The sequence below is a fragment of the Acinetobacter sp. AL9 genome (assembly GCF_041464035.1).
Classification (GTDB): Bacteria; Pseudomonadota; Gammaproteobacteria; order Pseudomonadales; family Moraxellaceae; genus Acinetobacter; species Acinetobacter towneri.
The window spans coordinates 1-94316 of sequence record NZ_JAYFSK010000002.1 but is presented as its reverse complement, the minus strand read 5'-3'; the positions used below and the strand labels follow the sequence as shown (position 1 = coordinate 94316).

89 protein-coding genes, 4 tRNA genes and 2 pseudogenes are annotated in these 94316 nt (G+C 41.8%); 33 read left to right on the top strand and 62 right to left on the bottom strand.

The features are described 5' to 3' along the window. The 3 genes from ACEO2X_RS00965 to hemW form a co-directional block, all read right to left on the bottom strand. A partial coding sequence (locus ACEO2X_RS00965; RefSeq protein WP_317098506.1) for a MerR family DNA-binding transcriptional regulator occupies window positions 1-110 on the bottom strand: 110 nt, incomplete at its 3' end. Window positions 111-141: 31 nt separating this feature from the next. Then, entirely contained in the window at window positions 142-1125 is a 984-nt protein-coding gene (locus ACEO2X_RS00960) for a DNA cytosine methyltransferase (protein WP_180051423.1), read from the bottom strand. Window positions 1126-1266: 141 nt separating this feature from the next. Then, window positions 1267-2421, bottom strand: coding sequence for a radical SAM family heme chaperone HemW (gene hemW, locus ACEO2X_RS00955; RefSeq protein ID WP_371970951.1), 1155 nt, complete (start codon window positions 2419-2421; stop codon window positions 1267-1269). 122 nt (window positions 2422-2543) lie between these two features. On the opposite strand from hemW, the gene ACEO2X_RS00950 reads away from it, so the two are divergent. The 3 genes from ACEO2X_RS00950 to ACEO2X_RS00940 all read left to right on the top strand — a co-directional run bounded on the left by ACEO2X_RS00950 (window position 2544) and on the right by ACEO2X_RS00940 (window position 5852). Beyond that, window positions 2544-3005, top strand: a complete 462-nt coding sequence (locus ACEO2X_RS00950) for a DMT family transporter (RefSeq protein ID WP_004974605.1) — start codon at window positions 2544-2546, stop codon at window positions 3003-3005. A gap of 38 nt (window positions 3006-3043) precedes the next feature. Further along, a complete protein-coding gene (locus ACEO2X_RS00945) occupies window positions 3044-4408 on the top strand; it encodes an MATE family efflux transporter (protein ID WP_004974603.1) in 1365 nt (454 codons plus the stop codon). Window positions 4409-4553: 145 nt separating this feature from the next. Further along, window positions 4554-5852 carry an AarF/ABC1/UbiB kinase family protein gene (locus tag ACEO2X_RS00940; RefSeq protein ID WP_004974602.1) on the top strand — a complete coding sequence of 433 codons (1299 nt, stop codon included), beginning with the start codon at window positions 4554-4556 and terminating at the stop codon, window positions 5850-5852. A gap of 158 nt (window positions 5853-6010) precedes the next feature. Here the strand turns inward: ACEO2X_RS00940 and ACEO2X_RS00935 are convergent, their stop codons facing one another. Together ACEO2X_RS00935 and ACEO2X_RS00930 are read right to left on the bottom strand one after the other, a co-directional pair. Continuing rightward, entirely contained in the window at window positions 6011-6331 is a 321-nt protein-coding gene (locus tag ACEO2X_RS00935; RefSeq protein WP_131260605.1) for a type II toxin-antitoxin system PemK/MazF family toxin, read from the bottom strand. Beyond that, window positions 6331-6612 (bottom strand): type II toxin-antitoxin system RelB/DinJ family antitoxin, encoded by a 282-nt coding sequence (locus tag ACEO2X_RS00930; protein ID WP_004974600.1) that lies wholly within the window; start codon window positions 6610-6612, stop codon window positions 6331-6333. The genes ACEO2X_RS00935 and ACEO2X_RS00930 overlap by 1 nt, the downstream gene beginning before the upstream one ends. Before the next feature lie 277 nt (window positions 6613-6889). On the opposite strand from ACEO2X_RS00930, the gene ACEO2X_RS00925 reads away from it, so the two are divergent. Further along, the gene (locus ACEO2X_RS00925; protein ID WP_004974599.1) at window positions 6890-7138 is read left to right on the top strand and encodes a type B 50S ribosomal protein L31; all 249 of its coding nucleotides are present in this window, start codon (window positions 6890-6892) and stop codon (window positions 7136-7138) included. A 213-nt stretch (window positions 7139-7351) separates the two neighbouring features. Here the strand turns inward: ACEO2X_RS00925 and crcB are convergent, their stop codons facing one another. Next, complete coding sequence (gene crcB / locus ACEO2X_RS00920; protein ID WP_004974593.1) at window positions 7352-7729, bottom strand: fluoride efflux transporter CrcB; 378 nt, start codon at window positions 7727-7729, stop codon at window positions 7352-7354. A 234-nt stretch (window positions 7730-7963) separates the two neighbouring features. Between crcB and ACEO2X_RS00915 the strand changes: the two genes are divergently transcribed. Then, window positions 7964-8296, top strand: coding sequence for a HopJ type III effector protein (locus ACEO2X_RS00915; protein ID WP_136144551.1), 333 nt, complete (start codon window positions 7964-7966; stop codon window positions 8294-8296). A 149-nt stretch (window positions 8297-8445) separates the two neighbouring features. Here the strand turns inward: ACEO2X_RS00915 and ACEO2X_RS00910 are convergent, their stop codons facing one another. The 3 genes from ACEO2X_RS00910 to ACEO2X_RS00900 all read right to left on the bottom strand — a co-directional run bounded on the left by ACEO2X_RS00910 (window position 8446) and on the right by ACEO2X_RS00900 (window position 10685). Then, on the bottom strand, window positions 8446-8856 hold the full coding sequence (locus tag ACEO2X_RS00910; protein WP_136144550.1) for a protease inhibitor I42 family protein: 411 nt from the start codon (window positions 8854-8856) through the stop codon (window positions 8446-8448). Window positions 8857-8865: 9 nt separating this feature from the next. Further along, window positions 8866-9405: a hypothetical protein gene (locus ACEO2X_RS00905; protein ID WP_371970954.1), complete on the bottom strand. Its 540-nt coding sequence runs from the start codon at window positions 9403-9405 to the stop codon at window positions 8866-8868. Between the two features lie 221 nt (window positions 9406-9626). Beyond that, complete coding sequence (locus ACEO2X_RS00900; RefSeq protein ID WP_371970950.1) at window positions 9627-10685, bottom strand: RNA-guided endonuclease InsQ/TnpB family protein; 1059 nt, start codon at window positions 10683-10685, stop codon at window positions 9627-9629. Window positions 10686-10867: 182 nt separating this feature from the next. On the opposite strand from ACEO2X_RS00900, the pseudogene ACEO2X_RS00895 reads away from it, so the two are divergent. After that, a pseudogene (locus ACEO2X_RS00895) lies at window positions 10868-11438 on the top strand (class I SAM-dependent methyltransferase). On the opposite strand, the gene ACEO2X_RS00890 reads toward ACEO2X_RS00895, so the two are convergent. Continuing rightward, window positions 11435-11908 (bottom strand): Holliday junction resolvase-like protein, encoded by a 474-nt coding sequence (locus ACEO2X_RS00890; RefSeq protein WP_004974557.1) that lies wholly within the window; start codon window positions 11906-11908, stop codon window positions 11435-11437. The pseudogene ACEO2X_RS00895 and the gene ACEO2X_RS00890 sit on opposite strands and share 4 nt — an antisense overlap. Before the next feature lie 115 nt (window positions 11909-12023). Between ACEO2X_RS00890 and ACEO2X_RS00885 the strand changes: the two genes are divergently transcribed. The 4 genes from ACEO2X_RS00885 (at window position 12024) to ACEO2X_RS00870 (ending at window position 15253) form a co-directional block, all read left to right on the top strand. Further along, window positions 12024-12668, top strand: coding sequence for a ParA family protein (locus tag ACEO2X_RS00885; protein WP_004974554.1), 645 nt, complete (start codon window positions 12024-12026; stop codon window positions 12666-12668). Window positions 12669-12776: 108 nt separating this feature from the next. Beyond that, a complete protein-coding gene (locus tag ACEO2X_RS00880) occupies window positions 12777-13913 on the top strand; it encodes an AI-2E family transporter (RefSeq protein ID WP_004974553.1) in 1137 nt (378 codons plus the stop codon). Window positions 13914-14076: 163 nt separating this feature from the next. Then, a complete protein-coding gene (sodC, locus tag ACEO2X_RS00875) occupies window positions 14077-14619 on the top strand; it encodes a superoxide dismutase family protein (RefSeq protein ID WP_180043379.1) in 543 nt (180 codons plus the stop codon). A 337-nt stretch (window positions 14620-14956) separates the two neighbouring features. After that, window positions 14957-15253, top strand: coding sequence for a DUF3817 domain-containing protein (locus ACEO2X_RS00870; RefSeq protein ID WP_253106488.1), 297 nt, complete (start codon window positions 14957-14959; stop codon window positions 15251-15253). A gap of 123 nt (window positions 15254-15376) precedes the next feature. Here ACEO2X_RS00870 and ACEO2X_RS00865 read toward each other — a convergent pair whose 3' ends face one another. From ACEO2X_RS00865 to ACEO2X_RS00850, 4 genes and pseudogenes are all read right to left on the bottom strand, one after another. Next, a complete protein-coding gene (locus ACEO2X_RS00865) occupies window positions 15377-16606 on the bottom strand; it encodes an MFS transporter (protein ID WP_286396253.1) in 1230 nt (409 codons plus the stop codon). Window positions 16607-16787: 181 nt separating this feature from the next. Then, window positions 16788-16898: pseudogene (locus ACEO2X_RS00860) on the bottom strand (pirin family protein); the annotation flags it as partial. A gap of 138 nt (window positions 16899-17036) precedes the next feature. After that, window positions 17037-17408, bottom strand: a complete 372-nt coding sequence (locus tag ACEO2X_RS00855) for a hypothetical protein (protein ID WP_004974545.1) — start codon at window positions 17406-17408, stop codon at window positions 17037-17039. Between the two features lie 157 nt (window positions 17409-17565). Further along, a complete protein-coding gene (locus ACEO2X_RS00850; RefSeq protein WP_004974544.1) occupies window positions 17566-18975 on the bottom strand; it encodes an FAD-binding oxidoreductase in 1410 nt (469 codons plus the stop codon). 347 nt (window positions 18976-19322) lie between these two features. On the opposite strand from ACEO2X_RS00850, the gene serA reads away from it, so the two are divergent. Further along, complete coding sequence (gene serA / locus ACEO2X_RS00845; protein ID WP_004974541.1) at window positions 19323-20555, top strand: phosphoglycerate dehydrogenase; 1233 nt, start codon at window positions 19323-19325, stop codon at window positions 20553-20555. Between the two features lie 49 nt (window positions 20556-20604). Here the strand turns inward: serA and ACEO2X_RS00840 are convergent, their stop codons facing one another. Beyond that, a complete protein-coding gene (locus ACEO2X_RS00840; protein WP_162164694.1) occupies window positions 20605-20760 on the bottom strand; it encodes a hypothetical protein in 156 nt (51 codons plus the stop codon). Between ACEO2X_RS00840 and ACEO2X_RS00835 the strand changes: the two genes are divergently transcribed. Beyond that, window positions 20714-21592, top strand: a complete 879-nt coding sequence (locus ACEO2X_RS00835) for a DMT family transporter (protein ID WP_004974539.1) — start codon at window positions 20714-20716, stop codon at window positions 21590-21592. The genes ACEO2X_RS00840 and ACEO2X_RS00835 overlap by 47 nt on opposite strands. Window positions 21593-21605: 13 nt before the next feature. Here the strand turns inward: ACEO2X_RS00835 and ACEO2X_RS00830 are convergent, their stop codons facing one another. Together ACEO2X_RS00830 and truB are read right to left on the bottom strand one after the other, a co-directional pair. Further along, window positions 21606-22064: a hemerythrin domain-containing protein gene (locus ACEO2X_RS00830; RefSeq protein ID WP_178319395.1), complete on the bottom strand. Its 459-nt coding sequence runs from the start codon at window positions 22062-22064 to the stop codon at window positions 21606-21608. Between the two features lie 208 nt (window positions 22065-22272). Continuing rightward, window positions 22273-23178 carry a tRNA pseudouridine(55) synthase TruB gene (gene truB / locus ACEO2X_RS00825; RefSeq protein WP_131260614.1) on the bottom strand — a complete coding sequence of 302 codons (906 nt, stop codon included), beginning with the start codon at window positions 23176-23178 and terminating at the stop codon, window positions 22273-22275. A 143-nt stretch (window positions 23179-23321) separates the two neighbouring features. On the opposite strand from truB, the gene ACEO2X_RS00820 reads away from it, so the two are divergent. The 3 genes from ACEO2X_RS00820 (at window position 23322) to ACEO2X_RS00810 (ending at window position 26687) form a co-directional block, all read left to right on the top strand. After that, on the top strand, window positions 23322-24350 hold the full coding sequence (locus ACEO2X_RS00820) for a lipase secretion chaperone (RefSeq protein WP_371970949.1): 1029 nt from the start codon (window positions 23322-23324) through the stop codon (window positions 24348-24350). Window positions 24351-24764: 414 nt separating this feature from the next. After that, window positions 24765-25565, top strand: coding sequence for an esterase/lipase family protein (locus tag ACEO2X_RS00815; protein ID WP_371970953.1), 801 nt, complete (start codon window positions 24765-24767; stop codon window positions 25563-25565). Window positions 25566-25718: 153 nt separating this feature from the next. Continuing rightward, entirely contained in the window at window positions 25719-26687 is a 969-nt protein-coding gene (locus ACEO2X_RS00810; RefSeq protein WP_371970948.1) for a lipase family alpha/beta hydrolase, read from the top strand. 67 nt (window positions 26688-26754) lie between these two features. Here ACEO2X_RS00810 and rplS read toward each other — a convergent pair whose 3' ends face one another. From rplS to ispH, 12 genes are all read right to left on the bottom strand, one after another. After that, window positions 26755-27126 carry a 50S ribosomal protein L19 gene (rplS, locus tag ACEO2X_RS00805; protein WP_004809937.1) on the bottom strand — a complete coding sequence of 124 codons (372 nt, stop codon included), beginning with the start codon at window positions 27124-27126 and terminating at the stop codon, window positions 26755-26757. Window positions 27127-27307: 181 nt separating this feature from the next. Further along, window positions 27308-28048, bottom strand: a complete 741-nt coding sequence (gene trmD / locus ACEO2X_RS00800) for a tRNA (guanosine(37)-N1)-methyltransferase TrmD (RefSeq protein ID WP_371970947.1) — start codon at window positions 28046-28048, stop codon at window positions 27308-27310. Window positions 28049-28090: 42 nt separating this feature from the next. Continuing rightward, entirely contained in the window at window positions 28091-28639 is a 549-nt protein-coding gene (rimM, locus tag ACEO2X_RS00795) for a ribosome maturation factor RimM (protein WP_371970946.1), read from the bottom strand. A gap of 27 nt (window positions 28640-28666) precedes the next feature. Continuing rightward, window positions 28667-28924, bottom strand: coding sequence for a 30S ribosomal protein S16 (rpsP, locus tag ACEO2X_RS00790; RefSeq protein WP_004974526.1), 258 nt, complete (start codon window positions 28922-28924; stop codon window positions 28667-28669). Window positions 28925-29062: 138 nt separating this feature from the next. Then, the gene (locus ACEO2X_RS00785) at window positions 29063-29524 is read right to left on the bottom strand and encodes a type IV pilin protein (RefSeq protein WP_004809942.1); all 462 of its coding nucleotides are present in this window, start codon (window positions 29522-29524) and stop codon (window positions 29063-29065) included. A gap of 2 nt (window positions 29525-29526) precedes the next feature. Then, the gene (locus ACEO2X_RS00780; RefSeq protein WP_004809943.1) at window positions 29527-30030 is read right to left on the bottom strand and encodes a type IV pilin protein; all 504 of its coding nucleotides are present in this window, start codon (window positions 30028-30030) and stop codon (window positions 29527-29529) included. Between the two features lie 11 nt (window positions 30031-30041). Next, window positions 30042-33848 carry a pilus assembly protein gene (locus ACEO2X_RS00775; RefSeq protein WP_371970945.1) on the bottom strand — a complete coding sequence of 1269 codons (3807 nt, stop codon included), beginning with the start codon at window positions 33846-33848 and terminating at the stop codon, window positions 30042-30044. Between the two features lie 13 nt (window positions 33849-33861). Continuing rightward, window positions 33862-34686: a hypothetical protein gene (locus tag ACEO2X_RS00770; RefSeq protein WP_004809945.1), complete on the bottom strand. Its 825-nt coding sequence runs from the start codon at window positions 34684-34686 to the stop codon at window positions 33862-33864. Further along, window positions 34683-35672 (bottom strand): PilW family protein, encoded by a 990-nt coding sequence (locus tag ACEO2X_RS00765; protein ID WP_371970944.1) that lies wholly within the window; start codon window positions 35670-35672, stop codon window positions 34683-34685. Before ACEO2X_RS00765 ends, ACEO2X_RS00770 begins: the two co-directional genes overlap by 4 nt. Next, on the bottom strand, window positions 35672-36181 hold the full coding sequence (gene pilV, locus ACEO2X_RS00760) for a type IV pilus modification protein PilV (RefSeq protein ID WP_086044408.1): 510 nt from the start codon (window positions 36179-36181) through the stop codon (window positions 35672-35674). The genes ACEO2X_RS00765 and pilV overlap by 1 nt, the downstream gene beginning before the upstream one ends. Next, entirely contained in the window at window positions 36181-36669 is a 489-nt protein-coding gene (locus tag ACEO2X_RS00755; RefSeq protein ID WP_371970943.1) for a Tfp pilus assembly protein FimT/FimU, read from the bottom strand. The genes pilV and ACEO2X_RS00755 overlap by 1 nt, the downstream gene beginning before the upstream one ends. Before the next feature lie 164 nt (window positions 36670-36833). Next, entirely contained in the window at window positions 36834-37784 is a 951-nt protein-coding gene (gene ispH / locus ACEO2X_RS00750; RefSeq protein ID WP_371970942.1) for a 4-hydroxy-3-methylbut-2-enyl diphosphate reductase, read from the bottom strand. 134 nt (window positions 37785-37918) lie between these two features. Between ispH and gmk the strand changes: the two genes are divergently transcribed. The 6 genes from gmk to bfr all read left to right on the top strand — a co-directional run bounded on the left by gmk (window position 37919) and on the right by bfr (window position 42811). Continuing rightward, complete coding sequence (gene gmk / locus ACEO2X_RS00745) at window positions 37919-38542, top strand: guanylate kinase (protein WP_291338719.1); 624 nt, start codon at window positions 37919-37921, stop codon at window positions 38540-38542. Between the two features lie 76 nt (window positions 38543-38618). Next, window positions 38619-38900: a DNA-directed RNA polymerase subunit omega gene (gene rpoZ, locus ACEO2X_RS00740; RefSeq protein WP_004896248.1), complete on the top strand. Its 282-nt coding sequence runs from the start codon at window positions 38619-38621 to the stop codon at window positions 38898-38900. A gap of 222 nt (window positions 38901-39122) precedes the next feature. Then, entirely contained in the window at window positions 39123-41225 is a 2103-nt protein-coding gene (locus ACEO2X_RS00735; protein ID WP_371970941.1) for a bifunctional (p)ppGpp synthetase/guanosine-3',5'-bis(diphosphate) 3'-pyrophosphohydrolase, read from the top strand. A 123-nt stretch (window positions 41226-41348) separates the two neighbouring features. After that, a complete protein-coding gene (locus ACEO2X_RS00730) occupies window positions 41349-41732 on the top strand; it encodes a RidA family protein (protein ID WP_004809961.1) in 384 nt (127 codons plus the stop codon). 172 nt (window positions 41733-41904) lie between these two features. Further along, the gene (locus tag ACEO2X_RS00725; protein WP_004809963.1) at window positions 41905-42099 is read left to right on the top strand and encodes a bacterioferritin-associated ferredoxin; all 195 of its coding nucleotides are present in this window, start codon (window positions 41905-41907) and stop codon (window positions 42097-42099) included. Between the two features lie 247 nt (window positions 42100-42346). Next, complete coding sequence (gene bfr / locus ACEO2X_RS00720) at window positions 42347-42811, top strand: bacterioferritin (RefSeq protein ID WP_096901270.1); 465 nt, start codon at window positions 42347-42349, stop codon at window positions 42809-42811. Window positions 42812-42879: 68 nt separating this feature from the next. Here the strand turns inward: bfr and ACEO2X_RS00715 are convergent, their stop codons facing one another. From ACEO2X_RS00715 to ACEO2X_RS00635, 17 genes are all read right to left on the bottom strand, one after another. Next, on the bottom strand, window positions 42880-44514 hold the full coding sequence (locus tag ACEO2X_RS00715; protein WP_371970940.1) for a Wzy polymerase domain-containing protein: 1635 nt from the start codon (window positions 44512-44514) through the stop codon (window positions 42880-42882). A 152-nt stretch (window positions 44515-44666) separates the two neighbouring features. Next, the gene (gene tfpZ, locus ACEO2X_RS00710; protein ID WP_371970939.1) at window positions 44667-45401 is read right to left on the bottom strand and encodes a TfpX/TfpZ family type IV pilin accessory protein; all 735 of its coding nucleotides are present in this window, start codon (window positions 45399-45401) and stop codon (window positions 44667-44669) included. 16 nt (window positions 45402-45417) lie between these two features. After that, entirely contained in the window at window positions 45418-45681 is a 264-nt protein-coding gene (locus ACEO2X_RS00705) for a hypothetical protein (RefSeq protein ID WP_371970938.1), read from the bottom strand. A gap of 68 nt (window positions 45682-45749) precedes the next feature. After that, window positions 45750-46262 (bottom strand): pilin, encoded by a 513-nt coding sequence (locus ACEO2X_RS00700; protein WP_371970937.1) that lies wholly within the window; start codon window positions 46260-46262, stop codon window positions 45750-45752. A gap of 455 nt (window positions 46263-46717) precedes the next feature. Next, the gene (locus ACEO2X_RS00695; protein WP_371970936.1) at window positions 46718-47278 is read right to left on the bottom strand and encodes a TPM domain-containing protein; all 561 of its coding nucleotides are present in this window, start codon (window positions 47276-47278) and stop codon (window positions 46718-46720) included. Next, complete coding sequence (locus ACEO2X_RS00690) at window positions 47272-48375, bottom strand: YgcG family protein (protein WP_371970935.1); 1104 nt, start codon at window positions 48373-48375, stop codon at window positions 47272-47274. Before ACEO2X_RS00690 ends, ACEO2X_RS00695 begins: the two co-directional genes overlap by 7 nt. 19 nt (window positions 48376-48394) lie before the next feature. Then, a complete protein-coding gene (locus ACEO2X_RS00685; RefSeq protein ID WP_019836149.1) occupies window positions 48395-48985 on the bottom strand; it encodes a LemA family protein in 591 nt (196 codons plus the stop codon). A gap of 292 nt (window positions 48986-49277) precedes the next feature. Then, window positions 49278-50699: an FAD-dependent oxidoreductase gene (locus tag ACEO2X_RS00680; RefSeq protein ID WP_371970934.1), complete on the bottom strand. Its 1422-nt coding sequence runs from the start codon at window positions 50697-50699 to the stop codon at window positions 49278-49280. 91 nt (window positions 50700-50790) lie between these two features. Continuing rightward, window positions 50791-55266 (bottom strand): glutamate synthase large subunit, encoded by a 4476-nt coding sequence (gltB, locus tag ACEO2X_RS00675; RefSeq protein ID WP_371970933.1) that lies wholly within the window; start codon window positions 55264-55266, stop codon window positions 50791-50793. Window positions 55267-55809: 543 nt separating this feature from the next. Next, entirely contained in the window at window positions 55810-56655 is an 846-nt protein-coding gene (locus ACEO2X_RS00670) for a hypothetical protein (RefSeq protein ID WP_371970932.1), read from the bottom strand. A 10-nt stretch (window positions 56656-56665) separates the two neighbouring features. After that, a complete protein-coding gene (aroB, locus tag ACEO2X_RS00665; protein WP_371970931.1) occupies window positions 56666-57745 on the bottom strand; it encodes a 3-dehydroquinate synthase in 1080 nt (359 codons plus the stop codon). Window positions 57746-57763: 18 nt separating this feature from the next. Then, window positions 57764-58306 (bottom strand): shikimate kinase AroK, encoded by a 543-nt coding sequence (aroK, locus tag ACEO2X_RS00660; RefSeq protein ID WP_371970930.1) that lies wholly within the window; start codon window positions 58304-58306, stop codon window positions 57764-57766. Window positions 58307-58343: 37 nt separating this feature from the next. Further along, entirely contained in the window at window positions 58344-60479 is a 2136-nt protein-coding gene (locus tag ACEO2X_RS00655) for a type IV pilus secretin PilQ (protein ID WP_371970952.1), read from the bottom strand. 60 nt (window positions 60480-60539) lie between these two features. Beyond that, window positions 60540-61064: a pilus assembly protein PilP gene (locus ACEO2X_RS00650; protein ID WP_104852650.1), complete on the bottom strand. Its 525-nt coding sequence runs from the start codon at window positions 61062-61064 to the stop codon at window positions 60540-60542. After that, window positions 61061-61831, bottom strand: a complete 771-nt coding sequence (locus tag ACEO2X_RS00645; protein WP_371970929.1) for a type 4a pilus biogenesis protein PilO — start codon at window positions 61829-61831, stop codon at window positions 61061-61063. Before ACEO2X_RS00645 ends, ACEO2X_RS00650 begins: the two co-directional genes overlap by 4 nt. After that, entirely contained in the window at window positions 61828-62463 is a 636-nt protein-coding gene (locus ACEO2X_RS00640) for a PilN domain-containing protein (RefSeq protein ID WP_230245472.1), read from the bottom strand. Before ACEO2X_RS00640 ends, ACEO2X_RS00645 begins: the two co-directional genes overlap by 4 nt. Beyond that, the gene (locus tag ACEO2X_RS00635; protein WP_019836139.1) at window positions 62463-63521 is read right to left on the bottom strand and encodes a pilus assembly protein PilM; all 1059 of its coding nucleotides are present in this window, start codon (window positions 63519-63521) and stop codon (window positions 62463-62465) included. Before ACEO2X_RS00635 ends, ACEO2X_RS00640 begins: the two co-directional genes overlap by 1 nt. Window positions 63522-63795: 274 nt before the next feature. Here ACEO2X_RS00635 and ponA point away from each other — a divergent pair, with 274 nt between their 5' ends. Beyond that, window positions 63796-66348 (top strand): penicillin-binding protein PBP1a, encoded by a 2553-nt coding sequence (gene ponA, locus ACEO2X_RS00630; RefSeq protein ID WP_371970928.1) that lies wholly within the window; start codon window positions 63796-63798, stop codon window positions 66346-66348. Between the two features lie 69 nt (window positions 66349-66417). Here the strand turns inward: ponA and ACEO2X_RS00625 are convergent, their stop codons facing one another. The 8 genes from ACEO2X_RS00625 to ACEO2X_RS00590 all read right to left on the bottom strand — a co-directional run bounded on the left by ACEO2X_RS00625 (window position 66418) and on the right by ACEO2X_RS00590 (window position 75634). After that, window positions 66418-67221 (bottom strand): putative RNA methyltransferase, encoded by an 804-nt coding sequence (locus tag ACEO2X_RS00625; RefSeq protein WP_371970927.1) that lies wholly within the window; start codon window positions 67219-67221, stop codon window positions 66418-66420. 71 nt (window positions 67222-67292) lie between these two features. Beyond that, a complete protein-coding gene (mraY, locus tag ACEO2X_RS00620; RefSeq protein ID WP_019836136.1) occupies window positions 67293-68411 on the bottom strand; it encodes a phospho-N-acetylmuramoyl-pentapeptide-transferase in 1119 nt (372 codons plus the stop codon). Next, complete coding sequence (murF, locus tag ACEO2X_RS00615; RefSeq protein WP_371970926.1) at window positions 68412-69821, bottom strand: UDP-N-acetylmuramoyl-tripeptide--D-alanyl-D-alanine ligase; 1410 nt, start codon at window positions 69819-69821, stop codon at window positions 68412-68414. A gap of 9 nt (window positions 69822-69830) precedes the next feature. Then, window positions 69831-71324 carry a UDP-N-acetylmuramoyl-L-alanyl-D-glutamate--2,6-diaminopimelate ligase gene (locus ACEO2X_RS00610; protein WP_371970925.1) on the bottom strand — a complete coding sequence of 498 codons (1494 nt, stop codon included), beginning with the start codon at window positions 71322-71324 and terminating at the stop codon, window positions 69831-69833. 10 nt (window positions 71325-71334) lie between these two features. Next, window positions 71335-73158: a penicillin-binding protein PBP3 gene (ftsI, locus tag ACEO2X_RS00605; RefSeq protein WP_131260649.1), complete on the bottom strand. Its 1824-nt coding sequence runs from the start codon at window positions 73156-73158 to the stop codon at window positions 71335-71337. Between the two features lie 12 nt (window positions 73159-73170). Next, entirely contained in the window at window positions 73171-73500 is a 330-nt protein-coding gene (gene ftsL / locus ACEO2X_RS00600; RefSeq protein ID WP_104852659.1) for a cell division protein FtsL, read from the bottom strand. Between the two features lie 11 nt (window positions 73501-73511). Next, a complete protein-coding gene (rsmH, locus tag ACEO2X_RS00595; RefSeq protein ID WP_004974437.1) occupies window positions 73512-74423 on the bottom strand; it encodes a 16S rRNA (cytosine(1402)-N(4))-methyltransferase RsmH in 912 nt (303 codons plus the stop codon). Between the two features lie 197 nt (window positions 74424-74620). Beyond that, window positions 74621-75634 carry a sulfate ABC transporter substrate-binding protein gene (locus ACEO2X_RS00590; RefSeq protein ID WP_096901291.1) on the bottom strand — a complete coding sequence of 338 codons (1014 nt, stop codon included), beginning with the start codon at window positions 75632-75634 and terminating at the stop codon, window positions 74621-74623. A 504-nt stretch (window positions 75635-76138) separates the two neighbouring features. Here ACEO2X_RS00590 and ACEO2X_RS00585 point away from each other — a divergent pair. The 5 genes from ACEO2X_RS00585 (at window position 76139) to ACEO2X_RS00565 (ending at window position 78817) form a co-directional block, all read left to right on the top strand. Further along, the gene (locus ACEO2X_RS00585; protein WP_154320244.1) at window positions 76139-76426 is read left to right on the top strand and encodes a hypothetical protein; all 288 of its coding nucleotides are present in this window, start codon (window positions 76139-76141) and stop codon (window positions 76424-76426) included. A 141-nt stretch (window positions 76427-76567) separates the two neighbouring features. After that, a complete protein-coding gene (gene gltX, locus ACEO2X_RS00580; RefSeq protein ID WP_179989021.1) occupies window positions 76568-78076 on the top strand; it encodes a glutamate--tRNA ligase in 1509 nt (502 codons plus the stop codon). Window positions 78077-78133: 57 nt separating this feature from the next. Further along, a tRNA-Ala gene (locus ACEO2X_RS00575) sits at window positions 78134-78209 on the top strand. A gap of 36 nt (window positions 78210-78245) precedes the next feature. Then, window positions 78246-78321 (top strand) — tRNA-Glu (locus tag ACEO2X_RS00570). A gap of 154 nt (window positions 78322-78475) precedes the next feature. Next, window positions 78476-78817, top strand: coding sequence for a hypothetical protein (locus ACEO2X_RS00565; protein ID WP_004974430.1), 342 nt, complete (start codon window positions 78476-78478; stop codon window positions 78815-78817). Between the two features lie 128 nt (window positions 78818-78945). Here ACEO2X_RS00565 and ettA read toward each other — a convergent pair whose 3' ends face one another. After that, complete coding sequence (ettA, locus tag ACEO2X_RS00560; protein ID WP_004974427.1) at window positions 78946-80607, bottom strand: energy-dependent translational throttle protein EttA; 1662 nt, start codon at window positions 80605-80607, stop codon at window positions 78946-78948. Window positions 80608-80888: 281 nt separating this feature from the next. Here ettA and ACEO2X_RS00555 point away from each other — a divergent pair, with 281 nt between their 5' ends. The 3 genes from ACEO2X_RS00555 (at window position 80889) to ACEO2X_RS00545 (ending at window position 83887) form a co-directional block, all read left to right on the top strand. Next, window positions 80889-82166 (top strand): O-acetylhomoserine aminocarboxypropyltransferase/cysteine synthase family protein, encoded by a 1278-nt coding sequence (locus ACEO2X_RS00555; RefSeq protein ID WP_371970924.1) that lies wholly within the window; start codon window positions 80889-80891, stop codon window positions 82164-82166. Between the two features lie 307 nt (window positions 82167-82473). Continuing rightward, window positions 82474-83361: an SDR family NAD(P)-dependent oxidoreductase gene (locus tag ACEO2X_RS00550; RefSeq protein WP_004974423.1), complete on the top strand. Its 888-nt coding sequence runs from the start codon at window positions 82474-82476 to the stop codon at window positions 83359-83361. Window positions 83362-83575: 214 nt separating this feature from the next. After that, the gene (locus ACEO2X_RS00545; RefSeq protein ID WP_019838218.1) at window positions 83576-83887 is read left to right on the top strand and encodes a hypothetical protein; all 312 of its coding nucleotides are present in this window, start codon (window positions 83576-83578) and stop codon (window positions 83885-83887) included. A gap of 89 nt (window positions 83888-83976) precedes the next feature. Here ACEO2X_RS00545 and ACEO2X_RS00540 read toward each other — a convergent pair whose 3' ends face one another. Then, on the bottom strand, window positions 83977-86328 hold the full coding sequence (locus ACEO2X_RS00540; RefSeq protein ID WP_371970923.1) for a Tex family protein: 2352 nt from the start codon (window positions 86326-86328) through the stop codon (window positions 83977-83979). 347 nt (window positions 86329-86675) lie between these two features. Here ACEO2X_RS00540 and ompR point away from each other — a divergent pair, with 347 nt between their 5' ends. The 3 genes from ompR to ACEO2X_RS00525 all read left to right on the top strand — a co-directional run bounded on the left by ompR (window position 86676) and on the right by ACEO2X_RS00525 (window position 90901). Further along, window positions 86676-87440: a two-component system response regulator OmpR gene (gene ompR / locus ACEO2X_RS00535; protein WP_004974415.1), complete on the top strand. Its 765-nt coding sequence runs from the start codon at window positions 86676-86678 to the stop codon at window positions 87438-87440. A 168-nt stretch (window positions 87441-87608) separates the two neighbouring features. After that, window positions 87609-89069 (top strand): ATP-binding protein, encoded by a 1461-nt coding sequence (locus tag ACEO2X_RS00530; protein ID WP_371970922.1) that lies wholly within the window; start codon window positions 87609-87611, stop codon window positions 89067-89069. 308 nt (window positions 89070-89377) lie between these two features. Then, window positions 89378-90901 (top strand): acetyl-CoA hydrolase/transferase family protein, encoded by a 1524-nt coding sequence (locus ACEO2X_RS00525; protein ID WP_004974412.1) that lies wholly within the window; start codon window positions 89378-89380, stop codon window positions 90899-90901. A gap of 105 nt (window positions 90902-91006) precedes the next feature. Here the strand turns inward: ACEO2X_RS00525 and ACEO2X_RS00520 are convergent, their stop codons facing one another. From ACEO2X_RS00520 to ACEO2X_RS00495, 6 genes are all read right to left on the bottom strand, one after another. Next, entirely contained in the window at window positions 91007-91402 is a 396-nt protein-coding gene (locus ACEO2X_RS00520) for a hypothetical protein (protein WP_371970921.1), read from the bottom strand. A gap of 98 nt (window positions 91403-91500) precedes the next feature. Beyond that, complete coding sequence (locus tag ACEO2X_RS00515; RefSeq protein WP_371970920.1) at window positions 91501-92235, bottom strand: class I SAM-dependent methyltransferase; 735 nt, start codon at window positions 92233-92235, stop codon at window positions 91501-91503. 325 nt (window positions 92236-92560) lie between these two features. Further along, entirely contained in the window at window positions 92561-93061 is a 501-nt protein-coding gene (locus ACEO2X_RS00510; RefSeq protein ID WP_225530211.1) for a hypothetical protein, read from the bottom strand. A 331-nt stretch (window positions 93062-93392) separates the two neighbouring features. Next, window positions 93393-93468: transfer RNA gene (locus ACEO2X_RS00505), tRNA-Phe, on the bottom strand. A 134-nt stretch (window positions 93469-93602) separates the two neighbouring features. Continuing rightward, a tRNA-Phe gene (locus tag ACEO2X_RS00500) sits at window positions 93603-93678 on the bottom strand. A gap of 362 nt (window positions 93679-94040) precedes the next feature. Further along, window positions 94041-94316, bottom strand: a 276-nt coding sequence (locus tag ACEO2X_RS00495) for a zinc ribbon domain-containing protein (RefSeq protein ID WP_179990681.1), incomplete at its 5' end; no start/stop codon positions are given.

Sequence of the window (94316 nt, the reverse complement as noted above, 5' to 3'; positions counted from 1 at the left end):
TTTGGGGTTCTATCTGCGACTAAAGTGCCTTCCTCATCCCATCTTCTTAGGGTTTGGATGGAAACACCCAGTGTTTTAGCTGCAACGCCAATACTAACATATCTACTCATTTGTATATAATAATATAGAAATAGGTAGATTTCAACTAGCAGTTATTAACCCCTGCAACCGTGCCCATTCTCTTGGCGTCATTTTCCGAATACCTTTCCGATTTACCTCTCCTTTAATTCTAGTAGTTGGAGTAAAGTCTGTAATTCTATGATCTATAACTAAATTACGCTCTCTCCCCATTCCACCTACAACTATGGCATTGGCAATTGCGTGATCTGGAATAATAGCGTAACCAAAACCATTTCCTTTATTTTCATGTCGAGCTTTATGCTTTTCCAAGGTATCTAAATACTGTGTAGATAAGTAATATTTAGTAGGTACAACCTGAGTTTCCTTTATATCGGCAAAACAGGTTTTTTTATTTAATGGTTGTGGATAAGAGAAATTTTGAATTCCAGTATCTTTATGGAAGCCTACAATAAAAATTCGCTCTCTATTTTGGGGAACACCAAAATCTTTAGCATTTATAATTTGAGGCTCAGCAACGTAGTAACCTAAATCATCTCTTAATGTTTTTAAAATAGTTTTAAGTGTATTTCCCTTATCATGACTAATTAAGCCTTTAACATTTTCTAAAAAGAAAGCTTTAGGTTGTTTCCGTTTTATAATATCCGCAACGTCAAAAAATAGCGTACCGCGTGTATCTTCAAATCCAGATCTTTTACCTGCAATTGAAAAAGCCTGACAAGGGAAGCCTCCACATAAAATATCGAAATGATCAGGTATCGCATTTTTAGTAGACTCTAAAGTGATATCACCATAAGGCGTTTCACCAAAATTGACGGAATATGTTTTTTGGGCATATAGGTCTATTTCTGATGAAAATACGCACTCGCCACCAAGATTTTGTAACGCTAGCCGAAATCCACCAATTCCTGCGAATAGGTCAATAAATTTAAATTTACTTGGGTATTCTGGATAAAAAGGGATTGATTCAAAGAGGGAAAGGTTTTCCTCTTTGTTTACCACTAATTCACCATGAGCCTTTAAAACTTTTGGACTAGTAGAGTTCATCTCAAACCTTCAAGGCGATACAATAACAAAGACATTACAATAACAAAATTTACCTTAAATAGCATGCAGTGCAAGACACAAGCTGTCGCTCTAGCACAATATTCGATAAGCGTTAGGACAGATGCCTGAGCTGAACTCAAATCACAAAAACGCTTCCAACACCGAATTTAAAAACACATGCCCTTGCGCAGTACATGCCAATCGCTTCGGATCATCCTGCAACAATTGCCGCTGACGCAATGTATTTAAAATATCCTGCAAATCATCCAAGTTTAAACCTGTGTGGGCAGTATACAAGTTTGCCTCAACCCCATCATTCAGGCGCAGTGCATTCATCATAAATTCAAATGGCAACTCATCGGCTGCAATTGCTTTAAACTGCAAGTTTTCCGCAGGTACTTTGGCTAAGTAATCTTTCGGCAAACGGGTTTTTTGGAAGCGATACACACCATCATGCAAAGTCACTTTGCCATGCGCCCCCGCACCTATCGCCAAATAATCGCCAAACTGCCAATAATTTAAATTATGTGCAGACGGCAACTCTTTACGCCATGCAGACACTTCATAATTCACAAAACCTTGCGCAGTTAAATAGGCTTCACCCTGCGCTTGAATTTCTTCCAAGACATCATCTACAGGTAAAATTGGCTGAGTGCGGAAAAAAACAGTATTAGGCTCAATAGTCAATTGATACCATGAAATATGCGTTGCACCATGTTCCACTGCCAGTTTTAAATCCTGCAGTGCTTGCTGCAAAGTCTGTTCAGGCAAGCCATGCATTAAATCGACATTAATTCGCTGAAAGCCCGCTTCACGCGCCAAGCCAATTGCGGCAATCGCATCATCATTAGAATGAATACGCCCTAATTTTTTTAAATGCTCAGTATTAAAACTCTGCACGCCAATCGACAAACGGTTAATGCCTGCAGCCAAATAATCTGCAAAGGGATCATGCTCCACTGTTCCCGGATTAGCTTCCAACGTAATTTCGCAGTCATCTTCAAAAGCTAGCACGGCTTTCAGCTGTGTAAATAACCATTGATACCCCTGTGCTGAAATTAGCGAAGGTGTGCCACCGCCAATAAAAACACTGTGAATTTTCCGCCCCTGCGCAAACTGAGTCTGGGTTTTAAAATCTTCCAGCAAAGCCTGTAGATATTCCTGTTCTAAATCTAAACTCAACTTACCGTCAGGCACAGCATGTGAATTAAAATCACAATACGGACACTTACGCACGCACCACGGCATGTGAATATATAAAGATAAAGGAATATCAATGGGTTGAAGTGGATTCAAAGACAGACTCAATGCAAAATCAAAACAGTGATACAGATTTTAACATGACTACAGCAGGACACTGATGTATTCCCTAGAATTTGCTTTAGACTAGAATCTGTTTAATAAGAAAAAATGTGAAAATGATGAAGATATCCAGCCAATTACTCTTAATTTTGCCACTGGCGATGGGCATCGGGATTGCAATGGCCTTTCAAACTGCAATCAACAGCCAATTGCGTGAATATTTATATTCTCCGTTACAAGCTGCCCTTTTCTCTTTTTTGGTTGGTACAATAGTTTTAGCCATACTGGTATTTTTTCAGCAAGTCGAAAAACCCAACCTCAGCACCTTGCTCAACATCCCATGGTATTTATGGATTGGCGGATGTCTAGGGGTTTATGCCATCAGCATGAGTATTTATAGTGCTCCAAAACTAAGTTTACTCACTTTATCTGGGGTGATTATTTTTGGACAAATGGTCACATCAATGCTGATTGATCATTTTGGGTTCTTGGGCACTGATAAAGTCAGTATCAATTGGCAACGTCTTTTAGGTAGCGTGGTGATTTTTATTGGTGTGCTTCTCACTTTACAACGCTAATACCCAAACGCTAAGCACCTCATGCATTGAGATTTTTTGTGTCAAATATACATTCTGTGACCACGACCCGTTTTGAATTAAAACAGCTTTTTCAACTGATGATTCCAATTTTGGTCACACAATTTGCGCAAGCAGGTTTAGGTCTGATTGATACCATTATGGCAGGTCACATGTCTGCCACCGACTTAGCTGCTATTGCCGTTGGGGTCGGTTTGTGGATGCCCATTATGCTGCTGTTCAGTGGCATTATGATTGCTACCACACCCTTAGTCGCCGAGGCTAAAGGCGCGCGTACCCCAGAAAAAATTGCAACCATCGCCCGTCAGTCTTTATGGATTGCGTTTATTTTAGGTGTGATTGCAGGGCTGATTTTACAGCTCATGCCTGCACTATTGCCATTATTTGGTGTGCCTGAAAATTTACAGCCCAAAGCAGGCTTATTTTTACATGCCATCGGTTTTGGGATGCCTGCCGTGACCATGTATGCCGCTTTGCGCGGTTATTCAGAAGCACTGGGCTATCCACGCCCTGTGACCGTAATTAGTCTGTTGGCATTGGCTTTATTGGTTCCACTGAACTTTATGTTTATGTATGGTTGGGGGCCTCTGCCTGAACTGGGCAGTGCGGGTTGTGGTTTTGCCACTGCTATTTTGCAATGGTTAATGTTTATAACTTTGGCATTTTATATTTTTAAAAGTCGCGCCTATCAAAGCACACAGGTATTTAGCCAATGGGAAGCGATTGATGCGGTCTGGATTAAACGCATTTTGCTATTAGGACTACCAATTGGTTTAGCCATTTTCTTTGAAGTGAGTATTTTTAGTACTGCCGCCATTGTAATCAGTCCTTTGGGAGAAACCAAACTGGCAGCCCATCAAATTGCCATGTCAGTCACATCTCAGTTATTTATGATTCCCATGTCTTTGGCAATTGCCCTGACCATTCGTATTGGCACATATTATGGCGAACAAAATATTCACGCCATGCGTAAAGTACAAGGCTTAGGCTTTGCAACTGCAACTGTATTTGCCTTTTCTACAATGACGCTGATGTGGTTTTTCCGTCCTGAAATCATTTCAATTTACACCCGCGACCCGCAAGTGGCGCAAGTGACGATGTCTCTATTATTATTTGCGATTGCCTATCAACTCATGGATGCATGGCAAATTAGCGCAGCAGGTTGTTTGCGTGGCATGCAAGACACTCAGGGCCCAATGTGGATTACCATGCTTGCTTATTGGGTTGTGGCTTTCCCCATTGGCGTGTATTTAACTCGTTACAGCAGTATGGGCGCTGCAGGGGTTTGGGTCGGGCTGATTGTCGGTTTAAGCATTGCCTGTGTGTTACTTCTGACCCGTTTATATTTCAACAATCAACGACTGGAACGCCAATTTACAGCATAAACCTCAGCCTACTCACCTACATGCCAAAATACGTTTTGGCACGTGGGTCTTGTGATCAAAAAATACTTTAACAATTAAAAGTAGGCATTTTGCTCACGAACACTTATGATCAAAAGATAGTAAAGATGATCTTGAGGAACATCGCATGGCAAAAACGGCGCGTACACCTGGTCGTCGCTTTATGAAACTTGCGAGCATGACAGCAAGTATTGCAACCAAAACGGTATCGAACTCGATTAAAAACCTCACCGCAGATGAAGAACAAAAAAATGCGGCACGCAGCCAATTGTTTCAGGATATTGGTATCCAAATTGCTGATACCTTAGGCGAAATGAAAGGTGCGGTGATGAAAGTCGGGCAAATTGCCTCGCAATATAAAGATATTTTTCCGCCTGAAGTTGCCAAAGCCATCAGTAAATTACAGCGCCAAGCACCTGCCATGCCTTTTGCTGAAATTAAGGCACAAGTTGAAAAAGAACTTGGTAAACCGCTCGACAAAATTTTTAAACACTTTGATGAAACTCCGTTTGCAGCCGCATCTATTGGGCAAGTGCATAAAGCCATTTTACCCAATGGCGAGCAAGTGGTGGTCAAAGTGCAATATCCTGGGGTCGATGAAGCCTGCGAAAGTGACCTGAAACAAGTCCGTTTGGCACTGCGTTTAATGGGTGTACTTAAAATAGACCGTAAATTACAAGACCGTCTATTTCAGGAAATTCAGGAAAGTTTAGACAATGAGCTGAACTACCAGATTGAGGCACAAAACCTAGAAGTAGCGCGTACCTTTCACGCGGCTTTGGATGATAAAATTATTATCCCACAAGTGTTTAAAGACTATTCTTCGCGGCATATTCTCACCTTAAGTTTGGAACAAGGTGAAAATATAGAAACGGCAAGCACATGGTCACAGCGTACCCGCAACACTTTGGGACGACGTTTATTGCGTGCCATGGGTCAAGAAATCTTTTATTTAAAACGCTTTCATTGCGACCCGCATCCGGGCAACTTTGCGTTCCGCCAAGATGGTTCTGTGGTGATTTATGATTACGGCGGCGTCAAAACTCTATCGAATGATGTAGTGCATCATTTTCGACAACTGATTCATGCTGCGCGTGCGCAAGATATTGCCGAAATTGAACAGCATCTAGATGCACTGCAGGCAATTTCTGCATTGGGTAAATTCCCTGAAGATTTATATTTGCAATGGTTAGAAGTGCTGATGCGTCCGCTAACCACACATTATGATTTTGCTGAAAATTCTGCCCATCATGATGGCGTTGAGTTGGTCAAAAGTTCATTGAAATATTGGGATGTGTTTAAGCCTTCTCCCGATACCTTAATGGTGAATCGAACTGTTTCAGGGCATTATTGGAATTTAATTCATTTAAAAGTACATGATAATTTAAATGATATTTTTGAGGAGTTGGTTCCACCGCGAGCTTAGACTCAACTTTGGACTCAGCAAAGGATGCTGAAAATAAAGCCCAATCTGTTTTATGCTCCGTAACTAAAATTATAATCCAGACAAAAAATCCTCCCAAATGTAGGAGGATTTTTTGTTATCTAAACCGATTCATTCAAGTTGAAACGATGAAATTCAAATTATTGAATTTCAAGGTGTTTGATTAAGCATTCCAGATCATCGGCAGACAGTTGTCCAATATAAGTGAGTTGTGTTTTTTGGATAGGCAGCTGATATGTTTGTACTGTATCAATCCACGATGGCTTTTTTAAACCAGCCTGTTGCCAGTTTTTAATTTCCACATATTTGCTTTTAATAAAAGCAGACTTATTTTCGTACTGACTACTTAAACGAAATACAACATAGTCGGTGTCCGTTTGGCGAATATACAACACAGGTCTGGTCTTACCCTCGGCAATATCTGTAAAGCCAACATAAGCCCAATAGAGTTGTTGGGTCATTAGTAGCCGCCATCATCTTCTAAAAAAGCAGCAGCATCAGCAGCGCTAGACACTTTTACACTAGGAACATTATGGCTCATCGCGATTAATCTTGCTGTATTCAAATCCTCGTCACTCACCTGAGTCGTGACAGGTATTTTGCCAGTTCGTGCAATTTCAGCATAAACCATGCTCATTACAGTAGCAGGCGTCAGACCAACTTTTGTCATAATGTATTCTGCTGATTCCATAATTGCCTGATCAACCGTGTATTGAACCCGTTTTTTTACCAATGTTGTCATCATATGCTCCATTTATACCACTAAATGCCATTTTATGCCTTAAAATGGCACGGGTCAAACTTGTTCTTACGATGCCTTTTCACTTCAAATAGAAAAAATTATTTAATCTGTGCAGACACTATTCCCTCAATGAAAGCCCTTATACAACGGGTTTAGAAAAAGATTGGATAATTTTTATGTAAAACTCACTAGAAAGAATGCATGTGGGTTTTATTTGCCAAATCAAATGTTATGTTATAACATTTACTTAAATATACACTTAGTTTGGAGAAATCTCATGCGTCCGAATATCCACCCAGAATATCGTGAAGTTTTATTTCACGACACCAACGCCAATGCCTATTTTGTGATTGGCAGCACCTTACAAAGCAGCCAAAGTAAAGAATATGAAGGCAAAGTATATCCTTATGTGACTTTGGATATTTCAAGCGCATCGCATCCGTTCTACACAGGCGAACAACGTCAAACCAGCAATGAAGGACGTGTGGCAAGCTTCAACAAACGCTTTGCACGTTTCAAACGCTAAGCTTGAGTTTTATTGCAAAATCTCACAATCACTTCATATTCAGTTAAGTTTTCTGTTTTATATTTAAAACATAGCAAGATTGATCATCGAAACGATGGGATATTCTCTATCTTCAAAGCCCAAGCACTCTCCTCCAGCTTGGGCTTCTTTTTATTTATAATTTTTATCTAATGGATTTTTCTACTCAACGATTGATTTGGTACAGACCCTAATCTAATGTTTTAAAAACTGTTGAATCACATAAAAACCCAATCCCAGCAACATCACTCCCAAAACCACACTGGAAAGCGCATAACTAAACGCCATACCTTGCTGTCCATGTCTTAAGAGTTGCCAAGTTTCCAAACTAAAACTGGAAAAAGTGGTAAAGCCACCTAAAATACCTACCATCAGTAATAAGCGGGCTTCCTGCTGCAACACAGGATATTTCTGACTCAATGCAAAAAATACACCTGCCAAAAAGCAGCCAAACAGATTGACCGACCACGTTGCCCATGGAAAATGCTGTGCCGATTTAAATAAATACAGGCTTGCGGCATAACGTAAACTTGCCCCCAATGCACCACCAATTGCCACCAATAGCCAATTCATCTGTTCTACTGTCCTTTTTGCGGCTATGTCGTGTATTTCTCACAGCCATAATTTTTAGTCACATGTGATCTCTCTCTGTATTTCAAGATATTCTTGCCCGAAGCATCCATATCTTTGCTCAGATTTTACATCTTCCTAAATCACATAAGTTAAATACACGAAAAAGTTTTCCACTCAAAACCAAATTGCGCTAGTCTGCATATTATTTCAATTTAGGCACATGTGGAGGATGTCATGGCAAAAGAATTATTGGCTCAAGTTGAGGCAGGCAGTGCAACATTTGCCGATGTGATTGCATTCATTGAAGCACACTATAACCACACCCCAACCGCATTTAAAAATGGACAACAAAACAATGCGGCCACTGAAAATCAGGGCAGCGCCAAAGTGTTTTCTTTTGCTCAGTTAAAAGGTTTAGATCAGGCACAAACCCTCAGTTTGTTTGCAGAACACTATGCCTCGGTACGTGCAAACCCGACAAGCAGTGACCACCAAAATATTCGCCAGTTTATGCAACATGGTTGGGATGGCATCCAATTTGAAGGACAAGCACTCAGCGCCAAATAATTTTTAGTATTTTAGTTTTAAATTTAGATAGGAAAGCCGTGCGATACTGATTATAAACAGCCTCACACGGCTTTTTATTTTAAGAAAATTATAGATTTTTTGCTGCTAAATCTCACAACAATTCAAGCTGTTTAGCATAATCAAACATATCAAGAAATACGCACCCGACATTGCCATTCTTGTATTGCGGTTTTTTCCCATGCACGGGCATGTTTCACGTGGAGCAATTCCTGACCAGCCTTGACTGCCTGAAAATAAAATATTTTTTGTCCACCTTGCCCTACTTGAGCAGAAGATGAAGCTTCAGCAGTATGATAAATACTTTCTACATCAAATAGCTTCAGTGACTCTACCAAACTCCATTGATAGCCTGTACTTGGGTTTTCATTCAGTTGTAATTCTAAAGTTTGTCCGACATCCATCTCTAACAATGCGGGACATTGCTGCTGCGCTGTAAATTTAAAAGTTTGCCCATCAATGCTTGAATTCATACCTGTGCATGCGCTTAAGCCCAATGCCACAACACATCCACTCAAACCCATGCGCAAATAGCAATTCATCACCCTGTCCTAACTTTTAACCTTTTCAATCCACTGAATTGAACTGACGCGAAATACTTCGCACGCACCATCCCCCGTATCGGTAGGGGTAAGCGATGACGTCCAAACCAAGTCGTGATCTTTCACTTCAACCAACTCACCTTTTAAACGTACCAAATCACCTCGTTTTACTTTTTGAATGTCTTTGGCAATTTTTGGGTTGGCAGGAATGATGTGCATATTAGATACCATTTGCATGGCTTGTTCAGCAGGCACAGGTAAACGGTCTATTTTCCAGTTTAAATAGCGGTCATATTGATTGACTGTGATATGACGGGCAATTTCAGGCTCAGCAAACAAGCCCCAACTCACCGCATAATCAATCGGAGAAAATTTGGCTTGGGCATCATCTTGATAGATTTTTGAACCCAAAATCCGAAAATCACCTTTAAAGGGTTGCAACACTTCAATCGACTGACTTTTCAATACAGGAGGCAGACCTTTGGCAATATTACGCTCGACTGAGGCATAGACAGAACATGGCAAAGCCAAAGTCATTAACAATGCCATAAGTTTTAGCGAAATATGTGTGTTCATTCTAAAGTCTACCTAACAAATTCATCTATCTATATTTATCTTAATCACAGATTATGAATACAATAGTTGAAATTGGTAACAAAATGCAGTCATTGGCTTATTCTGGCATGACCAAAAACCTGTAATTTCAGCTAAGCTTAGGGTCATAAAATCCATAATCAGATCTGCACATGCTCTTTGACATCCTCCCCGACCTAAAGGACGGAGATTCCTACTGCTAGACGCTCATGCCCGAGCGCAAGAATATTCAGTGCGGAATTTACATCCCGATCATGGAGCGTACCGCACTCCACACACTGCCATTCTCTTATTCCAAGTCCTGCTCTACCTTCCGGACTACTGGAGCGTGAGCCACAGCACGAACAAATTTGGGTGGTATAGGCTTCATTGACTTCTTCATAACATACCCCTGCGTTCTCGCATTTATACTTGAGCATGGTTCTTAGTGTTGTCCAACTGGCATCTAGCACTGATTTAGCCAATCTGGTTTGTGCTAATGCTTTGGCATTCACATTGCCAACGAAGATGGCTGCATGTTCATTCACCAGTTTTCGGCTGAATTGATGCAGCATGTTTTGTCTTACATTTTTAATCTTGGCATGGATGGCTTTGACACGTTTCTTATTTTTTGCACGTTGAGCAATACCAAGTTTTTGTTCATATTGCCGATAGATTTGAGGTGCTTTAAGTTTTACGCCATCTGAACAAGTCGCTAAATCTTTTAAACCTAGATCAATACCTATGGCTTTGCTTGACGTTGGCTTAGCTTGCTTTGGTGAATCTATAACAAGACAAACATACCAACGTCCACGACTATCTTCTACGAATGTGCCTGTTTTGATATTGTATTGACTTAATCCGTAACTATCCCATAGTTTAAATTGATGCCTGCCATATTCAACATAGCCATCAGCATATTTGATTGCAACCTTTTTAAACGGTATCCAACCCAGTGAACGTCTAGCTGATTGTTTATTACTGACACGCCATTTTAGTTTTGCTTTTTTGAACTGCTTGCGTCTTGTGACCAATTCTTCTGTCACTGCCTGAATAGTTTGACTGTGCAAGTTGCATTCTTTCGATGTGCCTTTCGTGTATTTTGCAAGGTCGTATGCTGAAAAGAATTGTTGTTTACGTTGTAGATGCTTAAAACACAAATCATTGACATAATTCCAGACAAAATTTACTTCGGATGCTAACTGATTTAGCACCTTGCAATGTTTGTCTTTTATGCGTAATTTGAGTGTCTTCATCCAATTATTTTAACAGTATTTTTCTTAATAGTGACTATAGTACAAGTATTTAAAACGACATTTCGTGTCGTTCATATGGTTTACTCCAGTCGCTTATATCCTCGTGCTGAACCACGAGGTTTTACGCTCCAGTGGATAAATTTTTTCAAAAACATATTTTTCCGCACTTGCTGAATCAAGTCATGCAAACCCCATCCTTAATGGATTTGCGACGAGAGCTTTTATTGAGCGTATCGGGAGAAGTTTTGGAAATTGGCTTTGGCACAGGTTTAAATTTACCTTTTTATCAGGGTGTAGATACCGTGTATGCATTAGAACCCAATACAGTAATTTTCCAATTGGCGCAGGAACCAATTGATGCAACACCGTTCGTGGTTGAGCAGATCACCGCAAGCGCAGAACAATTGCCTTTTGCAAGTAATCAATTGCAGCATGTGGTGTCCACGTGGATTGTGCAGTATTCCAGACCTAGAACAAAGCCTACGAGAGATTTATCGCGTCTTACAACCAGGTGGTACTTTGCACCTCGTAGAACACGTTTTGAATCGACAAAATTTGAATGTTCAGCATTTACAACATCTGCTCACGCCTCTTCAAAAAAAAGTTGCAGATGGCTGTCACTTAAACCGTGACATTGAAATTGCCCTACTCGAAACTGGTTTTGAATTGGGTGAAGTCCAATATATTGATATTGCAGGCATTCCAAGTCTTGCACAGCGCATGTTATTGGCGCGAGTACATAAACCTCTTTAATCACAATCCTCAAAATCAATCCGAATGGTTTCAAAACGCAGTCTGCCCTGCTGAATGGCCTGCGCAATTGCTTGCTGACCTTTGGTCAAACGTGCGCCACCACTTTTAATATCAATTAGGACGATTGCAATATCTTCGGCATGCCCATTGCCATCCCGATAATCGGTATAGCCATCAAACACGATATAATCAACAGGATCACCTAAAAATTTGGCATCGCTCGGTAAATACTGAAATTCGGGCATAATCGGTGCTAATTGCTCTGCCATTTTGCCTTTCAGTACCGCACGACTGGTATTTACACTGCGCTTTTGTGCCTGCAATAATGCCTGCTGATGTGACAGTTCAATTTCTGCAATATATTGTTCATACTCGGCTTTAATCCGTCCATTGCGGCTATTGCTTAAAATTAAGGTGGTCAGCACCACGCCTATACAGGCACCAATCAGCATCGCCATCCAGATTGACATAAAACCTTCCTAAACCTTTTTTGCAGAACTCGATACGACTTTTGTCAACTGTCATATTCCGAGCACAAAACAATGATATGCTAGGGATGAGCAGATTAAAATCGATTCGAGGGTCATGAAAACTATATTAATTGCCAACCAAAAAGGTGGCTGTGGAAAAACCATTACGGCTATTAGTTTAGCATCTGCGCTTGCACAAAAAGGCTATAAAGTTGCTTTGGCGGATGCCGACAATCAAAAATCTGCGCTGCAATGGTTAAAACAACGACCAGAAACAGCCGCTCCAATTCAAAGTTTAGATTGGCGTCATGAAAAGTCGATTGGCGATGCACCCAAAAACATTGAATATTTAATTATTGATGCACCTGGTGCGTTATCGGGTGAGCATGCCGAGCAGCTGATTAGCGAAGCACATGCCATTATCACACCTCTACAGCCTTCATTTTTTGACATTGACTCCACCCGTCGCTTCTTAAAACACTTACAAGACATTAAGCGGATTCGTAAAGGCAAAGTCCAAATTTTGCTGTTGGCCAATCGGGTCAAACCCAACTCTGCCAGCTCTAAAGATATTCAGGATTTTTTCCAGAAAATCGAGCAACAGCCTGTGGCATGGATTTCAGAACGTGCCGCTTACGGACAATTGGCAATGCAAGGTTTAAGTATTTTTGATAAAACCCAAAAAACTTATCTGCAAATGCAAGATCAATGGCAGCCTGTACTGAATGCCATTGTAGATGACCCTGCTCAATGGTTTTAAAGCCTAGAATCGCCACCGTTTAGAACTTATTCACCAGAACTTACCAAGCTCTCGTTTTCGGGAGCTTTTTTTTCAGTTAATATGGCACATGACCTTAGGAATGTTTCAGTGAATTCAGTGCAACAGTACGCGCCAACATTACAAAAAATTTTATTGTTTGGACTGTTTTTTGTCCTGATCTTTTTGGGTTTTCACATACTCAAATATTTTATTGTTCCTGTTGTTTGGGCAGCAATCATTGCCTATATGAGCTGGCCACTATATCAGTCGGTGCTACGTTTATGCGGTCATCGTCCTACGCTTAGCGCAGCCTTAATGATGCTGATGGTCACGTTGGTGGTCGGCATTCCACTCACTTTTGCCATTTTTATCCTGCAACATGAAGGTCGCAACTTATATTACGAATTACAAAAACAGGTCTTTTCCGGACACTTAAATGTCCCTGATTTCATTCGCAATTTACCTATTATTGGTAAAGAAGTCACCCGCACCCTTAAAGAAATTAATCACGATCCGAACAGCATTGTGCAATCCATTTCCTTATGGATTCAAGGGCATTTAAATTACGGCAAAGTGGTGATTAATGAAGTCAGCAAAAACCTAATCAAACTTGGTTTTGCCCTGCTATCGTTATTCTTTTTCTACCGCGATGGTCACACCATTTTGCATCAAGTCAGCAAAGCTTTGGAAATGGTGATTGGGCCACGTATTCATCACTATTTAGATACTATTTCTGAAACCACACGTGCTGTGGTCTATGGCGTTGGACTCACCGCAATTGCGCAAGCCTTACTCGCAGGCGTGAGCTATTTTGTCGCTGGGGTACCTAATCCGATGGTACTGACCATTGTGACTTTCTTATTTGCCTTAATTCCGTTTGGCCCACCGTTAGCTTATGGTTCGGTGTCGCTGTGGTTATTTAGCCAAGGGCATACCATGGAAGCCATTGGTGTGATGGCGTGGGGCGTGTGTGTGGTCAGCACTGCTGATAACGTGATTCGTCCTTTGGTGATTTCCGGTGCCACTCAAATTCCATTCCTGTTGATCATGTTTGGAGTTTTAGGTGGAATTGCCAGTTTTGGTCTGATTGGTCTATTTATTGGCCCTGTGATTTTGGCAGTCTTACTCGCTATTTGGCGTGAGTGGTTGCATGAAAACAACAATGAAGGATTAATGATGCCCAAAGCTACCCTTGCGCATGATCTCCCTGAAGACGATTCATCATCCAATTCAAAGCTTGATTAAGCTGTTTTACTGATCATATTGCTCACATGGCTGTGTTGATCTGAATAAATCAGCTCAACACAGTACATACATACTACTACGCAAACGTTGTATTGTAACGGAGCTAACTTTGCTTCAATCAAGACATCCCTAAATATTATGCACAACAAACAGGATGTCTTTTATGCGCTCAATACTCCAATTTGCTAGTCTTGCTGCTTTTAGTGGTCTCGTACTCATGGGCTGCAGCACCACTGCAACCTCACAAGAAAAATCAAAATTAGTGAAAATGCATGCTGTTTCAGCACAAGGTATTGGCAAAGAATTAGGTACGGTTGAACTGCGTGACAGTGCAGCAGGCTTAGTTATTCACACCCAACTCCAGCAACTCCCTGCAGGTGAACGTGGTTTTCATATCCATGAAAAAGGTTCATGTGCAGCAGCAGAAAAAGATGGAAAAATGGTTGCTGCTTTGGCAGCGGGCGGTCATTTTAATCCGAAAAATGTCCCGCATCATGGTACACCACTAACAGGACATTTAGGTGATTTACCTGCTTTAAGTGTTGCAAGCGATGGAACAGCCAAAGTAACCGTGATTGCACCACGTTTAACATTGGCACAAGTTGAAGGATTGGCCTTGATGATTCATGCAGGCGGCGATAACTATGCCGACCATCCAAAACCTTTGGGTGGTGGTGGTGAACGAATCGCCTGTGGGGTCATTTAAGCCCGCTTTATACATTTTCAATAAAACATTTAAAATCAATTGTGGATAAGTTGAGGGTTATACACATGCCTTTCGACTTATCCACAAAAAGTAAAAATCATCTTGTTGTGGATTATTCTAAAAATAAGCTCAATGCTGCTCTTCTCGCTTTATATCAGTCATGTTTCATCTCCACACTTACTAATTTTTGAAAAACTTGCTACGAACTAGCAGAAAACAGCTCAATTTTGCAACCATCGTGTCTAACTCATAAATGTGCAGAGATCACAACCGCTCGCCTTTGCGAATGTCTAAATTTCAGCTACACTGCTTTTTTATCCACTTTAAAAAGATTGGCATGAACATTAAAACATTACGTCTGGTTGGTTTCCTCGAAGGTATTTCATTCTTATTGTTGTTATTTATTGCCATGCCAATGAAATATATGTTCGATAACCCAATTTTAGTGAAATATGTAGGTATGGGTCACGGCGTATTGTTTATCGCGTTTTTAGTGGTGCTTTTTATGGTTTGTGAAAAACAAAAATGGTCTCTTAAAATGTTTATTTTGGGCTTAATTGCATCAATTTTACCTTTTGGCCCATTTGTTTTTGATGCTAAATTGAAAAAGATGGAACAACCTGTAGAGGCTTAATCGACAAGTCCTTTTTAGCTTTCATCACATTACACATTATTTGATATTTGATTTCTAAATCAAATGTTTGCAAGGCGATGCTACATCGCCTTGTTTGATGATACCGCAGAAAAATTTAAACCCTTAAAACTGCCCTGCAGCAACTCGCTCCTGCATCACCTGTTTAAGCATCATGCGTGGCAAACTAAACCACAGCATTATCAGCACCAAACAAGCCACACTATAAGCCCAAATATCAAATTGAATATATAAAACACGTACCAGTTCAATCACAATAAAAAAGCACAGCATCAATAGCATTGAAACACTGGCAGCAACAGTGCCTTTAGACACTTCCGATGACATTAAGGCAAAACGATATAAGACTGAAAAGCTCATCCCCTCACCAAAACTGATCAGGCTCATGCCAATCACCAAGCACCATACAAAATAGCTTTGCCCAATTGCACCCAATACAATCAGCACGCTGCCCAACAACATTAAAGGCAAGCCAATCAAGACTGTTTTACCTAAAGGCAAACGGTCTATGACTTTCATCAGCACCAGATTTCCTAAAATCAAACCACCCAAAACAGGAAACTGCGCCAAACCGTATTGCAGACTGCTAAAGCCTAAATCTTCAACCAACATCACGGGAGATAACGCAATCCACAACATTAAGGGCATGCTCAATAAAGGCAGCGCCAATGTTAGACCTAAGAATCTGGTATTTTGAAAAACTTGCTTAAAATCATCCCAAACATCTCGAAACGGACGTTTAGGAATACTTTGCTGAGTTTCAGGCATTTTGGCTTTCAATCCAAACCAACTCAAAAATGCCAACAGTGCTATGCCAATAAATCCCCAGTGCCAAGAAACATGCTCAATCATAAATGCACCTAAGACTGGGCCTAGCAAGGGAGCAAGTAAAGAGACGTTTGCCATGAGTGCCATGACTTTAATTGCATCACGCTCTGCAAAATTTTCCTGAATAGCCGCATAACCGACTGCACTAATGACCGACAAGCCAAACCCTTGTAAAAAACGGAGGGCTAGGAAACTTTCAATATTCTGAGTTAATAGAATCAATAAGCAGGTCAGAGTAAAAAATGCCACGCCGCCCAATAATACTTTTTTGCGCCCCAAACGGTCAGAGAGTGGCCCCAATAACCACGCCACACAAGCACCCCCCAGCAAATAAAATGACATGGACGAAGCTGCCCATGCACTACTGACACCAAAATCTTGTGTGACGGCCAACATTGCGGGTTGAACCAAGTCATTGCCAATATAAACCGCGAACTCAAACAAGACCAAAGCCAAGGGAAACATGAGTGTGGCACGTTGAATGGTATTTTTTTGCTGCTGTGGCATGAGTTATAAAGGACAAAACGATGCAAGTCAGCCGCGTTTAGCCCATAAAAATAGAAAATTGAGCTGCAGTTTAACAGAGTTGAATGGCAAATTTATGGCGCATTTTTTAAGTCCGTTAAATAAATTGCGGCACTTGATGTGACATCAGACCAAGTTAGGCATCACCTCCTTCAGCGGGTTAAGGCGATACGGTATTGCCCAATTCATAATGTGAAAATACCGAAAGCACAGGATAAAAATCACCCACGGCAAAACGGCTATCATTGCGGTGTAGAAATGCTAGAGTTTTGATGGACATGCTGCGCTCACACGTTTTTGAATAGGATGAAGTCATCCTAAATAAAAGCTGTGGATAACACGAGTATTATCCACAGACGCTTTGTTGCATTTTTAGAACATCATGCAAGATTTATCTAAGCCCTACAGCAATTTAAGGACATTTTTTGCTTTGGAAAGTCTTGGTATTTTTACCACGTGCGCATAAATAAGCGGTTTGCACATCGCCCTGCTGCCATTGTCCATTAATATTTTTAAAGTGATAAATACTACGAATTGAGCGCACCGAATCATCCATTAAGCCTGTTTCGGTAATTTTCACTTCTGCCGCAGTCGGTGCTTCAACACGGTTAAAGTATTGACGAATTTCAACGGTAGCCAATTCTTTACGCAAATCTGGACGTTGTTTGAGTACCTGCGCCAAAGGTGTTTCTGCAGGCGTAACTTGTGAAATAATATTCTGTGTAGTCGCACAGCCTGACAATAACGCAACACCCAATGCGGAAACCGTGATTAAACGCAACATAACTCCTCCAAAATGTTGATTATTATTTATGCTTCTATGATGCCTTGTTCGAACAGAAACGCTAGAGCAGAAATGTAAAATTAAAACAGCGGCATAAAAAAACGCATCACGAGGATGCGTTTTTCAATTCACTTAAATAAATGAAAGGCGAAAGGAATTACAAATCAAATAATTTGCCTGGGTTCATAATGCCTTGAGGGTCAAAAACCTTTTTCAACGCTTTCATATATTCAATTTCTTCAGCTGAACGTGAATATTCCAAATATGGTTTTTTGGTCATGCCTACACCGTGTTCTGCAGAAATAGAACCATCATATTTCTTCACAGTATCAAATACATACTTATTTACCACCTGACATTTGGCAAAGAATTCGTCTTTGCTTAAATCGGCAGGTTTAAGAATGTTCAGGTGCAAGTTACCATCACCAATATGGCCGAACCAGCAAATTTCAAAGTCAGGATAGTTTTCTGCCACAATTGCATCAATTTCCTGAATAAATGCAGGAACATGAGTAATCAATACTGAAATATCGTTTTTATATGGAATAAACGGTGCAATCGACTCAGAAATGTCTTCACGCAAACGCCATAAACTTTCAACTTGGTCTAGGCTTTGGCTCAATACGCCATCCATCACCCAGCCTTGTTCCATACAGTGTTCAAAAATTTCCATCGCCTTGTCCATAATTGGCTCAAATGGCGCTTCAAATTCAAGTAACACGTAGAATGGACATTGGGTTTCAAATGGACGTTGCACATGACCATGATCCAAGACTTTTTGCATCGCCAATTCACCAAAGAATTCAAATGCAGTCAGATCAATTTTAGCTTGGAAAGCATGTAATACAGGCATCACCGAATTAAAATCAGGTACGCCCAACACCATCACTTGCAAATCTTGCGGTTGGCGTTCTAGCTTAATTTCAGCTTCGGTCACTAAGCCAAGTGTGCCTTCACCGCCAATAAATAAATGTTGCAGCGCATAACCTGTTGCGTTTTTGATCATGCCTTTGTTCAGACGCAGGATATCTCCTTTGCCTGTTACCACAGTCAGACCCAACACCCAGTTACGGGTCATGCCGTATTTAATGACTTTAATACCGCCCGCATTGGTACCAATATTACCGCCAATTTGTGAAGAACCTGAAGATGCAAAATCGACTGGATAATACATGCCTTGTTCTTCGGCATAGTTTTGTAGTTGCTCAGTCACCACACCCGCTTGCACACGTACCATACGGTCTGCAGGGAAAAATTCCAAGATTTGGTTCATCTTGTCCATGCTGACTACAATTTCACCATTGGCTGCCACCGCACCCGCAGATAAACCTGTACGTCCGCCCGATGGAGTAATGGCCACATTAAACTGATTCGCCAGTTTTACAATGGCTTGTACTTGCTCTGTGCTTGATGGGAAAACGATGACCGATGGGTTCGGATCAAAATGCTTTGTATGGTCACGACCCCAGTTTTGGAGGCTATCGGCATCCGTTTTAATACGGTTTTCACCGACTATTGCCGTTAATTGGGTCAATAACTCAGGGGTTAAAGCGACTGGAGCATTCATCGTTTGCAGACCTAGCAAGAATTAAACAGGAAGAAAAGCGACTGTCTGCATATCTTGATCAATTTGAAGATGAAGATACTGCAGACTAAATATGTGCATCAAAGCAACAGCGTGGGTTGGCTTTCATGTGCGCCGCTTATTATAAGCGATTTTTTTGAAAAACCTGTGAATATTGGCAATTCCGATAATATAACGTGGTAAGAACAGGGTAATTTTGGGCAATATTTCTGAAAGAGATTATATCTGACAAAAAATACCTGCACTCTTGGTCATAAAGGAAATGTATATCGACCCATCTCCTATGTTATCATACCGCCACTAAATTTGGCCTTTGTAGCGGAGCCGTAATGAGCCAACATCTTTCACTACCTAAAGATAAAATTCGTTTCTTGTTGTTAGAAGGCGTACACCAGAACGCAATCGACGTGTTAAATGCAGCGGGTTATACCAACATCGATTATCGTAAAACAGCGCTTGAGGGCGATGCGTTAAAAGAAGCGATTAAAGATGCGCATTTCATCGGAATTCGTTCACGTACACAGCTAACTGAAGAAGTTTTTGAAGCTGCGAACAAACTAATTGCGGTAGGTTGTTTCTGTATTGGTACAAACCAAGTGAACTTAACTGCAGCAATGGAACGTGGTATTCCAGTTTTCAATGCCCCTTATTCAAACACCCGTTCGGTTGCAGAATTGGTATTGGCTGAAGCAATTTTATTGCTACGTCGCGTACCTGAAAAATCAACCGATACACATGCAGGTGGCTGGAACAAGTCTGCTGTAGGTTCATTTGAAACACGGGGTAAAACTTTAGGTATCGTGGGTTACGGTTCAATCGGTTCTCAACTTTCAGTATTGGCTGAAAGCTTGGGTATGCACGTCATTTATTATGATGCTGTGACCAAATTACCGTTAGGTAATGCACGTCAAGTTGGCTCTATGGGCGAATTATTGGCAAATGCTGACGTGGTTTCTTTACACGTTCCAGATGTACCCTCTACCCGCAATTTCATGGCAAAAGAACAATTTGCACAAATGAAAGAAGGCGCAATTTTCATTAACGCGGCACGTGGTACTTGTGTGGTGATTGAAGATTTGGCAGATGCCATCAAGTCTGGTCATATTGCAGGTGCTGCAGTTGACGTATTCCCGAAAGAACCAAAAGCCAATGGTGAAGAATTTGTTTCCCCACTACGTAACCTACCAAACGTGATTTTAACACCGCACGTGGGTGGTTCTACCATGGAAGCGCAAGCGAACATTGGTTTAGAAGTGGCAGAGAAATTTGTTGCATATTCAGATAAAGGTATGACTTTGTCTGCAGTGAACTTCCCTGAAATTGCATTGCCATTGACTGAAGGCAAGCACCGTTTATTGCACATTCACCAAAACATTCCAGGTGTATTGTCTAAAATCAACAACTTGTTTGCTGAACACGGCATCAACATCTCTGGTCAATCACTTATGACCAAAGGTGATGTCGGTTATTTAGTGATGGATGTTGATGCGACTGCATCTAAAGAAGCACTAGATACTTTACACGAAGTTGAAGGCACAATTCGCGTACGTGTCTTGTTCTAAGACCACACGCTGATGCTACAAAAAACCACAGTCTTAGCACTGTGGTTTTTTATGCCTGATCTATGAGTAACCTTGAGTTGCCACAGCCCTGTATTTTTAAACTTGCTATAATCTGCCTGACCTTCCCATTTCCACACTGTTGAGTATTTTTCTGCCCCATGCCAAACGCCCAACTCACTGCGGTGTTGTTCATGGTTTTATCCATGATCTCCTATCAAATCAGTGCTTCTTTTGCCAAACAATTGTTTCAGGTGCTTGACCCGCTTACTGTGACGATTTTGCGACTGTGCTTTGCCAGTGTAATTGTGGCAATCATGTTTCGCTCATGGCAAATTCTGTCGCGGCTCGCACATTTAAAATGGCGTGATTTATTGTGCTATAGCGCAGCCTTGGGCTTAATGAATATTCTGTTTTATCTGTCTTTGGGCAAATTGCCACAAGGTATTGCGGTGGGTTTAGAGTTTGTCGGGCCTTTGGGCTTAGCTTTATTGTCCATTCAAAACCGTAAAGATTATGTCTGGGTATTGTTGGCGATTTTAGGCATTATTCTTATGGTGCCTTGGGGACAAGCGCAGGGAGATCATTTTAGTCTGTTTGGTGCAGCATGTGCCTTAGGTGCAGGATTGTGCTGGGCTTTTTATATTTATTTTGGACAAAAAGTGGTGCAACAAAATATTGGCATGCACGCACTGACCATCGCTATCAGTATTTCGGCTTTGGCTTTGATTCCCTTCGGACTGTATAACAATGCCCCCGCACTGTTTGAAACCCAGTATTGGGGTAAGGCGCTTGCCATTGCAGTACTTGCCACGGCCATTCCTTATGCGCTGGATTTACAAGCCTTAAAACAACTCAGCAAAATGAGTTATGGCACACTTTCCAGTTTATCGCCTGCTTTAGCCGCACTGACAGGCTTGGTATTGTTGGGTGAGAAAATTACTTCACTGCAATGGCTCGCCTTATGCTGCATTATGTTAGCTTCGGTCGGTGTTACTTTTAGAGCAGTAAAAAAATCCAAACAGCCGCAGAATGTTTAAATCAGAATAATGCTTAAACCAAACTGTCTTTAGACATCTGTTGGTATTTTTCATACTCTGCCAAATATTGCTTGGCTAGACTTTGTTTTTGCTGTTCAGACAAAATTTTGCCTGCCTGCTGAAAAAAGCCATGTTCTTCTTCTTTTAAATGATGATGCACTTTATCTGACAGTTGCTTTGCAATGGCCAACCAACCTGTGTTGCTCATTTCAGTTTCGGTTAATTGTTCAAGTAATTCATCCATTTGATGATGCTCCGCCAAAGCATGGCGAGTGATATTTAAACCTGCGTCAGTCATCATTAAGGGAATATAAAAATAGCGATCTTCTGCCACTGCATGCGCAAATAATTCATTTTTAAGTTGTTCAAATATCGCTCTACGTTCAGGGCTATCACCTGAAGTTTGCGTCAGTTGGTGGGCTAAATTTCGTTGAATGTCGTGACTTTGGCGTAAAGCTTCAAAAATATTCATGTGCAGACCTCTGTTTTTTACCCATGCGCGGCGAACAGATTGATAAAAATCTACTCGCACATCCACATCGGTTTTGGAGTCAGTTTTGATTTCGTTTTTTAATCCTCTAGCTACTGTATAGAGGATCAATCCGAATTCCTGCAACTATTTGTATAGAAAGCTTTAATTCACTTACCCACTTTATTCAAGTTATGTATCTGAGCAAAATTTAGAGATTTAAAACCCGTTTCGGTACCAAGCGCTTTTTATCTGTAATTTCAGCCAAACCTAAACACTTTTCACCATCAAAGACCAACACTTGCGCTGCTGCAGGATGGTCAATATTACTTTCCATGCCACGACTAAAATATTCAGCGCGTCCTTCAGGGACTTGAATGTGTAGAAAATGCTGCACAGGTGCATACGCAGGCAGCAATAAAGCCTCACGTTCTGCTTCACTTAAACTTTCCAAATATTCAATGCTATAACTCGGAATCAGGTCAAAATGTCCCGTTTTAATCCGATGTAAATAGGTCAAATGTCCGTAAGTGCCCAAGGCTTTGGCAATGTCTTCACCTAAAACACGAATATACGTGCCTTTAGAACAAGTTACATCCAAAGTGATGCTCTGTTCTGTAAAAGACAGCAATTCAATGGCATAAATTGTGACTGGACGCGCTTCACGTTCAATTTCAATGCCTTGTCGCGCTAATTCATATAACGGACGACCTTCTTTTTTTAAGGCAGAATACATGGGCGGAACTTGCATAATATCGCCCTGAAATTGTGCCAATACCTGTTCAATGCGCTCTTGGCTCAATGCAGGTACAGCCTGCTGCAACAGCACTTCACCCTCAACATCTCCTGTGGTGGTGCTGTGTCCCAATTGAATGGTAGTTTGGTAGCGTTTCACCGAATCGAGTAAGTAGTGCGAAAACTTGGTCGCTTCACCCAAACAAATCGGCAGCAAACCCGAAGCCAATGGATCTAATGCTCCTGTATGCCCTGCTTTTTGCGCCCGATATAGCCAACGCACTTTTTGCAATGCTGCATTGGAACTGATGCCCAAAGGTTTATTCAATAAAAATACACCACTAATGGCACGACGCTGGATTTTAGCCGCAGATGATTTCATAGCACACATAGGTCAAAGCAAAACTGCGTCATGGTAACAATCTGCCGCGATAAATGACAACATTTCTAGAACAGCGATTTACTTTTATGGCATATTTGGGGCTTAGGATTAAAAAAATAAAATGGATATACAGGTGCATTGGAATGCAGAAACATAAAATATGGATTGTTTTAGGCGTAGTGATACTGCTCATTTCAACTTTGGTGTATTGGCTGATGCCACAATCAAACTCCCCCGATACATCACCCCAGCAAAGCTCAAATGATGAAACATCTCAAGCTTTGAGCATGCAGCAAGCCATGCAAAATAACCCTGCTGCAAATTTTTTAAGCCCAAGTCAGCAGGACACCGAAGTCAATTGTCAGCTTAAACTGGATGCAAGTAATCGTCTGATTGTGAATGAGCAAACCCGTAACTGTTTTGAATATTTTATTACCCAATATGGCGAAAAAAGCATTGAACAGATTCGTGGTGATTTTAAAAACTATATTCAACAAGGGCATAAAGAGCCTGCCTTATCGCAAATTTTAGATTTATGGCAGCGTTATTTGGACTATCGCAATGCGCTTGGACAACTGCAAGCACCGAATTTAAATCAGGAAGATCCGCAATATTACCGCAGCATTTTTAGCAGCATGCAAAATCTGCGTAAACAATATTTTTCTGATTATGAAATTGAAGGTTTATTTGGTACGGAAGATGCCTATCACGAATATACCCTAAAGCGCATGGCAGTCATGGATGATAAAAAATTATCTGAAGCTGAAAAAGCACAACAATTGCAGGAATTATTTAAACAATTACCTCAAGATTGGCAAGAAAATTTAGAACAGCTGAACACCTTGCAAGATTTACGCAGCTTGACTGCGGCAATTAAAGCACGTGGTGGTTCTGCTGCTGAAATCCGCCAAATGCGTTTAAATCTGGTTGGTCCTGAAGCAACTCAGCGTTTAGAACAATTAGATGGGCAACGCAGTCAGTGGAAATCACGAGTAGAGGATTATTTAAGTACGCGTGATCAAATCATGCAAAGTGGAATGAATGATCAAGCCAAGCAACAAGCCGTGAAACAATTACGCGGACAGCATTTTCAAAATCCACAAGAGCAATTGCGTTTAGAAACCTTTGAACAGGTACATGATCAAGGTGGAAAATTACCTTTTGCTGACTAACATATCTACATAGGAAACTGGGGCATTCAACATGCCCTATTTTTATGTCTGAAAAGCTGTTTTAGTACAAACCCACCACAACGCTTTAATATACAAATGTCTATAAATATTAAATAGATATCAAGATGCATGCAGATTTACAAATCTCTGGGGCAATGCGCAATAACTGTCCCCAAATGATATGTTTTTTCTAAATTACGCATGAAAAAATACCTGAGCGTACAAAAAATAGTCGAGGATGACTCACAATAATGTGCCGTAAGCAACGGCAATTTGTATATCTGAGCTTTCAGGAGGGAAGCGAAGCCACCACTTCACTTGTAATAAAAATAAAGAACACAGGATTGTTTTATGACCATCATCTCTAACATACGGGCAATTACATTGGCTGTCACTGGCTGCTTGCTCGGTTCAATGGGTGTCGCTCAAGCGGCTTCAAGCGTGTTGCCTATTCAGGAGCAGGTCAAATCTGACTATGCCAAAACAAAATATCCATTGCTCATGGTGCACGGCTGGCTAGGCTGGTCACGCATTGGCAATGAAACCTTTAATATGGATTATTGGTATCAAATTTTGCCAGATCTGGCACGTAATGGTGCAACGGTATTTGCTGCACAACTCTCCCCTGCACATCGTACTGAATTTCGAGGTGAACAACTGATTGCCCAAGTCGAAGAAGTCATGGCAATCACTGGAAAATCCAAAGTCAATTTAATTGGTCACTCACATGGTGGCCCAACAGTACGTTATGTAGCTGCGACCAAACCTGAATATGTGGCATCAATTACCGGTGTTGCAGGAACATTCCGTGGCTCCAAAGTTGCCGATGATATTCAAAATAATCGTTTATCTCGTACCGCGTTTAATATTTTAGGCGACTATATGGTGGCGCCTCTCATTACTTGGGCGCAGCAACAGCCAGACATGCCTGTGGATTTTGATGCCTCGATGGCTTCTTTAACTGAAACAGCGTCTGCAGATTTTAACCGTCGTTTTCCAACCACAGCCTTGGCCGCAAATTGCAGCAGCAGCGGTGCCAAAGTAGATCGCGGAATTCATTACTATTCATGGACAGGTGTCGCTCAAGCCACCAATTTACTGGATATCGACACTATTTTAATGCAACTCGGCCCACTGTCTTATGGCAATTTAGACAACGATGGCATGGTCGCACGTTATAGCACCCAGATTACTAAACGATCTACGTATGCTTGAAATTCAAGTGCATGAAGACCTTTTAAACTGACTGATATTTCAACAACCATTCATCATTCGGAACTTGCAATAATGCAAATCTCCTGAATAATGACAATTGACAGTAAAAATTGTCATGCTAGGAAAGCACAATAAAATAGAGGATATTATAATATGAAATATGGATTATTCCTTGCAGGCTTAATTGCGGCCAGTACCATCAGTACCTCGCACGCATCCAATGCAGAACAGGTCAAATCTAACTTCGTGATCTCCAGTTATGCCAAAACCAAATACCCTATTGTGTTTACTCATGGTATGGCAGGTTTTATCAATATTGGCGGAGATCAGTTAGGTGTCGACTATTGGTACCAAATTTTACCCAATTTAGCACGTAACGGTGCCAACGCTTGGGCCACCCGCGTATCTCCTTTTAACTCATCGGAAGTTCGTGGTGAACAACTGGCACAACAAGTCGATGAAATTCTTGCAATTACAGGTGCAAGCAAAGTCAACCTAATTGGTCACTCACATGGTGGGCCAACCATTCGTTATGTTGCAGGCGTGATGCCGTCTAAAGTCGCATCGCTGACTGCTGTCGGTTCACCAAATAAAGGCTCGCCTGTGGCTGATTTTATTTTAAAAGTACAAGGCACACCACTCGAAAAACCATTAATGGATATGGTCAATTTAGTTTCCAAAACCATCACTTGGGCACAAGGTTTAGACCCAAACAGCTATCCACATGATTCGTTGGCGAGTGCAAAAAGCTTAACTTTAGCTGGCTCAGCACAATTTAACAGCAAATTCCCAATGGGTATGCCAACGACGAGTTGTGGTGAGGGCGCTTATCAAGAAAAAGGCATCCAGTTCTATTCATTTACGGGTAATACGGCTGTTACCAATATACTTGATCCAGACTCAGCCATGCTAGCGACCAGTTTATTGATTGATAATGGCCGTGATAATGATGGTTTGGTATCACGTTGCAGTGCCAAATTTGGTAAAACCATTCGTGATAACTACTATTGGAACCACTTGGACGAAGTCAATCAACTCTTGGGCATGAAAGATATTTTTGCACCAGATCCTGTTGATGTGTATCGTCAACATGCCAATCGCTTAAAACTACAAGGTTTATAAACTCAAATAGCAGACATAAAAAATGCGCCTAAACGGCGCATTTTTTAGCTGTAAAGCAAAGTTAAAATTAACCTTGTTTACGTGCTGGTAATTTCTCACGAATACGTGCAGCTTTACCAGACAATTCGCGTAGGTAGTAAAGTTTAGCACGACGAACGTCACCACGACGTTTCACTTCAATTTTAGCAACGATTGGAGAGTGAGTTTGGAAAACACGCTCAACACCAATACCGCTAGAAATTTTACGTACTGTGAACGCAGAGTTCAAACCACGGTTTTTCTTCGCAATGACAACACCTTCAAATGCTTGAAGACGCTCACGATCACCTTCTTTTACTTTTACTTGAACGATAACTGTATCGCCTGGTGCAAAAGCTGGAATGTCTTGCTTAAGCTGTGCATTTTCAACAGCTTGTACTAAAGGATGCTTACCACTCATGGGGTATCTCCAATATGTGTGGGTCAGAAGAGGTCTGAGATCCACTGGGGCTAGAGGCTAAAGCGCATAGACCCGATTGACTTTCCCTTTATGCTTGACCGCTTCAAGACATAAAGAGCCTATTTAAGACTACAAACCAACTGCCTGTAGCCATGGTGCTTAGATAAACCAATTATTTGGTCTACCCTTGCGAATCTTTTAGCCATTTTTTTTGCTGCTTGCTCAACTCAACTTTTTCAATCAACTCAGGTCGACGCTCTAAAGTCCGTTGATAACGCTGCAAAAACCGCCATTTTTCAATATTTGCATGATGACCTGATTTCAATACCTCAGGCACATCCAAACCTTCAAAATGGTCAGGCTTTGTGTATTGTGGGTAGTCTAACAGACCATCCACAAAAGAGTCTTGTACATGGGATTGTTCATCAGACATGGCACCCGGAAGTCTCCGGATAATACTGTCCAATAACACCATCGCAGGCAGTTCACCGCCCGATAACACGTAATCTCCAATCGACCATTCCTGATCAACATAGTTTTGGATTAAACGTTCATCGACCCCTTCATAACGACCACACAATACAATTAATCCATCATATTCAACGAATTGTTGTACTGCAGTTTCGTTTAAGGTTTTACCTTGTGGCGACATATACACCACAGGTACATGAACTGCTCCTGCTTGCTGTGCAAGCTGTTTGGCATGCTGGATTGCTTGCGCCAAAGGCTCTGCCATCATCACCATACCTGGACCACCACCAAATGGACGTTCATCCACTCGTTTGTAGTTGCCCTGCGCATAATCACGAGGATTGATACAATGAATTTGCATCAGATCACGTTGTGCTGCGCGCCCGCTAATACCGAAACGTGTAATCGCTTCAAACATTTCAGGAAAAAGCGTAATGACTGCAAAAAACACCGCAGACTCCTCTATTTTCCTGCTCTGTGAATCCTGAAAGGATTAATAATCTACGCTCCAATTCACGTAGATGCGACCCGCTTCGAGATCAACGCGTTGTACCACATCTTTATGCCATGGAATCATACGCTCTTCACCATCGACACTATCGGCAGTTGCGCGAACTACCATCACGTCATTGGCACCTGTTTCAAACAATTCATGGATTTGACCGAGGTTTACTTCTTGTTCGTCATCGTCCAAGCCTAACACCATTAGACCTTTTAAATCTGACCAGTAATACTCGTCCACGCCTGGTTGAGGCAGTTGCGCTTTTGAAATCCAGATATTTGCGCCAACCAAATTGTCTGCTGCGGTACGATCACTCACACCTTTTAAGCTGACCACCAGGCCTTTGCCATGTGGTTTCCAACGTTTTACATCGACAGTTTGCCAACCTGCTTTGGTTTCAATGTACCAAGGCAGGTAGTCAAATATGTTGCTCATAGGTTCTGTATTGGAATAGACCCAGAGCCACCCATTTAATCCATAAGCTGAACGTAGCTGTCCAATCTGAATACGATCTTCGGGCACATTCTGTGTTGGTGTCATGGGCTACCTACGACTTAATTAATCTAATTATGCAGCAGCTGCAGCTTTCTTCGCTTGAGCAGCTAAAGAAGCAACACGTTCAGAAGGTTGAGCACCTTGTGCAACCCAGTGAGCAAAACGGTCAGCATCTAAGCGAAGTTTTTCTGCTTTACCTTGAGCTGTTGGGTTAAAGAAACCGATACGTTCGATGAAACGACCGTCACGCGCATTGCGGCTGTCAGTTACAACGATTTGATAGAATGGACGCTTTTTAGCACCACCACGAGTAAGACGAATAACTACCATGATACAACCTTATAGTTTTTACGGATTATCCCTGCATCGACCATCGATACATTTCAAACCCCTTTCATAGAGGGCAGTATTTTACGTGAATTTTGCCCTGAATGAAAGATCAAAAGTTGGTTATCCACAATTTTGAATTTACTTATCTGTCCAACTCAAACACGTACCTGTAGCATCGTCTTTACCTTTATACCAACATTGCGTACCATTATGAGTTAGAGTTAATGCACCATCATTTTTTTGAATACCTGTGGTTATAGGAGTAGCTGTTAATGTCCATGATGAATCAGGAGCATTTGTTATAGTTAAATTATAATAAGCCGATCCAGTTCTAGGTGAAACTGTTTTGCCATACACCTCAGGATTAGTAAGTGGATTAGCTGCATAACCCAGAGTTGTATTATTTTTTCCATAATCTCCATTTGCTAATTTATAAGATTGTAGTTTTTGTGCTATTTCCATCATCGTACTTTGAGTTTCCATACGATTTTTTTGTTTTACATAACTTTGATAAGATGGATAAGCCACAGAAGCCAGAATAGCTAAAACTGCCACAACAATCATAACTTCAACAAGTGTAAAGCCCTTAATCTTACTCATTATTATTTCCATTCCTTGGTATTTGCACCACAATTCGTACTAGTAATATCCAACGAATCTTTAGTCATACACTTTATTCCTCTAGAATCCAATAAAAGATATTCAGAATTTCTAAGCGCACTACCTCTAGTTTGATTGGGAATAGCAATCATTTTCCAGCCCTGCCCAATTGTAGAGTCTTCTAAGGCCTTAGTTGAATCGTTAATATCAACAATCTTGATTTGATAGTTGTAGTTACTTGCAGAATCATATGGAATATTGACCTCTCCTTTTGTTGAGGTCTGATGCTCCGGAATATAACCAGCATAACTTAATTGCTTTCCTTTGTAATTTTCTAAACGCTCAGCAATTTTAAGCATTTCTGACTGTGCCTTTGATTTATTCGCTCTCGCGATGTAAATTTCATAGCTTGGAATAGCGATTGCTGCAAAAACTGCAACAATCACTACTACAATCATCAACTCAATTAAAGTAAAACCTGTATTTTTAATTTGAGGTTTGATCATCGTTATCTTCCTCACCATTCAAACCAACGTACAGGTTTAATTTTTCTATATTGACTATAGGTATAAGTCTTTTGCTCAGTAGGCACTGTATTGTTATTATTACAATTACCCACACACATCTCCTTAGTTTCAGGATTAGGATTTACTAATATTTGTTTTCGGGGATCATTAGAAGTAGGACCAAAATTTGGGCCTACAATTCCTAGATAATCTTTTTTCAAATAAGCAGCACACTCTCCATAAGGCATACATATACGATAAATCGTTGAAAGACCTCTTACCCCACCAGTACAACTATTTGCTACTCCCCCAGTAGCAGTAGCTTTTGGATCATACAAGGAAACATATAGATCGTTCCCTTTAAGATCTGATTCCTCATATGCTCTTGCATAATTACCAGAGTCGATAGATCTCAATTCAAATGCCCACCCCTTTAACATTTTATTTTTGATACTTGCAATATTAGCTGAACTAATCTGTGTGGTATCAGTTTTCCCAAGTACACCTGATTTGGCTAGATCATCATATTTAATAATTGCAGAAGGGGTATAATTAGTCGCTAAAGTATTGCTAACTACATCTCGGTCGATAATACCGTAAACCTTATTTTTTGCTTTCTCTTCTTCAAGTGGGAAACTTCGATTACCTGATCCCGCTGTCAACAATACAAATCGCTCTTGCCCTTCATCAAATACAGCCACAGACAAACGCTCATAGAAACGAGGAACAAATAGTGTGGAACCGCTTCCTGTCTGTAGGTTTGCAATAGTCTGAACACGAACTGCTAAATTGCTATCTACTTTTGTAGAGATTTGGTTTGCATTATTTAAATCGACTCTGAATATTTGCCCACCTAAATCTGCAAAATAGATAACATCAGTTAAACCATCTGCATCATAGTCCAATACAGTAGGTTGACCCACAACACTATAACGAATATCAGAATTCTGTGTAAATTTATGACTTTGAGTAATGTCTGAAGTATCTGCACTTGTCATCCAGAGTAAAGAACCATTGCTTGCATCTACAATATATAATGCGTTCCCTCTCGTAGAGGTGGTAGGTTCAACATAACTACTTGCAGGTTTCTCATAGATAGACTGATCATATCCTCCACCAAAAATTAATACTCTTTTCTTCTCCCCTTTAACCCGTACATTGGCAATTGTAGGTTTAGACCAGATTTGTGCCATACGCGAAAAACCTGGTGTAGCTGGAGTATTATGAAATAATAAAGATGGTGCAGAAGGTGTACTTATATTCAGCCCATAGAGAGCCTCTCCACCCATTCGTAATCCACCATAAATATTCATTTTATCTGCTTCATATTTCGCAGTAGTTACTGCCCCACTAGTTACAGTAGTAACCTTAAAGGTATTATCAGCTGTCCAAGGAGCATCTACGCCATATTTAATACCATTTGCAGATATTGCATTTTCACTAGCTAATGTTTCAGGCTGATTTACTAATATTTCTTTGGGTATAAAGACGGATTGTTCCTTACCACTGATAGCATCAACAATATGTAAACCACCTTCAATTGAACCATAAATTACATATTCATCCCTACTAGTTACTTTATTATTTAAAATATTGATATCTGATGACTTAGTGACAACTAATGGTTTTGAATGTACAACCCCTCCTAAGAAGCGATAAGGATCTGTAGGATGTGCTATAGCGGTCAAGGTTGCTTTATTTAAATTTGCTGGTTCAGCTTGATAGCCTAGATACTTAAGTAGGGCTTTACGAACATTTGCAGGGAAATCGCTTGCGGTTCCTATCTTGTCATTATTAGGAATATCTTCAGCAAGGTTATCTTTAGTAACTTTCTTGACATTCCCATTTGATAGCACATAGACATTACGGCTGCTATTTATATTACTGATAGTATCATTAGCTATCAAGCGTGAAGATGGAACAGGTATTTTATTCCATGCTCCACCTATATTTATTGGACTATTATCACCTGTAGTAGTTGACCATAAGTCTTTTGCTAAAGGATTAATTTCTTGAGAAGAAGTGTAAAGTGTATTTCCACCAGTCTCACTGTCACTTAATGTTCCATTATAAACATAGTACTTTTTCAGATTTCCTAACCAGGTGGCTCGTGTAGAGTCTTGTAATGGCTGCAACATCGGGAAGAAACCAGTATTCATGGCCTTCGTTTGATCAAGAGGGTCTTTAGGTATACTTATGACTCCAAGGTTAGATGGTTTAAACTCCACCTCCAACCCGCTTAGGAATTGCGTCATGCTACTAATGATATCTTCTGAATTTGATGCCTGATAAAAACCGCCAGTCCCATAATCAGAAGTTCCCCATAAACAGGAGTTTTGAATATCTTTGGAAAGTCCTGGCGCATTGCAATTATAAGTCCCATCTGCATTTTTCGGAATACCAGCAAAAGAACTCCCGAAGCCGATCACAGCAGTTTGAATTTGCACTCCTTGCGGATTACTTTTATTCATGAGTGCTTTTGAGTACTCACCAATACATTCCCAAGCTGAATTATTTCGATCCGATGACCCAGTTGATGAAAGACTGGAACTACAATTGTTTGCCATACTTATAGCATTAGTACCATCACTCTTTTTGAGTGTTAGATTCATCAAGTTTCTGATAGCTTTGGGTTCTGTACCATTTGGATAACCATCAGTAAGGAAATAAATCCCATTGCCACTACAAGTTGAATTAGCGACAGCAGGGCTTATATAGTTTGAATCATTTCCAATATCTGTAAGAGTAGAATAAGTGGTATGCGCTGTCGTATTAGAATAATTTCCTGAGCCTGAAATATATTTACCCATAAAAGAATAGCCGCTATAGGCAGAATTTTCTCCATTAGCAATGGGATGTTTATCAGTAGTTATTTCAGCATACACAGGATTGTCTAAAACTCCTGTATATCGTGTAATCACCAGATTATTCTGTAATAATAAAGAATCATTTTGATATGAAGTACACTTCCAATTAGATAAGCCCAAGCATAAGGCATCGATGGCTACACTAGCAGTATCATTCTCCACATCACACTTTTTGTAGGCATATCCATTTTCACTTATTGAAATATCGCTTTTCCATTTTTTACATTCTCGCCACCCCAATAAAGATTGCCAATATTTTTCGTTATAAATGGGGATAGTTTCTGTAGTAACACCACTTGTTTTAGTACCCATCATATAAGCGCCAGCTTCTGCATAGGCAGCAGCCGTTGGCGTACCCCCATTTGCTTTTAAACCGGCAACAAAATTTTTTAAATCTGTAACATGAGTAGGATCACTCATCGGTTTTGCCGGTATAGAAACAATACCTTTTTGCCCTTTACCTTCATCTGAATAATAACCTGCCCCCAATTTAATTCCAGATAATGCTCGACTATTTAGCAAAGTAAACATGGCATCTTTAAGACGTGTTAAACGATCATAACATTTATAGCCTGTTCCATTGACAGAACAATCATTTCGCACACGCTGCTTATAAGTATTATCCAAACCATCATAAATACTTTTAGTAACGGAGCAATAATATCTTTTATATGAGGGAGTTGTTGTAGAATCTTCACTTAATACTGCTTTACTACCATTATTTCCCTTATCATTTACAATACAAACTTTATAGTCATCCTGTAGACTCATACTCGAGCCACCATATCCAGCACCCCACCCCATACTTCCTGAGGTATCTAGCATCATAAAAATACTGGTCTGACCAGAACTATTTCCTTGATAAATACTTAAATCGCTGGAATAACTCCCATTCATACAGCTAAAAAGTAGAACAGGAGATAAGGCCATTATTTGATATTTAGTTTTCATGACTACCCCTTATTTAAATGTTTGATTTCGATTCATTTAATCGAACAATATACTCAGCCACTTGTGTATTTAATGGAACACCCAATTTATTTAAACATTCATGTAAAGTCTCTATCTTTACTTGCCCTAAGGTAGTATCTGCACGATTTTTTAATAATGAGTCATCCATTAATCTATTTCTTAGACATACATTCATGTCGGCAATACTCGCTGATGTCATAGCAGGAGCAAACGAGGTAACTGTGACTCTTACTCGTTTAGTATTAGTATTAGTAGAATCTTTTGGATCCCCGCCTTTATTGACATATTCAAAGCGATTAACTTCAATAGCAGGATCATCCGGACTTACAACAGCAACTTGGGTTACAATTGCCTTGCGGCTTATAGAGAACATAGAAGTTGGATCGCAAAATGCATTAATATTTCCTGATTCTGCAGTCGATTTAGCTTCAATAGAATTTTTTGCTTTTCTTTCTATAATCCTAAAATCACTTAGATTAAAAAATAAATTATTTTTTACCTTACTTTTATTTACTTCTACTTCAGTTGGCTTAAAACACAATTGTAATTCTTTACCTTCATTACCATCGAGTAAAACATGCCCCACTGGAGTTCCAGCTAAATTTTCTGATTCATTTGTATTAAAGTTTTTTTCTAGATGATCTAATGCAACATCAGAAGTTTGCATTAATAAAGTTTGAACCTGTGCATTAGTTGCGATTTTTAAACTAAAAATACTGTTACGTATTGCGTATAAACCAATAATAGTAATTAATACTAATAATATTAATACCGTAATAAGTGTTGCACCTGTCTGGTAATTAGAACGATTTATCATTGAATAACATCTCCTAATCCACCATTACGCAAAGCAACTGTAGTGGTATATACATGTCGCATATAACCATCACTTGGCGCAGTTATCGTTTTATCCAAAACAATAAAACTGTTTTTATTTGACATTGCCACTTTTTCAGATGATCTAACCAGCCAGCCTAAATTTATCCCTATAACAGCTGGCCGATGTTTAACACTAGCCGTGATAGCGATATTGTTATATTCATCTATTCCAAGAGTACGAGTTGAGCCGTTATTATTCCTGACAATTAGCTGTACTCGCATGTACTCAACATTTTTAGCAATCATTTCACCCGGATTTGTCGCATAGCTTCCGGTAAGCGTATTTACCGCTGAAATTGTGGTTGACTCATACGTTTGAGGAACAATCTCCCCCGTCGCAATAAACATTGCATCGGAGCAATTCAAATTTGCTTCATCCTTACCAGAAACTTTATTTATATAATATCTTTCAATTACATACCAACCTTTAGAATGAGTGGTAGCTGTCTTAATAGGTCCCTTCACTTTTTGACCAGTGCATGTAAACATATTCTGGGGAGCTTGATAAATTATTACCAACTGATCACTTTTTAAATAGCTATCAAATGCACTATCGTTATTTAAATTAGATGAAACTAAGTTACTTCCACTTAATAAAGATGTTCCTATTTTTAATCCCTTTAAATTTCCATCTGCCAAAGGAGTAGCTGATCCACTAGTTTGATTACTTAGAACAATTCCTCCATAAAGTGACTCATCATTCATTGCACCTGCATTACCGTGATTCGCCAATCTAATATTCTTAGTCACATAGTTGACAGCAAAAACTCCACTATCTTGTAATGAAGATGCTGAAGTCTGAATGCGATAATTCACTTGTCCACTAATCAATAGTTGAATAGCCACCGCCACCAGAATCAATCCGAGAGTGATAGCAATCATGAGTTCTATAAGGGTAAAACCTGATTGATGAGTAATTTTCATTAATATGCCTCCAACACCAAGCAGTTTGAGTCACTCACATATTTACCATCTGTTTTTAAACATGCATTCTCAGGTGTTTCAGCTTCCGAACTTGCTTTAGCATCCGTAATTGCCTCAGTGTCATTCCATGCAGCAATTAAGCACAATCTTTTTTGGCTTTCTGATGTATTCAAACAATCGATCACCCCCAAAGTAATATCTTTAGTCAAGGCTGCATCACCATATTGTTTTAAATCATATAAAGCTTGATCGTCTGCATCACATCCATTGCTACAATCAGGCAAATCCTCTGGTATTGCTTCCTTATAATCTCCATTCGGATTTAATCTAATTTTTTCTGCCAACCCATTTAAAATAATCAGAGCATCCGATCTTTTCATTGATTCTTCAGTCGCAGTAGTTGCTCTAACTTGTAAGGCCGCATAACCCAGAATTGCAATTGCCAGAATTAGCATCGCTACTAACACTTCCATCAGTCCCACACCTTTCTGATAATGACTATTTATCATTAGCATGCAGCTCCTTGAGAAATATCTACAGTTCCAGGAATGCTAACTGATAAAATATAAGACCCGACTGAAGAACATAAAGTAATAGTTTTAGTACCATTTAAATTTCCTCTAGATGAAAAAACAAAGCTGTCATCCGAGGTATTATTTAAAGTAATTTTCTTTTCCACATTTACAATAAAAACACTAGTGTTTTTGAGAGAGTTTGTCATGCTAGAGTAATTAGTTAAATGTGCTCCACATACGCTTTCAGTTACTGCACTAGCAGACTTATTGATCGATGTGCAGAGGACTGTTTCATTTCGATTTAATATAGCTCGGCTTCTAGCTTCCTTTAAAGTATCTCTTATATTGTAAGCTGTAGTTTTGAGATTTTGTTTTATCAATAAATTCTCAAACGAAGGAGCCGCCATCATCGCGATAATCGCCAACACCGCAATGGTCACCATCAACTCAATTAAGGTGAACCCATTTTCTTTTTTTCGCATACTCCCCCCCAAGACACAGACTTTGCCCTATTAAAAATAATAACCAACAACTTTACAAAATCCTCACACTTCAGGACAAAAGGCATAAAAAAGCAGATAACCGTCATTGAATGGTTATCTGCCTATTTTTAATCAACTTTTTTAAGCGTTATATGCTTCGCAGTTTAAGCCTGTGTTACAGGAATACGTAACTCTTTGGGCAAACTAAAGGTAATATTTTCTTCACGTCCAGCTAGCTCTTCAGGTGCTGTTGCGCCCCAATCCTGTAAGCGTTGAATCACCTGTTTAATTAAAATTTCAGGTGCAGATGCACCCGCAGTCACTCCAATTTTTGTATTCGGTTGAAACCATGCTTGCTCCAACTCGTCTGCATTATCCACCAAATAGGCACGTTTCCCCATACGTTCAGCCAACTCGCGTAAACGGTTAGAGTTAGATGAATTTGGCGAACCCACCACCAACACCACATCACACTGGTTGGCTAAGTCACGCACTGCATCCTGACGGTTTTGAGTGGCATAACAAATATCGTCTTTACGTGGCCCTTGAATGTTCGGATATTTTTGGCGCAAGGCATCAATCACTTTGGCAGTATCATCAATCGACAAAGTAGTTTGTGTCACAAAAGCCACTTTATCTGGATGCTGAACCGCAAGTGCAGCAACATCATCCTCATCTTCTACCAAATATATTTCGCCACCATTTTTCTTGTCGTACTGCCCCATCGTACCTTCAACTTCGGGGTGCCCCTCATGACCAATCAGAATCGCTTCTACACCTTCACGCGCATATTTAGTCACTTCAATATGTACTTTAGTCACCAGCGGACAAGTGGCATCAAACACTTTTAAACCACGACGCTCTGCTTCTTGTTGTACTGCCTTAGATACACCGTGCGCACTAAAAATCACAATATTGTCATCGGGCACTTCATCTAGCTCATCGACAAAAATTGCACCGCGCTGACGCAAGTCATCTACCACAAATTTATTGTGTACCACTTCGTGACGCACATAAATAGGTGGGTTAAAACACTCAAGGGCACGATTTACAATCGCAATTGCTCGGTCTACACCTGCACAAAAACCACGTGGATTCGCCAATACAATTTCCATAGAACCCTCTATGTTGAAGTTAAATAGGTGGGATGTTTAAAAATTTATGCCAACAAAAGCCATCTTGGCTATTTTGTTTAAGGGGCGTCTACTCTAAAATAGAGAAGATATTTTATCATATCAGGAAAAATATCATGTCGGGTCTATTGTTTGTCGTTTCTGCCGCTTCAGGAACAGGCAAAACATCCCTCGTTAAAGCCCTGCTTGAGCGTGTGAATAATTTACACGTTTCAGTTTCTCACACAACACGCGGTCAACGTCCCGGCGAACTCGATGGTGTGCATTATCACTTCACACAAAAACAAGATTTTATCGACTTGGTAAAACAAGGCGGTTTTATTGAGTATGCTGAAGTGTTTGGCAATTATTACGGCACCGCGCAAGCAACGGTTAAAGAGCAGTTAGCCAAAGGTCACGATGTGTTGCTTGAAATTGACTGGCAAGGTGCTCAACAAGTACGCAATCTTTTTCCTGAATCGAAGCAAATTTTTATTCTTCCACCAAGTCAATTTGATTTACGTGAGCGCTTATCTAACCGTGGCACCGATGCAGTCGATGTGATTGAGCATCGTTTGGGCTGCGCAGTAGAAGACATGCAGCAATATGTCAATTTTGACTATCTGATTATTAATGATGACTTTAATAAAGCCCTGCACGATTTAGAAGCAGTGATTATTGCCAATCGTTTGGTGACTGCGCAGCAGGCGCGTCGTCATCAAGCCTTGATTCAAAAGTTAATTAGCCCACCCAGCGCGTGATTAAAACTTGAGTCTATAGGCAAAGCACCTTATACTGCACAGTCTGTTTAAATTTACTATTCGAACGAGAATTCTTATGGCACGCGTTACCGTTGAAGATTGTTTAGACCATGTAGACAACCGCTTTGAGCTTGTACTAGTGGCAAGCAAGCGCGCGCGTCAATTGGCACGTCAAGGCATTGAGCCAACTGTAGAGTGGGACAATGACAAGCCAACTGTAGTGGCATTACGTGAAATTGCTGTGGGTCATGTGTCTAAAGACATTTTGAAACAACGTGATCAAGACTATCAAACTTCAAGTCTTGACCTCGCACTTTCAGCAAATAACTTGAATTTAGATGGTTTTTCTTTCCAATAAGAACCACTTTCTGAAAAAGCCTAGTATTTTACTAGGCTTTTTTGTTGTCTGAACTTTAATCTTGCACTAAAAACCGTTATAACATAAGGAGTAAGACCCTCTTTATTAGTGCCAAATTTATCACTATTTTGGCATGAAAAAAATTGACAAGTCATGCAATATGCTTTTCATTATAAGGTCTAACTGTAGATTCGTTATCACTTGTATTTTAAAGGGTGTTATATGCCAGGCACGATGGTCAGCCAAGCCAAACAACAGCTTCAAGCCATGATCGAACCTTACCTTAGCGTAAGTGAAGTCGAACAGGTGCTTACGGCTTGCGATTATGCTGAACATGCGCATGATGGCGTTACCCGTAAAAGTGGTGAACCGTATGTGTTACACCCGATTGCGGTGAGTTGTATTTTGGCACACATGCGTTTGGATGCCGACACGCTCATTGCTGCGCTATTGCACGATGTCATAGAAGATACCGACTACAGCAAAGATGACATCACAGAAAAATTCGGACGTACCGTTGCCGAACTGGTCGATGGTGTAACCAAACTTAGCCATTCGAGCGACAAGGAATACAACAAAGCCGCTTCGTTCCGTAAAATTCTGCAAGCAACCTTACAGGATCCACGTGTCATTATTGTGAAACTGGCAGACCGTTATCACAACATGACCACATTAGATGCGCTGCGACCAGACAAACGCGCACGCATCGCCCAAGAAACTTTTGATGTATTTGTACCTATGGCACGTATCGTGGGTATGAATGAAATGGCGGATAATCTTGAACATCTGTGTTATCAAAACCTAGATTTAGATATGTATAACGATGTGCAAGCCGCCCTTTTGCAAACCAAGCCAAAACGCTGCGAATACCAGTCTAAATGGGAACAAAACCTTGCCGACCTGCTGCAAGACAATCAAATTACAGGCCGTATTAAAAAGAAAAATAACAATATTGAATTACTGCGCCACTTTGTTAAAAACGATATTGATCTACAAGAACTGACCCACAGCCACGCCTTTGAAATTATTTTACAAAGCATTGCTGACTGTGACCGTTTGGCCGATATTTTACGTGACAGCTTTCAGGTCTTGCATTATGAAGATCATATCCGTCGCCCACTGCCAGGCGGTAACCAATCGCTCATGATGCGTCTAAAAGGTGAACAAACCACCTTATCACTTACCATTCAAACTGAATTGATGCGTAAAGCCGCACGTTTTGGTGTAGTCTTGGGTGAAAACGCACCGCAAGCCTGCCGTTCTGCCATTCAAGCCTCTATGCAAAGCTTGAACGTGTTGATTGATGGTGAATGCGCTAAAACTACATTTAGCGATTTACTGGATTATCTACACCAAGAGAAAATTCATGTTTATACCCCGCACGGACATTTACATGAATTGCCGCAAGGCGCCACCGCAGTTGATTTTGCCTATGCAGCCAGTTTGTTCTTAGGTAACCATGCCGTCGGTACAAAAATTAATGGTGAAAGCAAACCACTTTCCACACCACTCACCAGCGGGCAAGTGGTTGAAATCATTACTGATGTTTTAGCCACACCAAACCCAGACTGGCTGAGTTTTATTAATACCCAAAAAGCCCGTCGTGCCTTACAAAATATTCTGCGTGATCAGGATATTGAAGAACAGCGTTTGGTGGGTCAGCAAGCGCTTAACCGTGCGCTGAAATTATTTAATCACTCGATTCAAGACTTGACCGAAGCAGATTGGTTAAATGTGTTGCAATGGCGGCACATTGACTCTAAAGACCGTTTATTTGAGCAAATTGCAGTCGGTGATTTATTGCCACAGTTGGTGGCAAATCACATTTACGCACTCGATCACGACAGCAGCGAACATTCTGACCGTCTGATTCAGGGCACAGAAGGCATAGACGTGAAATATGCGCACTGTTGCAACCCTGTACTGGGCGATCCGATTCAGGGCAACTTGTCACGCCGTGGCTTGATTGTGCATCGTGCGCGTTGCAACAACTTACTGCATGAGCAGCATCAACATCCTGAAAATATCATGCCGCTACAATGGACTTCGGAAGATGTAGATGACGTGAGTTTTACGGCTTACCTCAGCATTGATATGGATATGAATGACGAACAAATTTCCGATTTGATCTATCAATGTCGTAAGGCCAAAACGGGAGTAGAAATGGTACGCAGCCACGATGGCAAAACCTATGTGAATATTGTGGTGAATAACCGTAAGCAAATTGCCAAAATTATTCGTGATTTGCGTATGCACTTCGGTTTCCCACGAATTAGCCGTTTAGCGCGCCCCATCAGCATCGCAGAAGAAGCCAAAGCTTGTTAATTTAATGTGGCTGCATAGTTTGACTGTGCCGCACATTCACCGATTTTGCATTATAGACTCATCAGGCTATTGAAATGCAGTCGGATGGTCTATGATGTTCGTACATTATTTTAGGAGAAATCAATGTCTCGCCAAGTCATCCATACTGAAAATGCACCTGCAGCAATTGGTACTTACTCTCAAGCCATTTTAGTGGGCAATACTGTTTATTTATCAGGTCAAATTGGTTTAGACCCATACAGCATGGAATTGGTAGAAGGCATTGAAGCGCAAATTCGCCGCGTGTTTGATAACTTAAAAGCCGTTTGTGAAGCTGCGGGCGGTTCTTTGGCCGATATTGCCAAGCTGAATATTTTCCTAACGGATTTATCACACTTTCAATTAGTCAATCAAATTATGGGCGAATACTTTGCACAACCATACCCTGCGCGTGCAGCCTTAGGTGTGGCTAGCTTGCCTAAAGGTGCTTTAGTTGAAATGGATGGCGTGGTGATTATCAATTCATAAGTCATTATTATTCATATACTTAAAAACCAATAAACGATGCCACCTATTAGGTGGCATTTTTTTATTCAAAAACTCAATTACAATAAATGACTTTTCAAATGATTTTTATTGACAAACGATAATAATTATCAATAATAACTCTTATCTTATTTCAATTATTGTGGTTGCATTCATGTACGTTTGCTTATGCCGTGGTATTACAGATCAAGACATTAAAGAAGCCGTTGCCAATGGTGCAGAGAGCTATCGTGAAATTCGCGATATGTTTGACTTGGGCACGTGTTGTGGTCGCTGTGCACCTGAAACTCGCGCTATCATTAGCGATGAAATTGCACAAATTGCATCTCGTCTTGCCGTAGCTGCCTAAAGCTGACGTTTTATTGCTCTCCCCCCATTTAATATTATAATTTATACTCAGTGTTTCCTCTCCCGCTTTCGACTACAGCGGGTTTTTCTTGGCTTACATTTCTTCACACCACCTAGCTAATTGTTTTTGATTGCGATTTTCATTCGCCGTTCGATAAATCACTCGCCATTTTGCCCAGTCTTGTTTAAGATACAAATATAGATTGCCTTAAGCGGTTTAAGGCAGAAATTGTTGATGGAGTGCTGCAATGAAAGGCAATCGTGATGTGATTAATCAACTCAACCAAGTTTTGTATCATCACCTGACTGCAATTAACCAATATTTTTTACATTCACGTATGTTTAATGATTGGGGCATTGAACAACTCGGCTCGGCTGAATATAAAGAGTCGATTCGTCAAATGAAGCATGCCGATAAAATTATTGAACGTATTTTATTTTTAGAAGGGCTGCCAAATTTACAACATTTAGGCAAATTGTATATCGGTCAGCATACGGCTGAAGTGCTGAATTGCGATGTACGCAAAGTCAAAGAGAATATTGAAGCGATTCAAAAAGCCGTCGTTTTGGCAGAACAACAACTGGACTATGTAACTCGTGATTTGGTTCAGGAAATTCTAGAGAAAGAAGAAGAGTACCTCGACTGGGCAACGACACAGCTTGATTTGGTTGAAACGGTAGGCATTGAAAACTATATTCAAAGCCAACTCTAAGATTCATCTCGTTTCAATCGCACAAAAGACTGGTTTTTCCAGTCTTTTGTTTTAAAGCAGCACTTTAACTACGATTTAGCATCTGCCTCATCCAATAAAGTCGCATAATCTACATTGACCTGCCACAAAGTGCTTAACAACCATAATTGCTTTTTGGCTTCTGCTTCATAACCGTTAAATGCTAATACGCGTGCATATTTCAATAAATCGTAGCGGGTTGGATAATTCAATACAATTTCATGAATCTCTTGCAGCTGTTCAGGCGTTTGCTGACTATACGGATTTAAACGAATCCATGCGATCCGACGGTTAAATTCTTCGAGTACCCAAATACGCTCTTGATGGGTGATTTTTTCAGGTGTGTGTTCGTAGCGTACCGATTGATTCAATTTAGGCACCATCACCTCATAATCACGATAAATCAGCACTAGTAACAATGCACCCACCACAAAAGTGCTGCGTAAATATAGTGGAGATAAAGTAAGACCTTTCACTACGCGCTGTGACTGAACCATGCCGATAATAAAACCTACAGGCAGCAAGAAGTAGGCATAGTTTTGTGGAAATTCCAGCATGGCATGTACACTAAATGCACCGAGCATTAAAATCCCCACAACCGATTCCACCGACTGGGTATATTTATGCAATTGGTAGCCCCAATAGCCCAGATACGCCAAAAATGGTACGCCGAGTATCACACCATTCCAAAGTAAAAAATCCAAAATAAAATTGTGTGCGCTGCGAATCCACACAGGACCTTGCACAAATTCGCTAATCGTGACATACGCCACACTGGTTTGATGCCAACCATATCCCCACCACGGCTGATGTTCAATCGCAGCGAGCATTTGCTGCCAAATTGCCAAGCGTGACATATCACCTGTGGCACGTTGTAACACATCGCGAGATTGCACCGAGAGGTCTGCACTTTGTGAGAGCAATTGACTGAAAGCAGGTGCGATAAAAATCAGCCCGATAAATGCGGCAAACCACAGCAAGCTATAGTGCCATTTAATCCGCATCACGCCACGGTATTGCTGATAGCCCAAATAGGTCAAGAGACACAGCGATGCCAACCATGACGTCCGCGATTGACTCAATACCACACCGACCAAAATCATGGTAGCAGCAATCACAATCCACTCTGTTTTAAGTTTTTGTTTTTCGTATAAATATAGGCATGCCATGAGTGACATCACCAAAAAGGTCGCCATGTTATTCGGTTGGGCGAAGTTGGCATAAGGACGTTGCCCGATTTTAATATCCACCATCATTGGCAGGTATTGGTCGAGTGTGAGCCACTGGCAAATTGCCATGAATGCGGTGATACTTCCCACGCCAAGTAGCACATAACTAAAGCCTGCGAAGATGCGTTCACGTTCAATATTATTTTGAGTCAGGTTATAACCGAATATAATTGCCAACCAAAAACTGAAGATATACACACTGCTGAGCAAGGCTTTGTCAAAGAAGTAGACTAAGCCAAAGCCCCACTGAATAAGTGGAACACTGCACAGTGCTAGTAATGGCAGGCTGATTGTAGGTATCTGTAATTTTTCTTTAAACAGGCAGGCTGCAAGGGCAAACAGGGCAAAAAATGCGTAAAGTTCGCCAGTATAGGTAACCCACGGGCGGTAGTGAATGGGCAATAGCCATGCTAAGGAGATAAGGATAGCAGCGAAAAATAGCAATGCAGATTTCATAGGAAAAATAGACCAAAAAACTGGCTCTATCTTATATTTTTTTAAGCAAGATGATAGTGCTTTGTGTGGCAAGTTTGATTGGAATTCTACCAGTTTTAAAATGGGATGATCACATGGGGAATACTTAAATTCCCCATTTTTAACTTAAGAAATTATTTCCACGGTCTTAAATCTACTATTTTGATGATAGACGCGGATTCTTTATTAACTAAAACCACCATATCTTCTGCATTGGCTTTTAAAGGTAGCCACGCATCTGCTTTTGGATATTTTGCTAAAGTTTTTTCAACGTCTGCTTTTGAGTTGTACTGTTGCAGTTCTACAAGCGGTAATGCACGTTGTTGGATTTGGGTTTTTGCTTGACTCAGTTCTACATAGCGTTCTGGACGCTGTGCAATAGAAATACCACCTAAAACTTCTGCAAACATTTCATCATTGCGTTGTTGTGTATCTTTGGCAAATTCAGCAGCCACATATTGCGGCTTAAACCATGAAGGTTTTTGGAATTGTGGCTGTGCTTGCTGGATATTCGTATCAACCAATTCATTTTTTCTAACCAATTCAAAACGATCTACATTATAAACCAACCATGCGGGACGACCTTGTTCGATACTAAACACCCCATAACATAAAGCCACAATTTGAATGAGAATAATGACACTTAAATCAAATTTTAGTGTTTTTTTACCTTCTTTATAGACCAATAAGCCTAAAAATGGTCCTAAAATTACGTCAATGACCAACAACATTAAAAAGATATGCGTTACGCCAACTGCTGTAGCAAGTGGCGATGGATACCAAATAAAAAAAACAAGTCCAATTACTAATAAAGCGATTAGAAAGGAGAGTGATAAATGACTAAGGAAAAATTTTAGGCGTTTTGACATTATTAATGCTTCAACCTTACTTGTTTTTCGTTAAGTTTACTATCTCAAAAAATTTTGATGCAATTTCAAGTTTAGCAATTTCATACAATTTATTTTCTAATTCAGTTTTATTTTGAATTTGAAAATCAACAACTGTTTCAGAATCAGCATGATAGAACTCTAACAATTTTCCATTGTATTTTATAGCAACAATTAAATCTCTATCTTCAACAGGATTGGCTTCAGAAATTGTTTTAATCTCAAAATTTAATCCTTTATATGTATATAATTCTTTTCGCATAATTTTCTCTCTTTATTATAAAAATTAAATAAAAAGACTGGCGAACCAGTCTTTTTTTATTTTAAGAATTAAGAAGGTGTTTGTTCGTCACTTGTAATTGTTGCTTGACAGGTACCTGGTAAATACTTTTTAGGCATTGCTGAAGCAGGTGTAGCTCCTGGACCACATTTCCACTCTTTAACTGGTTGACCAGGTACTGCTAAAGTATCTCCATTTGAACCAGATGCAGATAAAGGTACCATTACGATTTCTTTTCCTGCTGCTTCTTCAGGCAAACCAGAGGTTGTACCTGCTGAAGTAACAGTAATTGAACCTATCTTTGAAGTAGTTACAGATGCAACATATTTAGTTGGATTCGTTACTTCACACCCCCAATCTCCAGCATCTGGTAATGTAGAAGTACTTTGATAAACTTCAGATACATTTGTACGACATGCTGAAGCTGCGAGAATAACCTCGGATACTTTAGCTTTAACAGTATAGTCTTGGTAAGCAGGTAGTGCAACAGCAGCCAAAATACCGATAATAGCAACAACAATCATAAGCTCGATGAGCGTGAAGCCCTTCTGCATTGTATTCATAACATTCTCCACAAATGTTGTTAATTTAGTTATAAGCTTTGTAAGCTATTTTATACTTAGCACTAAACGTGCCAACTTTTATTATAGACAATTCTCACAAAAAAACAGCATCTTACACATAAAAAATTTAGAACTTTTAATTTGACTGTGTATTTTTGTTAAAAAGTGACAAATTTTGTCAATTCCAAACTACAAATTTAACAAATTTTGTCATTTTTTGTGAATTACATCGCATTTTTTAATTTTAGAAATAAATTCATCACAAATTTATTTGAATTTTCGATTCAAATTTCAGCAAATTTAACTTTTATGCGGTGCTTATCTTTTATAGTTGCCTGAACTTCCTCCTTTGGAAAGGTAAGCCATATATTGTGAAACTACCCATGTTGAAAAATCTCTCCTAGGCTTTCTTTAAAAAACAGAGGAATTAAAAAAGAGAAAAACACCAACAACCCTCACCCCAAAATAATCGGCGCATTGCTCAATTCATTTTGCTGATCTAGCAACTGACGGTCATAAAACGCATCCAAAATTTCACCAATTTCTTGCACGCCTGTGATTACTGCTTGCCGATACTGCTGCTGTGCCAACCCCTGCACAATATGCGCACAGACCTCATCCCACACCTGTTGCGTGGTCGCGGTTTTAATGCCACGGTCAATCACAATTTCCACTTTGCGCTCGCACAAATTCAGGTACAGCAAAACCCCGCTGTTCAGTTCAGTATCCCAAACACCCAATTCTGCAAATAATTGGCGCGCACGGGTATGCGTATCTACCGCATACGCCAAACGCGAGGGTAAACAACCTTCAATCACCACCTGAATTTCCCCCACATGCCCATGCTCGGCGGCAGTCACCGCTTCTGCAATGGCATGCTGATCTTGCGCATTAAAAAAACGTTTGGTGGCAGGTAAAAAAAAGAAATGCTTCAGCCAGCGCTTTACACTCGGACGGGCTACAATGCCCATTTTTGGTTGAGTAATAATTTCTGTTGTATCTGTTGTGGTTACCATGATCCTGATGCTCCTCCCCCACCAAAGCCACCACCGCCGCCGCTATAGCCACCGCCGCCAAAACCACCACCGCCCCGTCCGCCTCCACGCCCTGCAGAGGACAAGAAAATTTGGAAAATGGTCTGTGCAATGGCAGTGATGAGTAAAAAGAAAATTCCCGCGCCAATCATTAAACTGGTGATTAAGCCTGCACCATTGACCAAACCTGCCACTGTACCTGCCACGGCAGCGGTTGAAGCACTTAAGCGTTTTCCAACAATCAGTGAGCCAATTACCCCTGCAATTAAAATAAATAAAGCACTGCTCAAGGTTTTTTCACGTGCCTGTTGTTCTTGCAACGCTTGTTCCTGACGCTGTTTCAGTTCTTGCGCAGCCTGTGCAGCAACTTCGGGGTCTAGGTTTAAAATCCGTTCAATTTCTGCCAAGCCTGCGTCAATGCCTTGAGCATATTGCGCTTGTTTAAAATAGGGGGTAATGCGTTGGTTAATAATACGGCTCACTACAATATCAGGCAGCACGCCCTCTAAACCATAACCCGTTAAAATCTGAATACGGCGGTCATTGACTGCAATTGCCATCAACACACCATTATCTTGCTTGGCAGAACCGAGCTGCCATTGTTCTGCGACCCGCATGGCAAAATCAAAAATATCTTCCTGCCCTGTGGTCGGTACAATCACCACCCCAATTTGTGCTTTGGCGTGTTGATGTAAATTTAAAATCCGCTGGCTGATTTGCTGTTTTTCTGCAGCAGTGAGCAAATTGGCTTGATCGACCACGGGCTGATTCAATGTCGGCAAAGCACGGATGGATTCACCCTCTGCCATATCATTGGCAATTTGCGGTTGCTGAACTGGTGTTTCCGCAGGTGCTTGCTGAGTGGTAGATGTAGGCTGGCCTGAATTTGCAAGATCTGGGATAGGGTTGGCACTTTGAGGATGCTGTTGCTGCACAATTTTACCCAGCACCACAGCTTCGGCGGTTTCATCGGTTGCTGTAGCAACTTCACTATATGCCAAGCAGCTGAAACACATAACTGCCATGAGCAGCAGCATCTGCCCTAGATTTATACAGGTCTTGCTGTGCAATTGCAGCATCCAGACATCCTCCTAGGCGTTATTCAAACGAAACTTTCGGTGCAGTTTGTGCGCTTTGCTCGGCACTGAAGTTTGGTTTGGTGTCCATGCCAATCACTTTGGCGGTCATTACTTGCGGGAACTGGCGTGCATAGCTGTTAAAGTCTTGCACTGTGCTGATGTAACGGTTACGCGCCACGGCAATACGGTTTTCTGTGCCTTCTAGTTGTACTTGTAAATCACGGAATTGCTCATTGGCTTTTAAGTCTGGATAATTTTCAGACACCGCAATTAAACGTGATAAGGCACTGGTCATTTGCGCCTGTGCTTCCTGATATTTCTGGAATAACGCAGGGTCTTCTAATACCGACTTATCCACTTTTAAGCCTGCGACATTGGCACGTGCCTGAGTGACTTCAGTCAAGACTTGTTCTTCGTGTTTGGCATAGCCTTTGACCACATTCACCAAGTTTGGCACTAAATCGGCACGGCGTTGATATTGGTTTTGGACTTCTGACCAAGAAGCAGTCACGGCTTCATCTTTCACTTGTAAGGTGTTATAGCCACATCCGCTTAATGTCAAAGTACTGGTTAAAGCCACCGCGAGCATGGTTTTTTTTGTGAAATTCATACATTAACCTCTAAATTTTCTTTGTATTTGTTTGAAATGATTTCATTCTAACGTGAAATTTTGACCTGTTTGTTTATTTTATTTAATCGAGCGAATCACCAAACTGATTACATCCAACAATAACCTTGTACAGCAGATTGAATTAATATTGAAGTTTCAGCTCTTAAACCTTATATGAATCAGAAATGGCAATACATTCCACAAGAAGATGAGCGGGATAAAATATCCAATGAAAAAAGGACTGAATTCCTTAAAACTCAGCCCTTTCAAGATCTAAGCAAAACAAACTCGTTTAGAGCTCTAAATAATCTAAAATACCTTCTGCCGCCTGACGACCTTCCCAAATTGCAGTCACGACCAAATCAGAACCACGCACCATATCGCCCCCTGCAAAAATTTTCGGGTTAGACGTTTGGAACTTAAATGTTTGCTGTTCTGCTGCCACTACACGACCTGAACCGTCTACCCCAACATTAGCAGAGGCGAACCAATCTGCAGGACTCGTACGGAAACCGAAGGCAAGTAGTACCGCATCAGCAGGTAGAATTTCTTCAGAACCTGGAATTGGCTCAGGACTACGACGACCACGGCTGTCAGGCTCACCCAACTGTGTTGTCACCACTTTAACGCCTGTGACTTTGCCATTTTCCCCGACGATTTCGATCGGTTGACGATTGAACTTAAATTCAACGCCTTCTTCCTTCGCATTTTTCACTTCACGGCGTGAACCCGGCATATTTTCTTCATCACGACGATATGCACAGACAACGGATTCAGCACCTTGACGGATCGACGTACGGTTACAGTCCATGGCAGTATCACCACCACCCAGTACAATCACTTTTTTGCCTTCAACACTGATGTATTCTGCAGGATCTTTTTCCCAGCCTTGGCAACGGTTGACATTGGCAATCAAGAAGTCCAGCGCATCATAAACACCATCTAAATCTTCACCAGCAAATCCACCTTTCATATAGGTATAAGTGCCCATGCCCATGAACACGGCATCGTAATCGGCAAGCAATTGTTCAATCGTGATATCTGTACCAATTTCGGTATTTAAACGGAATTCAACCCCCATGCCCGAAAAAATTTCTCGGCGGCGTTTCATCACGTCTTTTTCCATTTTAAATTCTGGAATACCAAAGGTGAGCAAGCCACCAATTTCAGGCCGTTTGTCAAAAACTACTGGTTTGACGCCATTACGCACCAAGATATCGGCACAGCCTAAACCTGCAGGGCCCGCACCAATAATCGCCACTTTTTTATCGGTCCATTTCACATGCGACATGTCTGGACGCCAGCCCAAGGCAAAAGCTGTATCGTTGATGTACTTTTCGGCATTGCCAATGGTGACTGCACCAAAACCATCATTTAAGGTACATGCGCCTTCACACAAACGATCTTGTGGACAAACCCGTCCACAAACTTCAGGCAAAGTATTGGTTTGATGACACAATTCTGCTGCCTGAAAAATACGACCTTCCGAAATTAGTTTAAGCCAGTTCGGAATGTAGTTATGCACAGGGCATTTCCATTCACAGTACGGGTTACCACAGCCCAAACAACGATGGGTCTGATTGGCCGCCACTTCTGCAGTAAACGGTTTATAAATTTCCACAAACTCATTTTTGCGGACATCGAGATCTTTTTTCTCTGGATCTTGGCGTGCTACATCCAGAAATTGAAAGTCATTATGTAGGCGTTCTGCCATGTCTTTCTCCGTAGGTGGATGTGGATAACGCGACATTTACACTGGGTATAAGTCTAAAGTTATCCACATCTGCCGAATGCTGAGTCGTGGATTATTGTGGATCTGCTTGGGTGGTTTTCAACAAAGTCTGCAAGTTGGCAGCTTTTGGTTTTACCAACCAGAATTTACGGCTATAGAAATCAAACTCATGGCGGATTTTGTATGCCCACGCACTGCCTGTTTCGGCAATGTGTTCATCTAAAATACGTCCTAAGAATGCTTTATGTTCTTCCATCGCTTCAGTCGAAATACGATTCAGCTCAATCAGTTCGTGGTTGTAACGATCTACAAAGTCATTATCCAAATCCAGTACATAGGCAAACCCACCTGTCATACCCGCACCAAAGTTGTGTCCCACTTTGCCCAATACCGTGACAATTCCGCCTGTCATGTATTCACAGCAATGGTCGCCTGCTCCTTCAATGACTGCAAACGCGCCCGAGTTGCGCACCGCAAAACGCTCACCTGCCGTACCTGCAGCAAATAATTTACCACCGGTTGCACCATAGAGACAGGTATTACCAATAATGGCAGTATTCTGCGTTTGGAAAGGCGAACCTTTTGGTGGGAAGATGGAAATACGCCCCCCCGCCATGCCTTTACCCACATAGTCATTGGCATCGCCTTCAAGTTTGATATGCAAACCACCTGCATTCCAAACACCTAAAGATTGCCCTGCAGTACCTGTAAGATTCACTTTGACAGGATGATGTTCCATGCTCAAGTTACCATAACGACGCGCAATTTCACCTGAAATACGTGCACCAATAGAACGGTCACAGTTGCTCACGTTAAAGTAATACTCGCCACCTGTACCTGCTTCAATTGCAGGCAACATCTCTGCAATCATTTTTTCAGCCAAAACACCTTTGTCAAATGGTGCATTGCCTTCAACCTGACAGTATTGCGCTTTGCCTTCTGCCGCAGGGTGTGATTCTAACAAGGCACTTAAATCAAGATGTGCATGTTTTTCAGTTTCACCTGGTAAAATTTCCAGTAAGTCGGTACGACCAATCAAGTCTTTTAAGCTCGCCACACCCAATGCTGCTAACCATTCACGGGTTTCTTCAGCAATAAATGTGAAGAAGTTGATCAGCATTTGTGGTTCACCAATATAGTGTTCCTGACGCAAATGATCTTGCTGCGTTGCTACCCCTGTTGCACAGTTATTTAAGTGACAGATACGCAAGTATTTACAACCCAAGGCAATCATTGGCGTTGAACCAAAACCGAAGCTTTCCGCACCTAAAATTGCCGCTTTCACCACATCTAAACCAGTTTTTAAGCCACCATCGGTTTGCACACGAACTTTGCCACGCAAGTCATTCACACGTAATGCCTGATGCGCCTCACTTAAACCCAATTCCCACGGCGAACCTGCATGGTGAATAGATGACAGTGGCGATGCTGCTGTACCGCCATCATAGCCCGAGATAGTAATGAAGTCGGCATAGGCTTTGGCTACACCTGCTGCAATGGTCCCCACCCCTGGTTCAGATACCAACTTGACCGATACCATGGCTTGTGGATTGACTTGTTTTAAATCAAAAATCAATTGCGACAAGTCTTCAATCGAATAAATATCGTGGTGTGGTGGTGGAGAAATTAAAGTCACACCCGGTACAGAGTAACGCAAACGTGCAATCAAGCCATTCACTTTACCGCCTGGTAACTGACCGCCCTCACCCGGTTTTGCACCCTGCGCCACTTTAATCTGCAATACTTCTGCAGAGGTTAAGTAAGCAGGTGTGACCCCAAAACGTCCCGAAGCAATCTGTTTGATTTTCGAGTTACGAATCGTGCCATAACGCGCAGGGTCTTCACCGCCCTCACCTGAGTTTGAACGCCCACCAATGGTGTTCATGGCAATCGCAATCGCTTCATGCGCTTCTGGTGACAACGCACCCAAAGACATGCCCGCAGAGTCGAATCGCGGTAAAATTTGTTCAACCGATTCCACTTGATCTAAGGCAATGGAATTGTCTGTTTTTAACTTGAATAGATCACGAATGGTTGCGATTGGGCGATTATTCACGATTTCTGCATATTCTTTAAAATCTGCATAATTGCCTGAACGCACCGCTTTGTGTAAGGCATTGATCACATCTGGGTTAAAGGCATGGTATTCCTTGCCAAATACAAATTTCAGCAAACCACCCTGATCAATTGGTTTACGTGATTTCCATGCAGTGTCTGCCAGTTTTTTCTGATCATTTTCAAGGTCGGCAAAGGTAGCCCCCTGAATACGACTTGGCACACCAATAAAGCAAGTATTCACCACTTCGGCAGATAAGCCGACTGCTTCAAACAACTGACCACCACGATAAGAGGCTACAGTTGAAATCCCCATTTTGGACAAGACTTTAAGCAAGCCTTTTTCAATGCCTTTGCGGAAATTGCTTTGCGCATAGACAGGGTCGCCCAATAACTCGCCTTTGGCAATCAAGTCATTGATCACATCATAAGCCAAATAAGGATACACCGCAGTTGCACCAAAACCGAGCAATACTGCAAATTGGTGCGGATCACGAGCAAAACCAGTTTCCACAATAATGTTGGCATCGGTACGTAAACCGACTTGAATTAAGTGGTGATGCACCGCACCAGTCGCCATGACCGCATTGGCAGGCAAGTAACCTTCACGGATTTTTTTATCGGTGAGTACCAATAAAGTTTTACCCTCACGCACCGCTTGTGCAGCAGTTTCGCAAATCCGTTGAATCGCAGCTTGCAAACCTTCATTTTCGGCATAGTTCAGGTCGATGTCGGCAATTTCATAGCCTTTACGACCCAAAGTGCGAATTTGGTGCATTTTGGAATTGGTCAACACAGGACTTGAAATAATCAAGCGGTCGGCATGTTCTGGGCCTTGCTCAAATACGTTTTGTTCACGACCCAAACAGGTTTCCAAAGACATCACGATCGATTCACGCAATGGGTCAATCGGTGGATTGGTCACCTGCGCAAACTGCTGACGGAAATAATCCGACACATGACGTACCTGACGTGATAATACTGCCATTGGCGTATCATCACCCATGGAACCAACGGCTTCCTGACCACTTTCTGCGATTGGACGCAATAATTGATCACGCTCTTCAAAGGTCACCATAAACATTTTTTGTGCAGCTTTTAAGGCATCACCTTTTAAACCCTGATCACACAAATATTCTTCAAGCTCTGGGCTACCTTGTAAACGGATTGAATTTTCACGCAACCATTCACGATAAGGACGCATTCTTTTCAGATGGTTATTTACATCCTGCGTATCGAGCACTTTGCCAGTAAAGGTATCCACCACCAAAATTTGACCAGGACCAACACGTCCTTTAGAAATTACATCTTCAGGCTCATAACCCCACACCCCAATTTCAGAGGCCAAAGTGATGTAGCCATTTTTAGTGATCACCCAACGTGCAGGACGTAAGCCATTACGGTCTAACATACAGATGGCATGACGACCATCCTGAATCACTAAACCTGCAGGGCCATCCCACGCTTCCATATGTTTAGAGTTAAATTCATAGAAAGCGCGTAAATCGGCATCAATGGTTTCGACGTTCTGCCATGCAGGCGGAACCAACATACGCAAGGCACGGAATAAATCCATTCCGCCACCCACCAGAATTTCCAGCATATTGTCTAAGCTTGAGGAGTCTGAACCTGTACGGTTTACAATTGGGTTTAGCTCTGTCAAACCTGGTAATAATGGATTTTCAAATTTAGGAGTACGTGCCATTGCCCAATTACGGTTGGCGGTAATGGTATTGATTTCACCATTGTGTGCTAAATAACGGAACGGCTGCGCCAACGGCCAACGTGGCAAAGTGTTGGTCGAGAAACGCTGGTGAAACACCACAATATGTGATGCCAAACGCGCATCGGCAAGGTCGGTATAGAAATCTGCAATGGCTGCAGGCATCATCAAACCTTTATAGCTGATCACGGTTGAGCATAACGTGGTCACATAAAAATATGGATCGGCAGTCAATTGCTGCTCGGCACGACGACGCGCCAAGAATAATTTGCGGTTAAATTCAACTTCAGTCACACCCAATGGGCAATTGACAATAATTTGCTCAAAAGCAGGCAAAGACTGCATGGCGATTTCGCCCAATGCCTCATTATTGGTTGGCACCACACGCCAAGCCAATACTTTACAGCCTTCTGCTTCAATTTCTTTGGTCAGGATATTTTTTGCATGCGCCGCTAAGGCAGGGTCTAGGTTCAGAAATACTGTACCCACTGCAAAAATTTCGCTCAGGGTAATGTCACTTAAGCGTTTTGCTTCTTCACGGAAAAATTGCTTTGGCATTGCCAACAGCAAACCACATCCATCGCCCGTTTTACCGTCTGCAGCAATACCACCACGGTGGGTCATGCAACTTAAACTATGAATGGCAGTCTTGACGAGATCATGGCTTGCATCACCCTGCATATGGGCAATTAAACCGAAACCACAGTTATCTTTAAACTCATCCGGTTGGTATAAACCTTGAGCGGGAGCTACAGTATTAGGCGATGGCATGTGCATAGCGTACCCTTCTTTTACTTGCCCAATTGGGCCAATTAAACAATCTGTTTTTGCGATTTAACTCAATTTACAACTCTAAACATCAACTTAGAGTAATTGACCTATCTCTCATTTACGCAACTTTTACATTTGAATGTAGCAGGCAAATTTGACAGTTTCGCACAATCATTGAATTTTTTGCGCCAAAATAGGGACAACAACTCAATTCACGCACCAATAAAAGCAAAAACAATGCCAACTTTATTTTTTTATTCAACCATAACCAAATTTCAGCATTCACCGCATAAATGTAAAATAAAATTGCACTTTTAAGTCAAATTCGCACTGTTTTTGTGCACTTCATTATTTTTATACACCATGCTGCGCCATTTTAGAACGCATTTATGTATGAGAAAAATAGTATTTTTAGATCAAATTGGTGCAATTTAGCCAGAATAGCTCAATGCGAATCATAGACAAAAAGAATAGAACAAATAAAGGCAAGCGATGGTTTGAATGACCTAAATGAAGCTAAAAGAATATTGGAAATGTTTGTGATTAGTTAAAAGGATCGCGCACTTCAGGTTCAGGTGCATCTGGCTGAGCAGGTGCTGTACCACTTTGTGATTTTTGTACATCAACGACATTACCCTCCTGATCACGGCGGGTAATTGTAGCGCTAGTGGTACTATTTTGCGGTGCAACAGTCTGCGTAGTCGGTGCAGTCGTTGTGGTTGCAGGTGGACGTGCCAAAGCACTTTCATCTATTTTAGGCACAGCTGCAGGACGTAAATTTACCGCATATAGCTTAGTGCTCAGCCCCATTTCATCTGCACCTAAATCATTGACATAAGGACGATAGTCAGCAAATTGCACCACAACAGGCTGAATCGTTTCAGGAAATTTGAATGGCAATGCGGTCAAAGTCTGTGCAGCGTCGCGTTTATTGCCAAAACTGCCATATAACATCACATATTGTTCAGCCTGCCCCTCACCGCTTAAACGGATATAAAACAGCTTGCTCCGATCTGTTTGCTTTTTAATAAAACTTTTAATGATGTTTTCATCATTGACCCGAAACAGTTCAATCGTGCTATTATTTTTTTGTTCCTGAATAAATTTAGTACCGCGAAACTCAGCCTCATGCAAACCAGAAGCCGTTAAACGCGTGGTGAGTTCCAAAGGTCTGACTTCTTCTTGCAAGCCACCCAAATAGGTGGTTGCAGCAACCTTCTCGGGTTGAATTTGTAATTCAATTTCAGACTCTGGTTGTTTTTCAATTTCAACCAGTTCTTCACGGTCTGTCACCGCCCAAAAAATCAGTGCCGCCAATAAACACAGCACCGCGCCCAGCAACCAAATTGACTGTTGAATTTTTTGCCAGTGTGTACGCAGTGCTGTCATATGCTGCCTTTTATGCTTGATTGGCTAAAATCGCCTGTTTCATCAATTCTAAGTCAAACTCTTTGGTGATGATGGCTTGACCCAATTGCTTCATGAGCACCAAACGTAATTGACCATTCAGCACTTTTTTATCGTGTGCCATATAAGCCAAAAACTGATCCAGTGGAATTTGCGGACATACTATCGGTAAATTGGCGCGAGAAATGATATTTTTTGTACGCTCTACATCTTCGGCAGAAATCCAGCCCATACGCTGTGATAAATCGGCTGCCATTACCATCCCTGTCGCAACAGCTTCACCGTGTAACCATTCACCATAACCCAAATAAGATTCAATTGCGTGCCCAAAAGTATGCCCAAGATTCAATAAAGCGCGTTCACCTTGCTCTTTTTCATCATTGGCAACAATACGCGCTTTATGTGCACATGAACGATATACCGCTTCTGCCAGTACAGCAGGATCACGCGCCACTAATGCTTCCATGTGCGTTTCAAGCCATTCTAGAAACTCGACATCACCCAAAAGCGCATATTTAATGACTTCGGCTAAGCCTGCAGACAACTCGCGCTCAGGTAAAGTATTCAGTTGCGACATATCGGCCAGCACCACTTGGGGCTGCTGAAATGCACCAATCATGTTTTTACCCAGCGGATGATTAATCCCTGTTTTGCCACCGACACTGGAATCGACTTGTGACAATAAAGTGGTTGGTACTTGAATGAAGTACACCCCGCGCTGAAAGCTTGCCGAAGCAAAGCCAGCCATATCGCCAATCACGCCACCACCCAAAGCCAGCACTGTACAGTCGCGGTTAAAACCAGCTTCCAGCAAGGCATCAAAAATAAGAGTGAGATGCTGAATATCTTTGTATTTTTCTCCATCAGGCAAAATACAGGTTGCCACTTTCTTGCCCAGTGCTTCAACAGCCGTCACATAGTGACTTAAATACAAAGCTGCAACCGTGGTATTGGTCACTATCATGACTTGCTGACCTTTAATATAAAGTGCAAGTAATTCTTGGGGCTGAAGATCACTGCCAATAAAAATAGGGTAACGGCGATCGCCGAGTTCAACGTGTAAAGTCTGCATGAAAAAGTCGCTTTCTACCTAAGATATTTGCTCTGAAACAATCGTATTTAAGATTTTTTGCGCCAAATCTCGCGCAGCACCCTGATTGGTTTCAATAATATAATGCGCCACCTCACGATACAACGGATCACGCACTGCAAGCAAATCACGTAATCTTTGTTCGGGGTTTTCGACTTGAAGTAAAGGACGGTTTTTATCGCGATAGGTTCGCTGAAGTTGAATTTCGACAGGGGTATATAGATAAACAACAATACCACGTTGTTTTAAGAAGTCTCGATTCGGGGCTTGAGTCACCGCGCCGCCACCTGTAGCAAGTACAAGTTTATGCCGTTTGGTTAACTCATCAATAACCGCTGTTTCACGACTACGAAACCCTTGTTCACCTTCTTTTTCAAAGATCCAAGGGATCGTAGCGCCAGTTTTGCGTTCAATTTCATGATCACTATCTAGAAATTCACGCCCTAACAATTCCGCCAAATGGCGTCCTACAGTGGTCTTGCCTGCCCCCATCGGCCCTACCAAATAGATATTTGGTAGGGTGTCAAACTCTTTGCTTAGCAAGGAGTCACCTATAAATTTTGTTTAAATTGAAAATATATTAATGATTTCTTGAAACACTGTCATTAACAATTCGTGGTGTAACAAAAATCAGCAACTCACGTTTGTTGTCCGACTTGATATCTTTACGGAATAAACGTCCGATATAAGGAATATCGCCCAAGAATGGAACTTTGGTTTGTGAGTTAGCCGTTTGTTGCTCAAAAATACCACCTAAGACCACAGTTTCACCATTATCTACCAAAACGTTGGTATTCACCGCGTTCTTGTTAATGGTGAGCTGACCTGTAGGTGTAGGTGCACCTGGTGAGTCACTGGTGATATTTAATTGCATTTGGACTTTACCGTCAGGCGTGATACTTGGGGTCACATCCAAACTTAAAGTCGCATCAATGAATTCTGTAGTAGATACGGCATTGACACCACCACCTTCAGAAGATTGATACGGAATTTGCGTACCCGATGCCACTTTGGCATTTTGCTTATCTGCAGTCAGAACTTTTGGTGTCGAAATCACTTCACCGTAACCATCTGCTTGTAATGCCGACAACTCCAAATCGAGCATAAAGTCAGACAAGCTGATTAAACCAAATGCAATACGGCTGGCACCTGGACTGGTCACACCTAAATCGACATTCAGGTTTTGCGGACGTTCAATTTCATACTTCCAACCACCCATATCATCATCTTTTTCTGGTTCACGCAAGTTCCACAAGGTCGTGTCACTACCACCCACCAACAAGTGATTATTGTTGGTAATCCCTTGTGACAAGATGCCCCACTTCACCCCCATTTCTTTGGTGAAATCTGTGGTTGCACGAACAATACGTGCTTCAATCATCACTTGCTTCACAGACACATCTAGCAAATCAATCATTTGACGAATCTGATCAATTTTTGCTGATGTATCGTTAATGATTAAGGTATTGGTCCGTGGATCTACCGACACTGTACCGCGTGGACTCAACAAGCTACCAACGCTATCGCCTAATGGATCAGTACCTGTATTGGTATTTGAACCACCACGTGATGCATTCTTGCCTTGCGTAATTAGTTTTTCAATATCTGCCGCTTTGGCATAGTTCAATTGAATATATTCAGTTTGTAGTGGCGCCAGTTTCACACTTTGCGCAATCGCTTTGGCTTCTTCTTCTTCGGCTTTAATCAATTCAGAAACAGGTGCAATCCAAATCACGTTGCCATTACGACGCTTATCTAAGTTTTTGGTTTTCAGAATAATGTCTAAGGCTTGATCCCAAGGTACATCTTTTAAACGTAAGGTAATGTTGCCTTGCACAGTGTCTGCTGCCACCATGTTAATGCCTGTGAAATCAGCCAATAACTGCAATACACGACGCACTTCGATGTCTTGGAAATCCAGTGAAATCTTTTTGCCTGTATAGCTTTGCGCTGCACGCGGTTTAAACGGGTTTTTATCGACAGGGCGTTTTAAGCTGATGGTTAGCTTGTCTTCTGCTTGATACGCCATATATTCATAGCTGCCTGCAGCTTGAATGGTAATCACGCCATTGCTGCCATCATTATGTGCATCAATGGTCGACACAGGTGTTGCAAAATCATTTACATTTAAACGGCGTGCCAAATGTGTTGGTACTTTATTGCCTAAAGTACGCACCACAATTTTGCTGCCTTGCTGCTGCACATCTACAGGCGTATTGCTACCGAGTAGATCAATCACCACCTGACCTTCACCTTCACCGCCACGCTGGAAACCAATATTGGATACACCTTGCGCACTACGTTGGGCAGTCACGGCAGCCACAGGGGTTGCCGTTGTTGAGTTGATTTTTAAAATAAAGGTGTTGCCTTCAACACGCGTGGTAAATGCGCCCGCATCGGCCAAGTTCACAGTTAAACGTGAACGCTGTGCATCTGAGCTTACCTCTACAGAGCTGGCTTCTTTGGTCGCGACTGCAACGCTGTTTTGCTTCAGCGTTTGTTGCGCTTTATCAAAATCTAAAATCAAGCGGGAAGGTTGTTCCAGCTGATATGCTGCAGGTTGAGGTGGCAAACCATTAAACATGACACGAATTTCGGTGCCCTGTCCCGGAATTTGCATGGGTACGATGTTGGTAATGCTGACTTGGGCATTGGCAACTTGCATCACTGCCATTGCGACTGCGCCCATTGAAAACTGACGGAACAAATTGTTCATTGTATTACCATCCCCAAAAATAAAATCTTTCACACTGTTATTCATTTTTATTCCTTTAATTTATGGCGCAGGCCCAATTAAAACTAAACTTCTTGGACGTTCTACATAACCTTCACGACCATCTGGAATAATTTCGATTAAATCAATTTGTGTAGGTGTAATATTCACCACACGACCATGATTTACCCCCATATAGCTACCACGCTGGATACGCTCAATTTCACCATCAGGTGTTTGAATCAATGCCAAAATTTGACCATTTTGACGCATACTGCCTTTCATAGTCAGTGACTCAAGTGCGTAATTTTCCAGTGGTTGTAACTGGCGAGCAAGGTTCGGATAAACGCGCTTCCCTGCCATAATTTTAAGCTCTGCCGCCAATGAACTTGGCATAAATGGGCTTTTGAGCTGGTGTGCTGCATAGTTAAAGGTTGGTGCAGGCTCAAACACAGGTGCAGGTTCAATGGGTAGTGGTGGCTGATTACGAATTTCAGCCATTTGTGCATTGACTGCATCAATCCGTGAATCACAACCAACCATTAATACAGTTGCCAACAGGGCTAACGAAAGCTTTTCAATTTTCATTTTTTACCCCTTTTCGCAGTATTATTTACTCTTTTATTACTCTTCTCGCTATTCGCAGCAGTATCGGTTGCACTGCTTTCCATTGTAGTTTGCGCATCTGCACTGCCTACATAACGATAAGTTTTTGCTTGCGCTTTATAGGTTACTTGCGGAATATCGGTTTTCTTGTCTTTATTTTCAGTCGCCACAATTTCAAAGTCGTGCATGGTCACAATACGTGGCAATGCTGCTGTACCGCTTACGAATGAACCAAAGGCATGATAATCGCCTGTCGCTTCAATTGAAATTGGCTGTTCAATAAAGAACTCTTGTTTAATTTCATTCTCTAAACGAATGTTTTTAAACTTCAAACCTGAATTCACGCCTGTGACGTTAATATCTTCAACTAAACCTGGAATTTCAGTTTCTTTTGGCAATTGTTCAAGTTGTTGGTTAAAGTTCGCTTCCATTTCTTGTAATTGCGCTTGGTATTGCTGCAAATTACGCAATTTAGAATCTTTTTCACGGAACTCATTTAACAAGTTTTGTTCTTGTGTATGTGCTGCTGCAATGGCATCTAACTTTGGCTTGATTACGACAAAGTAACCTAAAGCTAGAATCAGGAAAATAATAAAAATCCAGCAGGTAATTTTGACCGAAAGTGGCCAAGCACCATAATTGTTAGGATCTAGGGTATTGAACTGTTGAAAAAACTTTTCAACGGTCATTTTCTTTTTCGGAGCAACAGCAGCATCCTGATTTACTTCATCATATTCATCGAGACTCATTGTGCTGCCCCCGCTGCTGATGTTGGATTAGGTTCTGTTGGTGTTACAGGAATCGCAATATCTTCTAAATCTGAAGTCACTACGAAAGTACCGTAACTTTCCTCTAGACGAGGAACCACAGAGCTTGGTGCTTTATCTTTATTTTCTTCTTTGGCTAAGAATGAATTCATAAATGCATTGCGATACCAAGGCGATGCTTCCAAATTACGCAAGAATTCAGCCACTGTATTTGGACTTTCAGCCTTGCCTTCAAAAGTAAATTTATTGCCTGTCCGACTCACTTTGGTTAAGTACATATTGCTTGGTGTCACACGCACCAATTCATCCACTAAACGCACAGCAATTGGACGCTGACTTTGCAAGCCCTGAATTAACTTCATGCGCTCAACAATAGCATTCCGCTGTTCTTGCAAGCCTTCTAAAGATTTTAATTGTACATCTAGGTTTTGGTTGGTGCTGATCACCAATTGATTGGCTTGTTCTTGATCTTCTAACTTCGCGTTATAGAAGAACCACGCTAAAGTCACCAATAACACCCCAACAGCAGCCGCTGCAATACAAAATACAATAAATTCTTTTTTTCGTTTTTCTCTTAGCTCATCGCGCCAAGGGAGTAAGTTAATCTTTGCCATTAATCAAAACTCCTCATTGCTAAACCACATGCCACCATCAATGACGGTGCATCACTTTCAATTTTTTTAATGTCGATTTGTGGAGAGAAGCCCATTTGCAAGAATGGATTGGCAATGGTCACACGGTAGCCCAGTTTTTGCTGCAACAACTTCGCAAGACCTGGAATATTGGCATTCCCCCCTGCCAATAAAATGTGATCAATTTCGTTAAATTGTGAAGATGAAAAGAAAAACTGCAGTGAGCGTGCAGCTTGTTGCACCACCGCCTCTAAGAACGGTTCGAGCACTTCTACATCGTAGTCATCTGGCAAAGTACGGCTTTTTTTCGCGCGACCTGCTTCTTCATAAGACAAACCATAACGGTTTTGAATTTCTTGTGTCAGCTGCTTACCACCAAAGGTTTGTTCGCGGGTATAAATAATTTTGTTATTTTGCAGCACCGACAAGGTAGTCATGCTATGACCAATGTCCAAAATACCAATAGTGTTCACACCCATTGGCAGGGTATCGGAGAACACTTTAAAGGCATTTTCGATGGTAAAACTTTCGACATCGGCAATTTTGGCTTTCAAACCACCCAACTCTAATGCTTCTACTCGTGCTTCTACGTTTTCTAAACGTGTCGCAACGAGTAACACATTGACGCGGTTTGGATTGGCTAAACGGTCTGGTTGGACTTCAAAGTCTAGGCTGACTTCATCTAATGGGAATGGAATATATTGCTCGGCGTCCATACGAATTTGAACTTCACGCTCATCGCTGGTCATATCTGCATCCATTTCAATGATTTTGGTAATCACCATTGAGGTTGGAATTGCAAATGCTGCCGATGTAGATTGCGTGTTTGCTAAGTTCAATGCACGTTCAAGCGCATCCCCGACTGCTTCTGGATTGAGAATGTTTTTTTCAACCACACTGCCTTCTGGAAGTGGGACCAGCGCATAGCTTTCAACCCAATATCTCCCATTCTTAACAGAGAGTTCTAATAACTTAACAGAAGTAGAACTAATATCTACACCTATTAACCCCTTACTTGGCTTACGATATAACCTACGCACGATAATACCATTCCTATTATTTTTTTATCCCCAAAAAAATTTAACCTACTAATCCGCGCTGGTCTATAATTTTTTACGGATACAATAGACTTCTTGCGTTAGTCAAATTTTATGCTGCTAAAAGCTATATTTTATGAGGTTTTAGCCAATTCAAAAATTAGATAAAACCATACTTTCGCAAGAGGCCTAATAATTCATCTAACAATCCGTAAATCTACTCGCTATACTGACCAGCAATTAGTTTGCTATTAGCGCTTATTAAAACGCACTTGTTATGAAAAAGCTATCTTGTTCGGGTCGTGTTCATCCATTTTTTTTGATCATAATTATAATTTTGGTCGCAATACCGATGGGTTTCTATGGCATGTATCTCTATATTGCCCCATCTTTGCCAGAAATGACCACCTTAAAAAAAGCACCATTACTAAAGCCATTGCAGGTGTACAGTGCCGATAATGAGCTGATTGCCGAGTATGGCGGCAAACTTTCTGTACCTGTCGACTACGAACATATTCCTGAAAAATTCATTTTTGCGTTCTTGGCAGCTGAAGATTCTGCTTTTTTTGAACACAGTGGAATCAGCTTCAAAGGTTTGGGACGCGCGGTGAGCGAGGCGGTAACAGGCTCCAATGTGCAAACGGGCGGTTCGACCATCACCATGCAGGTTGCAAAAAACTATTATCTCAGTCCTGAACGCACCTTAAAGCGCAAACTGACCGAAATCTTTTTAGCACGTAAAATTGAACAAAACCTGAGCAAAGAAGAAATTTTAACCTTATACGTCAATAAAATCTTTTTGGGTAAAAATGCTTATGGTATCGCGGCCGCTGCCAAAATTTATTACAACAAAAGCTTAGAAGAACTGTCGATTGCACAAATGGCAATGATTGCTGGTTTACCCAAAGCACCGTCACGCTATAACCCTGTCGTCAATCCTGAACGTGCTTTAGAGCGTCGCAACTGGATTTTGGGACGTATGCTGCAACTGGGCTATATCAATCAAAATGAATACCAAAAAGCCATTGCTGAACCCATTAATTTAGATATGCCAGACCGTAGCATAAGCAATAAACACCCCTATATTGGTGAAATGGTACGTGCTGAACTGGTCAGTAAATTTGGCGAACAAGCGGTTGATTCGGGCTATAAAGTTTACACGACGGTAGACAGCAAACGTCAGATGTATGCTGAACAAGCGGTGCAAGAAGGCTTAGAGGCTTATGATCGTCGTCATGGATGGCGTGGTGCAGAGGCACATGACAAGCCTCTGCATGAGTTTCGTGCTTATGCCAATACCTACCCTGCGCAAGTTAGCAAAGTACTGAATAATTCTTTTGAAGCGTTAATGCAAGATGGCACAACGGTTACTGTACCGTGGTCAGGTATGTCTTGGGCGCGCCCCTATCGCAATGCTAACAGTGTAGGCAATGCGCCAAGTCGCGCGGCACAGATTGTAAAAGTCAAAGATATTGTCCGTTTACGCCCAAATGAAAATAAAACCGCTTGGTCATTAGTACAAGTACCAAAAGTGCAAGGTCAATTGGTCGCAATTAACCCGAATAACGGCGCCATTGAAGCATTGGTGGGTGGATATAATTTCTATCAATCCAAATTCAACCGTACTTTACAAGGTTGGCGCCAACCAGGCTCTACCATTAAACCTTTTGTGTATGCACTGGCTTTAGAGCGCGGTATGACACCACACACCATGGTCAATGACAGTCCAATCACCATTGGTAAATGGTCACCACGTAACTCCGATGGTCGCCATTTAGGCATGATTCCGTTACGACGTGCGTTATATTTATCTCGTAACACGGTTTCGGTACGCTTATTACAAGAAGTCGGTATTGAGCGTACCCGCCAACTATTCATGGATTTTGGTTTGCAGGAAGATCAGATTCCGCGTAACTACACCATTGCATTGGGTACGCCACAAGTTTTGCCTATTCAAATGGCAACGGGCTATGCCACTTTTGCCAACGGTGGTTACCGTATTCAACCGCACTTCATTAACCGTATTGAAGATGCTTATGGCAAGGTGATTTATCAAGCCAATCCTGAATATGCGTGTATTGCTTGTATTAACTCCAAAGAACAAACGACTGAAAGTGCCGAAGCCACCACGCCAGATGATGAAGTGATTGAAATCAGTAATAAAAAACTGGCACAAGCTAAACAAAATCCGAACTTATTGGCAGAGCGTAGTCAGTACAAACAGGCACAACGTATTTTAAAATCTAGCTCGGCGTATGATATGTCCAATATTTTACGTGACGTAATTCAACATGGTACTGGACGTGCTGCGCTGAGAATTGGTCGTGGTGATATTGGCGGTAAAACAGGAACCACCAACGATGCCAAAGACGCATGGTTCGCAGGTTTCAACGGCAAACTGGTGACTGTGGCTTGGGTGGGCTTTGACCAACCTACCACTTTAGGACGTCGTGAATACGGTGGTGTCGCAGCGCTGCCAATTTGGACAGATTTTATGGGCAATGCACTTAAAGGCACACCTGAAGCATGGGTCAGTTTAGACAGCAAAGCCAAAGCGCCACAACGTGAACTTAATCATTTGAATGCAGAACAGAAGCAGGATTATCGTGCTTCACCGCCATTGGCACGTCCACTGTATCGACCTGCGCCTGTTGCGCCAGCACGTGCGCCTGAGCGTGATTTTGACGATTTACCAGGCGAGGAGGTATTAATTCCTGAAAACGCTGCACCGCCTGCCATGCAAGCGCCAAACAACAGCCCTGCCAAACCCAATGCAGTACCTAAACCTGCTCCTGATGCGTTAGAAAACTTAATTGACGAAGTCTTGTAACAACAGACAAGCAGTCAGAAAAAAGCCCTCTTACGCAAAGATGAGGACTTTTTTATGGGCTATTCAAACTTACTTTTTCTGAAACAGATAAATTTGATGCTGTGCTGTCACGTCAAACTGGGTTTGCTGTTCCAACGCCTGACGGCGCTCTGCTTTGGCTTTATAGGCATAAGGTGTCATAGCAATTAAATGATTTAAATCATTTTGATTGAGTTGTAATGGTGTTTCCACCACGCTAGCCTCTACCAAATCAAAGGCGTCTTGCAATTGCGCAATAAATTTTTCAGGCTCATGCGGCTTCACTTCTTCAAACAAAGCTTGACGCATCGCCAATAAATGCTCAGGCGCAGGCGTTACTACCAACAAATAGCCTTGTGGTTTTAAAACCCGCAAAATTTCCTGTTGTGGAATTGGGCTAAACAAGCTGGCACATAAATCAATACAATGTTCTAAAACAGGCAAAGTTGCCCCTGTCCCCACCACCCAAGTCACTGCGGGATTCAGTTTCGCCGCCACTTGTACGGCATTCTTGGCAATATCCACCCCGACACACTGCAACACTTCGCCTTGCATGGCAGCGGTGTAATAGCCTTCACCACAGCCAATATCCAACAAATTTTCGATGCGTAAGGTGCGAATTTTTTGCACCACTGCCTGTTGCAAGGGCGCATAATGCCCTGCACTTAAAAATGCACGACGTGCCTGCACCGAAGCAGGTGTATCCCCCGGATTTTTACTGTGCTTATGCTGCACCACATGCAAATTGACGTAGCCTTGTTTCGCAACATCATAGCTGTGATTGCTGGCACAACGCCACGTTCGATCATGCAGTTGCAATACCTGACGACACACAGGACACATCAGCAAATTCATCATTTTCTCCAGAGTGAACCACATAAAAAAGTCGGCGAGTGCCGACTTTTAAAATTTTCGGTTGGATAGGCTTAACGTAATTTTAAAGTCATTAAACCTAAAACCACCAGCATAATTGTGATAATCCAGAAACGAATCACCACTTGAGTTTCACGCCAGCCTTTCTTTTCATAGTGGTGATGCAACGGCGCCATTAAGAATACCCGTTTATTGCGCATACGTAGTGAACCAATTTGCAGAAATACCGAAATTGCTTCAACTACAAACACCCCACCCATAATCGCAAACACGATTTCCTGACGTACCATCACGGCAATCGTACCCAGCATTGCCCCCAAAGACAATGCGCCGACATCGCCCATAAAGACTTGTGCAGGATGCGCGTTATACCACAGGAAGGCTAAGCCTGCTCCAATCATCGCGGCACAGATTACCACCAACTCAGACGCATATTTCACATAAGGGATATGCAAATAATCAGCAAAACGAACATCCCCCGCCAAGTAGGCAAAGACGCCCAAACCTGCCGCAACCAACACGATTGGCATAATTGCCAAGCCATCTAAACCATCAGTTAGGTTCACCGCATTTGAGGCACCATTAATCACCAAATAGGTAAAGATAATGAAGCCAATACCGAGTGGAATCAACGACAATGGAATGCTGAAATCTTTAAAAAATGGAATCAACACATCCAGCATATCTGCAGTTTGTGCAGGATTTGGCTGTTGGGTTGCAATCACATACAATGCAATACCCGCACCCAATGATGCTACCGAAGTCCAGAAGAATTTTTTACGCGCTGGCAAACCCGCATTGTCTTTGTAGCGAATTTTAATCCAGTCATCTGCCCAGCCTACAGCGCCAAAAATGACCATAACTGCCAGTACAATCCAGACGTAAGGGTTAGATAAATCTGCCCACAATAGGGTCGAAATACCAATGGAAAGCAGGATTAATACCCCGCCCATGGTTGGCGTACCCATTTTTTTGGCATGCCCTTCAGGTGCATAAGAGCTGACTGCCTGACCGTATTTTAATGCTTGTAATTTACGAATCATCACAGGGCCTAGCACCAAACCGATGCCAAGCGCAGTCAATACACTCAGTAATGAACGTAATGTTAAATAACGAACCACCTGAAACGAGCTGTTATAGCCCGCCAGCTGTTCAAATAACCATAACAGCATTTAAATTTTCTCCATCAATGCAGCCATCAACGTTTCCATATGGGTATAACGAGAACCTTTAAATAGGAAACTCATGGACTGAGGTTGATGTGTTTTTACCAGATCAATTAAAAACGGCAAGGCTTGTTCTTGAGTGACAAAAGCCTGTAATTTTTTTCCATATTGGGTACTACGTGCACCTTCTTGGGTCGCTGGTGCAAATTCACCAACTGCCACCACAAAGTTGATGCCACGAATAGACACCAAATCACGCCCCAACATATAGTGCTGTTGTGCTGCGCTATTGCCCAGTTCGCCAATATCACCGATCACCATAACCCGCACACCTGTTTGCTGTGCAAGGACTTCGCCTGCAGCACGCATAGAGGTTGGATTGGCATTATAGGTGTCATCAATAAATAAATGCGTGCCTTGCTGAATAAAGTTCAAACGACCTTTTGTCCCTTGTGCCTGCTCCAAGCCTGCGACAATATCATCTAAACTTACACCAATTGCCAGTGCAAAAGCGGCAGCAGCCGTGGCATTTTGTACATTGTGTTCACCTGCAAATGGCAAGTGAATTTGACGCACCCCTTGCGTGGTATTTAAACAAAAACTTGCTGATTGTGGCTGAAGCTGAATGTCTGTCGCAAACACATCACCGCCTTCACCAAAACTTAGACACTGTTCTGACTGAACCGCTTGCTGAATCTGTTCGGCAAAATCATCGGCAGCAGGGACAATCGCTGTACCTTGCGAGGCAATATGTGCATAAATTTCAGACTTGGCCCGACAAATACCATCACGCCCACCAAACTCACCCAAATGCGCAGTACCAATATTGATAATGCCTGCCACCTGCGGCTGCACCAAGTTTGAGGTGTAATCGATTTCACCTTGATGACTGGCGCCCAATTCCATCACTGCATATTGATGGCTAGCATTCAACTCCAATAACATCATCGGCACACCCAAGTCATTATTCAGGTTGCCACGGGTAATTAAAGTCGGTGCCAAACGTGACAAAATACTACCGAGCATTTCTTTAGTGGTGGTTTTACCGCTACTGCCTGTTAACGCAATCACTTTTAATTGAGGATGTTGCTGACGACGAAATGCGCCCAAGTGTCCTAAAGCCAAATGGGTATCAGGCACGACCAATTGGCAAATATCTGCGTCTACAGGCTGGCTGACAATTGCCATAGAACAGCCCTGAGTCGCTACTTGTGCCACAAAATCATGCGCATCAAAACGCTCACCTTTTAAAGCCAAAAAGGCATCGCCTGCTTCAGCATGGCGTGAATCGGTTAAAATACGTTTAATCTCGCCTTGCGGTGCTTGCCCATTGAACCAATAACCCTGTGTTGCCTGTTTGAGTTGTTCGGCAGTCCAAGGTTCTAAAATTGCGGTACTGGTGGTGGAAGTGTGCATACAAATTCCTTATTGGGCAGGATAAGCAGAAGGTGAACAATGCTGTGCATCTATCGCAGATTGCACTTCAACCACATCGTCAAACCAGTGTCTTACTCCATCTATTTCTTGATAGTTTTCATGACCTTTGCCTGCAATCAAGACAATATCGCCTGACTGTGCATGTTTGACTGCATATTTAATCGCTTCACGACGATCATGAATTTCATGGCTCTGTGCCACCGACAAATCGACACCTGTCTGCATATCGGCAAAAATTTGCAAAGGATCTTCTGTACGCGGGTTATCAGAAGTCAAAAGCACAACATTGGCATAGTCCAATGCCGCTTGGGTCATCAGTGGGCGTTTACCACGATCCCGATCTCCACCGCAGCCAAACACCGCCCAAAGCTGTGCGCTAACATGGCGTTTTAAGGTTTGCAACACTTGAATTAGGGCATCTGGCGTGTGTGCATAATCCACCACAAATAAACGCTCTGCATCACGCAACACTTGCATACGCCCCGGTGCGCCTTTGAGTTGTGCAGTCGTGTGTATTAAATCCTGTAATGCAAAACCTGCTTGCTCTGCTGCGATTAAACTCGCGACCAAGTTTTCAACATTAAAATGTCCGAGCAACGGACTTTGCACCACATATTCTGCCGTAGCAGTTTGTAGATGGAAACGTACACCATTCAGACTGTATTCAATCTGCTGTACTTGATAGTCTGCCGCTTGCTGCGTGGAATAAGTCAAAATTTTCGGTTGCGCAGGGTTCTGTTGCGCCGCTTTTAACATGACTGCAGCATATTCATCATCTAAATTAATAATTGCAACTTTTAAACTGGCAAACTGAAACAGCATGGCTTTGGCTGCAGCATATGCCTCTAAAGTACCGTGATAATCCAAATGGTCACGACTCAGGTTGCTATATACCGCAATTTCAATATCGCAGCCATTTAAGCGCCCTTGCTCCAAGCCATGTGAACTGGCTTCAATTGCGGCAAATTTTGCCCCTTGTTGTGCATAGCTGTATAAAGCATTTTGCAGTTGCAAGGCATCTAAAGTGGTATGTGTTGAAGCTTCCAAATTGGGCAAAATTCCGTTGCCTGTGGTGCCCATGACTGCACAGCGTTGAGCTTGCAACATCAACAATTCAGCAATTAAGCGGGAAATGGTGGTTTTACCATTGGTACCCGTGACTGCAAGCACACGTGCCAAAGGTACAGGCTGTCGTGCTTGTAAATATTGTTTTTGCCACTGCCCCATGCGCTGACGCACATCTGGCACCACCAAATTATTGGCAACTACCAATTCAGTTTCCGAAATCACCGCCAAAGCACCTTGATCTAAAGCTGCTTGCGCAAATTGTGCGGTTTTTTCAGGCTGCGACAAACTGGTCAGGGCAATAAAAATTTGCCCTGCTGTCACATGGCGGCTGTCAAGTTGAAAGCCCTGAAAGTCTTGTATCATCCAATCTGCAACGCGGGAACTGCGATAAATATTTTGAAAGCTGATAGACATGCGTCACCTGTTATTGGATGTTGGGAGTTTCTAAAGGTTTATCTAAAGGTACGTTCATTAAACGTAAAGATTCTTGCATCACACGAGCAAATACAGGCGCTGCCACCAAACCACCATAATACTGTCCTGTTGGATTTTCCACCACGACAACCATGGCTAAACGCGGATCACTGACTGGCGCAACCCCAGCAAACAAGGCACGATATTCAGTCTGTGAATAGCCTTTGCGGTCTGCGCGAAGTTTATGCGCTGTTCCCGTTTTACCTGCAACCCGATAGCCTGGAATATTGGCTTGACGTGCCGTACCACCGGGTAACGTTACGGCTTCCATCATCAGTAGAACTTGATCGGCAATTTTAGCATCAACAATTTGTTCGCCTTTAGGCTGTTCTTCTAATTTGTATAAACTCAGCGGCATTTTTACGCCTTTATTGGCAAGCATGGCATAGGCATCTGCCAATTGCAGCACAGTGGCGTTCAAACCATAACCATAAGACATGGTCGCCACTTCCGACACATTCCACTTGCTTGGCGGCAAAATTAAACCTGCACTTTCACCCGGAAATTTCACTGCAGAACGCGCACCAAACCCTAAACGCTTATAAAAAGTCGGTAAGGTTGCATACGGTAAAGATAAAGCAATTTTCGCCACACCCACGTTTGACGATTTTTGGATAATTCCCGCCAAAGTCAGTGAGCCATAATTGTGGGTATCACGAATGGTGTGATTACCCACCCGCATTGAACCACCACTTAAATTGACCACGGTATTCGGTGAATATTTGCCACTTTCCAGTGCCATTGCCACCGTCATAGGCTTCATGGTCGAACCCGGTTCAAAAGAATCCACCGCACCACGGTTACGCATGGCATCTTTATTGGACAAACTTTTTTTGTCATTCGGGTTATACGACGGCCAACTGGTCATCGCCAAAATTTCACCCGTTTTCACATCTACCGCAATTGCTGTGGCTGAACGGGCATTATTTGCCACCCCTGCTGCAGTCAATTCACGATACATAATGTATTGCAAACGTGAGTCGATACTCAGGGTAATATTTTCGCCCGGTTCAACCTCTCTCACCACTTCTGGGTCTTTGACACGGTTACCCTTTTTATCGCGCACGATTTGCTGTTCGCCATCCACGCCTGCCAAGCGGGTATTTAGCTGCATTTCCAAGCCTTCAATGCCTGTGCCTTCACTATTGGTCAAACCAATAATTTGTGCATTCGGCTGTGGCTGCGGGTAATAACGCTTATAGTTTTTCTCGGTATATACCCCTTGGAAATTACGTTTTAGAATCAGCTCTGCCTGTTGCGGCGGCACTTCTTTTTGTAAAACCAAATAACGTGAACGCGGACGCTCGTTCATTTTATTTTTCAGTTCTTGGCGATCCATCCCAACTGCATCGGCAAGTTCATCTAAATTCAAGTTTTTATCTGGCAATTGACGCTGCAATTTACGACTGGTCGGATTTTTTTCCAACTCGGCTGTAATTTCTTCAAACAGTTTTTTATTGTCAAAATAATCACGTGGATCAATCACCACTTTCATTACAGGGGTACTAATTGCCAAAGGCACACCGTGGCGATCATAAATCACCCCGCGCATAGCTTTGAGCTTTTCTGTTCTTAAAATATTGGCATTGGCTTTGTTTTGTAAAAAATCATGGTTCACAATTTGCACATAAAAAGCACGTCCCACCAGTGCCACGAACACCAGCAGTACCACAGCCCACATTAAGTAAAAACGCCACATTTCTACATGAATGGCATTTTTTCCAGTTACCGATTGCTGTTTCTTTCGGGTTTGCTTTTTACGCGTATCGACCATGTGCAACTCGCCTTATTGTTGTTCTGAGGTTGTAGGCAAAGAAATCACCACAGTTTGCGGTGCGGGCGGTGAATACATACGCAGTTGCGTCACCGCACGGGTGCCAATTTGTGCAGTTGCACCAAAGGTCTGCTGTTCAATTAACAAACGCCCCCATTCAGCATTTAAGTCATCTCGCTCGCGCATATAAGAACTCAGCTCACGATAATCATGGCGATATTCAAACACTTGAAACACCACCATAATCGCGCTGATAAATACCAGCGCCAATAAAATAAAATAGGCGACCATTTTTTTCAGTCGCACTTGAGATTGATTTTTTTCAACGGTTTCAGTTTTCATTATTGGCCTTTTCAAGCTAATCGTTCTGCAACACGTAGCCATGCGCTGCGTGAGCGTGGATTGGCTTTGACTTCTTCATCACTGGCACGCACACGTGATATTTTTTTCAATCGACGTGTATCTTGTTGCTGTTGTGGCAAGCCCCAACCCGAATCTTCAGGCAGGCTCGATTCTTTTTGAATAAACTGTTTAATTAAACGATCTTCCAAAGAATGGAAGCTAATTACCGCCAAACGACCTTCGGGTTTTAACACCTCAACGGCTTGCGGCAAGAAGTTTTCAATATCTTCTAATTCTTTATTAATCGCAATACGAATTGCCTGAAAAGTACGTGTTGCAGCGTGTTTGTTTTTTTCCCACTTCGGATGGGCAACTTTTACAATTTCAGCCAATTGTGCGGTAGTTTCAATATAACCCGCCTGTTTAATGGCTTTGGCAATACGGCGGCTATAACGCTCTTCACCATATTGAAAAATCACATTGGCTAAGGCTTCTTCTTCAATATCCACCAGCCATTCTGCCGCAGTCGGGCCTTGTGAGTTGTCCATACGCATATCAAGCGGGCCATCTTTCATAAAGCTAAAACCGCGTTCTGCCTGATCTAGCTGTGGTGACGACACGCCTAAATCGGCCATCACACCATCGACCTGAGTGACGCCCAAATCATTCAACGCTTGCTGCATATCGGCAAAACTGGCATGAATAATCTGAAAGCGCGAATCTTGCTGCGCCAATTCTGCTGCCACGGCCAAAGCTTGTGGATCTTTATCAAAGGCATAGACTCGTGCCTGCGCATCCAATTTGGATAACAACAAACGCGTGTGTCCACCTCGTCCAAAGGTGGCATCGACATAAATTCCTGTATTGCGATCTGCCAACACGGCATCAACAGTTTCATGAAGTAATACAGAAATATGCGACATAAGGTTCAATCAATACAGCTAAAATGTAACTGCACATTATTACCTTGTTTTGGCAAAGCTCCAAACGTCTTTTTGTAGATAAATATTACTTTCCATAGGGAAAACCGTTTTTGACTTTTTTAAAGCACAAAAAAATCTCCGTAGAGATTTTTTTGTGTGCCAATCCAATAAAAGATTAGCCGAAAATGGATATCTGTTTAACGCTTAGTATTATAAATTTGGTCGAAAATCGCACCATTCACAAAATGTGTTTTTTGTGCATTTTCCCAGCCACCGAACACTTCATCAATCGTGAAGGTTTTTAATTTCGGGAATTGTGCTGCATATTTTGCAAGGACTTTTTCATTACGTGGACGGTAGAAATGCTTAGCCGCCATTTCCTGACCTAAAGGTGAATATAAATAGTTGATATAGCCTGTCGCTAACCATTTATTGCCATTTTTTTCTACTGTGCGGTCTACGATTGCCACCGAAGGTTCAGTCAAAATAGAAATAGATGGATAAACAATATCAAACTTGTCTTTGCCTAAGGTTTTTAAAGTTACAAGGGCTTCATTTTCCCAAGTCAACAACACATCACCAATGCCACGTTCAGCAAATGTAGTCATCGACGCACGTGCTGCCGAATCCATCACTTTTACATTGTGGTACATCTTGCCCACAAATTCTTGCGCTTTGGCCTTAGAGCCGCCCGGCTGCTTTTCTGCATAACCCCAAGCCGATAAATACACCCAACGTGGCAAACCACCTGTTTTCGGGTTAGGGGTAATAATTTGTACGCCTGGTTTGGTTAAGTCATTCCAGTCTTTAATGTTTTTCGGATTGCCTTTACGCACCATAAAGACGATGGTCGAGGTATAAGGCGCAGAGTTATGAGGAAATTCTTTTTGCCAACCTGCTTGGATTTGACCTGACTTTACAATTTCTTCAATGTCATTCGCCAATGCCAAAGTTACGACATCGCCCTTTAAACCATCGACCACAGAACGCGCTTGCTTGCCTGAACCACCATGTGATTGTTTAAAGTTGACGTCTAAACCTGTACGTTTTTTCCAGTACTGACCAAACGACTTGTTAAATTCATCATAAAATTCGCGGGTCGCATCATACGATACATTTAAAAACTGACGATCTGCAGCCTGAGCAGTCGTTGCAGCAAAACCTGTTGCCAATAGCGCAGCAGCCAATAAAGCTTTCAATTGAGTTTTCATTACAGCACACATCACCTTTAATCTGTCGCTCAATATATGCAATGCTCAGGCGCTGCGCAATTTGTAAAAAACATGCAAAAAATGATTAAATTCAAATAATTTAGCTTTAATTAATTGTTTTTAATCAATTTAATTCAAGATGCGGCGTTTATTCCAAATTTATACCTTTTTATGGATTAGATATATAAAAAGTGAATAAAACTTTGATCCGTTTTTAGACTCAACGGTAAAATAAGCGACATCACAGCAATCAAACCCGCTTCAAAACTATTTTATTGTGACTTTTGTAACAATCTTCACGATATCTCCACAGTTGTTTGTTACAACATGTTCTAAATCAAAGATCATCTGAAAAATCGGTATATAGTGAGTAAATGATGATAAAGATCTTATTAAGAGTGTGACGCAAATCTACTTTTGTTATGATTTTTGTGATTAAATATTAAAGTGATTAAAACAATTTATAAATTGTGAGTTCACTCATAAAGGAAAGGGGGAATCAAAATGAAATCTAAACTCATGTTCGCAGTATTACTCAGCTTAAGTACAGTCGGTCACAGTGCAGTGATCAAATCTGCTGAAAGTAAAACCCATTTAACTGCGGAAAAGGGGTCTTTAATTGAAAAAGCCCTTACCCAACAAAAACAGGCAGACAAGCAAAAGTTTGAATCAAATAATGATTTAAAAGTGCTGACTTCCATTCATGTCGCTCCAACTCAAAATTTCTTTGCCTTGCAAAATCAGCGTTTTAGCCGTTTTGTACAAGCCTTATTCCCGCAAGATAACTCATAACTCCGCATTAAATTCACTGCCTTTGATCCCCTTTTCAAATGCAGTTGAAACGCCCAAGTACAGAATGTTGAATTTAACATTAAGTACTTGGGCTTTTTCGTTATAATGGTTGCAATTTACATTTTGAATTAATTTTTGCTTATGACTGTTCGTACTCGTATCGCGCCTTCTCCTACTGGTTTCCCGCACGTGGGAACAGCGTATATCGCCTTGTTTAACTTATGTTTTGCCAAACAACACGGTGGTGAATTTATTCTTCGTATTGAAGATACTGACCAACTGCGCTCAACCCCTGAATCTGAAAAAATGATTTTGGATTCATTGCGTTGGTTAGGCTTAAATTGGGCAGAAGGTCCAGATATCGGCGGCCCACATGCACCGTATCGCCAATCTGAACGTATGGATATTTATAAGCAATACGCCTTGCAATTGGTTGAACAAGGGCATGCTTTCTATTGCTTCGCTACTAGCGAAGAACTAGATCAAATGCGTGCAGAACAACAAGCACGTGGTGAAAGCCCGCGCTACGATGGTCGTGGTTTAAACTTGTCTGCAGATGAAGTGCAGCGTCGTTTAGCGGCAGGCGAAGCGCATGTTATTCGTATGAAAGTGCCAACCGAAGGCGTATGTAAATTTAATGACATGCTGCGCGGTGAAGTGGAAATTCCATGGGCGCAAGTCGATATGCAAATTTTGCTGAAAACAGATGGCTTGCCAACTTACCATTTGGCCAACGTGGTCGATGACCATTTGATGCAAATCACTCACGTGATTCGTGGTGAAGAATGGATTCCATCGGCACCGAAACACCAATTGCTTTATCAATATTTTGGTTGGGATATGCCTGTGTTATGCCACATGCCATTGTTGCGTAACCCAGACAAATCAAAATTATCTAAACGTAAAAACCCAACTTCAATCAACTACTACAAAGACATTGGCGTATTACCTGAAGCTTTGCTGAACTATTTAGGTCGCATGGGTTGGTCAATGCCAGATGAAAGTGAAAAATTCACCTTAGCCGAAATGATTGAACACTTTGATATTCAACGTGTTTCACTAGGCGGCCCTATCTTTGATGTGGAAAAACTCAATTGGCTGAATGGTCAATGGATTAAAGCGCTTTCACCTGCTGAGCTGTTAGATACCTTATTGGCTTGGAAAGCAGATCGTGCCAAATTGGAAGAAATTGCTGCCGCAATTCAACCACGTATTCATTTACTCTCAGAAGCGGTCAATTGGTCTGCACATTACTTCAACCATTTCCCAAGCTTAAGCAAGGAACAGTTTGAAAGTAAAAAACTGTCTGAAGAACAAGTGCGTCAAAGCCTACAATTTGCAATTTGGCGTTTAGAAAGTCTATTTACTTGGAACAACGACACGGTGAGCCAAACCCTAATGGATTTAGCCAACCAAATGGAAATCAAATTGCGTGATTTCATGCCTGCGTTCTTTATTGCAATTGCAGGTTCAACCGCATCTACACCTGTGATGCAAACCATGGTCACCATTGGTCCTGACCTGACCTTTGCGCGTTTGCGTCATGCCTTAGAAGTGGTTGGCGGACCAAGCAAAAAAGAAGTTAAAGTCTGGGAAAAACTGAATGAAAGCATCAAATTGCCGAAAAATGATGCAATTGATCCAGCTTAATTCATTTTTTTGTTGACGTGTGCGCGCAATAGCCCTAATATTGCGCTCACACAGACTGGGGTCATAGCTCAGTTGGTAGAGCGCTACAATGGCATTGTAGAGGTCAGCGGTTCGATCCCGCTTGACTCCACCAAGTTTAAATAAGGCTTTACCTGTGTTGCCTCATCAAGTCCCTATCGTCTAGAGGCCTAGGACATCGCCCTTTCACGGCGGTAACCGGGGTTCGAATCCCCGTAGGGACGCCATATTCAAGATGAATATAAATTCACTTATCTTCATCTTATAATAAAGCTCAAGCAATGACTTGGGCTTTTTTATTGCCCTGTTTTCTGACAGACTGTTTTTGATTTGCCGTACATTTGGTTAGAATAACGATCAGATTAGAATTTTGGAGTTGTAATGCAATACCGATGCCCTAAATGTCAAAGCCCAAAAATCATGCCTGTTGCGCAGGCAGGTCAAACAACACCGCGTCCTGTGGTGCCAAAAAGCTTGGTGATGCTTATTCCAGCGGTATTTGTCTTATTACTTCTTGTCTTGATCAGTATCGCCATGTGGATTTTTGGTGATGGTGCAGGCACAACCTTACAAAGCATTACTGTGGCGGTATTTGTGCTGTGTGTAATTGCAGGTTTCTTGTTTTATCGTGATTTGCCTGATTTCAAAATTTCTATGCAAGCCTTTATGCAGTCACAAAAAAAATGGAAGTGCCGTGAATGTGCACATGAGTGGGAAGTTTAAACCTCACTGGTCTACATCTAGATTAAGAAAAATGTTGCTAGGTTGATCACAAGACCACATCATCGAGCAAATATAAAAAAACCAGCCTTCTCGGCTGGTTTTTTTAATGAGAACTCAAGTTTTTAGACTTAAGCGCCAATTTTACGGTATTTGCTACGTTTGGTTGCCAGATCATCACCATATTTCTTACGGCGATATTCTTCAAACTCAGTATAGTTACCTGTAAAGAATTCTGGTTGCTCATCTTCGAATGACAAGATGTGCGTTGCAATACGGTCTAGGAACCAACGGTCGTGCGATACCACCATCACTGTACCTGGGAAGACTAAAATTGCATCTTCCAGTGCACGTAAAGTTTCAATATCCAAGTCGTTTGATGGCTCATCCAGCAAGATCACGTTTGCGCCCTGCTGTAGAATTTTTGCCAGTTGTAAACGGTTACGCTCACCACCCGACAATTCACCAACGCGTTTTTGCTGATCCTGACCTTTAAAGTTAAAGCGACCAATATAAGCACGCGATGCAATTTCATAATCGCCCACTTTCAAAATGTCTAAACCGCCAGAAACTTCTTCCCAAACAGTTTTGTCATCATCTAGAGTGTCACGAATCTGACCGACATAAGCCACTTTTACCGAGTCACCTAAAGTCACGCTGCCCGTATCAGGTTGCTGCTCGCCAGTCATCATACGGAATAAAGTCGTTTTACCCGCACCGTTTGGACCGACAATCCCCACAATCGCTGCAGGCGGCACAGTAAAGGAAAGGTTTTCGTAAAGTAAGCGATCACCAAATGACTTGCTGATGTTTTCCACTTCCACCACTTTGTTCCCTAAACGTGGGCCAGGTGGAATATAAATTTCAGAAGTTTCGTTACGCTGTTGGAATTCACGCGAGTTAAGCTCTTCAAAACGCTCCATACGCGCTTTGTTTTTCTTTTGCTGGCCTTTCGCATTGGAACGTACCCATTCCAATTCTTTTTTCAAGGCTTTAGCAAAAGATTCTTCTTGCTTCTGTTCTTGCTCTAAACGGTTATTTTTCTGCTCTAACCATGAAGAGTAGTTACCTTGATATGGAATACCATGTCCACGGTCAAGTTCTAAAATCCATTCTGCAACGTTATCCAAGAAGTAACGGTCGTGGGTAATTGCCACAATCGTACCCGGGAAGTCTTTTAAGAAACGCTCTAACCAAGATACAGATTCTGCATCCAAGTGGTTCGTCGGCTCGTCTAGAAGCAGCATGTCTGGTTTAGACAATAACAAACGGCATAAAGCCACACGACGACGCTCACCACCCGATAATTTGTTAACATCAGCATCCCAAGCTGGCAAATTTAATGCTGCCGCTGCTTGTTCAAGCTGATTGTTCAGGTTGTGTGCATCCCAAGTTTGGATAATCGCTTCTAACTTCTCTTGCTCTTTTGCAAGTTTGTCGAAATCTGCATCTGGATCTGCATATTCTGCAAAAACTTGGTCTAAACGCTCTAAAGCATCTAAAGCTTCACGCACACCATCTTCCACGTTGCCGCGTACATCTTTGCTCGGGTCTAGTGGTGGTTCTTGCTCAAGATAACCAATTTTGATGCCTGGCTGTGCACGAGCTTCACCAGAGAAATCTTTATCTACGCCCGCCATAATACGGAGCAAAGTCGATTTACCTGCACCGTTTAAACCAAGCACACCAATTTTCGCACCTGGGAAAAATGATAAGGAGATGTCTTTCAAGATTTCGCGCTTAGGCGGAACCATTTTCGACACTCGGTTCATCGTATAAATATATTGGGCCACGTAGGACTCCTCAATAGAAAACCAAATCTGGGGCTCAGATGAGCAGCCCCTGCTCTAATGAGCGAAAAAATAATCGGGTATTATACCTGAATACGGAGAAAAAATAAGACACCACAAACATCTTGCATGCTTTGTTACAACTCTAGCGATCAGCGGATAAGCACAGGACTTTTTGCCTGCTATATCAAATTTACAGCTAAATATTGCAGCATTTTTACACTTTCTTTCATATTTAAAAGTGCTAGACTCAAACCAATTTAACTCACGAAGATGAAGTAAACATGACCTATAAAGACGAAACTTTGGCCATTCATGCAGGCTATAGCCCAGAACCAACCACCAAAGCCGTGGCTGTGCCTATTTACCAAACCACTTCTTATGCCTTTGATAATACGCAACATGGTGCCGATTTATTTGATTTAAAAGTACAAGGCAATATTTACACCCGTATTATGAACCCAACCACTGCAGTATTGGAGCAACGTGTTGCAGCACTTGAAGGCGGTATTGGCGCATTGGCTTTAGCATCGGGTATGGCTGCAATTACCTACGCAATTCAGACCATTACCGAAGCAGGCGATAACATTGCTTCAGTATCAACTTTATACGGCGGTACTTACAACTTATTTGCCCACACCTTGCCTAAACAAGGCATTGAAGTACGTTTCTTCGATTATCAACAGCCTGAAAGCTTACGCGACCTGATTGATGACAAAACCAAACTGGTCTTTGTAGAATCCATTGGTAACCCATTGGGCAATATTATTGACCTTGAAGCGATTGCGAAAATTGCGCACGAATACGGCATTCCAGTGGTGGTGGATAACACTGTAGCCACGCCTGTCTTGCAAAAATCATTTGATTTTGGCGCAGACATCATCATTCACTCACTGACCAAATATATTGGTGGTCACGGTACGTCTATTGGCGGCATTATTGTCGATAGCGGTAAATTCCCTTGGGGCAAATATCCTGAGCGTTTTAAAGCCTTAAATACACCTGACCCAAGTTACCATGGTGTGAACTATGTAGAAGCCTTAGGCGCTGCAGCATTTATTGCACGTGCACGTGTAGTACCACTACGCAATACAGGTGCAGCGATTAGCCCGCATAACGTATTCCTAATTTTACAAGGTTTAGAAACCTTAAGCCTGCGTATGGAACGCCATACTGAAAACGCGCAAAAAGTAGCGGAATATTTACAGGCACATCCAAAAGTGAAATGGGTCAATTACGCAGGTTTGAAAGATCACCCGCAACATGCGTTGGCACAAAAATATGTGAAAGGCAAACCTTCTGCAATTCTGTCTTTTGGTGTGCAAGATGGCCGTGAAGGCGGAACCCGCTTTATTGATGCACTGCAATTATTCACACGCTTGGTCAATATTGGTGATGCCAAGAGCTTAGCATGCCACCCTGCGACCACCACACACCGTCAGCTAAATGCCGATGAACTGAAAGCCGCAGGCGTAAGTGAAGATATGGTGCGTTTATCTATCGGGATTGAACATGCCGATGACTTAATTGCCGATTTGGAACAAGCACTCGCTGCTGTATAAAAACTCATCAGTTCAAGCTTTGTACTGGCATCCTGCTGATTTATTTCAACAGGATGCCTTTTTATTTTAATTTTTCCTTGAATGTCTTTGCATTAGCTTTATTTCATGGTAAAAATAAAGATATACAGCTCACAAAAATAGAGCAATTACTCTAAATTCATTTTTAAATTCAACCACTTATTCCATAGCTTTTTTTGTGCAATCGGCTATCATAAAGCCAAGTAAAACAGTTCAAATTCAGTCTGAAATTTGAATCGTCAATCTCAATAAAAATGACAACTCAGGAATCTAAATCAGGAATATTAGCGTGAAGCCAAAATTAGAGAAACTTTTTCAACAGCGTGTAAATGGTAAAGTTGCCCTTATTACAGGTGCATCGAGTGGTATTGGTTTAACCGTGGCACATAAGCTAGCCGATGCAGGTGCGCATGTGCTTTTGGTGGCACGTACTCAGGAAACGCTCGAACAAGTCAAAGCTGAAATTGAAGCACGTGGTGGCAAGGCTTCAGTTTTCCCTTGTGATCTAAACGATATGGACTCTATTGATGCTGTATCGCAACAAATTCTTGCCTCTGTCGATCATATTGATATTTTAATTAACAACGCAGGCCGCTCAATCCGTCGTGCAGTACATGAGTCGGTTGATCGTTTCCACGACTTTGAACGTACCATGCAGCTCAACTATTTTGGTGCTGTGCGTTTGGTACTCAATATTTTGCCGCAGATGATGCACCGTAAAGATGGTCACATCATCAACATCAGCTCGATTGGTGTATTAGCCAACGCAACGCGTTTCTCGGCTTATGTGGCATCTAAAGCCGCATTGGATGCGTTTAGTCGCTGTCTATCTGCAGAAGCGCATACACACAAAATTGCGATTACTTCGGTGTATATGCCATTGGTTCGTACCCCAATGATCGCACCAACCAAAATTTATAAGTACGTGCCCACCCTTTCACCTGAGCAAGCGGCAGATTTAATTGCTTATGCGATTGTGAAACGTCCGAAGAAAATTGCGACACATTTGGGTCGTTTGGCTTCAATCACTTATGCGATTGCACCAGACATTAACAACAAACTCATGTCAATTGGTTATAACCTATTCCCAAGCTCAACCGCTTCTGTGGGCGAGCAGCAAAAACTGAACTGGGTACAAAAAGCATATGCACGCCTGTTCCCGGGCGAACACTGGTAATTTATACACATTCAAGCTTTGCTTTAGGCGACCTTCTCGGGTCGCCTATTTTATTTCCGATCATTTCATATTACGTTATTTCAATCTTGCAACATCTACTGCAAGAGATAATGTTAACAAGCTTAATCTTATGTCCATGCAGCTTAAACAAAACATTCAATTGCACCTTATTTTTATGCTATAACACAGCTGTTTTAAGTATTTTGAATGGATTATGCGAGCACTAGCCCTCATTTTACAGTATGGCTGTTTTGCCTTTGCCTTATTTTTAAGTTATCAGGTTGCAACGGCGCTTTATCAGCAAGAATATGAACTCTTAGAGGTTGTTGCCGATGTAGGCACGATTTTAATTTGTATTGATTTAGGCGTATTTTTATTTAGCAGCAAAGCCTCTCAAGGTTTAAATCTTCAGGAATATGCTCGCCAACTTGAAGCACCACCATCAAAACTAGTGGCAGTGACGCGTAAACTTGGGCATTTGGGAATCATGCTGATTTTAGTGAGCTGGATTGTGCCGTTGATTTAAAAATGATTAATCAAACTTTAGATTAAAAATATACACACAAAACAAAAAGCTCCCGAATTTCGGGAGCTTTTTGTTTGCGTAATTAAAACTTACTTCGAACCTTTAATCCCTGCTTGTAACAACAATGCGCCTAAACCACCAATTTTATTTTCTTGCGGTTTAGCAGCTTGTGGTTTTTTCACTTGTGAACGGTCTGACTGAGGACGTGACTGCTGTGGACGTTTCGCCTGTGGCTTACGCTCTGTACGTTGCTCTTGATCACGACGTGGCGCACGCGCCGCTTTTGCAGGTGCAGCCGAACCTTCAGGACGCATCGATAAATTCACGCGGTTACGTTCTACATCAACCTGTAACACACGCACTTGCACGATTTGACCTGGTTTCACCACTTTATGCGGGTCGGCCACAAATTCATTGGCCAACTCAGAAATATGCACCAAACCATCCTGATGCACGCCAACATCTACAAATGCACCAAAGTTCGTCACATTGGTCACCACACCTTCAAGCTGCATGCCTTCAGTCAACTGTGCCACTTCAGTAATATCTTCACGGAATTTAGCCGTACGGAATTCAGGACGTGGGTCACGACCTGGTTTTTCCAATTCAGACAAAACATCCTGAATAGTTGGTAAGCCGACTTGCTCATCCACAAATTCTTCAGCATTCACCGAACGGATAATTTCAGTATTACCAATAATATCTTTAACCGTGGTCGCTTTGGCAGCCACAATTTTTTCTACTAAACCATAAGATTCAGGGTGCACTGCAGAAGCATCCAAAGGCTCAGAACCTGCCTGAATACGTAAGAAACCTGCTGCTTGTTCAAAAGTACGTTCGCCTAAACGCGGTACGTTTTTCAAAGCTTGGCGATTGTCAAAACGGCCATGTTCTTTACGGTATTCAACAATTTGCTGTGCAATGGCTTTATTCAAACCTGCGATATAACCCAAAATTGCTGAAGATGCCGTGTTGACATCGACACCGACCGAGTTCACACAGTCTTCTACCACAGCTTCTAAGGTTTTTGCTAAACCTGCCTGATTCACGTCATGTTGATACTGACCCACACCGATTGATTTTGGATCAATTTTTACCAACTCTGCCAATGGGTCTTGCAAACGACGTGCAATCGACACTGCACCACGAATCGACACATCTAGTTCTGGCAACTCTTGCGATGCCAATTCAGAAGCTGAATACACAGATGCACCCGCTTCAGATACAGACACACGTGTTAATTTCAAGTCACTGTGCGCCGCCATCATTTCTGCCACAACCGCTTCAGTTTCACGGCTTGCAGTCCCGTTACCAATCGCGATTAAATCAACATTGTGCTCACGGCATAAACGAGCAAGTTCTTCAATCGCGCCTGCTTTGTCTTCTTTAGGTGCAAATGGATAAACCGTGCTATGTGCAACCACATCGCCAGATTGGTTCACCACAGCCAGTTTGACACCTGTACGGATGCCAGGGTCTACGCCCAGCGTACAACGCGCACCTGCAGGTGCAGAAAGCAATAAATGACGCAAGTTTTCTGCAAAGACATCCATCGCTTCAGCTTCAGCAGCCAAACGCTTTTCAGTCAATAATGAATGTTCGATTTGTGGACGCACTTTGCCCAACCAGAACAATTTTGCCGTTTGCTTTAAAAAGTCCTGACGTGCTTGCGGCTGAATCTGATCTAAATTGTATTCAGTTTCAATACGTGCCAAAGGCGCACTGTCTTCACCATCAACTTTTAAGCCCAAGACGTTTTCTTGGCGACCACGCAACATCGCCAATAGACGATGTGATGGTACTTTGTTGAGGTTTTCTGAAAAATCGAAGTAATCACGGAATTTTTTGCCCACTTCTTTTTTCTCTTCAGAAGCAACCAAGCTTTTTAATACCGCTGTTTTGGCAAAAATTTCTTTTAATTCTGTGGTTAAGGCAATATTTTGTGCCCATTCATCAATCAGAATGTGTTGTACCGCATCTAGCTGACTGTCTGCATCAGGATAGTCTGCATGACTAAAGCCTGCTAAAGCTTCGCTTGGCTCAACCTGTTCTGCAAAAATTTGCGCTGCAATTGGGCCTAAACCTGCTTCTTTAGCTTTAAACGATTTACTGGTGCGTTTTGGACGGTAAGGCGCGTAAATTTCTTCTAAAGCATTTTTGGTTTCAGCAGCGTTAACCCGTGCCAATAAATCATTAGATAATTTATCTTGTTCTTTGAGTGATTCTATTACTTTTTCGCGACGCTCATATAAATCACGTAAATACGATAAACGTGTATCGAGCTGACGTAGCTGCGTGTCATCTAAACCTTGCGTCACTTCTTTACGGTAACGTGCAATAAATGGAACGCTAGCACCTTCATCAATCAGTTTGATGGCAGCTTCTACTTGATTTGGTCGTACGGCAAGTTCTTTTGCTAACTGCTGAACTAAGTCAGTCATCGTGTGTGATCCTACAAGGATAAGTACTAAAAGCCATGATTATAAAGACCAAGACTATAAAATCCACAATTGTTTTATGAATTTTATAAATGGTGGTTTTTTGGCGATTTTTGCCAATTCGGCTAAATTTTATAAATCTAAATAAAATTCAGGCTTATGTTAGACTCAAACGGACAAATATGTCAGTTTTTCGCATGGGAATGCTGTATATATTTGGTATCTATGTCTTGATTTTATCTGCAATATTTGTTGCTTTAGAGCATAGGCAATAGATACCAATGAATCGTATACTCAAAGCCAACTCAACTTTTTGTTTACGATGACAATAAAGAATAAAGGAGCACATCATGAGTTTAGTTGTACCTGCTGAAAAAACAGATACCGTACACAGCGAAACTGACCGCGTTGAACGCATTCTCGTTGTCGATGATGATGTGCGTTTACGTACCCTGTTACAGCGTTTCTTGGAAGATAAGGGCTTTGTGGTCAAAACTGCCCACGATGCGACACAAATGGATCGTTTGTTACAGCGTGAACTGTTCTCTTTAATCGTGCTTGATTTTATGCTGCCTGTTGAAGATGGTTTAAGTATTTGCCGTCGTTTACGTCAATCTAACATCGACACGCCAATTATTATGCTGACGGCTCGCGGCAGTGACTCTGACCGTATTGCAGGACTTGAAGCAGGTGCAGATGATTATTTACCAAAACCGTTTAATCCAAATGAGCTGTTAGCGCGTATTCGTGCTGTATTGCGTCGTCAAGTGCGCGAGGTACCAGGTGCACCAAGTCAGCAAATGGAAGTGGTTGGTTTTGGCCCATGGTCACTAGATTTATCGACCCGTACTTTGACACGTGAAGGTCAGGTCGTGACCCTAACTACAGGTGAATTTGCAGTACTCAAAGCGTTGGTACAACATCCTCGTGAGCCTTTAACCCGTGACAAGTTAATGAATTTGGCGCGTGGTCGTGAATGGGGTGCGATGGAGCGTTCGATTGATGTTCAGGTTTCACGTTTACGTCGTTTAATTGAAGAAAACCCTGCCCGTGCACGTTATATTCAAACGGTTTGGGGTGTCGGTTATGTATTTGTTCCAGATGGTGCGGAATAAGTTGAAAATGATGTGAGGCTTCAGCCTCACATCTTCATGCAATGATCAACATTTATGCACACCGATCATTGTGCTAGATTTAAAGAACAGACATTCCAATAACAAGTATATTCATCATAAAATTTCACTCACTAAATTCGCTTTACAACCTCTGCCACAGGACAAGATGTGAAACTCGAACCCATCGACCCACAAGAATTTACCGACTATGTGGCGTATTCTGAAAAGAAACGTACCCGCTGGGAGCGTTTTCTGGACAAAATCAAACCACGCTCTGCAGCCATGCGCACCACGGTACTGGTGGTTTTTGTGGTGTTGTTTAGCCTGTTTATGTCGTTGTGGTTCTTTTGGCGCACCTTGTATTTACCTGAAATTCAACAACACGCCCGCTATTTAGCGGTTGAACTGGAAATTTTAAACAATCCAGATTTGCGCATTTTTCACAATGAAGCCGAAGTCGATGTCGATGCGTGGCTTAAAAATCGGGTCGGCATTGAATATGTAACCGATCCACGTGAGTTTCCTAATGTACGGGAAAAAGTCATTGCAGAGTTTTTTACCCAACAAATAGAAAAGAAACTGGCAACTGAATTAAAAATGCAGGATGTCACGGTCTATTTCCAGTTCAAACCAAGCCCGCGTATTTGGATTCAAACCCCAGAAATGAATGGCAACTGGGTACGTGAACCCCTTAAAACCTATGCCAACTACAGCCCTGAATTGGTCTTTGGCTGGCTTTTGGGTATTCCACTGTTAGCTGCAGCAATTATTTTAACTCTAGTACGTCAGCTGAATCGTCCTTTGCGTCGTCTGCAAAATGCCGCCAATAGCTACAGTAAAACAGGCAAAGCACCTTATTTAGAAACCAATCACGGTCCGCAGGAAATTCGTGAGGTCAACCAAGCCTTTAATCACATGATTTATACCTTGGAACAGACTGAACGTGACCGTCGTATCATGTTGGCAGGTATTTCACACGACCTGCGCACGCCACTGACACGGATTCGTTTAAGTGCCGAAATGATGCCCGATGATGATTTTTTAAAAGAAGGCTTAATTTACGATGTAGAAGATATGGATGCGATTTTAAATCAATTCATTTCTTATATGCGTGATGGTTCCGATGAAGAATTACAAGAAACCGATTTAAATGTTTTGCTGCAGGAATTGATTATTCAATTTAAACCGTTGGATATTCGCTTTAACGCACAAGAATTACCTTTAATTCAGGCGCGCAGTTTGTCGCTGAAACGTCTGATTGGCAACCTGATTAATAACTCGAAACGCTATGGTGCAGAGCCAATTGAGTTGTCTGCAAAAGTGCTGGATGAACACATTCGGATTAGCGTGGCAGACAACGGTACAGGCATTCCAGAAGACCAAATTGCCGATTTAATGCAGCCTTTTGTACGCGGCAATGAAGCACGTACTGTACAAGGCAGTGGCTTAGGTTTGGCAATTGTAAAACGTATTGTCGATATTCATCAGGGCGAGCTCACCATTCAAAACCGTGAACACGGTGGTCTTGAAGCCATCATTACCCTGCCGTTACAACCTGAAATCGTTGAAGAAAAAAATAATGTTGGCACGCTGGAAAAAATCAAACAAAGTTTGAGTGAACACTTCTAAACGGCTGACGCTTTTGATCTCTATCTGGCTTGCTATATACCAATTTCAGACCAACAGCAAATCGGATGGACGATCAAAGTAAAAAATTCAGATGGTGCATATCAAAATTGTATAAAAATATATCAAACAAATTGTAATATTTACCTTTTGATATATAAATAAACGATTAAATTCAATTATTTATGTATTATTTTATATTTTTATACCACCATTTAGGCAAAAAATTAGACCTTAGCCTAACACCTATGCAAAATACCTTTTTTGATCGGTACAATCGGTATCAGTCTAGTATTTTACGAGAGTTCGCCATGTCTTTAGATCGCATCCGTTTAGCCTCCCTCCACGACAAAGTAATCAGCGCAGAACAAGCTGCTGAATTCGTTCAAGATGGTATGACCGTAGGTATGAGTGGCTTTACTCGTGCGGGTGAAGCAAAAGCTGTTCCACTTGCATTGGTGGCACGCGCTAAAACCAACCCTTTAAAAATTGACTTAATTACTGGCGCAAGTCTTGGTAATGATTTAGACAAGCAATTGACTGAAGCAGGTGTTTTGGCTCGTCGTATGCCGTTCCAAGTAGACAACACCTTGCGTAAAGCAATTAACCAAGGTCAAGTCATGTTCATTGACCAACACTTGTCTGAAACTGTTGAGCAAATGCGTAACAACACGCTAAAACGCCCAGACATCGCGATTGTTGAAGCAGTTGCAATTACTGAAGACAGCTTAATTATTCCAACAACTTCTGTAGGTAACTCTGCAAGCTTTGTTGAATATGCAGATAAAGTCATTATCGAAATCAACACCACTGTAAGCACAGAATTTGAAGGCCTACACGACATTTATATTCCTGAAGCACGTCCAACACGTGGTCCAGTGCCATTAACTCACGTTGAACAACGTATTGGAACCAAAGGTATTCAGTTAGACCCTGCAAAAGTTGTGGGTATTGTATTTAACGATACCTTGCTTGACTCTCCATCTAACGTGACCGATCCAGATGACGAAACTCAAGCAATTGCAGATCACTTGATCGCATTCTTTGAAAACGAAGTAGCTCAAGGTCGTTTACCGAAAAACTTGGCACCTTTACAAGCAGGTATCGGTTCAATTGCAAACGCAGTATTAACAGGCTTCAAACACTCTAACTTTGAAGACTTGGTGATGTACTCAGAAGTACTCCAAGACTGTACGTTTGAATTGATTGATGCAGGCAAAATGAAGTTCGCTTCTGGCTGTTCAATGACTTTGTCTGAAAAATGTGGCGATCGCGTATTTGGTAATCTTGCACACTACAAAGACAAATTCATTTTACGTCCACAAGAAATCTCTAACTTCCCTGAGTTAGTACGTCGTTTAGGCATCATTGGCATTAACACTGCACTTGAGTTTGATATTTACGGTAACGTGAACTCAACCCACGTATGCGGTACCAAAATGATGAACGGTATTGGTGGTTCAGGTGACTTCGCGCGTAACGCACACTTGGCGATTTTCGTGACTAAATCGATTGCGAAAGGCGGTGACATTTCATCTATCGTTCCAATGGCTGCGCATGTAGACCACAACGAACACGACGTTGACATCTTAGTCACTGAGCAAGGTTTAGCAGATTTACGCGGTCTTGCACCACGTGAACGCGCTCGTGCGATTATCGACAACTGTGTACACCCAATGTACCGCAATGCATTGAATGATTACTTTGAGCGTGCATGTGCAAAAGGTGGTCACACTCCTCACCTACTTCGTGAAGCATTATCTTGGCATGCAAACTTCGAAGAACACGGTCACATGTTGACTCCTGCACAACAAGAATCTGCGCAACCAGCATAATTCGCGTGCAATAAAAAACGCCCTGATTTTTCAGGGCGTTTTTTTATGTCTTAAGTTTTTATGTCTTAGATTGTCACAAGGTCATTTGCGACAACGCACTCCATTTTACTCAAATGCCAAAGCTTTAAATTCATCTATAAAATGCTGCCCTAACTGGCGTAAACCATCCACACTGAGTGTGGTTTCAATCACACCCAAAGACACCACATCACGTTGAATTTGCAGCACAGTTTGACCTTGCGGGTTGATATAAAAACGAGAACCCAAAGTTGCAAATTTGCTTGCTAAGTCTAGGTTTTTTTCAGCTCGAACTTGATTCACCACATCTTGCGCGGTAAAACGGTATTGATCATGCAGCAAATTTAAGCTGTTGGATTGCCCATATTCTGCACTTAATGCACAATCATCCAAGACCTGTAAAGGCTGATCAAGATTGGCAAAAGCAGTCGCAGGGAGACTCAGTGCAAGACTGAATAAAATAGGGAGAGAAAATTTTAACATTGGACACCTCGCACATAGGTAAATTACACCTGTGGAGAAACATCCTTTTTTCACCAACTTATATTTTAAGTTCAAAAATCACTCAATACATTGACTTTTTATACCAAGCGACCTAAACGCAGCAAAACTGGAAACTGAATTTCCAAGCCCTGAGCAGGTTGCTGCTGCAACAATTGTTGTAATTCCAGCAAGGGCGTATCAGTATGTTGCTTTAAATAATGCTGCAGTCCCGACCAAGTGTTTAAATAATTCAGCAATTGTGCTGCCGACCAACGATATTTCAGGCAAAGTTCGGGTGTCACGATTTCTTGAAATGGGAAAGGAATCGTGCGATATAAGTCATCAATATAACGACGTTCAGCATCCCAACAACCTTTTAAGGTCTGAAAATACAAGCGTTGAATTGCGGTATTCACCTCAGGATCTACAGCTTGAATCAGACCGTAGCCCACCGCAGCAAATATTCCACTCGGTTTTAGCACCCGATGCACTTCGGCATAAAAGGCATCAAAATTGAACCAGTGAATCGCTTGTGCAACGGTAATTAAATCTACACTTGCATCCACCAATCCGCTGTCTTGCGCCAAGCAGATACGATAACTCACATTTGCCCACTGCGGTGCCAAATCCAACTGTGCTTGACTTAAATCTGTGGCTAAAATCTGCTGAAAATGTGGTACCAATAACTGGGTAAACTGCCCCGAACCGGCACCACAATCCCAGGCAAAAGTTCGTTCAGGTACATGCTTTAAAATTTCCTGGACAATTTCTGCAGAATAAGCCGGACGGGCCTGTTTATAGCGCAAGCTGTCATCAGAAAACAGATCTTTCATTTAACGATGCTCATAATATTTATAAATTTAATCAATGACCTGATCAATTCTAAAACTGGTCTGGGCAATGAGCACCCGCTGATCATTCAATTGATAATATTTAACATCGTATGGAGCCAATTTCCAGCTCTGGGCAGGATTAAAACTGACCCGGTGGTTCCCGACTGGCTGAGCATATAACGGAGTAATGATCTCTGAAGAACATGACTAGCTCACAGGCTGAAAACAGCCCCAATTTTCAACTGCGCAGGCATTTGCCACTTTCTCGCGGCGGCAAATATAGGCTTCGCTGGCAAAGCTAAGGATTTTTTCAAAAGAAAAATGATTACTTTTTCGGTGTCGGTAGCTCAGGTACAGAAAAATTATTTATAGAATGTTCAATCGTACCAATGCTGACATTTTTCAGGTCGAGCTGTATATGCATATCACGATCGATGGGCTGCATACTGTTGCTATTGCTACGATCAATATGCTGCATACTGTTGCTACGGTTTATACCAAAGGGTTGCAACATAATATACAAGCCTTGTGTAGGATCACTCGACTGTAAACCCTGAGCAATACTCAATACATACTGTTGTAGAAAGGGCGATAACGAATTTAGGTCGGGTTGTGCTTGTAAGGGCTGAATTTCCAGATTGGCAACCACATGGCTGTCGATCATAAAGTTTTGTGCTTCACGTGAATTACGAATAACTTGATGCTGTAAAGCACGGAGATTTTTTTCATCATTCTGATACGGCACAATCCCGGTTTCTGTACGTAACTCTGGCTCGGCCAGTACGTGCAGGGTGGGTAAGGTCACCGCGTCATCCGCGTGGACCATCATGCTCCATGGACAGCCCAATATCAGCAGCAAAGGATATATTTTTATAAATTTCATAAACTTGTCTCGCAACGTAATTTCAGGACAATGCAGTTTTACACCATGCAAGAAAAAAATTTTTCACTGCAACCGTATACGTTTTATAGCCTACCTGAAAATCAATTTTGGCTCACCTTGACTCGGATAAACGGTCTTTTTCACTTTCTTAAATCTATTATGGGTATGCAATTTTTCTTGGAATTTTAATGCGCTTTGCATGTAATTATAATTCTCTATGACCAACCTAGAGGCGAAAAAAAAACCTCAAACAGTGTTTGAGGCTTTTTGAATATGGTGGCGAGACCCAGGATCGAACTGGGGACACACGGATTTTCAATCCGTTGCTCTACCGACTGAGCTATCACGCCAATGCCGTGTATTAAGCCGTATCTCGGCTGAATAGTCAATAAAAATCATCACTTTTTTATTTGATCGCATAAATTTTATGCAAAAAAAATCCCTGATGGGATCAGGGATTGAAAACGTTTAACCGTTTTGAATATGGTGGCGAGACCCAGGATCGAACTGGGGACACACGGATTTTCAATCCGTTGCTCTACCGACTGAGCTATCACGCCAATGACGCGTATTAAACAGTTTCAGCTGTAAATCGTCAATAGTCTTTTTCGCTTTTCAGTGCAAATGTTTACTTTTACAGCAACCTCATTCTATTTCTGCTGAAATATCACCCAAAAATTTAAAAATGAGTTCTTTTCCAATTAAATTTTGACAAACTTCCGATACGCGAATGTGGGGCACGGATGCCCCACGTTACCCATCACGACAAGGATGTCGTGTATGGGTAACAAAAGACTTTTGCCTACTTTGGGTCTTGCCAAAGTAGGAAGATGCCTACGCAAAGCTATTTAAACCTTAGCTAAAAATTGTGGCTGTGCAAGCACAAAAAACAATATAGGATTTAGTTGACATCCTCCCCGACCTAAAGGACGGAGATTCCTACTGCTAGACGCTCATGTCCGAGCGCAAGAATATTCAGTGCGGAATTTACATCCCGATCATGGAGCGTACCGCACTCCACACACTGCCACTCTCTTATTCCAAGTCCTGCTCTACCTTTCGGACTACTATAGCGTGAGCCACAGCACGAACAAGTTTGGGTGGTATAGGCTTCATTGACTTCTTCATAACATACCCCTGCGTTCTCGCATTTATACTTGAGCATGGTTCTTAGTGTTGTCCAACTGGCATCTAGCAC

Excerpts from the sequence above, each read along its gene's own strand:
- ACEO2X_RS00545 (WP_019838218.1), top strand. The coding sequence starts at position 83,576 with ATGCGAGCACTAGCCCTCATTTTACAGTATGGCTGTTTTGCCTTTGCC.
- ACEO2X_RS00565 (WP_004974430.1), top strand. The coding sequence starts at position 78,476 with ATGCAATACCGATGCCCTAAATGTCAAAGCCCAAAAATCATGCCTGTT.
- ACEO2X_RS00515 (WP_371970920.1), bottom strand. The coding sequence starts at position 92,235 with ATGAAAGATCTGTTTTCTGATGACAGCTTGCGCTATAAACAGGCCCGT.
- ACEO2X_RS00525 (WP_004974412.1), top strand. The coding sequence starts at position 89,378 with ATGTCTTTAGATCGCATCCGTTTAGCCTCCCTCCACGACAAAGTAATC.
- ACEO2X_RS00765 (WP_371970944.1), bottom strand. The coding sequence starts at position 35,672 with ATGAAAATTACTCATCAATCAGGTTTTACCCTTATAGAACTCATGATT.
- rpsP (WP_004974526.1), bottom strand. The coding sequence starts at position 28,924 with ATGGTAGTTATTCGTCTTACTCGTGGTGGTGCTAAAAAGCGTCCATTC.
- sodC (WP_180043379.1), top strand. The coding sequence starts at position 14,077 with ATGCGCTCAATACTCCAATTTGCTAGTCTTGCTGCTTTTAGTGGTCTC.
- ACEO2X_RS00900 (WP_371970950.1), bottom strand. The coding sequence starts at position 10,685 with ATGAAGACACTCAAATTACGCATAAAAGACAAACATTGCAAGGTGCTA.
- ACEO2X_RS00690 (WP_371970935.1), bottom strand. The coding sequence starts at position 48,375 with ATGCTGCAATTGCACAGCAAGACCTGTATAAATCTAGGGCAGATGCTG.
- ACEO2X_RS00585 (WP_154320244.1), top strand. The coding sequence starts at position 76,139 with ATGAAATCTAAACTCATGTTCGCAGTATTACTCAGCTTAAGTACAGTC.
- murF (WP_371970926.1), bottom strand. The coding sequence starts at position 69,821 with ATGCACACTTCCACCACCAGTACCGCAATTTTAGAACCTTGGACTGCC.
- ACEO2X_RS00755 (WP_371970943.1), bottom strand. The coding sequence starts at position 36,669 with ATGCGAAAAAAAGAAAATGGGTTCACCTTAATTGAGTTGATGGTGACC.
- ftsI (WP_131260649.1), bottom strand. The coding sequence starts at position 73,158 with ATGGTCGATACGCGTAAAAAGCAAACCCGAAAGAAACAGCAATCGGTA.
- rpoZ (WP_004896248.1), top strand. The coding sequence starts at position 38,619 with ATGGCACGCGTTACCGTTGAAGATTGTTTAGACCATGTAGACAACCGC.
- ACEO2X_RS00930 (WP_004974600.1), bottom strand. The coding sequence starts at position 6,612 with ATGACAACATTGGTAAAAAAACGGGTTCAATACACGGTTGATCAGGCA.
- ACEO2X_RS00855 (WP_004974545.1), bottom strand. The coding sequence starts at position 17,408 with ATGTTGCGTTTAATCACGGTTTCCGCATTGGGTGTTGCGTTATTGTCA.
- ACEO2X_RS00715 (WP_371970940.1), bottom strand. The coding sequence starts at position 44,514 with ATGAAATCTGCATTGCTATTTTTCGCTGCTATCCTTATCTCCTTAGCA.
- ACEO2X_RS00695 (WP_371970936.1), bottom strand. The coding sequence starts at position 47,278 with ATGGTAACCACAACAGATACAACAGAAATTATTACTCAACCAAAAATG.
- ACEO2X_RS00815 (WP_371970953.1), top strand. The coding sequence starts at position 24,765 with ATGGGTGTCGCTCAAGCGGCTTCAAGCGTGTTGCCTATTCAGGAGCAG.
- ACEO2X_RS00730 (WP_004809961.1), top strand. The coding sequence starts at position 41,349 with ATGTCTCGCCAAGTCATCCATACTGAAAATGCACCTGCAGCAATTGGT.
- ACEO2X_RS00775 (WP_371970945.1), bottom strand. The coding sequence starts at position 33,848 with ATGAAAACTAAATATCAAATAATGGCCTTATCTCCTGTTCTACTTTTT.
- ACEO2X_RS00610 (WP_371970925.1), bottom strand. The coding sequence starts at position 71,324 with ATGTCTATCAGCTTTCAAAATATTTATCGCAGTTCCCGCGTTGCAGAT.
- ACEO2X_RS00735 (WP_371970941.1), top strand. The coding sequence starts at position 39,123 with ATGCCAGGCACGATGGTCAGCCAAGCCAAACAACAGCTTCAAGCCATG.
- ACEO2X_RS00655 (WP_371970952.1), bottom strand. The coding sequence starts at position 60,479 with ATGAACAATTTGTTCCGTCAGTTTTCAATGGGCGCAGTCGCAATGGCA.
- ACEO2X_RS00520 (WP_371970921.1), bottom strand. The coding sequence starts at position 91,402 with ATGTTAAAATTTTCTCTCCCTATTTTATTCAGTCTTGCACTGAGTCTC.
- ACEO2X_RS00700 (WP_371970937.1), bottom strand. The coding sequence starts at position 46,262 with ATGAATACAATGCAGAAGGGCTTCACGCTCATCGAGCTTATGATTGTT.
- gmk (WP_291338719.1), top strand. The coding sequence starts at position 37,919 with ATGTCGGGTCTATTGTTTGTCGTTTCTGCCGCTTCAGGAACAGGCAAA.
- ACEO2X_RS00640 (WP_230245472.1), bottom strand. The coding sequence starts at position 62,463 with ATGGCAAAGATTAACTTACTCCCTTGGCGCGATGAGCTAAGAGAAAAA.
- ispH (WP_371970942.1), bottom strand. The coding sequence starts at position 37,784 with ATGGAAATTGTATTGGCGAATCCACGTGGTTTTTGTGCAGGTGTAGAC.
- ACEO2X_RS00645 (WP_371970929.1), bottom strand. The coding sequence starts at position 61,831 with ATGAGTCTCGATGAATATGATGAAGTAAATCAGGATGCTGCTGTTGCT.
- crcB (WP_004974593.1), bottom strand. The coding sequence starts at position 7,729 with ATGAATTGGCTATTGGTGGCAATTGGTGGTGCATTGGGGGCAAGTTTA.
- mraY (WP_019836136.1), bottom strand. The coding sequence starts at position 68,411 with ATGCTGTTATGGTTATTTGAACAGCTGGCGGGCTATAACAGCTCGTTT.
- ACEO2X_RS00850 (WP_004974544.1), bottom strand. The coding sequence starts at position 18,975 with ATGAATGCTCCAGTCGCTTTAACCCCTGAGTTATTGACCCAATTAACG.
- ACEO2X_RS00725 (WP_004809963.1), top strand. The coding sequence starts at position 41,905 with ATGTACGTTTGCTTATGCCGTGGTATTACAGATCAAGACATTAAAGAA.
- ACEO2X_RS00705 (WP_371970938.1), bottom strand. The coding sequence starts at position 45,681 with ATGCGAAAAGAATTATATACATATAAAGGATTAAATTTTGAGATTAAA.
- gltB (WP_371970933.1), bottom strand. The coding sequence starts at position 55,266 with ATGCCATCGCCTAATACTGTAGCTCCCGCTCAAGGTTTATACCAACCG.
- aroB (WP_371970931.1), bottom strand. The coding sequence starts at position 57,745 with ATGCAGACTTTACACGTTGAACTCGGCGATCGCCGTTACCCTATTTTT.
- ACEO2X_RS00670 (WP_371970932.1), bottom strand. The coding sequence starts at position 56,655 with ATGACAGCACTGCGTACACACTGGCAAAAAATTCAACAGTCAATTTGG.
- truB (WP_131260614.1), bottom strand. The coding sequence starts at position 23,178 with ATGAAATCATCTGCGGCTAAAATCCAGCGTCGTGCCATTAGTGGTGTA.
- ACEO2X_RS00555 (WP_371970924.1), top strand. The coding sequence starts at position 80,889 with ATGACCTATAAAGACGAAACTTTGGCCATTCATGCAGGCTATAGCCCA.
- ACEO2X_RS00510 (WP_225530211.1), bottom strand. The coding sequence starts at position 93,061 with ATGGTCCACGCGGATGACGCGGTGACCTTACCCACCCTGCACGTACTG.
- ompR (WP_004974415.1), top strand. The coding sequence starts at position 86,676 with ATGAGTTTAGTTGTACCTGCTGAAAAAACAGATACCGTACACAGCGAA.
- ftsL (WP_104852659.1), bottom strand. The coding sequence starts at position 73,500 with ATGAAAACTGAAACCGTTGAAAAAAATCAATCTCAAGTGCGACTGAAA.
- serA (WP_004974541.1), top strand. The coding sequence starts at position 19,323 with ATGAGCCAACATCTTTCACTACCTAAAGATAAAATTCGTTTCTTGTTG.
- ACEO2X_RS00625 (WP_371970927.1), bottom strand. The coding sequence starts at position 67,221 with ATGAATTTGCTGATGTGTCCTGTGTGTCGTCAGGTATTGCAACTGCAT.
- ACEO2X_RS00940 (WP_004974602.1), top strand. The coding sequence starts at position 4,554 with ATGGCAAAAACGGCGCGTACACCTGGTCGTCGCTTTATGAAACTTGCG.
- ACEO2X_RS00650 (WP_104852650.1), bottom strand. The coding sequence starts at position 61,064 with ATGAAAATTGAAAAGCTTTCGTTAGCCCTGTTGGCAACTGTATTAATG.
- ponA (WP_371970928.1), top strand. The coding sequence starts at position 63,796 with ATGAAAAAGCTATCTTGTTCGGGTCGTGTTCATCCATTTTTTTTGATC.
- ACEO2X_RS00890 (WP_004974557.1), bottom strand. The coding sequence starts at position 11,908 with ATGTCAATCTGGATGGCGATGCTGATTGGTGCCTGTATAGGCGTGGTG.
- rplS (WP_004809937.1), bottom strand. The coding sequence starts at position 27,126 with ATGAGTGGTAAGCATCCTTTAGTACAAGCTGTTGAAAATGCACAGCTT.
- ACEO2X_RS00865 (WP_286396253.1), bottom strand. The coding sequence starts at position 16,606 with ATGCCACAGCAGCAAAAAAATACCATTCAACGTGCCACACTCATGTTT.
- ACEO2X_RS00925 (WP_004974599.1), top strand. The coding sequence starts at position 6,890 with ATGCGTCCGAATATCCACCCAGAATATCGTGAAGTTTTATTTCACGAC.
- ACEO2X_RS00810 (WP_371970948.1), top strand. The coding sequence starts at position 25,719 with ATGAAATATGGATTATTCCTTGCAGGCTTAATTGCGGCCAGTACCATC.
- pilV (WP_086044408.1), bottom strand. The coding sequence starts at position 36,181 with ATGATAAATAGTCATTATCAGAAAGGTGTGGGACTGATGGAAGTGTTA.
- ACEO2X_RS00870 (WP_253106488.1), top strand. The coding sequence starts at position 14,957 with ATGAACATTAAAACATTACGTCTGGTTGGTTTCCTCGAAGGTATTTCA.
- ACEO2X_RS00785 (WP_004809942.1), bottom strand. The coding sequence starts at position 29,524 with ATGAGTAAGATTAAGGGCTTTACACTTGTTGAAGTTATGATTGTTGTG.
- ACEO2X_RS00770 (WP_004809945.1), bottom strand. The coding sequence starts at position 34,686 with ATGATAAATCGTTCTAATTACCAGACAGGTGCAACACTTATTACGGTA.
- ACEO2X_RS00910 (WP_136144550.1), bottom strand. The coding sequence starts at position 8,856 with ATGAATTGCTATTTGCGCATGGGTTTGAGTGGATGTGTTGTGGCATTG.
- ACEO2X_RS00830 (WP_178319395.1), bottom strand. The coding sequence starts at position 22,064 with ATGAATATTTTTGAAGCTTTACGCCAAAGTCACGACATTCAACGAAAT.
- ACEO2X_RS00840 (WP_162164694.1), bottom strand. The coding sequence starts at position 20,760 with ATGGATAAAACCATGAACAACACCGCAGTGAGTTGGGCGTTTGGCATG.
- ACEO2X_RS00915 (WP_136144551.1), top strand. The coding sequence starts at position 7,964 with ATGGCAAAAGAATTATTGGCTCAAGTTGAGGCAGGCAGTGCAACATTT.
- ACEO2X_RS00885 (WP_004974554.1), top strand. The coding sequence starts at position 12,024 with ATGAAAACTATATTAATTGCCAACCAAAAAGGTGGCTGTGGAAAAACC.
- rimM (WP_371970946.1), bottom strand. The coding sequence starts at position 28,639 with ATGACACCAACACAGAATGTGCCCGAAGATCGTATTCAGATTGGACAG.
- ACEO2X_RS00780 (WP_004809943.1), bottom strand. The coding sequence starts at position 30,030 with ATGATCAAACCTCAAATTAAAAATACAGGTTTTACTTTAATTGAGTTG.
- ACEO2X_RS00685 (WP_019836149.1), bottom strand. The coding sequence starts at position 48,985 with ATGAATTTCACAAAAAAAACCATGCTCGCGGTGGCTTTAACCAGTACT.
- ACEO2X_RS00935 (WP_131260605.1), bottom strand. The coding sequence starts at position 6,331 with ATGACCCAACAACTCTATTGGGCTTATGTTGGCTTTACAGATATTGCC.
- ACEO2X_RS00680 (WP_371970934.1), bottom strand. The coding sequence starts at position 50,699 with ATGGCAGAACGCCTACATAATGACTTTCAATTTCTGGATGTAGCACGC.
- tfpZ (WP_371970939.1), bottom strand. The coding sequence starts at position 45,401 with ATGTCAAAACGCCTAAAATTTTTCCTTAGTCATTTATCACTCTCCTTT.
- ACEO2X_RS00835 (WP_004974539.1), top strand. The coding sequence starts at position 20,714 with ATGCCAAACGCCCAACTCACTGCGGTGTTGTTCATGGTTTTATCCATG.
- ACEO2X_RS00820 (WP_371970949.1), top strand. The coding sequence starts at position 23,322 with ATGCAGAAACATAAAATATGGATTGTTTTAGGCGTAGTGATACTGCTC.
- ACEO2X_RS00905 (WP_371970954.1), bottom strand. The coding sequence starts at position 9,405 with ATGGCATTGTTAATGACTTTGGCTTTGCCATGTTCTGTCTATGCCTCA.
- ACEO2X_RS00540 (WP_371970923.1), bottom strand. The coding sequence starts at position 86,328 with ATGACTGACTTAGTTCAGCAGTTAGCAAAAGAACTTGCCGTACGACCA.
- ACEO2X_RS00960 (WP_180051423.1), bottom strand. The coding sequence starts at position 1,125 with ATGAACTCTACTAGTCCAAAAGTTTTAAAGGCTCATGGTGAATTAGTG.
- ACEO2X_RS00590 (WP_096901291.1), bottom strand. The coding sequence starts at position 75,634 with ATGAAAACTCAATTGAAAGCTTTATTGGCTGCTGCGCTATTGGCAACA.
- rsmH (WP_004974437.1), bottom strand. The coding sequence starts at position 74,423 with ATGTCGCATATTTCTGTATTACTTCATGAAACTGTTGATGCCGTGTTG.
- gltX (WP_179989021.1), top strand. The coding sequence starts at position 76,568 with ATGACTGTTCGTACTCGTATCGCGCCTTCTCCTACTGGTTTCCCGCAC.
- ACEO2X_RS00950 (WP_004974605.1), top strand. The coding sequence starts at position 2,544 with ATGATGAAGATATCCAGCCAATTACTCTTAATTTTGCCACTGGCGATG.
- bfr (WP_096901270.1), top strand. The coding sequence starts at position 42,347 with ATGAAAGGCAATCGTGATGTGATTAATCAACTCAACCAAGTTTTGTAT.